At 72.1% G+C, this 115343-nt stretch carries 90 protein-coding genes and 2 tRNA genes (2 of these 92 running past the window's edge); 41 read left to right on the top strand and 51 right to left on the bottom strand.

What is annotated here, in order from left to right; genetic code table 11:
- Positions 1–597 carry the 3' portion of an endonuclease/exonuclease/phosphatase family protein gene (locus tag NQZ70_RS28765; RefSeq protein WP_129577062.1) on the top strand. 357 nt of this gene lie to the left of the window's left edge, so the window shows 597 of its 954 coding nt (coding positions 358–954); the start codon falls outside the window, past its left edge; its stop codon occupies positions 595–597.
- 10 nt (positions 598–607) lie between these two features.
- Positions 608–1036, top strand: a complete 429-nt coding sequence (locus NQZ70_RS28760) for a hypothetical protein (RefSeq protein ID WP_129577061.1) — start codon at positions 608–610, stop codon at positions 1034–1036.
- Positions 1037–1112: 76 nt separating this feature from the next.
- Here the strand turns inward: NQZ70_RS28760 and NQZ70_RS28755 are convergent, their stop codons facing one another.
- Positions 1113–3878, bottom strand: coding sequence for a PAS domain S-box protein (locus NQZ70_RS28755; protein WP_129577060.1), 2766 nt, complete (start codon positions 3876–3878; stop codon positions 1113–1115).
- A gap of 301 nt (positions 3879–4179) precedes the next feature.
- Positions 4180–6642 carry an SUMF1/EgtB/PvdO family nonheme iron enzyme gene (locus NQZ70_RS28750; protein WP_129577059.1) on the bottom strand — a complete coding sequence of 821 codons (2463 nt, stop codon included), beginning with the start codon at positions 6640–6642 and terminating at the stop codon, positions 4180–4182.
- Between the two features lie 726 nt (positions 6643–7368).
- Between NQZ70_RS28750 and NQZ70_RS28745 the strand changes: the two genes are divergently transcribed.
- Positions 7369–8274 (top strand): hypothetical protein, encoded by a 906-nt coding sequence (locus NQZ70_RS28745; protein WP_129577058.1) that lies wholly within the window; start codon positions 7369–7371, stop codon positions 8272–8274.
- Positions 8275–8355: 81 nt separating this feature from the next.
- On the opposite strand, the gene NQZ70_RS28740 is transcribed toward NQZ70_RS28745, so the two are convergent.
- From NQZ70_RS28740 to NQZ70_RS28730, 3 genes are all read right to left on the bottom strand, one after another.
- Positions 8356–8589, bottom strand: a complete 234-nt coding sequence (locus NQZ70_RS28740) for a hypothetical protein (RefSeq protein WP_129577057.1) — start codon at positions 8587–8589, stop codon at positions 8356–8358.
- Entirely contained in the window at positions 8586–8786 is a 201-nt protein-coding gene (locus NQZ70_RS28735) for a hypothetical protein (protein ID WP_129577056.1), read from the bottom strand. The genes NQZ70_RS28740 and NQZ70_RS28735 overlap by 4 nt, the downstream gene beginning before the upstream one ends.
- Before the next feature lie 134 nt (positions 8787–8920).
- Positions 8921–10489 carry an aldehyde dehydrogenase family protein gene (locus tag NQZ70_RS28730; protein ID WP_237244141.1) on the bottom strand — a complete coding sequence of 523 codons (1569 nt, stop codon included), beginning with the start codon at positions 10487–10489 and terminating at the stop codon, positions 8921–8923.
- 384 nt (positions 10490–10873) lie between these two features.
- Between NQZ70_RS28730 and glgB the strand changes: the two genes are divergently transcribed.
- Together glgB and NQZ70_RS28720 are read left to right on the top strand one after the other, a co-directional pair.
- Positions 10874–13120: a 1,4-alpha-glucan branching protein GlgB gene (gene glgB, locus NQZ70_RS28725; protein ID WP_129577054.1), complete on the top strand. Its 2247-nt coding sequence runs from the start codon at positions 10874–10876 to the stop codon at positions 13118–13120.
- 580 nt (positions 13121–13700) lie between these two features.
- Positions 13701–14312 (top strand): response regulator transcription factor, encoded by a 612-nt coding sequence (locus NQZ70_RS28720; protein ID WP_129577053.1) that lies wholly within the window; start codon positions 13701–13703, stop codon positions 14310–14312.
- A gap of 546 nt (positions 14313–14858) precedes the next feature.
- Here the strand turns inward: NQZ70_RS28720 and NQZ70_RS28715 are convergent.
- The 6 genes from NQZ70_RS28715 to NQZ70_RS28690 all read right to left on the bottom strand — a co-directional run bounded on the left by NQZ70_RS28715 (position 14859) and on the right by NQZ70_RS28690 (position 21060).
- Positions 14859–15482: a hypothetical protein gene (locus NQZ70_RS28715; protein WP_129577052.1), complete on the bottom strand. Its 624-nt coding sequence runs from the start codon at positions 15480–15482 to the stop codon at positions 14859–14861.
- Complete coding sequence (locus NQZ70_RS28710; RefSeq protein ID WP_129577051.1) at positions 15479–16042, bottom strand: FMN-binding protein; 564 nt, start codon at positions 16040–16042, stop codon at positions 15479–15481. Before NQZ70_RS28710 ends, NQZ70_RS28715 begins: the two co-directional genes overlap by 4 nt.
- Before the next feature lie 87 nt (positions 16043–16129).
- Positions 16130–17503, bottom strand: coding sequence for an NAD(P)/FAD-dependent oxidoreductase (locus tag NQZ70_RS28705; RefSeq protein WP_129577050.1), 1374 nt, complete (start codon positions 17501–17503; stop codon positions 16130–16132).
- Between the two features lie 23 nt (positions 17504–17526).
- Positions 17527–19083 carry a hypothetical protein gene (locus NQZ70_RS28700; protein ID WP_272825919.1) on the bottom strand — a complete coding sequence of 519 codons (1557 nt, stop codon included), beginning with the start codon at positions 19081–19083 and terminating at the stop codon, positions 17527–17529.
- Between the two features lie 97 nt (positions 19084–19180).
- Positions 19181–20800, bottom strand: coding sequence for a hypothetical protein (locus NQZ70_RS28695; protein ID WP_129577049.1), 1620 nt, complete (start codon positions 20798–20800; stop codon positions 19181–19183).
- Positions 20797–21060, bottom strand: a complete 264-nt coding sequence (locus tag NQZ70_RS28690) for a hypothetical protein (RefSeq protein ID WP_129577048.1) — start codon at positions 21058–21060, stop codon at positions 20797–20799. Before NQZ70_RS28690 ends, NQZ70_RS28695 begins: the two co-directional genes overlap by 4 nt.
- Positions 21061–21187: 127 nt before the next feature.
- On the opposite strand from NQZ70_RS28690, the gene NQZ70_RS28685 reads away from it, so the two are divergent.
- Positions 21188–21874 carry an SMI1/KNR4 family protein gene (locus NQZ70_RS28685; protein WP_129577047.1) on the top strand — a complete coding sequence of 229 codons (687 nt, stop codon included), beginning with the start codon at positions 21188–21190 and terminating at the stop codon, positions 21872–21874.
- Between the two features lie 159 nt (positions 21875–22033).
- On the top strand, positions 22034–23587 hold the full coding sequence (locus NQZ70_RS28680) for a serine/threonine-protein kinase (protein WP_129577046.1): 1554 nt from the start codon (positions 22034–22036) through the stop codon (positions 23585–23587).
- 173 nt (positions 23588–23760) lie between these two features.
- Here the strand turns inward: NQZ70_RS28680 and infC are convergent, their stop codons facing one another.
- The 3 genes from infC to NQZ70_RS28665 all read right to left on the bottom strand — a co-directional run bounded on the left by infC (position 23761) and on the right by NQZ70_RS28665 (position 26902).
- Complete coding sequence (infC, locus tag NQZ70_RS28675; RefSeq protein ID WP_129577045.1) at positions 23761–24489, bottom strand: translation initiation factor IF-3; 729 nt, start codon at positions 24487–24489, stop codon at positions 23761–23763.
- Positions 24490–24730: 241 nt separating this feature from the next.
- A complete protein-coding gene (gene thrS / locus NQZ70_RS28670; RefSeq protein WP_129577044.1) occupies positions 24731–26797 on the bottom strand; it encodes a threonine--tRNA ligase in 2067 nt (688 codons plus the stop codon).
- 33 nt (positions 26798–26830) lie between these two features.
- Positions 26831–26902 (bottom strand) — tRNA-Val (locus NQZ70_RS28665).
- A gap of 461 nt (positions 26903–27363) precedes the next feature.
- Between NQZ70_RS28665 and NQZ70_RS28660 the strand changes: the two genes are divergently transcribed.
- The 9 genes from NQZ70_RS28660 to NQZ70_RS28620 all read left to right on the top strand — a co-directional run bounded on the left by NQZ70_RS28660 (position 27364) and on the right by NQZ70_RS28620 (position 38350).
- Positions 27364–28506 carry a transketolase gene (locus NQZ70_RS28660; protein WP_237244140.1) on the top strand — a complete coding sequence of 381 codons (1143 nt, stop codon included), beginning with the start codon at positions 27364–27366 and terminating at the stop codon, positions 28504–28506.
- Between the two features lie 218 nt (positions 28507–28724).
- Entirely contained in the window at positions 28725–29159 is a 435-nt protein-coding gene (yajC, locus tag NQZ70_RS28655; protein WP_129577043.1) for a preprotein translocase subunit YajC, read from the top strand.
- Positions 29160–29214: 55 nt separating this feature from the next.
- Entirely contained in the window at positions 29215–31368 is a 2154-nt protein-coding gene (gene secD / locus NQZ70_RS28650) for a protein translocase subunit SecD (RefSeq protein ID WP_129577042.1), read from the top strand.
- Positions 31369–31445: 77 nt separating this feature from the next.
- On the top strand, positions 31446–32687 hold the full coding sequence (gene secF / locus NQZ70_RS28645) for a protein translocase subunit SecF (RefSeq protein ID WP_129577041.1): 1242 nt from the start codon (positions 31446–31448) through the stop codon (positions 32685–32687).
- A gap of 84 nt (positions 32688–32771) precedes the next feature.
- Positions 32772–34544 carry a single-stranded-DNA-specific exonuclease RecJ gene (gene recJ, locus NQZ70_RS28640; RefSeq protein ID WP_129577040.1) on the top strand — a complete coding sequence of 591 codons (1773 nt, stop codon included), beginning with the start codon at positions 32772–32774 and terminating at the stop codon, positions 34542–34544.
- 40 nt (positions 34545–34584) lie between these two features.
- Positions 34585–35364 carry an ABC transporter ATP-binding protein gene (locus NQZ70_RS28635; RefSeq protein WP_129577039.1) on the top strand — a complete coding sequence of 260 codons (780 nt, stop codon included), beginning with the start codon at positions 34585–34587 and terminating at the stop codon, positions 35362–35364.
- 35 nt (positions 35365–35399) lie between these two features.
- The gene (locus NQZ70_RS28630) at positions 35400–36515 is read left to right on the top strand and encodes an MlaD family protein (RefSeq protein ID WP_237244139.1); all 1116 of its coding nucleotides are present in this window, start codon (positions 35400–35402) and stop codon (positions 36513–36515) included.
- A gap of 286 nt (positions 36516–36801) precedes the next feature.
- Positions 36802–37944 (top strand): pyridoxal phosphate-dependent aminotransferase, encoded by a 1143-nt coding sequence (locus tag NQZ70_RS28625; protein WP_237244138.1) that lies wholly within the window; start codon positions 36802–36804, stop codon positions 37942–37944.
- 334 nt (positions 37945–38278) lie between these two features.
- Positions 38279–38350, top strand: a tRNA-Val gene (locus tag NQZ70_RS28620).
- A gap of 320 nt (positions 38351–38670) precedes the next feature.
- Here NQZ70_RS28620 and NQZ70_RS28615 read toward each other — a convergent pair.
- Both NQZ70_RS28615 and NQZ70_RS28610 read right to left on the bottom strand, forming a co-directional pair.
- Positions 38671–39588, bottom strand: coding sequence for a hypothetical protein (locus NQZ70_RS28615; RefSeq protein ID WP_272825914.1), 918 nt, complete (start codon positions 39586–39588; stop codon positions 38671–38673).
- Positions 39589–39663: 75 nt separating this feature from the next.
- Positions 39664–41253, bottom strand: coding sequence for a TIGR02266 family protein (locus tag NQZ70_RS28610; protein ID WP_272825913.1), 1590 nt, complete (start codon positions 41251–41253; stop codon positions 39664–39666).
- A gap of 254 nt (positions 41254–41507) precedes the next feature.
- On the opposite strand from NQZ70_RS28610, the gene NQZ70_RS28605 reads away from it, so the two are divergent.
- Positions 41508–41873, top strand: coding sequence for a PilZ domain-containing protein (locus NQZ70_RS28605; RefSeq protein ID WP_061627742.1), 366 nt, complete (start codon positions 41508–41510; stop codon positions 41871–41873).
- Between the two features lie 641 nt (positions 41874–42514).
- Here NQZ70_RS28605 and NQZ70_RS28600 read toward each other — a convergent pair.
- The 6 genes from NQZ70_RS28600 to pilB form a co-directional block, all read right to left on the bottom strand.
- Complete coding sequence (locus tag NQZ70_RS28600) at positions 42515–44134, bottom strand: hypothetical protein (RefSeq protein WP_237244137.1); 1620 nt, start codon at positions 44132–44134, stop codon at positions 42515–42517.
- A gap of 242 nt (positions 44135–44376) precedes the next feature.
- Positions 44377–45540, bottom strand: a complete 1164-nt coding sequence (locus NQZ70_RS28595; protein ID WP_129577034.1) for an OmpA family protein — start codon at positions 45538–45540, stop codon at positions 44377–44379.
- A complete protein-coding gene (locus NQZ70_RS28590; RefSeq protein ID WP_129577033.1) occupies positions 45537–45815 on the bottom strand; it encodes a DUF4398 domain-containing protein in 279 nt (92 codons plus the stop codon). The genes NQZ70_RS28595 and NQZ70_RS28590 overlap by 4 nt, the downstream gene beginning before the upstream one ends.
- 175 nt (positions 45816–45990) lie before the next feature.
- Positions 45991–46683 carry a transcriptional repressor LexA gene (gene lexA, locus NQZ70_RS28585; protein WP_061627745.1) on the bottom strand — a complete coding sequence of 231 codons (693 nt, stop codon included), beginning with the start codon at positions 46681–46683 and terminating at the stop codon, positions 45991–45993.
- 203 nt (positions 46684–46886) lie between these two features.
- Positions 46887–48026 (bottom strand): type IV pilus twitching motility protein PilT, encoded by a 1140-nt coding sequence (locus NQZ70_RS28580; RefSeq protein ID WP_129577032.1) that lies wholly within the window; start codon positions 48024–48026, stop codon positions 46887–46889.
- 4 nt (positions 48027–48030) lie between these two features.
- Entirely contained in the window at positions 48031–49731 is a 1701-nt protein-coding gene (pilB, locus tag NQZ70_RS28575) for a type IV-A pilus assembly ATPase PilB (protein ID WP_129577031.1), read from the bottom strand.
- Positions 49732–49837: 106 nt separating this feature from the next.
- Between pilB and NQZ70_RS28570 the strand changes: the two genes are divergently transcribed.
- The gene (locus NQZ70_RS28570) at positions 49838–51064 is read left to right on the top strand and encodes an FHA domain-containing protein (protein ID WP_129577030.1); all 1227 of its coding nucleotides are present in this window, start codon (positions 49838–49840) and stop codon (positions 51062–51064) included.
- Entirely contained in the window at positions 51061–52410 is a 1350-nt protein-coding gene (locus tag NQZ70_RS28565; RefSeq protein ID WP_129577029.1) for a serine/threonine-protein kinase, read from the top strand. The genes NQZ70_RS28570 and NQZ70_RS28565 overlap by 4 nt, the downstream gene beginning before the upstream one ends.
- Before the next feature lie 13 nt (positions 52411–52423).
- Here NQZ70_RS28565 and NQZ70_RS28560 read toward each other — a convergent pair whose 3' ends face one another.
- On the bottom strand, positions 52424–52720 hold the full coding sequence (locus NQZ70_RS28560; RefSeq protein WP_129577028.1) for a hypothetical protein: 297 nt from the start codon (positions 52718–52720) through the stop codon (positions 52424–52426).
- A 149-nt stretch (positions 52721–52869) separates the two neighbouring features.
- On the opposite strand from NQZ70_RS28560, the gene NQZ70_RS28555 reads away from it, so the two are divergent.
- Positions 52870–55668 carry a tetratricopeptide repeat protein gene (locus NQZ70_RS28555; protein WP_129577027.1) on the top strand — a complete coding sequence of 933 codons (2799 nt, stop codon included), beginning with the start codon at positions 52870–52872 and terminating at the stop codon, positions 55666–55668.
- A 55-nt stretch (positions 55669–55723) separates the two neighbouring features.
- On the opposite strand, the gene NQZ70_RS28550 is transcribed toward NQZ70_RS28555, so the two are convergent.
- Together NQZ70_RS28550 and NQZ70_RS28545 are read right to left on the bottom strand one after the other, a co-directional pair.
- Entirely contained in the window at positions 55724–57871 is a 2148-nt protein-coding gene (locus NQZ70_RS28550) for a M3 family metallopeptidase (protein ID WP_129577026.1), read from the bottom strand.
- A gap of 97 nt (positions 57872–57968) precedes the next feature.
- Positions 57969–59486 carry a pre-peptidase C-terminal domain-containing protein gene (locus tag NQZ70_RS28545; protein ID WP_237244136.1) on the bottom strand — a complete coding sequence of 506 codons (1518 nt, stop codon included), beginning with the start codon at positions 59484–59486 and terminating at the stop codon, positions 57969–57971.
- 434 nt (positions 59487–59920) lie between these two features.
- Between NQZ70_RS28545 and NQZ70_RS28540 the strand changes: the two genes are divergently transcribed.
- The gene (locus tag NQZ70_RS28540) at positions 59921–60199 is read left to right on the top strand and encodes a hypothetical protein (RefSeq protein WP_237244135.1); all 279 of its coding nucleotides are present in this window, start codon (positions 59921–59923) and stop codon (positions 60197–60199) included.
- 42 nt (positions 60200–60241) lie between these two features.
- On the opposite strand, the gene pruA is transcribed toward NQZ70_RS28540, so the two are convergent.
- Positions 60242–61882 carry an L-glutamate gamma-semialdehyde dehydrogenase gene (gene pruA / locus NQZ70_RS28535; protein WP_129577025.1) on the bottom strand — a complete coding sequence of 547 codons (1641 nt, stop codon included), beginning with the start codon at positions 61880–61882 and terminating at the stop codon, positions 60242–60244.
- 170 nt (positions 61883–62052) lie between these two features.
- Here pruA and NQZ70_RS28530 point away from each other — a divergent pair, with 170 nt between their 5' ends.
- Positions 62053–63048, top strand: coding sequence for a DUF2804 domain-containing protein (locus NQZ70_RS28530; RefSeq protein ID WP_129577024.1), 996 nt, complete (start codon positions 62053–62055; stop codon positions 63046–63048).
- 19 nt (positions 63049–63067) lie between these two features.
- On the opposite strand, the gene ligA is transcribed toward NQZ70_RS28530, so the two are convergent.
- Together ligA and NQZ70_RS28520 are read right to left on the bottom strand one after the other, a co-directional pair.
- Positions 63068–65092, bottom strand: coding sequence for an NAD-dependent DNA ligase LigA (gene ligA / locus NQZ70_RS28525; protein WP_129577023.1), 2025 nt, complete (start codon positions 65090–65092; stop codon positions 63068–63070).
- Between the two features lie 13 nt (positions 65093–65105).
- Positions 65106–65591: an NUDIX hydrolase gene (locus NQZ70_RS28520; RefSeq protein ID WP_129577022.1), complete on the bottom strand. Its 486-nt coding sequence runs from the start codon at positions 65589–65591 to the stop codon at positions 65106–65108.
- Positions 65592–65742: 151 nt separating this feature from the next.
- Here NQZ70_RS28520 and NQZ70_RS28515 point away from each other — a divergent pair, with 151 nt between their 5' ends.
- Positions 65743–66519 carry a hypothetical protein gene (locus tag NQZ70_RS28515; RefSeq protein ID WP_129577021.1) on the top strand — a complete coding sequence of 259 codons (777 nt, stop codon included), beginning with the start codon at positions 65743–65745 and terminating at the stop codon, positions 66517–66519.
- Between the two features lie 59 nt (positions 66520–66578).
- Positions 66579–67397 carry a carbon-nitrogen hydrolase family protein gene (locus NQZ70_RS28510; RefSeq protein WP_129577020.1) on the top strand — a complete coding sequence of 273 codons (819 nt, stop codon included), beginning with the start codon at positions 66579–66581 and terminating at the stop codon, positions 67395–67397.
- Between the two features lie 85 nt (positions 67398–67482).
- On the opposite strand, the gene NQZ70_RS28505 is transcribed toward NQZ70_RS28510, so the two are convergent.
- The 3 genes from NQZ70_RS28505 to NQZ70_RS28495 form a co-directional block, all read right to left on the bottom strand.
- Positions 67483–67986 (bottom strand): helix-turn-helix domain-containing protein, encoded by a 504-nt coding sequence (locus NQZ70_RS28505; protein WP_269467618.1) that lies wholly within the window; start codon positions 67984–67986, stop codon positions 67483–67485.
- A gap of 483 nt (positions 67987–68469) precedes the next feature.
- Positions 68470–70407, bottom strand: a complete 1938-nt coding sequence (locus tag NQZ70_RS28500) for a type IIA DNA topoisomerase subunit B (RefSeq protein WP_129577018.1) — start codon at positions 70405–70407, stop codon at positions 68470–68472.
- 2 nt (positions 70408–70409) lie between these two features.
- Positions 70410–72812 carry a DNA topoisomerase (ATP-hydrolyzing) subunit A gene (locus NQZ70_RS28495; protein ID WP_129577017.1) on the bottom strand — a complete coding sequence of 801 codons (2403 nt, stop codon included), beginning with the start codon at positions 72810–72812 and terminating at the stop codon, positions 70410–70412.
- A gap of 311 nt (positions 72813–73123) precedes the next feature.
- Here NQZ70_RS28495 and bamA point away from each other — a divergent pair, with 311 nt between their 5' ends.
- Together bamA and NQZ70_RS28485 are read left to right on the top strand one after the other, a co-directional pair.
- Positions 73124–75772 (top strand): outer membrane protein assembly factor BamA, encoded by a 2649-nt coding sequence (gene bamA, locus NQZ70_RS28490; protein ID WP_237244134.1) that lies wholly within the window; start codon positions 73124–73126, stop codon positions 75770–75772.
- A 278-nt stretch (positions 75773–76050) separates the two neighbouring features.
- Entirely contained in the window at positions 76051–76812 is a 762-nt protein-coding gene (locus NQZ70_RS28485; protein ID WP_237244133.1) for a rhomboid family intramembrane serine protease, read from the top strand.
- 74 nt (positions 76813–76886) lie between these two features.
- On the opposite strand, the gene NQZ70_RS28480 is transcribed toward NQZ70_RS28485, so the two are convergent.
- The 9 genes from NQZ70_RS28480 to NQZ70_RS28440 form a co-directional block, all read right to left on the bottom strand.
- A complete protein-coding gene (locus NQZ70_RS28480; protein ID WP_129577015.1) occupies positions 76887–77111 on the bottom strand; it encodes a hypothetical protein in 225 nt (74 codons plus the stop codon).
- 213 nt (positions 77112–77324) lie between these two features.
- Positions 77325–79244 carry an RNA polymerase sigma factor RpoD gene (gene rpoD / locus NQZ70_RS28475; protein WP_129577014.1) on the bottom strand — a complete coding sequence of 640 codons (1920 nt, stop codon included), beginning with the start codon at positions 79242–79244 and terminating at the stop codon, positions 77325–77327.
- A 120-nt stretch (positions 79245–79364) separates the two neighbouring features.
- A complete protein-coding gene (dnaG, locus tag NQZ70_RS28470) occupies positions 79365–81314 on the bottom strand; it encodes a DNA primase (protein WP_129577013.1) in 1950 nt (649 codons plus the stop codon).
- Positions 81315–81513: 199 nt separating this feature from the next.
- The gene (gene atpC / locus NQZ70_RS28465; protein ID WP_129577012.1) at positions 81514–82071 is read right to left on the bottom strand and encodes an ATP synthase F1 subunit epsilon; all 558 of its coding nucleotides are present in this window, start codon (positions 82069–82071) and stop codon (positions 81514–81516) included.
- A gap of 7 nt (positions 82072–82078) precedes the next feature.
- Positions 82079–83503, bottom strand: a complete 1425-nt coding sequence (gene atpD, locus NQZ70_RS28460; RefSeq protein ID WP_129577011.1) for a F0F1 ATP synthase subunit beta — start codon at positions 83501–83503, stop codon at positions 82079–82081.
- Positions 83504–83719: 216 nt separating this feature from the next.
- On the bottom strand, positions 83720–84550 hold the full coding sequence (gene rsmA, locus NQZ70_RS28455; protein WP_129577010.1) for a 16S rRNA (adenine(1518)-N(6)/adenine(1519)-N(6))-dimethyltransferase RsmA: 831 nt from the start codon (positions 84548–84550) through the stop codon (positions 83720–83722).
- Between the two features lie 9 nt (positions 84551–84559).
- The gene (locus tag NQZ70_RS28450; RefSeq protein WP_129577009.1) at positions 84560–86236 is read right to left on the bottom strand and encodes a DUF58 domain-containing protein; all 1677 of its coding nucleotides are present in this window, start codon (positions 86234–86236) and stop codon (positions 84560–84562) included.
- Positions 86237–86242: 6 nt separating this feature from the next.
- On the bottom strand, positions 86243–87220 hold the full coding sequence (locus NQZ70_RS28445) for a MoxR family ATPase (RefSeq protein ID WP_129577008.1): 978 nt from the start codon (positions 87218–87220) through the stop codon (positions 86243–86245).
- Positions 87217–88632, bottom strand: a complete 1416-nt coding sequence (locus NQZ70_RS28440) for a DUF4350 domain-containing protein (RefSeq protein WP_129577007.1) — start codon at positions 88630–88632, stop codon at positions 87217–87219. The genes NQZ70_RS28445 and NQZ70_RS28440 overlap by 4 nt, the downstream gene beginning before the upstream one ends.
- 261 nt (positions 88633–88893) lie before the next feature.
- Here NQZ70_RS28440 and NQZ70_RS28435 point away from each other — a divergent pair, with 261 nt between their 5' ends.
- From NQZ70_RS28435 to NQZ70_RS28390, 10 genes are all read left to right on the top strand, one after another.
- Entirely contained in the window at positions 88894–89076 is a 183-nt protein-coding gene (locus NQZ70_RS28435; RefSeq protein WP_080682315.1) for a hypothetical protein, read from the top strand.
- A 449-nt stretch (positions 89077–89525) separates the two neighbouring features.
- A complete protein-coding gene (rpsP, locus tag NQZ70_RS28430; protein WP_012237071.1) occupies positions 89526–89792 on the top strand; it encodes a 30S ribosomal protein S16 in 267 nt (88 codons plus the stop codon).
- A gap of 1 nt (position 89793) precedes the next feature.
- Positions 89794–90045, top strand: a complete 252-nt coding sequence (locus NQZ70_RS28425) for a KH domain-containing protein (RefSeq protein ID WP_129577006.1) — start codon at positions 89794–89796, stop codon at positions 90043–90045.
- Between the two features lie 12 nt (positions 90046–90057).
- The gene (gene rimM, locus NQZ70_RS28420; RefSeq protein WP_129577005.1) at positions 90058–90570 is read left to right on the top strand and encodes a ribosome maturation factor RimM; all 513 of its coding nucleotides are present in this window, start codon (positions 90058–90060) and stop codon (positions 90568–90570) included.
- Between the two features lie 40 nt (positions 90571–90610).
- On the top strand, positions 90611–91402 hold the full coding sequence (gene trmD, locus NQZ70_RS28415) for a tRNA (guanosine(37)-N1)-methyltransferase TrmD (RefSeq protein ID WP_129577004.1): 792 nt from the start codon (positions 90611–90613) through the stop codon (positions 91400–91402).
- Positions 91399–91974 (top strand): RNA methyltransferase, encoded by a 576-nt coding sequence (locus NQZ70_RS28410; RefSeq protein WP_129577003.1) that lies wholly within the window; start codon positions 91399–91401, stop codon positions 91972–91974. The genes trmD and NQZ70_RS28410 overlap by 4 nt, the downstream gene beginning before the upstream one ends.
- 68 nt (positions 91975–92042) lie before the next feature.
- Positions 92043–93224 carry a tRNA epoxyqueuosine(34) reductase QueG gene (queG, locus tag NQZ70_RS28405; RefSeq protein WP_237244132.1) on the top strand — a complete coding sequence of 394 codons (1182 nt, stop codon included), beginning with the start codon at positions 92043–92045 and terminating at the stop codon, positions 93222–93224.
- A gap of 136 nt (positions 93225–93360) precedes the next feature.
- Positions 93361–94257, top strand: coding sequence for a lysophospholipid acyltransferase family protein (locus NQZ70_RS28400; RefSeq protein WP_129577001.1), 897 nt, complete (start codon positions 93361–93363; stop codon positions 94255–94257).
- Between the two features lie 89 nt (positions 94258–94346).
- A complete protein-coding gene (locus NQZ70_RS28395) occupies positions 94347–95072 on the top strand; it encodes a DUF72 domain-containing protein (RefSeq protein ID WP_129577000.1) in 726 nt (241 codons plus the stop codon).
- A complete protein-coding gene (locus NQZ70_RS28390) occupies positions 95069–96118 on the top strand; it encodes a hypothetical protein (protein ID WP_129576999.1) in 1050 nt (349 codons plus the stop codon). Before NQZ70_RS28395 ends, NQZ70_RS28390 begins: the two co-directional genes overlap by 4 nt.
- Positions 96119–96399: 281 nt before the next feature.
- Here NQZ70_RS28390 and rpmB read toward each other — a convergent pair whose 3' ends face one another.
- The 3 genes from rpmB to NQZ70_RS28375 all read right to left on the bottom strand — a co-directional run bounded on the left by rpmB (position 96400) and on the right by NQZ70_RS28375 (position 98811).
- Positions 96400–96624 carry a 50S ribosomal protein L28 gene (gene rpmB, locus NQZ70_RS28385; RefSeq protein ID WP_104982632.1) on the bottom strand — a complete coding sequence of 75 codons (225 nt, stop codon included), beginning with the start codon at positions 96622–96624 and terminating at the stop codon, positions 96400–96402.
- A 212-nt stretch (positions 96625–96836) separates the two neighbouring features.
- Complete coding sequence (locus NQZ70_RS28380) at positions 96837–97940, bottom strand: hypothetical protein (RefSeq protein ID WP_129576998.1); 1104 nt, start codon at positions 97938–97940, stop codon at positions 96837–96839.
- Positions 97941–97953: 13 nt separating this feature from the next.
- Positions 97954–98811, bottom strand: coding sequence for an N-formylglutamate amidohydrolase (locus NQZ70_RS28375; protein WP_257792801.1), 858 nt, complete (start codon positions 98809–98811; stop codon positions 97954–97956).
- A 190-nt stretch (positions 98812–99001) separates the two neighbouring features.
- Here NQZ70_RS28375 and xerD point away from each other — a divergent pair, with 190 nt between their 5' ends.
- A complete protein-coding gene (xerD, locus tag NQZ70_RS28370) occupies positions 99002–99892 on the top strand; it encodes a site-specific tyrosine recombinase XerD (RefSeq protein ID WP_237244130.1) in 891 nt (296 codons plus the stop codon).
- Between the two features lie 15 nt (positions 99893–99907).
- On the opposite strand, the gene NQZ70_RS28365 is transcribed toward xerD, so the two are convergent.
- The 7 genes from NQZ70_RS28365 to NQZ70_RS28335 all read right to left on the bottom strand — a co-directional run bounded on the left by NQZ70_RS28365 (position 99908) and on the right by NQZ70_RS28335 (position 108518).
- On the bottom strand, positions 99908–101704 hold the full coding sequence (locus NQZ70_RS28365; protein ID WP_272825888.1) for a serine/threonine-protein kinase: 1797 nt from the start codon (positions 101702–101704) through the stop codon (positions 99908–99910).
- 4 nt (positions 101705–101708) lie between these two features.
- Complete coding sequence (locus tag NQZ70_RS28360) at positions 101709–102353, bottom strand: hypothetical protein (RefSeq protein ID WP_129576993.1); 645 nt, start codon at positions 102351–102353, stop codon at positions 101709–101711.
- A 147-nt stretch (positions 102354–102500) separates the two neighbouring features.
- Entirely contained in the window at positions 102501–103544 is a 1044-nt protein-coding gene (locus NQZ70_RS28355; RefSeq protein WP_129576992.1) for a DUF4340 domain-containing protein, read from the bottom strand.
- A complete protein-coding gene (locus tag NQZ70_RS28350; protein WP_237244129.1) occupies positions 103541–105520 on the bottom strand; it encodes a Gldg family protein in 1980 nt (659 codons plus the stop codon). The genes NQZ70_RS28355 and NQZ70_RS28350 overlap by 4 nt, the downstream gene beginning before the upstream one ends.
- On the bottom strand, positions 105517–106242 hold the full coding sequence (locus tag NQZ70_RS28345) for an ABC transporter permease (protein ID WP_129576990.1): 726 nt from the start codon (positions 106240–106242) through the stop codon (positions 105517–105519). Before NQZ70_RS28345 ends, NQZ70_RS28350 begins: the two co-directional genes overlap by 4 nt.
- A complete protein-coding gene (locus NQZ70_RS28340) occupies positions 106239–107321 on the bottom strand; it encodes an ABC transporter ATP-binding protein (RefSeq protein WP_129576989.1) in 1083 nt (360 codons plus the stop codon). The genes NQZ70_RS28345 and NQZ70_RS28340 overlap by 4 nt, the downstream gene beginning before the upstream one ends.
- Before the next feature lie 306 nt (positions 107322–107627).
- Complete coding sequence (locus NQZ70_RS28335; protein ID WP_129576988.1) at positions 107628–108518, bottom strand: hypothetical protein; 891 nt, start codon at positions 108516–108518, stop codon at positions 107628–107630.
- A gap of 221 nt (positions 108519–108739) precedes the next feature.
- On the opposite strand from NQZ70_RS28335, the gene NQZ70_RS28330 reads away from it, so the two are divergent.
- Entirely contained in the window at positions 108740–110665 is a 1926-nt protein-coding gene (locus NQZ70_RS28330) for a type VI secretion system Vgr family protein (protein WP_129576987.1), read from the top strand.
- Positions 110666–110674: 9 nt separating this feature from the next.
- Here NQZ70_RS28330 and NQZ70_RS28325 read toward each other — a convergent pair whose 3' ends face one another.
- Entirely contained in the window at positions 110675–112540 is a 1866-nt protein-coding gene (locus NQZ70_RS28325) for a DUF2169 domain-containing protein (RefSeq protein WP_129576986.1), read from the bottom strand.
- A gap of 219 nt (positions 112541–112759) precedes the next feature.
- On the opposite strand from NQZ70_RS28325, the gene NQZ70_RS28320 reads away from it, so the two are divergent.
- The 3 genes in view from NQZ70_RS28320 to NQZ70_RS28310 are tightly spaced (each overlapping or abutting the next) and all read left to right on the top strand, a layout consistent with a single transcriptional unit that may run on beyond the window.
- Positions 112760–113998, top strand: coding sequence for a DUF2169 domain-containing protein (locus tag NQZ70_RS28320; RefSeq protein ID WP_129576985.1), 1239 nt, complete (start codon positions 112760–112762; stop codon positions 113996–113998).
- Positions 113991–115220 (top strand): DUF4150 domain-containing protein, encoded by a 1230-nt coding sequence (locus tag NQZ70_RS28315; RefSeq protein WP_129576984.1) that lies wholly within the window; start codon positions 113991–113993, stop codon positions 115218–115220. The genes NQZ70_RS28320 and NQZ70_RS28315 overlap by 8 nt, the downstream gene beginning before the upstream one ends.
- Positions 115214–115343, top strand: partial view of an ankyrin repeat domain-containing protein gene (locus NQZ70_RS28310; RefSeq protein WP_129576983.1) — the 5' portion only. The gene runs 638 nt beyond the window's last position; only the first 130 of its 768 coding nucleotides appear in the window; the start codon lies at positions 115214–115216; its stop codon lies off the right edge, out of view. Before NQZ70_RS28315 ends, NQZ70_RS28310 begins: the two co-directional genes overlap by 7 nt.

Below are 115343 nucleotides of genomic sequence, written 5' to 3'. Positions count from 1 at the left end.
ACGTTCGGCGTGCATGACCGCGGCGGGTGGCTCGTCGTCGCGGCCGCGCATTGGCGGTCGAACCTCGGAGATGCCGCGGACGCGGACGCGCGGAGGTCGCGCTCCGCCGAGGCGCTGCGCGACGCGATCATCGCCAGCACGGAAGCCGTCGGAGAGGACGTCCCCGTCCTCATCCTCGGCGACTTCAACGCCGAGCCGTTCGAGAGGCAATTTGACGCGAGCCTTCCGGCGGCTCGATCGCGGGCCGCGGTTCAGCGGCACCGGCCCCGCTCGCCGTCGGATCTCCTCTTTTACAATGCAGCGTGGCGCTGGCTTGGCGAACGCCATGCCTGGGATGGTGAGCGACAGCCAGCGACGCTCGCGGGCACGTTCTGTTCGACAGGCACTGTCGGACAGACCTCCTGGCGGACCTTCGACCAGGTGCTCGTCTCGCCATCGCTACTCCGAGGCTACGGGTGGTCGCTCGACGAGAGGGCCCTCGGAATTCATGAGGACAGCGCCGTCTTCGACCGGGCTGGGGCGCGTCTCCGCGCTCCCTTCGACCACCTGCCGATCGTAGGCCACCTTCGATGGCTCGCGCCACCGACAACCGATTGAGAGAGGACCCATGGCCAGCTTTGGAGAAGCACTGAAGAAGGGGCTCGACGCTCACAAGCGTGCGGCGGAGGCACGAAAGGAGATGGACGCTGTGCTTGCCGCCGCATCGGCAGAGGTGGCGATGATCACGGGGGCGCCCATCGCGCTTCGGTTCGAGACCGTCGAGCATGCGGTGCGAGAGGCGTCCGACGCCGAGGTCCTCATGGGGATACCCGCGCCGCGTGAGAAGATCACCGCGCTTACGGCGCGGCTCGACACGGGGCCCTTCGTCCCGCTGGCCGAGGTCACCTTTGGGGAGCTCGGATACCCCGTGAGGCTCCGCTGGGAGAATCGCTTCGACTCGGCCAACGATCGCACCTCCTTCGAAGAGCTCCTCAAGACGATCCTCGAACACAGCGCCACCGGGGAGAAGATCGCCGCGCTCATCACCGGAGAATAGGGGGATTATCGTTTCGAGAGGTGCTGCCGGTCGGCGGGATCGACATCCAAGATGCTCGCGGCGCGCCGTGCCGGAATCACGCGGGTGAGCTCGCGAGCGACGCGAGGATCCGCTGGAGAGACGACAGATCGATCGGCTTGATGAAGTGCATGTCGAAGCCGGCCTCACGGACCCGGCGCTGATCTTCCTCCTGACCATAGCCGGTCAGCGCGATCATCAGCGAGGGTGATGAGAGGTCCACGTTCCCCCGCAAGGCCCTGGCCACGCCATATCCATCCATCCCGCCAGGGAGACCGATGTCGCACAGGATGACCTCCGGGCGGAACGAGCGCGCCGCTGTCACGCCGGCAGGCCCGGACAGAGCGACCTCGACGTGGTAGCCGTACAGGGCGAGCAGCGCCTGCAGGGTCTCCGCGGCGTCCACGTTGTCCTCGATGATCAGGATGCGCAGCGCGTGCTCCGCGCCGCGCGAGGGGGGCGCGGAGCGCTCCGACGGCGGGGCGGGGCTGCGCTCGATCGGCAGACAGAGGACCATCTCCGTCCCGTGGCCGATTCCCCCGCTCTCGGCCGAGATCGTGCCGCCGTGGAGCCCGATGAGGCCCTTCACGAGCGCCAGGCCGAGCCCGAGCCCACCCCGGCTGCGGTCCAGGCTGCGATCGGCCTGGCTGAACGGCTCGAACATGCGCGCCAGCGTCGCCGGATCCACGCCGATGCCGGTGTCGCGGACGCGGACCACGGCGGAGCTCTCCGGCGTCACCGACAGCGCGACCGTCACCCGGCCGCCCGGATCGGTGAACTTGTTGGCGTTGTGCAGCAGGTTGCTCACGGCCTGCGATAGCCGCGTCGGGTCGCCGAGCACCCAGACGGGCCCCGACGGCAGCTTCAGATCGAACCGCAGGCCGCTCGCTTCCAGGGTGCTGCGGTAATCCTCGGCCGTCTGCCGGAGGAGGCGCACCAGGTCGCAGCGCTCCTTGCGGAGCTGGATCCTGCCGCGCGCGACGCGGGAAACGTCGAGCAGATCGTCCACCAGCCGGGCCATGTGAGCGACCTGCCGATCGATCACGCCGCACGCCCGCACGAGCGCCGGCTGCTGCACGGCCGTGTGCCGCAGGAGCTCCACCGCGTTGCGGATGGGCCCGAGCGGGTTGCGCAGCTCGTGCGCGAGCATCGCCAGGAAATCGTCCTTGCGCTGATCCGCCTCCTTCAGGGCCGCCTCTGCGAGCTTTGTGTCGTGGATGTCCGTGCAGGTGCCATACCACCGCACGATCTCGTCCGAGGCTCCCCGGATCGGCACGGCGCGGACCAGATACCACCGGGGCTCGCGGGCGGCGGGGAACGCGATGCGGTGCTCGATCTCGTAGGGAGTGCCCGTCGCCACCGAGCGAGACCAGGTGTCGAGGACCCGCTGGCGATCGTCCTCTGGCAGGAACGAGATCCAGGTATCGCCGGCCACCTCCGCCTGCGCCGCGCCGGCGAGCTCGAACCATCGACGGTTGTAGTAATCGATGCTGCCGTCCGGCTTCGCCGTCCAGACGATCTGCGGCATCGCGTCGGCGAGCTGCCTGAAGCGCGCCTCGCTCTCGCGGAGCGCCTCATCGATCTGCCTCCGCTCGGTGACGTCGTGGGCAATGCTGATGGCGAGTCGCCGGCCGGCGGCCTCCTTCCCCAGCGGCGCGGCGCTGAACGCCCAGATTCGCTGCTCGCCGCTCGCCGTGGTGATCGGGAGCTCGCGCTCGGCCGTGCCGCCGTCGGCATCGTAGAGGGACTGGATCAGGTCGCTCACGTCGCCTCTCTGCGCCCCGTACGCCCGCTCGATCCACGCCGCGAGGGTGGGGATCTGATCGCGGGTATACCCGCTCATCTCCGTCCACGCGCGGTTCAGGCTGATGACCTCGCCGTCGTCGGCGTGGATCATGATGGGGAACGGCGTCGCCATCACGGCGCGGCGGAACCGCTCCTCGCTCTCGCGCAGGAGCAGCTCCGCCTCCTTCCTCTCTGTGATGTCGATGACCGAGCCGACGTAGCCCAGGAACTCGCCGTCCGGCCCGATCCACGGATGGGCCGCGTCGATGCACCAGCGGTACGCGCCGTCGCTGCGGCGGAGCCGGTAATCCATCCTGAAGGGCTCGCGGCGCGCGGTGGACCGCCGGAACGTCTCCGCCGCCGCCTCGTGGTCCGAGGGGTGCACCGTCGCGAGCCAGCCGAAGCCGAGGCTGGTCGCCTCGGGCTGGCCCGTGAGCTCGCGCCACCGCGGGTTGGCGTAAATGCACGAGCCGTCAGGGGCCGTGACCCAGATCACCACGGGCGCGTGATCGGCGATGTTCCGGAAGCGCGCCATGCTCTCGCGCAGGCTCTCCTCCGCGTTCCTGCGCGCCGTGACGTCGCGGGCGGTCTCCAGCACGAGCCGCCGCCGGTCCATCCCCTCGACGAGCTCGGCGCGCCTGCGCTCGTCGATGTCGGCGGACGTGCCGAGCCAGCGGATCACGCGGCCGGCGCCGTCCTTGACGGGCTCCGCTCGGGCGAGGAACCAGCGGTATGCGCCGTCGTGGCGCCGCAGGCGGAGCTCCTCGGCGAACGGCGCGCCGCGCGCGACGGCGGCCCGCCACGCCGCCGCGCAGCGGGCGGCGTCGTCCGGATGGACCGCGGCGGCGAAGCCCGCGCGCATCAGCTGCTCCGCCGTCAGCGCGGTGTACGTGCGCCAAGGCTCGTTGACGTAATCCCATGTTCCGTCGCCGCGAGCGGCCCAGACCATCTGAGGGAGCATCTCGGCGAGCAGGCGGAACTGCAGGTCGACTCTACCCACCTCGTCGTCCTGTCCCGGCGTCGACGCTGCCGCGCTCATGTCCTAACCAGGGTACCTCGAAGGAACCGGAGGGCCAGGCCGCATCGTCCGGCGGGAGCGGGCCATGGCAGCCGGGCGGAGGCGGCCTCGGAGGGGGCGAGGGGCGCCGAGATCGCATGGATGCTTGATCGACGCGGTTGTCCTCGATCGCCGTGTCTTCTATTTCCTCCGTCGCCCGCGGGGCGTCCGCGGATTGTGCCGCTGAGCTCCTCCGGGACCATCACCTGGAGCAGAGCGAGGCGAAGCGAGGATGAGGTCACTCTTTGCTGAATACGACCTGACCAGGTGTAGGTGTCGGGGGTCATGGAGCAGCTCGGCGCACAGCTCTGAAGCCGATGTCTGACCGACGCATCCGCACGTTGTTTCCCAGGTAGGGGCCGGCGCTGCGGCTGTACCACTCATTCGCCAGATAGCCGCCCCCCCGTGTACATCGCATCGGAAGCCTGGATTGCTGCTTCGCTGCCTGCAGAAGGCGGAAGTTCGTGCTGCCCTCCTTTAGCAGGGCCATCTGCGCGTCCGACGTGACATCGTGGAGCCCGTTGCCTTGCGACGGCTTCTCGCCCCGCTGCATTGCGTCCAACTCTGCTGCCCAGCTGTGTGGGACTCGAAATTCGTCCCACACCCACTCCCACACGTTTCCATGGACGTCGCGCAAGCCAAAAGGATTCGGTGGCTTCAGGCCCACCGGCATTGGGTGCAGCGGACTATTGCGGTTGTGCCAGCCCACGCGACTCAAATCATCGAACGTGTCGCCGGGCCAATATTCGGTTGTAGATTGGCCACGTGCAGCGATTTCCCACTCGTCTGCGGTGGGTAGCCGGTAGCCGTCCGCCGTCCACCGGACGTGGATGACCGCGCCCGCTTCACACCCGTCCAAGCCAGCGCCGGCCCGAAACCCAGGGCCTTCGTCTGGTACGCACGAGTCGCCGCTGCAATAGACAGGTGTGCGACTTTCCACAAGAGACCAGAGATTCAGAAATCGCGCCGTCTCGCACCATGATACTGTCTCGACCGGGAGCTCGTCGCCGATGTAGGTCCACGGTCGACGGGGCAGCTTCCAGCGTCGTGCCTGCTGCGGATTCTGGTTCCAAATCCACAGCCACCAGTCCTGCGGGATCTCCGTCTGCGTGATTTCGAACGCCCAAGTCAGATTGGTTCGTCGCCTCGGCTGGTCGATGGCGTGCATCGGTGATGTCTCAGGTGCCCCGATCTCGTACTCGCCAGTGGAAACAGCGCTCCAGGATAGGTTCATTGGCGGTTCAGGTGTTCGTAGTGATTCGAAGCTCCATATGGCAGCAGCCGCCACTGCCGGGAGATAAAGCCTCGAGAGCGGACCAGCCGGATCACCCGCAATGGTACGCGCTAGGCGCCCTCCCAGAGGCAGAACTAGTCGGCCCGTTATCCTGTGGGCGAACGCCGAGGCGAGGATCGAGAGCAGCACGATGAGAGGAAAGAGGGCCACCAGCGCGGTCCAGGCGAGGCTGGCAAAGAACACCGGCAGGCCACCAGAGAGGTGCAGACGGTCGACCTGGATCGCGCCAGACGCGAGCATTCCGAGATGCTCCACGGCCGGAACCAGAAGCGAGCGAAAGTGAGCCGCTCCACCGTCATAGGTCACGGTGAGAAGGCGGTAAGGGGTAAGTTCGAACGCGACGTAGCTGACCCCGGCCAGGACTACGGCTCCGAGCACGAAGCCTCGCAGCAGACGGGGCCACGATGGTGAAATCTGAATGCTCCGGAGCATCGTCCGCGTGAGCCAGAGTGAACTGTAGCTGACGAGCGTGAACGTAAAAAGGGAAGGTGTTATGAATAATGTCGTCTGGGTTAGCAGCGGTATCCACGGATCGCCGAGCTCTATCACCGCTGTGATGATGGTGACGACGCCTATCGGAATCATGAGGCTCGCGACGAGAATCAGCGTTATCAAGAGCGCGCGCCGGGAAAAGAGCTCGCGGCCATAGACCTTGTCTAGGAACCAGTCGGCGAGCCCGACGAGATCGGTCATGCCGGCGCGTTGTAGCCAGTCGCCTAGGCGGAGAAGGTGGTTGCGCAAGGCGAACCGGTGGATGGAGTCAATGTACTGTCCGATCAGGAATGCCACGCCGACCGCGCCGAGGATGGCCAAGCTCATGCACGGCCTCTCCAGCCAACGGGCCACCAACGCGCCCAAGAAGGCGATGCACGTTCCAATTGCCGTCGCCGTGTCGATACGGCCGCGCGATACATTGTTGGTGTCTCGGAGATGGGCACGCTCCTCAGACGGCGGAGCGTCGGATGACAGTGGAACGATGCTGATACTGTTGCTGCCGCCAACGACAACAACGCTCTCGCTCACGCTGCCCCCGATGGTCACGCCGCTAGCTGCGGCGGGCGTCGAGCCGGTCTTCGTGGAACCGGGCGAGCACGCCGATTCCTTCGCCCTCGCCTGCGTTGCCGGAGCAGCACCGGAGGCCGCGCGCGCGGCCGTCCCGACCAGTTGTGCGAGGCTATCCTCGAATACACGCCCCTGCGGTAGCGTGGCCGCGAGCATCCGGGCGTTCCTCAGCCAGGTCATGAGGGGGACCGTGCCGTCGGCCAGCGCCGGGAGAGCGTTCATTGCGTGCAGCGTCTGGAGCAAGCGCGCCGCCGGTTGCACCGGCGCTGGGAGTATGGCCACGTACGCCGTGGGCAGCCCGGCAACGAGCGCATCCTGCTGAGCGGCGAGGCCGCTCGCGACGGCGGCCTCGTAGATGGCCATTATCCGATCCTCGGACAGGTACGCCATGAGGACTCATCCTAGCCGAATGAGCCGACGGGGATCGATGCTGACCGTACCGCCCGTCGCCGCACGGTCAGACGAGGTGCCCCGCGGAGTTAGGACCCGATCCGGTTGAACGCTGGCCGTCGGAGCATGGCGAACTTCTTCGACCGCCGCGGTAAGTGGCCGAAACGCTTGGCCAACCAACGTTCCCAGGCGCGCTCGTTGGTGCCGCAGACCCGATCTACCGCGAGGTCGTCGTGCGCGAGCTCTCGACCCCCCTCGCGCGCGTCGCTACCCCCGCTGCGTAAAAGCGCGCGGCGCCGCGCACGTCATGGAAGCCGCTCGGCGGCGCAGCGGACCGCGCCAGCAGCTCATGGACGCTTGCCAGCACGTCCGGAGCCGCTGCCAGCACCCGCTGGTGCAGCTCCCCCGAGCTGCTGGACGCGCTCCCCGAGCTGCTGGTACCGCTCCTCCGACCCGCTGGTGCAGCCGCCCCACCGCGCTGACATCGCTCCTCCGACCTGCTGGTGCACCTCCCTCGCCGCGCTGGCCGCGCTCCTCGACCCGCTGATCCCGCTCCCCAGCTCCGCCGGGCCGCGCCCCGGAGGCGCTGGTGCAGCTCCCCGGTGACGCAACCGTGCTTTCCGGCGCGCCGGGCGCCGCTGGGCCGCGCCGAGCTCTGCTGTCGTGCTACGACCACCCGCTGGCCACGATGTCCACACTGGCCACCACCCCACCAGGAGGTAGGTTATGGGAATCGAACTCTCACAAGAGCAGCACGCGGTCCTGAAGGAGACCCGCGCGGTCGGCACCCCCGCGGAGTTTCAGGCCCTCCTCGAGCAGGCGCGCCCCGAGCTCGATCGCATCGTCCGCGAGGTCATGGAGCCGAGCCAGCCCATCTCGACCACCCTCACGGAGCTCCGGGACCTCTACCTGTCGGTCGTCCAGTACGAGGCGCCGCTCGCCAGCAAGGCGTACGGCCCCGAGCGCCGCGCGCTGTTCCGCGGCGCCATCCAGCTCCTCGACACCGCGAACCTGTGGTTCGGCGAGGGCAAGCGCACCGGCGCCTACCAGGTGCGATCGATCGAGCAGGTGCTCAAGGCGAGCCGGCCCTGGCGCGCGCGGCTCAAGGCGTTCGCCGACCAGGCGTTCGTCTTCGAGCCGGACGTCGCGGAGCAGTTCGCCGACGTGAACTCGAGCGGCACCCTCGACGAGGAGATCAGCGACCTCGCCATGCTCCTCCGGCTCGCCAGGCAGCACCAGGCCCGCTTGACCCCGGTCGGCCTCACCGAGGACTTCGTGCGCGAAGGGAGCGTCCTGCTCGACGAGGTGAGCGGCCGCGACCTGCTCGGCATCCTCGGCCTGCGGAACCGCGAGGAGGCGATGGCGCTCCGCAACTCCATCGTGACCTACGCCACGCTGCTCGGGCACGAGGCGCGCGCCGCCGGCGTCAACGCCTGCTGGGACCTGCCCGAGGCGAAGCGCCGCTTCAGCGCCGCCTCGTTCCGCAACGCCCTCCGGCGGCTCCGCCCGAGGCGCCGGGGCAGCGCCGCCGCGGAGACCGAGCCCGCGCCCGTCGAGACAAAGCCGGCCGACCCCGCGCCCGTCGAGACAAAGCCGTCCGAGCCCACAGCGGTCGAGCCCGCGCCGGTCTGAAGCGACTCCCCTCACCGCACGCGCGGCGCTGGATGCCGGCGCCGCGCGGGGCGGCTTCGAAGCGCTTGCCCTCGGCAGGGCTCAGCGAACGCGATAGATGCGGAGCACGGTGATCGTCCGCGACTCGCGATCGATCGCGAGCACCGCGTCGTGGAAGCCCGCGCTGAGGAGGTGGTAGGGCGCCTCCCACGCGAGCTCGCCTTCACCCGTCTCCGCGAAGCGAACGACCGCCCGGTCGATCATGAAGGCCGAGTGCATCGGCAGGCTGTAAAACGTCGCCAGGGCGGGGAAGTTCCAGACGACGCGGAAGCTCATCCGTCCCGCCCGCGAGCCAGCTCCTCCAGGGCCCGCGGCAGATCCTCGTGAGGAACGAGGCGCGCTCGGCCCGCCGCGATGTCGGCGAGGTCTTGCTCGAGCTCGGCGCGCTGCTCCGGCGTGAGCCTCTGCGCACGCGGCGCGCGATCGAGGGCCGCAAGGATGGGGTCGCTCGGCGAGACGTCGGGGCGGGGCATGCCTGCAGCGTGGATCGGAAAGGGGCAGGGGGGCAAGGGGGCGCGTCTGGTACGAAGCCAGACCGCCGCCGTCCCCACCCGGCGGCCGTCCTGCCTGGCACCTGGCCGGCCCGCCCCGCGCCCGCGTCCCCGCCCTAGAACAGCTCCCCGATCCGCCGGATCAGGCTGCCGCTCGAGTAGAGCGCGCGCATGCCGCGCTTGAACCAGCCGTACGACGACTCGGTGTAGGGGAACCACGTCGGGTCCTTCGACCCGAGCGCGACGCGGTCCGCGTTGATGTGCTTCACGTCGCACATCTGCCGGAGCCCGTCCTCGCCCATCACCCGGCCGAAGCCGCTCTGCTTGATGCCGCCGAACGGCGCGTCCGGGAGCGCGCCGTTCATGAGCACGTCGTTCACCAGCACGCTGCCGGCCTGCAGGCGCTCGGCGAGCCGGCGGGCGTGATCCGTGTCCTCCGAGAAGACGTACGCGTTCAGGCCGAGGTGCGACTCGTTCGCCAGCCGGATCGCCTCCTCCTCGGTCGCGACCTGCATGAACGGCACCACCGGCCCGAAGATCTCCTCGCTCATCACGTTCATCCCGTGATCGCAGCCGGCGAGGATCGTCGGCTCGAAGAACTGGCCCTGCCCCGGCGCGCGCTTGCCGCCCGCCCTCACGCTCGCGCCCTTCTCGATCGCGTCCTTGATGAGCCGCTCGGCCACCTCGATCTGCGGCCCGAAGATGATCGCCCCGACGTCGACGAACTCCTTGCCCGGATCGCCCTGGTTCAGCCCCTTCGTGATCTCGACGGTGCGCTCGAGCAGCCGGTCGTGGATCTCGCGGTGCGCGTAGACCCGCTCCACCGCCACGCAGACCTGCCCCGCGTTCGCGAAGCCGCCGAACACGATCGCCTGCGCCGTGCGCTCGATGTCCGCGTCCGCGCACGCGATGAGCGGCGCCTTGCCGCCGAGCTCCATCACGCACGGGATCAGGCGCTCCCCGCACGCGGCCGCCACCCGCTTGCCCGTGCCGACGCTGCCCGTGAACACGAGCATCTGGATGCCGCTGTCGATGAGCGCCGCGCCGGTCGGCCCGTAGCCGGTCACCACCTGGAAGAGATCCTCCGGCATGCCCGCGCCGTCCCAGATCTCCTTCTGCTTGAGCGCGATGAGCGGCGTCACCTCGCTCGGCTTCAGCACCGCCGCGTTGCCCGTCACGACCGCCGCGAGCACGTCGCGCAGCGCCAGCTGGAACGGGAAGTTCCACGGCGAGATCACGCCGATCACGCCGCGCGGCGCGTAGTGGACGAAGCTGCGCCGGTGCTTGAAGAGGTGGAGCTTGATCTCGCGCGGCTCGAGCGCCCTCGGCGCGATCTCGGCGAAGTACGTCGCCATGTCGGCCGCGACGAGCACCTCGTGCAGGAGCGCCTCGTGCCGCGGCTTGCCGCACTCGCGCGAGAGCAGATCGACGATCTCGTCGGTCCGGTCGACGATGGCGTCGCGGAAGCGGAGGACGCGCTGGCAGCGCTCCGCGACCGGCAGCGCGCCCCAGGCCTCCTGCGCGCGCCGCGCCCTGGCCACCGCGGCCCGCACCTCCTCGGCGCTCGTGTTCGGCGCCTCCCCGAGGAGCTCCCCGGTCGCGGGCGCGTAGCTGCGGATCGTCGCGCCCCCGTGCCCGTTCATGCCAGGACCGCTGCCGTTGCCGCCGATCGAGCGTTCGCTCACCACCTGACCCATGTTCGATCCCTCCGCCTGTCGAGCCCCGCGCAACCCGCCGGATGGCCTCCGTGGCTCGCTGCTCGGCGCCCGGACCGTAGCCTCCCAGCGAAGCTACAGCAAATGAGCATTTGCTCAATTTCCCGACGATTCCGGCCGGTTCCCGGCGAGCGCGCGCGCGGCGCGGCCCCTCCGGCGCCGCTGTTGCGCCGCGGACAAATGGTGAGCACACCGCGGTTGCGCCAGGGGCAGGCGGGACGGCGAGGGCCGCGCCGCGTGTAGGGCGAGCCCTGCCTTTTGGCTCGGTCATTTGCCGGGGCGACCCGGGCTCTCGTCTCGGGCGGACTCTCGGCATGACGTCGGCGAGAGGAGCCGGTATAGGCGGACCCCGACATGTTGGAACAACGAGAAGTCGATCTCATCGCGGCTGTGGAGCACCCGGATCCGCACCATGTGCTCGGCGCGCACGAGGACGAAGACGACCTGGTGGTCCGCGTCTTTCGCCCGGACGCCACCGAGATCGCGGTGGTCCCGGACGACCCCTCGCTCCGGAGGCAGCCGATGGAGCGCATCCACCCCGCGGGCCTCTTCGAGGCGCGCTTCCCCGGCGTCTCCTACCCGAAGGACGGCCGCTTTCTCTACCGGATCGAGCTGCGCCACCCGGACGGCAACACCTCGGTCGAGCGCGATCCGTACGGCATGCCGCCCACGCTCGGCGACATCGACCGCCATCTCCTCGCGGAGGGGAGGCACTGGGAGCTCTACCGCGTCCTCGGCGCGCACGTGCGCGAGGTGGACGGCGTCTCCGGGACGTCGTTCGCGGTCTGGGCGCCGAACGCGCGCCGCGTGAGCGTCGTCGGCGACTTCAACCACTGGGACGGCCGCCGCCACCCGATGCGCCGGATGGGCGAGGGCTTCTGGGAGCTCTTCATCCCCGGCGTCGGCGACGGCGCGCTCTACAAGTACGAGATCAAGACCCCCGAGGGGCACATCACCGTGAAGAGCGATCCGCTCGGCCAGGCGATGGAGCTCCGGCCGGCGACCGCCTCGCGGGTCACGACGAGCCGCTACGCGTTCCAGGACGGCGAGTGGATGCGGACGCGCGGCCAGCTCGACTCACGCAAGAAGCCGATCGCCATCTACGAGGTCCACCCCGGCTCCTGGCGGCGCGTGCACGAAGACGGCCCGCCGTACGAGCACGGGATGCGCTGGATGACCTACCGCGAGCTCGCCGACCACCTCGTCGACTACGTGGCCGAGCTCGGCTTCACGCACATCGAGCTCATGCCGATCATGGAGCACCCGTTCGACGGCTCGTGGGGCTACCAGGTGGCGGGCTATTACGCCCCGACCAGCCGCTACGGCGATCCCGACGACTTCCGCTACTTCGTCGACCGGTGCCACCAGAGGGGCATCGGCGTGATCCTCGACTGGACCCCGGCGCATTTCCCGAAGGACGCGTGGGCGCTCGGCCGGTTCGACGGCACGGCGCTCTACGAGCACCTCGACCCGCGCCTCGGCGAGCACCGCGAGTGGAACACGTACATCTTCAACTACGGCCGGCACGAGGTGCGGAACTTCCTCGTCGCCAACGCCCTTTACTGGCTCGACGAGTTCCACGTCGACGGCCTGCGCGTCGACGCGGTCGCGTCGATGCTCTACCTCGACTACGCCGCGCAGGGCGGGGACTGGGTGCCGAACCGGTACGGCGGCCGCGAGAACATCGAGGCGATCGAGTTCATCCGGGAGCTGTCGAACCGGGTGCACGAGCGCTTCCCGGGCGCGATCCTGTGCGCGGAGGAGTCCACCGCCTGGCCGTCGGTGACGCACGCGACGTACGTCGGCGGGCTCGGCTTCGACTTCAAGTGGAACATGGGGTGGATGCACGACACGCTCGACTTCTTCAAGCACGAGCCGGTCCACCGCGCGTTCCACTACCACCAGCTCACGTTCGGGCTCATCTACGCCTTCTCGGAGAAGTTCCTCCTGCCGCTGAGCCACGACGAGGTCGTCCACCTCAAGCGGTCGCTGCTCTCGAAGATGCCCGGCGACTACTGGCAGATGCTCGCGAACCTGCGCGCGCTCTACGGCTACATGTGGGCGCACCCGGGCAAGAAGCTGCTCTTCATGGGCGGCGAGATCGGCCAGTTCGCCGAGTGGAGCGAGAAGACGGAGCTCGACTGGGGCCTGCTCTCGGTGCCTGCCCACGCCGGGCTCAAGCGGCTCGTGACCGACATCAATGCGCTCTACAAGAAGTACCCGGCGATGTACGAGCTCGACGACGAGCACCACGGCTTCCGCTGGATCGACTGCACCGACAACCTGCAGACCGTGATCTCGTTCATCCGCTACGGGGACGGCGCGGGAGACCAGATGTCGCCCTCGGGCCAGCACGTCGTGTTCATCGGCAACTTCACGCCGGTCCCGCGCCGCCCGTACCGTATCGGCGTCCCGCGCCGCGGCGCCTACCTGGAGGTGCTCAACACCGACGCCACCGAGTACGGCGGCAGCGGCGTGGGCAACATGGGCCGCGTCGAGGTCGAGGACATCCCCTGCCACGGGTTCCCGCAGTCGATCGAGCTGACGCTCCCGCCGCTCGGGGTGCTCTGGCTCATCCCCGAGCGCGACGCGCAGCCCTGACGCCGCGCGCGGGCCGACGGCGACCGACGACACCGACGACAACCCACGATAGAGGAGCGACGGCCGGCATCCCGCCGCGCTCCTCCGCCGCCGGCCCCTCGCGAGGTCGCAGGCTCATCTCGCCCTCTGCTTCTCTGGCCGCGGCCGAGATCGATTGTCCGTCCAGGTCGGAGAACTTTCGGCGCTTGGGCTGCGCGCCGTTCTCTCTCGTTCCGCTGTTCGTGCTCCGAGGCAGGCGCACTGCACAGCGGCCGCGGGCAAGCAAGATGTCGTGCACGAAACCGGCTTGCACGAATTGACAAATTTCTTTACTAAGGAGTTTCCGCAACGGAAAGGGCTCCTCGACTCACCCGGGGCGAATGCGTCGAGGGGGGAGCCTTGTCCTGGCGGGGCCGCTTCTCCGGCGGCGAGCGAGGCAAGAGCGATTCGGTCGGTTGTCGGCGGGGGCCTCGCTGCTCGCTCGTCCTCACGCACCCGGCCAGCAGGGCCGATCCCGTAAACACGCTGTCTGCTGCTCGCCTGCTCCTCGGACGTGCGCTGGGATGGACTGGCTTGCATCGAGCGGAGGTGGACCTTTTCAATGACGAGTCACAACGGCAAGCTCCTCGGTCACACGCTGGCGACGATGAGCCAAGGAGGTCCGCCGCGCTTCTCGTCGCAGCTGCCGCCCGCGGCGTGGACGGGGCCTGACGCCGCGCGGGGGAGCGAGGTCCGGAGGGTCCTCGTCATCGACGACAACCCCGCGATCCACCGCGATTTTCAGAAGCTGCTGTGCCCGGATGTGGGGACATCGGCGGACCTCGACGCCCTCGACGCGGCGATCTTCGGGGCGCCGGCGGCGGTCCCGAGGAGCACGTTCCAGGTGGACGGCGCTTGCCAGGGCCAGGAGGGGCTGGAGAGGGTCCGGCGGATGCAGCGGGTTGGCCGCCCGTATGCGCTGATGTTCGTGGACATGCGGATGCCGCCGGGCTGGGACGGCATCGAGACGATCGAGCGGATCTGGGCCGAGTGTCCGGACATCGAGGCCGTGATCTGCAGCGCGTACTCGGACTACTCGTGGCACGACGTGATCCGGCGCCTGAAGCGGCCCGAGCTCCGGCTGCTGAGCAAGCCGTTCGAGAGCAAGGACGTGCTCGATCTCGCCTGGTCGCTCACGTCCCGATGGCTGAAGCGGAGCGCGATCAGGCGCTGAGGCGGCGCGGCGCGGGGGCGTCGACACCCCCGGGAGCGGTGTTTCCACCTTGCCGTGGGTTCGGCAGGGGTCCTGAGCCAATGCCTCAGCCTCGACACCGGTCCATCGGTGCAGAGGTGGTGAGCTCCCCCCTGCCGGCGCTGTCCGACGGCCGCAGCGCGCCGGGCAGCGCCCGGCCTGGAGCTCCTCTGTCCGCCGGGGACTCCTGATCTGGCGCCCTCCGGCTCAGGCCCCCGCCGAACCGTTCGAGAGCGAGCGCTGTCGAGCCGCGGCGCCGCCCTGCGTACCTCTCGCAACACTCTGTTTCATGGAAGGAACGGGCTCGGCGGCGCGCTCCGCCGCCCGCGGCGCGGCGGCGGGGCGCGCCCCCCGGGCGGAGATGGGATGTGCGTCGCGATCCCGCTTCCGCCGGATACGGCGCAACGAAGGAAGGGGAAGGGGGAAACACCCATGTTGACGACCTACACTCGCTGGCTCACGAGCGATCCCTGGGATACCGTCAACCCCGAGCGGCGGGCCGCGTCGCCGGCGGCGTGAGGCGCCGTCTCACCGCGCGTCGTCGAGCGGCGCCGCCTCGCCCCGCCGCGATCGCCTCGGCAGCCACATGTCCACGGTCGAGACGACCGCCATGGCGCCGAGCGACAGCAGCATGGCCACGCCCGAGATCGGCATCAGGGCCGCGGCGCCGGGCGCGCTCCGGATGAGCCACGGCGCCGCGATGTGCAGCCCGCTCGTGACGACGGCCGCCGCCACGCCCCCGGTGTGCAGCCACGCCGGCAGCCGCGCGAGCAGCCAGAGGTGCGCGAGGATCAAGACGTAGACGGGCACCGAGAAGAGGTGGAAGTGGGTCACCTCCAGCAGCTTCCGCTCGGAGATCTGCTCGACCAGGACCCGCGGCGGATCCGGCGCGGCGGGGAGCTCGAGCTCCGGGCCCAGCTCGAGCGCGGGCCCGTCGGACGCGGCGGGCGCCTGCGTGGGCGCGGGCGGCGGCGCGGCGGCCGGCGCGCCCGCGTAGTAGGCGACGGCGCCCGCGTCCTGCACCATCGCCCCGTAGAGGCGCCACGACACGAGCAGCCCGGCGATCGAGGCGATCGCGAACGCCGTGTACAGGAGCTTCGCGCCGAGCGAGAGCGACCTCAGCCGCCCCGCCGCCGCGGTGAAATCCCTCACAGCGCGCCGCGCTTGAGCGCGAGCTGGAGGACGAGGGCATCGCGCTTCACGCCGAGCGCGACCGAGCGCGACGAGATGGACGCGCCCGACACGATGTCGATGTCCTTGCCCGCCGTGATCGGGTCGCTCGCCGTCTTGCCCTGGAACTGGGCGCGGAAGCGATCACCGCGGACCTCGTCGCCGTACGCCTCGCGGTACTCGAGGATCTCGATCCGCTCCACCGCGCCGGCCGTCGAGAACTTCACGGCGAAGTCGATCGGCTCGTGCATCCCCTTCTCTTCGTCCTTGATCGCATAGCCGTCGGCCTTGCCGTCCGACTCCGCGACGTAGACCACCCACTCGCGCTTGACCTGCGCCCCGAGCCTCTTGCCGATGTCCTGCGCCTCGGCGTCGCTGAGGACGACCTTGCGGTAACCGACCTTCTTCGAGCTCGCGAAGAAGCTCTTCAGGACGGCAGGGACCGTCCAGTACGTCGCGCCGTGGGCAGGGAGCGCCGCCAGCGCGAACGCGAGGGCCGTGGCGGCGGCGAGGTGGGCCGTGCGGAAAGCGGAAGGACGCATCGAGACTCCGAGGAAACTGTCATTCGTGAAAGTCAAAGTCAACAGCGTTTGGCCGCTGGATCCGCTGGATCCAGCGGCGCGCGTGGCTCAGTCGCGCACCTGCACGTCGAGGTAGCGCTCGGCGCTCAGCACCCACGCCTCCGGGCTGCGGCCGGCCTCGACGTGGGCCACCGCGTCGGCCGCGATCGCGGCGCAGTGGTCCAGGTTGCAGTGCAGGAAGAGCGCCTGCCGCCCGAAGGGGAGCGCGCCGAGCGCGGCGGCGCGGCGCATCGCGGCGCGCCAGTCCTGGAGCCAGCCGCGCCGGTAGAGCGGGTAAACGCTGGGCACGAAGCGCTGCCGGGCCTCGATCGGCGTCACCCCGCGCGGGGCGATGCCCGCGCAAACGAGCTGGTCGAGCAGCGCCGCGAGCGGCCGGCCCGAGGCGAAGTCGCGCCCGCGGCCCCAGGCGCCCTCGGGGATCTCCACGCACAGCACCGTCTCGCCCGGGCGGCGGAGATCGGGCGCGTAGTTCTGCAGCTCGGACACGCGGCCGAACCAGAAGCGCGGGTCGGGGCAGTAGTACGTCTCGGGCGCGCCGAGCCGCGCGCGCGGGTAGGCGAGGTAGACGAGGTACAGGCCGCGGTGCTCGAGGCGCGCGTCGGGCACGAGATCCGCGAGGTCGCCCGCGAACAGGACCGGCGCCGCGCCGGCGGCCGCGGCCACGCCGGCCGCGTCGAGGGCGGCGCCGCACTCGGCCCGGACGCCGGCCTCGGCGAGCCGGGCCTCGAGGTACGCGATGAGCGACGAGATGCCCGCCGGCGGGTAGACGAACCGCGCGAGGTCCGTGGCCGCGCCGCCGCGGCCGCGGGCGAGCCCCCGGAACAGCGCGAGCGGGCTCGTGGTGCTGATCCGCTTCTTCGCCACGGTCTGGGACAGCTCGGACGGCGGGATGCCCCAGACCTTCTCGGCGTAGGGCCGGTAGAACGACGCGTAGGCCGCGGCGCCGACGCGCTCGCGCACGAACCGCTCGAAGCCGACGTCGTCGCCGGCGATCGCGCGGTCGTGCTCCCAGCGGGCGAAGGCGGCGCGGCGGCCGCGCTGCGCGACGAAGCCGAGGCCCATCGCGGCGCCGGCGCGGAGGCCGAGCGCGCGCAGCATCGACGGGACGCTCGGGGGGTAGGGGACGTGGCGCTCGCCGAGCACGAGCACGCCGCGGCGCGGGCGCGACAGGAACGGGGCGCGCGCGTGCACCTCCCGGAAGAGCGGCTGCTCGAGCGCGGCCGGGTGGAGCCGGTGCGAGCCGAGGTCGCACGGCAGCCCGCGGAAGAGCTCGGCGCCGGCGAGGCCGCCGGGGCGCGCCGCGCGCTCGAGGAGGCGCACGCGCCGGCCGGCCCGCGCGAGCAGCAGGGCAGCGTAGAGGCCGGAGATGCCGGCGCCGACGACGAGGCGCTCGGGCCCCGCGCCGTCTGGGCGGAGTGACATGGCGGTGCCCTCGGCCGGCGCGCTCAGTACATGAACCCGAGCCCGAAGTTGAGCTGCGTCTGGTCGAACCCGAGGGTGCGGTCGCGCAGCTGGTAGTCGGCCTTGAGCACGATCCCCTGGGTCGGCCGGTACGAGGCCCCGAGCGTGAGCTCGCGGACCCCGTACGAGGCGTTCTCGGCGTAGCCCTCGGGCACCGCGGACTGCGTGTCGTACGCCTCGAGGCGCGCGAACGGCAGGAGCTCGTGGCCCACGCCGAGCGGGCGGAGCACGTCGTAGGCGGCCTCGACGTAGCCGCCGCGGATCCGGGTGGCGACGGGGCTCGTGGGATCGATGAAGTTCGGCGCGCCGCTCCGGTTGAACGAGACCATGAGGGCGCGCGCCTCGGGCAGGTGCCACTGGGCGAACAGGATCCGGGCCTCGAGGCCGCTCCTGCGCCAGCGCGCGTCGAGCGACCAGCCGAGGACCGGGACCGAGAGATCGACCGGGGTGCCGTCGCGGAGGAAGAACTTGCCGTCGCCGTTCGGGCCGGCGTCGCTGGCGTACAGCGACGCGCCGGCGACGACGCCGAGCAGCGGCTCGGCCTCGACGCGCGCGACGCCGGCCCACGCGTTGGCGCGGGCGAGCCCGCCGTTCTGCCGGCCGCCGGCGAGGCCGCCCGCGCGGAAGCCGAGCGGATCGAGGCCGGTCATGGCGTAGGCCTCGAAGCGCAGCCAGTCGAGCGGCTGCCCGAAGGCGCCGACGGCGATCTCGCGCCACGTCGAGGGGATGACGACGGTCTCCACCTTCGGCCGGACCACGCCGTGGAACACGGGGGGCTCGTGCCACTGGTTGATGATCCCCATCGGGACGAGCACGAGGCCCGCGCGCAGCCCGAGCGCGCGGCCGGCGGCGTTCCACTCGATATAGGCCTGCTCCAGCTCCGCGGCGCCGGGGCAGCTCGCGCAGGAGAGCGAGTGCTCCACCTCGAGCTCGACGTAGGACCGGATGTCGGTCGTGAACTCGTGCGCGACGAAGAGCACGAGCCGGGGGATGTCGGCGACCCACGCGCGCTCGCCCTCGCGGCCGGTCGTGGTGCCGCGGACGTGCACCTCGCCGTAGCCGCCGATCGAGGTGCTCGTCGCGCTCGCGCCGGCGCTCCGGAACCGCTGCTCGGTCAGGCCGCGGACGAGCTCGTGCTCCGGCGCCTCCCCGGCGCCGAGGCCGACGGCGGGCTTCGAGGGCTCCGGCGGCGGCGCGGCGTGCTCGGGCGGGAGGTCGAGGACCGGGCCGTCCGGCGCGGGCTGCGCGGCGGGGGCGGGCTGCGCGGCGACGGGCGCGGGCTGCGCGGCGACGGGCGCGGGCTGCGCGGCGGCGGCGGCGGCGGCGGGGGCGGGCTGCGCGGCGACGGGGGCGGGCTGCGCGGCGGCGGGGGCGGGCTGCGCGGCGACGGGCGCGGGCTGCGCGGCGACGGGCGCGGGCTGCGCGGCGGCGGGGGCGGGCTGCGCGGCGACGGGCGCGGGCTGCGCGGCGGGGGCGGGCTGCGCGGCGGCAGCGAGGGGCAGCAGCGCGCTGAGGACGACGCCCGCAGTGCGAGGCCACAAGGACGAGATCGCTTTCATGACGAGGACCGGGAGCCCGGCGAGGCGCTCGGCAGGGCGGGAGTCTTCGCGCCCTTGAAAACGGAGGTCAACCTCGTTTTCAGCCGGAGGGCGCGCCGCGCGGCGAGCGCGGGAGCGGTCGACCCGCCGGAGATCCGGCCGGCAGCGCCTCGAGCAGGGCGAGGTCGCTCCAGAGCGCGTCGACGTAGCGCGAGCGCGGGCGCGCGAAGCGGACCGAGAGCGCGTAGCCGCGGCCGGCGAGCGCGTCGCGGGCCGCGGGCGAGAGCGCCTCGCTCGTGATCAGCGCCCCGCCCGGGCCAGCCTGCTCGACGGCGCGGACGAGCTCGTCGTCGCCGCGGACGCGCACCGGCCGCCGGCCGGGCGCGCCCTCCTGGATCATCCGGTCGAGGTCGCGCGTGAGCACGGGGCGCTGCTCGGCGCCGGCGTCGCGGAGGAAGCCCACGATCGCGGCCGCGGGCGAGGGCGCCTGGTGCTGGCGCGCGAGGGCGACCGCGTCGGCGAGCCACTGCGCGGCGAGCGCCGCGACGAGGGCGGCGGGAGCGGCCGAGCGGAGCGCGCGGCCGCGCGACGCGCCCGCCGCCAGGAACGCGGGCGAGCGCGCGGGCGCGAGCGCCGCCGCGCCCGCGGCCAGGGCGACGATGAGGAGCGGGACGAGCGGCAGCCAGTGACGCGGCTTGAAGGCGATGTTCTGCCCGAGGAGCGCCCAGACGAAGTAGGCGAGCGCCGAGGCGAAGAGCTCGGGCTGGTCCCGCGCCGCGCGCGCGGCCCGCCGGAGCGGCGCGGCGCGGAGCGCGGCCGCGGCGAGGAGCGCGAGCAGGATCGGCGCGCCGAGCCAGCGCGCCGCCGGGGCGTCCGGCCACGCGCCGCCGAGGCCGTTGGCCCAGATCCCCCAGACGACGCCGTGGAGCCGATCGGCCGGCGACGAGACGGTGATCGCGGTCCCGCCCCAGCGGGTGAAGTGCCCGAGCCCCTGGACCCACGTGGTCGCGACGAGGTCGCGCGGCGTCGCGATCAGCACGAGCGGCACGAGCCACGCGAGCGCGCCGGTCGCGAGGTCGCGGCCGCGCGCGAGCCACGCGAGGCGGCCGCCCTCGCTGCGGGCGATGACGGCGAGGCAGGCGAGCGCGAACGGGAAATACGAGAGCCGCACGCCGAGCCCGACGCCGAGCAGCACGAGCGCCGCCGTGCGCGCGCGCGCGGCGTTCGCCTCGCGCGCGGCGGTCTCGGCCTCCGCGGCGTCCGCCGCGCGGCGGAGGCGCCGGCCGCGGGCGCAGAGCCAGAGCGCGGCGGTCGTCACCGCGGCGCCGGCCATGTCGCTGAGGAGCTTCTCGGACGACAGCCACAGGAACGGCGAGGCGAGGGCGAGGATCCCGGCGAACGCCGCCGCGCGCCGCCCGGCGACCTCGCGGGCGAGCAGGGCGGTGAAGGCGACCGCGGCCGCGCCCGACGCGGCGCTGACGAGGGCGAGCGCGGCGCGCGGCGCGGCGCCGAGCAGCGCGAGCCCCTTCGCCGCGGCGATGAGCACGGGGTAGTACGGCGCGTGCGGGCGCAGCGAGGCCACGTCGAACCGCTCCACGCCGAGCGCGAACCGGAGCGCGTCGATGTCCTCGTCGTGGTCGATGCGGAACCAGAGGCGCGAGGCGAGCGCGGCGGCGGTGAGCGCGGCGAGCGCGGCGAGGTCGCGCCGCTCCTCGCTCACGAGCCCGAGCCGGAGCCCGATCCCGGCGCGTGCGTCGGCGCGCCGCAGTCCGGCGCGTCCGCGCCGGCCGCCCCGGTGCTGACGGTCGCGCCCGAGCCGGAGCCCGATCCGGGGAGCGGCGCCGCCGGGGTGTCGCACTGGTCGAACAGCTCCTCGCCCGCGTAGTCGAGGCACGCGGTCGCGAGCGACACGAACACGAACGTGGCGCCCGCCATCACGAAGGCGGTGCGCAGCGATGCCCAGGAGCCCAAGCCGGCCACGCAAGCACCGTGCCGCCGACGCAAATGCATGTCAAGCGCGCGTGTTGCGCGATCGCGACCGGGGCGGCGGCGCCGGGCGTCGCGCGTTTTTTGCTCCTCCTCGCGCCTCGCGCGTAGGGTCGCGCGCATGGAGTGGCTCGAGTCGATGCACCGCATCCGCGCGCTCAAGCTGGAGCTCGCGCGGTTGGACCCGCGGCGGGGAATGCCGATCGCGCCGCCGGCCGGGGCTCCCGAGGCGGCGATCGCCGGCGTCGAGCGCCGCCTCGGCATGCCGCTGCCGCCGAGCTACCGCGAGCTGCTCGCGCGGCACGACGGCTGGCCGCAGCTGTTCGCCGGCGCCAGCTTGCTCGGGGTGCGCGCGCTCGCGCGCGGCTCGTACATGGACGTCGGGCGGATGGTGCTCGAGCTCTGCGAGGGCGAGGAGGCGCGCCGCGCAGGCGAGCGCGACGTCGCGCCGTCGAGCCTGCGCGGCCGGTACAGCGCGCGCAGCGCGCTCATCCCGTTCGGCATCGACGCGGCGGCCGAGACGGTCTTCGCGTGGGATCCTGAGGTGAGGTCGCCGGACGGTGAGCTCGAGGTCATCCTCTGGACGAACGACGTCGGAATGCGGCTCTCGGGGTTCGCCGAGCTCCTCGACATGGTGAAGGAGATGCTCGCCGCGGAGCTCGACGATCGCCGGCAGCGCGCCGCCGCGCAGCTCGATCTGACGCCGCGGCCGCGCGCGGCGGTCGCGCCGCGGAGCCGCGCGCGCGCGGTGGCGGTGCCGCTCACACCTCCGCCTCGCCCGTTCGCGCGGAGCGCGCTCACGGGCTGACGCGGCGTCGCCCGCCGAGCCTGGCCGCGGCGCGCTCCGCGGAGCTCGCGCCCGGCAGGCCCGGGACGCGCTCGTCACGCGGCGCGCGCGCGGCGTGGCATGGAGAGACGAGCCGGTTGTTTCCGCGCACAGCGTGGGACGTGATGTACTAGGCGGAGCATGACGGAAGCCCACCAGCAGCAGCGCTACCGGGTCGTCGAGCGGCTCGCTTCGGGCGGCATGGCCGAGGTCTTCCTCGCCGAGAGCGCGGGGATCGAGGGGTTCAAGAAGCAGGTCGCGATCAAGCGCGTGCTCCCGCACCTCAGCGAGAAGAAGCGCTTCATCGCGATGTTCCTCGACGAGGCGCGGCTGTCCGCGCACCTCTCGCACTCCAACGTCGCGCAGGTGTTCGACATCGGGGTCGGCGACAACGCGTACTTCATCGTGATGGAGTATGTGGACGGCGCCGACCTGAAGGCCGTCCTCGAGTCGATGCGCAAGGCCGGGCGCACCCTCCCGGTCGAGTCTGCCGTGTTCATCGCGGCCAAGCTCTGCGAGGGGCTCACGTACGCCCACGAGCTCCGGGCGGCCGACGGGCACCCGCTCAAGATCGTGCACCGGGACATGTCGCCCCCGAACGTGCTCATCACCAAGTACGGCGAGGTGAAGATCGTCGACTTCGGCCTCGCCAAGGCGACGAGCCAGCTCGAGAAGAGCGAGGCGGGGATCATCAAGGGCAAGTTCAGCTATCTCTCGCCCGAGGCCGCGCAGGGCCTCGAGGTCGATCACCGCACCGACATCTTCGCGGTGGGCGCCATCCTCTGGGAGATGCTCTCGGGCAAGCGGCTCTTCCTCGGCGATACCGACTACCAGACCGTCAAGCTCGTGCAGCAGGCGCAGATCCCGCCGCTCTCCGAGATCAACAGGGCGGTGCCCCCCGAGCTCGATCGCATCATCGCCCGCTCGCTGACCCGCGAGCCCGGCGATCGCTACGGCTCCGCGCGCGAGTTCGGCCGGGATCTCACGAACTTCCTGTACAAGTTCGGCCGGCCGGTCAGCGCCTACGACATCGCCGAGCACGTCCGCAGCACCATGGCGCTGCGGAAGCGCGCCCCCGCTTCGGACAAGGCGTCGTTCATCGACAGGCTGATCGAGGAGACGCTGCTCGAGTTCACGTCGCTCCCGGACGACAAGGCGGCGCCGAGCGCCGCCCGCCCGAGCGAGCCGCTCAAGATCTCGGCCTTCGAGGACATCGGCAAGTGGGCCGACGAAATCAAGGTCTCGGCGCCCGGCGAGGACCTCATGCGGCGGTCGCTCGCCGCGGTCTCGGTCGAGGAGGGCAACCTCGCCGCGCTCGAGGAGACCGACGCGGGCATCTCGCCCGCGAAGTTGCTGGCGTACCCGCAGGCGAGGCCCGCGGAGCCGCCGCTCGCGCCGCCCCAGCCCGCGCCTCCGCCGCTCGAGCGGCGGGCCGAGCCGACGCTGGCGTCCCCGCAGCCGGTGCCAGCCCCGCTGCGCCCTGCGCCGCCCTCGCCCGCGCTGGCGCCGCCCGTCCCGGCCACGCCGCCCGCGCTGGCGCCGCCCGCGCCGCTCGCCCCGGCCGCGCCGTACGACCTGGAGGCGGAGCTCCGTCCGCTCAAGACGGGGAGCGGCGCCGTGAAGGCCGTGCTGCTCGTCGCCGCGCTGGCGGTCCTCGCCGCGGGGGCGTGGCTCGGCGGCCTGATCCCGCACTGAGCGGGCGGCGCGCGTGCCCCTCGCCGCGCCCGCGGCGGTCCGGCTCGCGTGCCGCACCCTCCGCGATGCGGCGGAGCGCGCCGCGCGCGGGCCCGCATCGCAGAGGGCACGGCGCGATGCGCGCCCCGAAGGAGGCGCGGCCGTCGTCCTGACGCGCGCCCTCTCCGGGCGGGCTACTCGTTCCCGCCCTCGCCCTCGTCGTCGTCGTCGTCGTCCTGCTCTTCGAGCTGCCTCTCGAGCTTCTCGATCTCCTCGTCCTCGGCGTCGTCCGCGGCCGGAGCGGCGCGCCCTTCCTGGAGCGCCTTCTGGCGGGCCTTCTCCGCGGCGGCGCGGGCCTGGGCCACCTTCTGCAGGATGGCAGGCTTGGGCGCCATCATCAGCGTCATCGTGCGCTGCTCCATCATCGGGCGCACCTCGACGTTCGCGATCTCCTCGCAGTGCTGGACGATCCAGTCGAGCTGCTCCTGCGCCTTCTCCGGGTGCGTGATCTCGCGGCCGCGGAAGCGCACCGTGAACTTCACCTTGTGACCTGCGCCGAGGAACCGGTGCGCAGCCCTGGTCTTGAACTCGAGATCGTGATCGTCCGTCTTGGGACGGAGCTTGATCTCCTTGATCTCCACCACACTCTGCTTGCGCTTCGCCTCGCGGGCCTTCTTCTTCTCGTCGTACTTGTACTTGCCGAAGTCGAGGATCTTGCAAACCGGAGGATCCGCCTTCGGGTTGACCTCGACGAGGTCGAGCCCCTTCTCCTGAGCCCGGCGCAGCGCCTCGTGGGTCTGCATGATGCCGAGCATCTCGCCATCATCGCCGATGACGCGGATCTCCGGGACGCGGATGCGCTGGTTGATGCGGATCTGCGGCCCCCGCTGGGCCTGCCGAGGGTCGAAGCGTCTCATCGCCATGTGATATTTCGCTGCCTCCTTGTGTTCTGTGCTTCCGAAAGCGACGGACCGCCGCTTCGCGACCGATGGTGGTCGCGGCGACCATCACCACGCCAATGTCGCCTGACTCCGCGCCGCAGGCAACGGCGGCAAGCACAGCGGCCGCCGCGACCCAGGGGCGCTGGGGAGCCCTGGACTGCCGGGCTCGACGGGAGTGGTAGGGAGAGGCCTGCCGGCGAGAGGGACCGGCCGGAACGGCGGGTCACGAACTGGGGTCGCTCGCAGCCAGGCGGGGGGGCTTCGACTCCGCGGCGAGCCGGTCGGCGAACTCGTCGAGCGGCATCGCCCCGAGGTCCTTGTTGAGATCGCGCGACCGGGGGGCGACCTTGCGGCCCTCGGCCTCCTTGTCGCCGACCACGACCACGTACGGGACGCGCGTCAGCCGCGCCGCCCGGATCTTGGCGCCGAGCTTGTCGGAACTGAGGTCGGCCCGGGCGCGGAGCCCGCGGCCCCGGAGGTGCGCCACCACCTCTTCCGCGTAAGCGGCCTGCTTCTCGCTGACCGTGACGATGATCGCCTGCTCCGGGGCCAGCCAGGCCGGGAAGGCGCCCCCGACGTGCTCCAGGTACACCGAGAAGAACCGCTCGAGCGAGCCGAGGATCGCCCGGTGCAACATCACGGGGCGGTGCACGCCGCCATCGGCGCCGGTGTACTCGAGCTCGAAGCGGTCGGGCAGCGCGTAGTCCACCTGGATCGTGCCGAGCTGCCAGCTCCGCCGCAGCGCATCCTGGACGTGGAACTCGAGCTTCGGGCCGTAGAACGCGCCCTCCTCGGGCGCGATCTCGAAGGGGAGGCCGGCCTGCTTCAGGGCGTCCGCGAGCGCGCCCTCCGCGGCGTCCCACTGCGCGTCGGTGCCGATGCGCTTCTTGGGCCGGGTCGCGAGCTTGATGTCGATCTTGGCGAACCGGAACGCGGCGTACACCTCGAGCAGGAGGCGCAGGAACGCCTGGATCTCGCCGTGCATCTGCTCCGGGGCGCAGAAGATGTGGGCGTCGTCCTGGCAGAAGCTCCGCACCCGGGCGAGGCCGTGGACGACGCCGCCGCGCTCGTACCGGTGGAGCCGCCCGAAGTCGGCGAGCCGCCACGGCAGCTCGCGGTAGCTGCGCCGCCGCTGGCCGAAGATGAGGCAGTGGCTCGGGCAGTTCATCGGCTTCTGGGCGAGCCGCTCGAGCTCGGCGAGCTGCTCCAGGACCGCGGCGTCGCGCTTCTTGTCCGCTTCCTTGTAGGCCGCCGCGTCCGCGTCGCCGGGAGAGACCCCGAGCCGGAGCGCCAGCCGCGCCGCGTCGAGGTGCTCCGCCGTGACCGGCAGGTACATGTTCTCGCGGTAGTTCGGCAGGTGCCCGCTCGTATCGAACAGGCGCTTGTCGAAGATCTGCGGCGTGATGACCTCCTCGTACCCGTAGTCGACGTAGAGGTCGCGCATGTACTGGACGAGCGCGTTGTAGACGTGCGCGCCGCGCGGCAGGAGGAACGGCATGGCCGGCGCGTACTCGTGGAACATGAAGAGCTCGAGCTCTTTCCCGAGCTTCCGGTGGTCGCGCTCCTTGGCCTCCGCGAGGAGCTTCAGGTGCTCGTCGAGCGCCGCCTGGCTCGGGAACGCCGTGCCGTAGATGCGCTGGAGCATCGGGTTGCGCTCGTCGCCGCGCCAGTAGGCGCCGGCCACGCTCACCAGCTTGACGGCCTGGAGCAGCGAGGCGTCCGGCACGTGCGGGCCCTCGCAGAGGTCGACCCACTCGCGCTCGCCGTCGCTGTGCCGGTAGAGCGAGACCTCCTCGCCCGGCGGGATCGCGTCGATGAGCTCGCGCTTGTACGTCTCGCCCATCTGGGCGAAGAGCTCGTGCGCCGCCTCGCGGTTCACGACCTCGCGCCGGAACGGGCGGCCCGCGGCGATGATCTCGCGCATCTTCGCCTCGATCTTGGCGAGATCCTCGTCCGTGAAGGGGCCGCTCGGCTTGTCGAAGTCGTAGTAGAAGCCCGCCTCGATGGCGGGGCCGATCGTGACCTTCGTCCCCGGGAAGAGGCGCTGCACGGCGTCGGCCATGATGTGCGCCGTCGAGTGCCGGACGATGCGCAGGCCGTCCGGATCGCTCGTCCGCACCGGCTCGATGCGGGTCGCGCTGTCGCGGAGGAAGGGGGTCTGAAGATCGAGGAGGCGCCCGTTGACGCGGGCGCCGATGACGGTGCGGTCCTTGGCGAGTTCGTCGGCGAGAGCCTCGCGCACCGTGGTGCGGGCCGCCGAGGCGGCCTGGGCTGTCTGATCGAGGGCCATGAAACCTCGCAGGCTAGGTCTCCTGCTGATTTGTAGGCGCGGCCGGTTTCGAACCGGCGACCCCTACCGTGTCAAGGTAGTGCTCTACCACTGAGCTACGCGCCTATGTCCCGCTCGCTCGGCGTGACGCCGACGAAACGGAGAGCGCCTCCTATCAAGGGCAGGACAGTCCGTCAAGCGATCAATTTTTTCGGGTTCGCTTTTTTCTGCGGCGCGCGGGTCCGGAGTTCTTCCTTCCCGTGCGGTGTCCTCGTCGGCGCGCTGGCTTGTCGGTCCGACGGGCGAGCGGCCCGAGTTGCTGGCGGCTCGTCCGCTGGCGGGGCGTCCGCTGATCGAGCGCGAGCGCGACGCCGCGCGCGGTTGAGCCTGGTGACTCGATCCGACCGCGCGACCACCGCCGAGCCGAATGCGACAGGAGCATCACCTCGGGATGAAGGCTTCACTTCCCGGAGTTACGTCCAGACATGGATGATCGCGATCGCGGCGCCGCTTCGGCCCGGTCGCTGCGCCGAATCCTGTCGCGCTCGCGCTTGACCTCGCGTGCGGCTCGGGCGACGAACGGTTGGATGGCAGTGCCTGACGGTCTAGGCGCGCCGCCGGATCCGGCGGCGGTGATCGCACATGTCGAGGTGGCCGCGGGGAGCGCGCTCTTCGCCGCGCACGCGGCGGTGCCCGGCGATCTGCCGATCGAGCGCGCCGCGTCCGCCGCCGAGGCGATCCGCGGCGCGGCGGCGCGCTCGCGCGCGGGGCAGCGCGCGAGCGTGGTGCTGGGCGCCCACGAGCTCGTCGGGGCCCTCGCCGCGCTCGGCGAGGCGGCGGCGGTGCGCACGCCGGTGACGGTCCACGTCATCGAGCGGCGCGGCGGGACCGCCGTGGGGCGCGACGAGCTCGCGCCGGCGCTCGACGTCGGCGCGGGGGTGCTCGTCACGTGGAGCAGCCAGGAGGCGGCCGACGTGGCGCTCGTGGCGCGGCGCGCCGCCGAGGACAGCGAGACGCCGTTCGTGCACCTCGTCGACGCGCTGCCGTCGGACGTGTCCGCCCTCGGCGCGGCGCGCGATCTCGCCGCGCGCTTCCTCGGCTCGGAGCGGGGCGCGCCGACCTTCACCGACGCGGCGCCGGGCGAGAGCGACGGCGACGGGGGCCCTCGCCCGCAGGGCCGCGGCGTCGTCCGGAAGCGGGCCGAGCGCGGCTTCTGCGCGCGCGTGCCGTTCGCGCTCACCAGCGCGATGCGGGAGCTCTGCGAGCTGACCGGCAGGCCGCTCGGCGCGATCGAGCGCGTCGACACCGCCGACGCGGAGGAGATCATGGTCGCCGTGGGCTGCGCGTTCCCCGCGGCCCGCGAGGTCGTGCGCAGCCTGCGCGCCCAGGGCCGGCGCGTCGGCCTCGTGGGCGTGCGCGCGCTGCGGCCGTTCTACGGCGCGGAGGTGGTGAAGACGCTCGGCCGCGCCAGGGCCGTCGTGGTGCTCGAGCCGCTCGACGTGCCCCTCGCGCCGCACGGGCCCGTCGCCGCCCTGGTCAAGGCCGCGTTCGCGGACGCGCTCACGTGGGCCCCCGGCTTCCCCGGCGTCGGGCGCATCCCGCCGATCATCTCCGCGACGTTCGCGACGATCGACGGCACGATCACCGAGCGCGACGTGCGCCTGTCGCTGGCGGAGATCGCGAGCGGCGAGCGGGCCCGCCGGCACATGGTGTTCGGCAGCGACGGCTGACGCCGCGGCGGCGGGCGGCCGGGCCGCGGGCCCGGGCGGCCGGGTGGGGCGGAACCGGAAAAGGCCGTAAGGCTGTATTCCCGTCGCGTCCGGGTGAGGCTGCCCGCCTAGCTCCTTGCGCGACCCTTGGATCCTGGGTATGGAGGCGGGCCCCGGGGGGTTGGGAGAGGCCCGCAATTTGCGGGCGAGCCCGTCGGGGCCCGGAGACACGCGTCACCTTGGCAAGCTCAAACTGGTTCCAGCCGAACGCCGCCCCCGGGCGCGCGGGCAACGCGCCCGCGGCGCCGGTCGAAGGTCAATCGCCGCCGCCCTCTGGGGGGCAGGAGGCGCCGCCCGCGCCGTTCGGCGGAGGGGCCTTCTCGTTTCTCATCCTGGCGCTGCCGCTGCTGCTCATCTTCGTGATGACGCGGAGCCAGAACAAGAAGCAGAAGCAGCTCGAGTCGAACCTCAAGGCGGGCGATCGGGTGGTCACCCAGTCCGGGCTCCTCGGCAAGATCACCGACATCAACCCGAACTCGCCCCGGGTCAAGCTGGAGATCGCCCCCGGCGTGAACGTGCAGATCCTGAAGAGCGCGATCCAGGGCCAGGATCCGGGCGAGGTCGCGGCGGCGGACGCGAAGGTCGCCGACGCGGCGAAGGACAAGAAGTCGTAGGCCGGCGCTCGGCCCAACAGGAAGCTCTTTACCGCCCCCCGCGGCGCCACACTCCATGCTCCTAAACATCTTCCAGTACGGGTTCGCCGGCGTCGCCGGCCTGTGCCTCCTCGGCGTGTGGCTCAGCCGCCCGCGGCGCGCGGTCTTCGCCTGGGCGGCGCTCGCCGCCGGCGCGGCCGCCGTCGCGGCGCACTACCAGGTGTTCTGGGCCCTCGCGACGTTCGGCCTGATGGTGCCGTGGGCGCTGCTCTGCGCCGGGCCGTGGATCGATTTCGTGTGGCGGGTGAAGACGGGCTTCGTGCTGTTCCTCGCGCTCGGCTCGGCCCTCTGCATCTACCCGACCTACCACGACGAGCGGTACGGCCGACCGGACCATACCGGCCTCTCGTCGGAGGAGGTGTCGGCGCAGGAGACCCAGGCGAGGCGAGGGGAGCTCGGGTTCAGCCGCTTCTTGACCTCGAACGTCCCGTTCCGGCTGGTGCGCGGGCTCGACCTGAAGGGCGGCCTCCGGCTGGTCTACACCGTCGACGTCGACGAGGCGATCAGCGACAAGCGCGACCGGTACTACGACGACCTGCGCGCGGCGCTCGCGAGGTCGTTCGGGTTCCACGAGGGCGACAAGCCGCCGACGATCGAGGAGATGCAGAAGCTCCAGGCGAAGCTCCGCATCGAGAAGTCGCGCGAGCAGACCGACACGATCGTCATCACCTTCGACGACCCGGCGGACTCCGGGAAGATCGACGACGCGTTCCTCGCGAAGTTCCTCGGGGAGCTGCAGCTCCAGCGCTCGGCGGACCGCAAGGTCGTGAGGTTCCGGATCCGCGACGAGGTCTCGAGCAGCATCCGCGAGCGCGCGGTGTCGCAGGCCAAGGAGACGGTGCTCCGGCGCGTCGACGGCCTCGGTCTCAAGGAGGCGAGCGTCTCGACGCGCGACGAGGACGTCATCATCGAGGTCCCCGGCGACGACGAGAGCTCCTTCAACACGATCCGCGAGATCATCAGCCAGACGGCGCGGCTCGAGTTCAAGATGGTCGACGACGACCACGACTTCTTCGAGCCGATCGCGAAGAGCGCCAAGGAGGAGGACCTCCCGAAGGGGCTGACGTTCTCGATCGAGAACGCGCCGGTCGGCCCCGGGAAGACCAAGCCGGTCCACTTCGCCCGGATGGTGCGCGCCGAGCACGAGGAGATGCGCGACACGCTGAAGCGGCTGCGCGAGTGGGTCGGGACGCTCCAGGTCCCGCCGGACAACGAGGTCGGCTACGGCAAGCTGTACGAGTACAACGAGGAGAAGGACGTCATCGAGGAGATCGGCTGGCGGACGTACTTCCTCTTCAGCAAGGCCGAGATCACGGGCGACATGGTGCGCGACGCGCAGGCGCTCCCGGATCAGAGCGATCGCGGCCTCGGCGGCTGGTACGTGTCGATGGAGTTCACCCCGACCGGCGCCGACCGGTTCGAGGACATCACGGGCAGGAACATCAAGCGGCGGTTCGCCATCATCCTCGACGAGAAGGTCGAGAGCGCGCCGGTCATCCAGACGAAGATCGGCGGCGGCCGCGCGCAGATCACGATGGGCTCGCAGAACCCCGAACAGCAGCTCCAGGACGCGCGCAAGCTCGAGCTGGTGCTCCGGTCGGGCGCCCTGCCGGCCCCGATCTCCCCGTCGAACGAGCAGCGCATCGGCCCGTCGCTGGGCAAGGACGCGATCCAGCAGAGCATGAAGGGCGCGATCGCGAGCGGGGTGCTCGTGGTCGTGTTCATGGTGATCATCTACAGCCGCGCCGGGCTGATCGCGGACATCGCGGTCGTCTTCAACCTCATCCTGCAGATCGCCGTGCTCGCGATGTTCGGCGCGTCGATGACGCTGCCCGGCATCGCCGGCCTCGTGCTCACGATGGGCATCGCGGTCGACGCCAACGTGCTGATCAACGAGCGCATCCGGGAGGAGCTCAGGGCTGGCAAGAGCCCCCGCGCCGCGGTCGACGTCGGCTACGACAAGGCGTTCAGCGCCATCCTCGACGGCCACGTGACCACGCTGATCTCGGGGCTCATCCTCGCGCAGTACGGCACCGGCCCCATCAAGGGCTTCGCGATCACGCTGATCGTCGGCATCGCGATCAGCCTGTTCACCGGGGTCGTGTGCACCCGCCTGATGTTCGACTGGGCCGTCCGCGGACGGAAGATCAAGACGCTCTCGCTCGGCTGAGAACGGGGCCGCTGGAGCGGATCTCCGGCCTTTGAGGGAGAACGCGCGAGCGGTTCTCCGATGGTTGAGACACGACGATGGAACTCATCAAGCCTGGCCGTCAGTTCGACTTCATGAGCAAGCGCTGGCTCTTCATCGGGCTCAGCGGGGTGCTGCTCATCCTGTCGATCATCTCGTTCATCGTGCCGGGGCCGAAGCTCGGGACCGATTTCAAGGGGGGCACCGAGGTCGAGGTCGCCTTCAAGGCTCCGGTCTCGAGCGCCGAGGTGCGCGAGGCCGTCACGAAGTCGGGCTTCGACTCCCCGGACGTCGTCTCCGTCTCGGACCAGGCCAACCCGAACCGCTACCTCATCCGGGTCCACGAGGTCTCGGCGCTCTCGGAGCAGCAGAAGGCGGCGGTGCGCGAGCACATGTGCCTCGCGCCCGAGGGCGGCTCGGTCCCCGAGGACCGCTGCCCGGAGGCGGTGCGCGCCACCGAGGTCAAGTTCAGCCCCGGCGGCGACAAGATCTCCGCCCGCTACGACGTCGCCCCCGACCTGGAGGGGATCAAGAAGCAGCTCGAGGGCATCGAGGGCGTCGAGCTCAGGCCCGGCGTGAACAACGCGCTCGTCGTGAGCGAGCGCGATCACAAGGTCGAGCTCTACCTGAAGTCGAAGGGCGACCAGCTGATGGACGGCCTCCGGGAGCACCTCGGCGCGGACAAGGTGCCCGACCAGGCGCTCCGGGTCGAGTGGATCGGGCCGAAGGCCGGCGCCCAGCTGCGCGACGCGGCCATCAAGAGCGTCCTCATCACGATCTTCTTCATCATGGCGTACATCGCGTTCCGGTTCGACATCCGGTTCGCGCCCGGCGGCATCCTCGCGCTCGTCCACGACGTCGGCATCGCGCTCGGCGCCATGGTGATCACGCAGCGCGAGATCACGCTGTCCACCGTCGCCGCGCTGCTCACGATCGTCGGCTACTCGATCACGGACACGGTCGTCGTCTACGACCGGATCCGCGAGAACTTGGCGAAGCACCGCGACATGAGCTTCGCCGCCGTCATCAACTTCTCGCTCTCCGAGATGCTCGGCCGCACCATCCTCGTGTCGCTGACGACGTTTCTTTCGCTCGTCATGTTCCTCTTCTACGGCACGGGGGTCATCCGGGACTTCGCGTTCACGCTCGTCGTCGGCATCGTCGTCGGCACGTACTCCTCCATCTACGTCGCGGCGCCGCTCACCGAGTGGATCGACCGCCGGTTCTTCGGCTCGGCCGCTGGCAAGCGCAAGAAGGTCAACCGCGTCCGCACGCAGAAGCGCGCCGACGCGGTCGTCTGAGCGCCCCGCCGTGGCCGCGGCCGGTCGCGCCGCCCCGACCCAGACCATGGACGCCCCCGCCGCGCCGGTGTACCGGCTCTCGCGATGACGAGCACCGTCACGGAGGCCTGGAAGGAGCTCGCCGAGCGCGAGGCGCCGACCCCCGCCTCGCACGCGGCCCGCGGCGCGCCGTTCGTCGAGCGCGTCGCCGACCCGGGCGAGGCGTCGCCCGAGGCGCTCGCGATGGCGCGCGAGCTCGGCCTGTCGATCACGGTGGCGGACATCCTGCACCGGGCCGGCCGAGCTCCGGACGAGGCGACGCGGCGCTTCCTCGACCCGCGGCTCTCGCACCTCACGTCGCCCGACGCCATGGCCGATCGCGAGGCGAGCGCCGAGCGGATCGCGCGCGCCGTGCGCGCCGGCGAGCGGATCGCCGTCTTCGGCGACTACGACTGCGACGGGATCACCGCGACCGCCATCATGACGGGCGCGCTGCGCGCCCTCTCGGGCCAGGTCGTGCCGCTGCTCGCGACGCGCGCCGAGGGCAGCTACGGCCTCTCGGCCCCCGCGCTCGAGCGCGTGATGCGCGCCTGCCCCACGCTGCTCGTCACGTGCGACTGCGGCTCCAGCGATCACGAGCGGCTCGCCGCCGCGCGCGCGGCCGGCATCGACTGCGTCGTCATCGATCACCACCTCGTCCCGGCCGAGCCGCTCCCGGCGATCGCGTTCCTGAACCCGCACCGCGCCGACTGCGGCTTCCCGTACAAGGGGCTCGCGTCCTGCGGTCTCGCGCTCTCGCTCCTGGCCGCCGTGCGCAAGAAGCTCGGCTCGTCGCTCGATCTCCGCCCCTACCTCGACCTCGTGGCCATCGGCACCGTCGCCGACGTCGCGCCGCTGACCGGCGACAACCGCGCGCTCGTGCGGGCCGGCCTCACCGTGCTCCAGACCGGGCCCCGGCCCGGGCTGCGCGCGCTCGCGGCGCTCGCCAACCTCGATCTCGGGCGCGGCGCCTCGGCGGAGGACGTCGCTTTCCGGATCGCGCCCCGCCTCAACGCGCCCGGCCGCCTCGGCGATCCCGACGTCTCGCTGGAGCTCCTGCTCGCGCACGACGGCGTGACCGCGTCCGCGCTCGCCGCCACCGTGGAGCAGGCGCAGATGAAGCGGCGCGCCATCCAGGACGAGATGCTGGCGTCGGCGCTCGCCGAGATCGAGCGCGCCGGCTTCGATCGGGATCCCGCGATCGTCATCGCGCGGCAGGGCTTCCACCCCGGCGTGGTCGGCATCGTCGCGGGCAGGCTCACCTCCCGCTTCGGCAAGCCCACGATCGTCATCGGCCTCGAGGGCGCGAAGGGGCGCGGCTCGGTGCGCGGCCCGGCCGGCGCGCGGCTCCACGACGCGCTCACCCGGTGCCGCGCCGAGCTCATCGGCTTCGGCGGCCACCAGGCGGCGGCCGGCGTCGAGGTGCGCGCCGATCGCGTCGAGGCGCTCCGGGCGGCGTGGTGCGACGCCTTCCGCGACCAGGAGCTCCCGGCCGCCGCGGCGCTCGCGACCGCCCACGCCCGGCTCGACGATCGCGACGACCCGGCGGCCGTGGCGCGCGATCTCGAGCGGCTCGAGCCGTGCGGCGAGGGGAACCGCCCGGCGCACGTCCTCCTGTCGGGCGCGGCCGTGCGCTCGGCGAGGAACCTGAAGGGCCACCTCAAGCTGGAGCTCACCTTCGCCCGCCGCGAGATCTCGTGCTTCGGGTTCGAGCTGGGCGAGCTCGCGGCGCGCTTCGCCGGCGGGCGCGTCGACGTGGTGGGCCGCCTCCGGCGCGACGCCTGGCGCGGCGGGGACGCCGTCGAGATCCGGATCGAGCACGTCGCCGCGGCCGACTGAGCGTTCGCGGCGGGCCTCGGCGGCGTGCTAGCGTGGGCGCGTGGCTGAGCCGCTGATCCGGTTCTCGCATGTGCGCAAGGCCTTCGGCCCGAAGGTCATCTACCGCGACCTGAACCTCGAGGTGTACCAGGGCGAGACGCTCACCGTCATGGGCGGGTCGGGCGTCGGCAAGAGCGTCATGCTCAAGCTGCTCATCCGCCTGCTCGACGCCGACGATGGATCTATCCAGTTCCACGGTGAGGAGATCACGAAGCTGAGCGAGGCGCGCATCGCCCAGGTGCGCCAGCGCATCGCGATGCTGTTCCAGGGGGGCGCCCTGTTCGACTCGATCTCGGTCGGCGAGAACGTCGCCTACGGCCTGCACGAGCACTACCGCAAGGAGATGACCGAGGCGCAGATCGCCGATCGGGTGAACTGGGCGCTGTCGCTCGTCGGCCTGCCCGGCATCGAGCAGATGCGCCCGGGGGACCTGTCCGGCGGCATGAAGAAGCGCGTCGGCCTCGCGCGCGCCATCGCGGTGCAGCCCGAGGTGCTGCTCTACGACGAGCCGACGACCGGCCTCGATCCGATCAACACCGAGCGCATCAACCACCTCATCAAGGGCCTGAAGCAGGCCCTCAACGTGACCAGCATCGTCGTGACACACGACATGAAGAGCGCGTTCTCGATCTCGGACCGGATGGCGATGATCTACCGCGGCGAGGTCATCGCGACCGGCACGCCGGACGAGTTCCGGGCGTCCAGAGATCCGCATGTCGCCGATTTCATTACCGGGACCGCGCCGGTGAACGAGGACGTCCAAACGCTTCTCGGGACGTGACGATCCCCCCGAGATCGCGCAAGATGCCCTTCCGCATGGGCAGAGCGCGCGATCTGAAGGTCGGACTCTTTGTGCTGGCGGGCCTCGTCCTCTCCGCCGTAGTCATTTTCCTGATAGGCGACGAGCGGCGGCTCTTCGACTCCTCGGTCGAGTTCTCGACGAGCTTCTCCGACGTGCAGGGGCTGAAGCCGGGCGCGCCCATCCGCATGGGCGGCATCGACATCGGCCACGTCGCAGAGGTCGGCTACGGGCCTGACCCGAAGGACACGAAGATCTACGTGAAGCTCGAGATCGTCGAGAGCGAGGCGGGCCGGATCAAGACCGACAGCGTGGCCCAGATCGCGAACAAGGGGCTGCTCGGCGACAAGATGCTGGAGCTCACGAAGGGGCAGAGCCCCGACGCGGTGCCGCCGGGCGGCCAGATCCCAGGCGAGGTCCCGACCGACGTGATGGGGAAGGTCGCCGGGATGGCCGAGAAGGCCGAGGCCACGCTCGACAACATCCAGAAGGTCTCGGAGAACATCGCCGACGAGCGGCTTCACAAGGATCTCCGCGAGACGGTCGCCTCGGCGAACACGCTGATGAAGCAGGTGACCGAGGGCGAGGGCTACCCGCACCGCTTCCTGACCGATCCCGAGGAGGCCGAGCGCATCTCGCGCACCCTGCAGAGCCTCGACCGCGTGAGCACGGAGCTCGCGAGCACGCTGCGCGAGGTGAGGGGGGTCGTCTCGCGCGTCAAGGAGGGGCCGGGGTTCGCGCACGACGTCATCTACGGCGACGGCCCGCAGAAGCAGATCCAGCAGTTCGGGAACGCCGCTGACGAGGTCGCCACGACGCTGAAGGGCATCCGCGAGAGCGACAGCCTCGCGCACGACGCGCTGTACGGCGGCAAGGGCGACGGCGCCGAGGCGCTCGCCAACGTGACGGCGATGACGGGCGACCTGCGGGCGATCGTGCACGACATGAGGGCGGGCAAGGGGACCCTCGGGGCCCTCCTGGTCGATCCGTCGATCTACGAGGACATGAAGAGCCTCCTCGGCAACGTGCAGCGCAACGACGTGCTCCGTGCGCTCGTGCGCTACTCGATCAAGCAGGACGAGCAGAAGCCCGCGGTCCAGGTCGGCGGCGCCACGCCGTCACCTTCTCCGTAGCGCCGCGCGTCAGGCGTCCGGCCACACGTTGTCGGGCTTACGGCGCTGCTTCGCGGCGGCTCGCTCGGCTCCGCCTGGCCTGCATTCGGCCGCTGCACGTGCGCGCGAGGCGCGCAGCGCGGGCGTCGGGGCGCGCGCCGCGCAAGGCACATCCGGGCCGCCGGCGCAACCGCCAGGCGGGCTAGCGCCTTGCGTCGTCCCGGGCCGCCCTTTATTCCTCGTTATCCCGATGCCCAGGAAGCTCGCTGACCGTCTGTCGGCCGTCGCGCCCAGTGCAACGCTCGCCATGGCGGCGCGGGCCGCGCGCCTCCGCGCCGAGGGGCACACGGTCTACGCCTTCGGCGTGGGCGAGCCGGACTTCGACACGCCCGAGCACATCCGCACCGCGGCGAAGGCGGCGCTCGACGCCGGCGCCACGCACTACACGGCCGTGTCCGGCACACCCGAGCTGAAGTCGGCGATCTGCGCCGCGACCGAGCAGCACCGCGGGTGGCGGCCTCTGCCGAGCCAGGTCACCGTGAGCTCTGGCGCGAAGCACGCGCTGTTCAACCTCGCCGCCGCGCTCTTCGAGCCGGGGGACGAGGTCGTCATCCCGGCTCCGTACTGGGTGAGCTATCCCGAGCAGGTGCGCCTGTTCGGCGCCGCGCCGGTCGTCGTCGAGACCACCGAGGCGACGGGCTTCCGCCTCACGGCGGACGCGCTCCAGGCCGCGCTGACGCCGCGGGTGAAGGCGCTCGTCCTGTGCACGCCCTCGAACCCGACCGGCTCGGCGTACGCGGAGGAGCACCTGCTCCCGCTGGCCTCGGTCCTGCGGCGCCACGACTGCTGGATCATCGTCGACGAGATCTACGCCGACCTCACGTACGACGGCTTCCGGCACGTGTCGCTCCCCGCGCTCGCGGAGGACCTCGCCCCGCGCGTGATCGTCGTCGACGGGGTCAGCAAGACGTTCGCGATGACGGGCTGGCGCATCGGCTGGAGCATCGCGCCGATCGAGGTCGCGAGGGCGCTCGACGTGGTCCAGGGCCAGAGCACCACGAACGCCGCCGCCGTGTCCCAGGCCGCCGCCGTCGCGGCCCTGAACGGCCCGCGCGACGCGGTGTTCGCGATGCGCGCGGCCTTCGCCCGGCGGCGCTCGCTCATGGTCGATGGGCTCAACGCCGTGCCCGGGGTGCGCTGCCGGACGCCCGAGGGCGCCTTCTACGCGTTCGCCGACGTGCGGGGGCTCTGCGGGCGCTCGTTCCAGGGGAAGACGCTCGCGAGCGACGAGGACGTGGCGACGTGGATGCTGGAGCAGGCGCACGTGGCCGCGGTCGCCGGCACCCCCTTCGGCGCGCCCGGCTATCTTCGGTTCTCCTACGCCTGCGACGAGGACCACATCGAAGCGGGCCTCGCCGCGCTCCGGCGCGCGGTCGCGACGCTCGATTGACGGGGCGCGGCCCACCGCGGGGCGACGCCCTGGCCCGCAGCTTCGGGGCCGCGGCGGCGGCCCTGCTCGCTGCACGGCGCGACGGCGGGGGGGCGCGGAAGCGGCGGCCTGCCTGGTCCACGCCCCGCGCGGAGGCGTGCGAGAGCGCGCGACGACGCGCGACCGAGCCTCGGCCAGCGCCGGGAGGCGCGCCGAAAGGCGCCGCTGGCGCTTGGTTTCCCGAGCACCGCGAAGAAGTTCGACATGGGCAGCGAGTTCTTCTTGTCGAACGCCGATCTCTGAGTTAAAAGCGCCACGTCTTTCCGAAACGGCCGGGCGACGACCGGCTGGCATCGGGCGCATAACTCAGCGGTAGAGTGCGTCCTTCACACGGACGAAGTCACAGGTTCAAATCCTGTTGCGCCCACCCCGATTCGTTCCCGTCGCGAGCTGGTTCAACGCATCGAGTCGCCTGCGCGACGGTGCCGCCAGCGGCAGGCGACGGAGCAGCTAGGCGCGAGGTGCTCGCGCCGATCGCGGTGCGGCCCGCGCCATGGTCTCCGAGGCGCTCGCGCCACCGCGTGGTGCGGTCCGCGCCAGAGGCTCCTGTTTGCGGGGTGTGCCAGCGCGGCCAGGCGCGCGGGTTGACGGCGACGACCCTGTCGCGGCCTGGACGACGAGGGCGCCTGCAGACGGCGTCGGGGCGGCTGCGTCGAGGCGGGGCTCACCCGACCTCGACGGGGCGGATCAGGGCGCGGCGCTCCCCACGGGCGGGGTGGCCGCCGCCTTCTTGCGCTTCTCGATGACGCTTGCCGTCGCGCGCAGATCCTTGGCGACGGCGCCGCACTTGAGGCACGTGCGCATCCGCGCCCCGCAGCGCTGCGGGGTGAGCAGCGACTTGATGTAATGCAGCGCGCGGACGTCGCCCTCCTCGCGCGCCCTGGCGATCAGCGCCTTGGTGGGGCACCCCGTGAGCCGGCGCAGGTCGTCGGCGACGATCAGCGCGGGCGACGCCACCTGCCGCACGCCGGGATCGAGCAGCTGCTTGCTCGCGTTGTCCCTGATCCAATCGCCGAACCTCGGCGCGGTCACCACCTCGTAGAGCAGGTCGGGACCGCGGCTTCCCATCTGCTTGGCCATCAGATCGAGCGCCGTGAGGGCGACCTCCGGGGGGCCGTTCGCGATCCTCAGGAGGAGCTGCTTGAGCTCGTCGTTGCCGGTCTCCTCGGGGGCGATCTCGAAGAGCCGCTTCGTCGTGGCCAGCGCGGCCGCGTACGACTTGTCGCGCCCCTGCGCGAGCGCGAGCGCCCGGAGCACCGGAGGATCCTCCGGGTACCGCTGCGCGAGCGCGCCGAGCGCCGCGATCCCCTCGGCTTGGGCCCTCTCGAGCTCCGAGGCCTGCGCGCGGGCAGGCTCGGCCTTCGCCGGAGCGTCGGGCTCCGCAGGGTCGAGCGCGGGCGCCGGCTCGGGCGACGGCGCGCCGGCGCGACCGCTGCTGCCGCTGGGCGCGGCGGTCGGCGCAGGCCCATGCGCCGCGACGCTGGGCTCCTGCTCGAGCACCGCCACGGCCGTCGGGCTGCGGAGCGCGACCGCGCCGCAGACGAGCCCGGTGGCCGCCAGCAAGCCCAGCGCGGCCAGGGGGGCGGCCGCCTTCGGGCGACCCATACTCGGTTCACCGCCCTGACTACCCGAGCCGCTCATTGCAGCTGCCTCTCCCGCGGATGGCCCACGGCCTCGCTCTCAACCGTAGGGATCGTCGTTCTTTGGCGCCTTCGGCCTCGGCCTGGGCGCCGGCTTTGGCGGCGCCGGCGTGGCCGTCGTCGTGGGGGCCGCGGGCGGCTCCGCGGTCGCCTTGGGCGCTGCCGGCTCGGGCGTCGTCGTCGTGGGGGCCGCGGGCTCCGCGGTCGGCTTGGCGGGGGCCTCGACGGTCGGAGCGGTGGTCGCCGCCGGCGCGGCCGACGCCTCCGGCGCCGCGGGGGCCGCCGTGGGCGCGGTCGCCGCCGGGGCCGTGGCCGTGTCCGTCGCCGCGGGCGCGACCTCCGCCGGCCGGGGCTTCTCCTCCTCCGGAGCTGCGGGCTTGGCCGCGGGCTGCTCCGGCGCGGGCGAGGCCGGCGTGGGCGCGGGCGCGGCCGGCTCCGGCTTGGGATCGCTCTGCCCGAACACGAGCCAGAGCGCGCCGCAGAGCGCGGCCGCGACGAGCAGGATCGTGAGCAGCCGCCCGGTGCCGCTGCTCTCCTCCTCCTGCGCGAGCGGGACCTTGCCGGTGGTGGGCGCGGCCTTGGCGGCGACCGCCTTGTCCTCCTTCGGCTTGGCTGCCGCAGGCTTCGCCCTGGCCGCGTCGTCGGCCGCCTTCTCTTCCTGGCGCGCGGGCTTGCCGTGCAGCTCCTCGGACGGCGTCCTGTCCGCCGCCGCCTCCGCCGGCTTCTTCGCTGCGGCGACCTTGGCGGGCCTCGCCTCGGCCGCGGGGATCTCGTCGCGCGCCTCCCGCTCGTTCGCCAGCTGCGCGACCGCCGCGACCGGGATCGCCGCCGGCTCGGCCAGCGGCTTCGCCCGCTCCTCCCTCGGCTCCGGCGCGGGCTCCGGCTCGGCGCGCTTCGGCGGGGTGGGGATGAGCGGCTCCTTGGACGCGCCGATCTCATCCAGCGAGCCGCCGGCCTCGGCGAGCGCCTGCTTCAGCAGCTCGGCCGCCTGCTTCATCATCGTCCGCTCGTCGGGCGGCGGCATCTCCTTCTCGGGGTTCGTCTTGGGGAAGAAGCCGCCGGCCTCCGCGGGCTCGGCCTTCTTCGCGTCGCCCTTGCCGGCGTCGCCCTTCGAGGTCGCCCCGATCGAGCCGAGCCCCAGCATCGTCGACGCTCGCTTCACCTGCGCGGCCTTCGCGGCCGCGGGCTCGGCCTGCGGCGCGGCCGCCGCTGCGGCCGCGGGCTCCGTCACCTCGTCGCCCAGGTCGGCGCGGTCGGTGATGCCGGCCTCGAACGCCGACCCGGCGCCCTGCTGCGCGTCGACGAGCCGGGTGATCACGGCCTTGGACTTCTCATCGATCTTGATGAACTTCACGCCCATGCCGGACGGGTGCGCGTCGCTCGCCTGCGCGGGCTCCCGCTTCCATACGACGCGGCCGACGCCGGCGATGACGGCTTGCTCGTCCTGCAGCCGGATCTCGAACTTGAGCAGCGTGCCAGCGGGGAAGGGCGACGGCGTCTTGATGAAGATGCCGCCACGGCTCACGTCATGCGAGTGGTGCTCGATGAACTCGTCGACCGTGGCGCTCTTGTAGCGCACGGTCATCTGCAGCACCCTCGCTCGCGGATCTTTGCGTGTGTCCTGGGCCATCAGGGTAGAACTCCGGTCTACTTCGCGACTCGCTCCTGCGGATGTGGTCCGCATGTTAACCCAAGGTCCGCCGCGAAGCCCAAAGGCTAACACGTGGCGGTCCGCTTTACCGAACGCGGCCATGGGCTACCGGGCGAGCACGCTGTTCGAGCGCGCGCGCTCGCGCCCGTGCCCCTGCGCTGCAGGGGTTGGTGAACCGAGCGTGAGCGCGCGTCGCTCGTGATATGTTCGCGCTGACTGGAGAATGCGCCGGGATGGCTGTCCGGGACCACTTTCGCGCTCATGCGAGGCGACGCGTCGATCTTGGAGCGACGCTGCGCGATCGGCAGTCGATCGAGGAGCACGGCGTCCGCATCCGCGATTTGGGGCTGGGCGGCGCCGGCATCGAGCTGTCCGAGGCTCAGCTCGCGTCGGAGCTGCTCGATCCCGAGACCGCGGTGACGCTCGAGGTCACCACGCCGAACCTGTGGGATCCGCTGAGCCTCCGCGGCCGGATCGCCTGGATCCGCCGCGGGCCGGCGGGCCGGCCGGCCCGCGCGGGCGTTCGCTTCGAGCATCACGATGCCGGGGCGCTCTATGCGCTCTACCAGCTGCTCGGCACCGAACGCTTCGATCTCTAGCGCGGGGGGCGCCCGCTTCGGAGACGGGCCCACCTCGACGTTTTCGGTGCTCGGCGCACGTGAGTGCGCCTGCGCGCCGAAAACACCGATCTGGGCCCGTCTCCGAAGCGGGCGCCCCCCGCGCTGCGGCGGCGATGGGGGGAGGGAAGCGAGGCTCGGCGCGGAGAAGTGCGTCTGCGGCGAGAATGTCGCTGCGTGTGCGGGAATGACGGTGCGTTGGCGCCGCGTCGATCTGGTTCGTGCCTGGTTCCGGGAGAGGGATAGGCCCGAGGAGCTCCTGCCCGGTGTGCGGCGCGAAACGTCGATGATGGAGCGGGAATAGGTCGGGAACGGTAGGCCCCCAGCGAGGGAGCACGGCGCGCGGCACGGCGCGGGGGATGGGCCGATGATGGGCGGGAATAGGTCGGGAACGGTAGGCCCCCAGCGAGGGAGCACGGCGCACGGCGCCGCGCGGGGGATGGGCCGATGTTTGAGCCAAAGAGATGTCATCTCTCCGGCGCATCGCGCTGGAGAGATGACATCTCTTGGGCGAGTTCGGCGGGGCCCCCGCGCGGCGCCGTGCGCCGTGCTCCCTCGCTGGGGGCCGGGCAGCTCGGCAAGGCCGCCCGCCCGCATCTCACGAAGGAGCTGCTGAAGAGGCCCTAGAGGGCGAACACCGGGCCGATCGTGGGAGCGAAGACGAGGCCGAGCGTCGGCCACATCAGCATGACCTTCAGCTCGGCGGATACACCGACGTTCTCGGTGATGCCGTAGACCACGCCGGCGCCGGCCGCCGAGAAGTTCCGACCGGTGATCTGGTAGGCGTCGAGGTCCTCGATGAAACGGGTGTCCGCCGGGCACCTGTTGCTGCCGTTCCCATCCTGCAGCGAACCGTCCTCCCGCCGGCGATCGCACACATCCACGGGCACCGAAGCGTTCACCTGGGCCAGGCCGATGGGCGACAGGAACCCGTAAGGGCGGAATCCGCCCTTCTCGACAATCCGATCTCCCAGGAAGAAGTACGTGGCGCGGAGCTCCCCGTGGAGCGGCAGGAAGCTGAGCGCCTGGAGATGCGGGTTCTGCTTCTCGTCTCCCACCCACGGCGTCGGCTGCTGCTCGGAGGTCGGCGAGCCGCCGAAGGCAAACCCGAGCCGCGCGCCCACGAGCAACGGCAGATCCGGGAAGAGCTGCCGGTCGTACGACAACATCACGCGACCCCCAGCAGGGCTCAGGCCACCCTTGACCCCGTTCGTTCCAGGAAGATCCGCCGGTTCGCCGTAGAACTGCTTGCCGTTGCCGCCCGAATAGAAGCAGGCGTACGCGGCGTCGCTGCCCGAGCAGACGTAATCCGTGCCGCGCACGAGGAGCAGGTCGAGCTCCCCCCAGAGGCCGAACACGTTGCGCTTGCCCTTGCGCCCCGCGGCCCCGCCGTCCCCGGCCCCTTGCTCGCAGGTCCCGTTCAGGCAGACGAGCCCGGACTGGCACTCGACGGTCTCCTCGCAGGCCGAGCCCCAGCCCTTGTCCCCGCGCTCGCCTCCGGCCTCGGGGCAGCCAGGCAGGCCAGGCGGGCAATCCTCCTTCGCCGCGCAGCGCTGCGGCGGCTCCTGGCCGGGGAGCGACGGCGCCGTGTCGATCTCGTTCTTGATCGGCACCCGGTGCGGCGCCTGCATCGAGCCGGCCGTGCCCACCGGGTCGCCCGCCTCGTCCCGCAGGATCACGAAGTACCGGATATCGCCGGTCGTCGTGACGTCCTCGCAGGGGATCTCCCCCCCGAAGCCGCTCCCCATGGGCGTCATCTCGAGCGACTTCCACTTGGGCGAGCCGAACGGCTTGTACCGCAGCGTCGCCTTGGACGCGTCGATCTCCTCCGGGATCTCGATGTAGACGGGCACCGGCGTGTTCACCGCCTGCTCCGCCACCGGCGTGTGCGGGACGTCGCCCGCGGCGGCCTTCGCGGGCTTGCCGCCCGCGCCCGCATCGTCCGCCGGCTTCCCGGCGGCCTGCGCCTCCTTGAACGCCTGGGCCAGCTCGGGCGTCGTCAGCGCGTCGATGAGCGCCGCCTTCGGGTCGGCCTGGAGCGCCAGCACGAACTCCGCCCTGGCCTGCTCCAGCTTGTTGCCGCCGCCGTACACCGTGCCGAGCGCGATGTGCAGCTTGCCGATCACCGGCTTCGTGCAGGCGTTCCTCTCGCACTTCTTCAGCGCGTCTCGGAGCTTCTTCTCCGCCTTGTCGAACTCGACAGAGAGATAGTCCTCGTCCATCGCCAGGTTGTGGAGCTTCATCGCCTCCGCGTCCTTCTCACCGGCGGCGCTTGCCACCGCCGGCGCGCCGAGGACGAGCAGCGAAGTCAGAGCGAACGCGAGGCGAGCGCGGCGGGAACGACGGAAAAACACGGGTTCGGACCTCCAGGAAAGGCTGGGGAGGGGCGCTTGCTTTCAGGATCGGAGCCACGGGGGCTCCCGGACGGCGCGGTCGAGATCGCGCGTACCCCCGACACGTCGGGCGGCGCTCCAGCGGCTGCAGCCTACTGCGCGCCACCCTCCGTGCGGACGAACTGCACGCGCCGGTTCAGGGCGCGGTTCTGATCGGACGTGTTCGGCACGATCGGCTGCTCCATCCCGTAGCCCTTCGATGTGAGCCGCGCCTCGTCGATCCCCTTGGCCGCGAGGTACTTCTTCACCGCGGCCGCGCGCCGATCCGACAGCTTCTTGTTGTACGCGGCGGCGCCCTTGTTGTCGGTGTGCCCCTGGATCTCGATCCTGATCTTCGGGTTCTGCTGGAGGACCTCCACCACGGCGTCGAGGATCGGGAAGCTCTCGGGCCGGATCTTGTCCTTGTCGAACTCGAAGTGGATCTGCTGCGTGATCTTGATCTCCTTCTCGGTGACGATGACCAGGCTCGGCTTCTTCGGGCAGCCCGGCTTGTCGCCGCCGACCACGCCCGGCTCGTTCGGGCACTGGTCCTCGAGATCGACCACGGTGTCCTGGTCGTTGTCCGGCTCCGGGCAGCCGTCGGCGTCCTCGTAGCCGTCCGGATCCTCCGGGTCGTTCGCGCAGTTCTTGCCGGTGCTGTCCTTGTCGTTCAGGTCCGGGACCGTATCGAGATCGTTGTCGAGCTCGGGGCAGCCGTCCTCGTCGAGGTAGCCGTCCTTGTCCTCGGGCAGGAGCACGCAGCTGTCCTTGCTGTCCGGGATGCCGTCGCCGTCGGTGTCCGGATCGTCCGGGCAGCCGTCGTCGTCCTGGAAGCCGTTCCACGTCTCGGCGTCGCAGGGGCACTTCTTGTCCTGCGGATCGAGCAGCCCGTCGCCGTCGCAGTCGCCGGGCGCCGGCGGCGGCGCGTCCTCGATGAACCCGCGCTCGGCGCACTTCTGCGGCGGCGAGAGATCGTAGGCGGCGTGCGTGTTCGCCTTCGCGATGTCGAGGTGCTCCTTGGCGCGGGCGAAGAAGCCCTGATCGAGCTCGACCTTGGCGAACGACAGGTGCGACTTCGCCATCGCCAGCTCGCGCGGCGCGCAGCGGAGCGCGCCGTTGCGCTCCGCCTGGTTCGCGATGGTGGTCAGCGCCTCGATGTCGCCGCGCATGACCGGCACCTGCGCGCACGAGAGCGCGGACAGCGCGATCAGCGCGACGGCGACGGTGCCGGCGCGGCGAGCGCGGCGGGAAGAGCGATGCCTCGTCCGATTGCTCATCGACCCGCGCCCTCGTGCGCCTGCTTCGCCAGGGTGATCGCCTTCTCCGCGTACTCCTCCGCGACGTCGGCGAAGTCGATCGCGTCGCCGTAGTCGGCGGCCGCGGCCTCCTCGCGCGCCTTCCAGAGGTGCTCTCGCGCGGTGTAGTACTCGTACGGCGCGTACTTCTCTGCGCCGAGCGCCTCGGCGGTCTCGAGCTTGCTCGAGGCCGAGTTCGCGGTGAATGCGTAGATGGCGCCGCCGCAGCCGCTCGTGAGAGCCGCCGCGAGCACCATGCCCGCGCCTGAAATCAAAATCCCGAATCGCCGCCCGTGCGTCGTCACGATCGCGTTCTTTCTGGAGCGGGCCCCTTAGACCGTCTGCCCGGTCGTCGCGACGCTATCAAGGGCGCTCGGCGCGCGTCAACCGGCTCGGGGAAGGGAGGAGGAGGTTAGGAGGAGGAGGAGGAGGTTAGAGCTTCCGGTAGACGCCCACGACCACGCCGAGCAGCATCGCGGGCTTGAAGTCGCTCGCCCGGACGAGGATGGGCGCCATGGCCGCGTTGGCCGGCTGGAAGCGCACGTAGTCCTTCTCGGGGAAGAAGTACTTCACGGTCGCCTCGTCGCCGATCAGCGCGACCACGATGTCGCCGCGCTGCGCGGTGAGCTGCCGGCGGACGAAGATGTAGTCGCCGCTGAAGATGCCGGCCTCGATCATCGAGTCGCCCGTGACGCGCAGGCCGAACACCTCGCGCCCGCCGCGCACGAGCGTCCGCTCGATCCGGACCGTATCGAGCACGTGCTCCTCGGCGAGGATCGGCAGGCCCGCGGCGATCCGGCCGACGACCGCGATCTCGACGAGGTCGTCCTCCTGGTCGTTCGCAGGGGCGTCGTTGCCGCCGCCGACGAGCGCGCCGCGGAGCTCGGCGCCGCCGCTCGAGCCGCCGCCGTCGAGATCGCGCGGCCGCAGGGCGCGCGACTTCATGTCCTCGCGGGTGAGGTAGCCCTTGCGCTCGAGCGCCCGGAGGTGATCGTTCACCCCGTTCGTCGAGCGGATCCCCATATGCGCGCCGATCTCGCGCAGCGTCGGCGGGTACCCGCGCTCGCTGATCGACTGCCGGATATAGTGAAGCACCTGCTGTTGTCGCTCGGTGAGCCCCTGCATCGGGCGGAACCTACTGAACGGTTGGGTAGATGTCAAAAAAGTGTGGAGGTACCTCTCCACAGGCCCGAATTTGCCGCGATTTTAGGGGTGCCGGGGCGTCGGTAGGGCGCGGCGCGGCGTGGCTCGGCGCGCGGGGCGGATCGCGCTGTGAGCCGCGGGGCGCGTCGAGCGTGCAGGGTGAACCGAAGGGCAGGGGCCCGCGATCAGGGCTGCTTCGGGAGGTTGTTCCGCGAGCTCATGGCCGGGCGGGGCTCGAGCATCGCCCGGATCTCGTCGGGGTCGGCGGCGGCGGCGAACATCTCCTCCAGCGAGATCATCCGGCGCTGGTAGAGCGAGACGAGCGACTGCGCCATCGTCTGCATCCCGCTGCCGGCCTGGCCCACCTGCATCTGCGAGTAGATCTGGTGGAGCTTGTCCTCGCGGACGAGGTTCCGGATCGCGGCGTTCGGGATCATGACCTCCATCGCCATGACGCGCCCCGGGCCGTTCGCGCGCGGCAGGAGCAGCTGGGTCATCACGGCGACGAGCGTGAACGACAGCTGCTGCCGCACCTGCGACTGCTGGTGCGGCGGGAAGACGTCGATGATGCGGTTGATCGTCGAGATCGCCGAGTTCGTGTGGAGCGTGGCGAACACGAGGTGGCCCGTCTCGGCGATCGTCAGCGCCGACTCGACGGTCTCCAGGTCGCGCATCTCGCCGACGAGCACGACGTCCGGATCCTGGCGCAGGGCGTAGCGCAGGGCGTCCTTGAACGACGCGGTGTCGGAGCCGATCTCGCGCTGGTTCACGAGCGAGAGCTTGTGCGGGTGCAGGTACTCGATCGGGTCCTCGATCGTGAGGATGTGGAGGCGCTGCTCGGAGTTGATCTTGTCGATGATGCTCGCGAGCGTGGTCGTCTTGCCCGAGCCGGTCGGGCCCGTCACGAGCACGAGGCCGCGCGGCTTGGCGGCGATGTCGAGCACGACCGGCGGCAGCCCCAGCTCGTCGAAGTTCATGATCCGGAAGGGGATCTGCCGGAAGGCGGCCGCCACGGCGCCGCGCTGCATGTAGATGTTCGCGCGGAAGCGGGCGAGCCCCTTCATGCCGAACGACAGATCGAGCTCGTTCCGCTGCTCGAATGCCGCCACCTGCTCCTCGCTCAGCACCGAGTAGCAGAGCTGCCTCGTGTCGCTCGGCATGAGCGGCGGGAGCTTGAGCGGCACCACCGTGCCGTCGATGCGCAGGAGCGGCGGCGTGCCGCTCGTGATGTGCATGTCGCTCGCGCCCTTCTCCACCATCGCGCGGAGGAGCTGCTGGAGCGTGTACCTGAGGCCCTCCTGCTGTCCGACGAGCTCCGTGGTCATGCGCTCAGTCCCCCATCGTCACGCGGCCGACCTCCTCGGTCGTCGTGACGCCCGCCAGCACCTTCTCGATCCCGCTCATCCGGAGCGTCAGCATCCCGCCCTTGATGGCGGCGGCCTTGAGCTCGGCCGTGGACGCGCCCTGGAGGACCATCTCCTTCAGCGCGTCGGTGAAGCGCATGACCTCGTAGAGCGCGACGCGGCCCTTGTAGCCGGAGCCGTTGCACGTCTTGCAGCCCGCGCCGCGGACGAGGTCCGCGCGCGCGACCTGCTGCTCGGTGAAGCCGAAGTCGAGGAGCACCCTCGGGTCCACGCGCAGCGGGACGCGGCAGTCGGGGCAGATCTTGCGCGCGAGGCGCTGGGCGAGCACGAGGTTCACGCTGGCGGTGATGAGGAACGGCTCGACGCCCATGTTGAGGAGGCGCGAGATCGTCGACGGCGCGTCGTTCGTGTGCAGCGTCGAGAGCACGAGGTGGCCGGTGAGCGCCGCCTTGACGGCGATCTCGGCGGTCTCGAAGTCGCGGATCTCGCCGACCATGATGATGTCCGGGTCCTGCCGGAGGAACGAGCGCAGCGCCATCGCGAAGTTCAGCCCGATCTCGTCGTGCATCTGCACCTGGTTGATGCCGTGCAGGTTGTACTCGACCGGATCCTCGGCGGTGCTGATGTTCGAGCCGATCTGGTTGAGCTCCGAGAGCGCCGAGTAGAGCGTCGTCGTCTTGCCGGAGCCGGTCGGGCCGGTGACGAGGACCATGCCCCACGGCTGGCCGATCGCCCACTTGAAGTCCGCGAGCGGCTTCGGGTCGAAGCCGAGCTTCGCCATGTCGAGCTGCAGGTTCGACTTGTCGAGGAGGCGGAGGACGATCTTCTCGCCCCAGATCGTCGGGAGCACGGAGACGCGGAAGTCCATCTCCCGGCCCCTGCCCATCTTCAGCTTGATGCGGCCGTCCTGCGGGAGCCGCCGCTCGGCGATGTCGAGCGAGCTCATGATCTTGAGGCGGCTCGAGATCGCGTTCTTCAGCTTGATCGGCGGCTGCATCTCCTCCATCAGCACGCCGTCGATGCGGTAGCGCACCCGGAGCTTCTTCTCGTACGGCTCGACGTGGATGTCGCTCGCGCCCTTCTTGATGGCGTTCAGGAGGATCGCGTTGACGAGCCGGACCACGGGCGCGCCCTCGGCGGCCTTCTCCAGCTCGAGGACGTTCACGTCGTCGGCCTCGACCTGGAAGCCGACCTCCTCCTCCCCGAACTCGCTCAGCACCTCGTCGTAGGACGGCCCGACGTTGTACGCGCGCTCGATCGCCTCGGTGATGCCCGTCTCGGACGCGACGACGGGCTCGACGTTGAAGCCCGTGAGGAACTTGATGTCGTCGATGGCGTGCAGGTTCGTCGGGTCGGCCATCGCGACGACGAGCGCCGTCCCCGACCGGGAGATCGGGATGATCTTGTGCTTCTCGCAGACGTCCCGCGACACGAGGCGCGAGACCTCGGCGTCGATCTCGTACTCGTCGAGGGCGACGGCCGGGACGCGGTGCTGCGTCGAGAGGAAGCTCGTGATCTCGCCGTCGGAGATGTACCCGAGCTTGGCGAGGGCGTAGCCGAGGTTCTGCCCCGTCTTGCGCTGCTCCTCCTGCGCTTGCCGGAGCTGCTGGAGGCTGATGAGCTTTTCGCGGACGAGCAGTTCGCCGAGGCGGTGGTTGGTCGACATCGAGGGGCGCAAATCCTGCGGGTGGCGAGGGAGGGAGTCAACGCTGGCGGTTGGGGCCGGCGCGCTTCAAGGGTAGGATGTCGGATGCTGGTGAGGATGGCGCTGCGTGAGTCTCTTTGAGTGGTTCGGGCTCAAGCGGGGGGACAGCCGTCGCAGGGCGGCCGAGGCCAGGGAGCTCGCCGGCGATCTCGCGGGGGCGGTCGAGCTGTACCTCGACGCCGGGATGCCGGACGACGCGGCCCGGGTCCTGCTCCTGCGCGCCGACGCCGAGCGGAGCGTCGAGAAGCGGATCGCCTTCTGCGCGTCGGCGTTCCGCACGGCCGAGAGCCCGGAGCTCAAGCGCGCGGCGCTCGGGCGCAAGGCGCTGCTCGCGTTCGACCTCGTGCGCGCGCGGGGCGCGAGCGCGATGCGGAGCGAGGTGCTGGCGGTCGCGCGCGAGCTCGAGGCGGCGGGCGAGCTAGAGCGCGCCGCGGACGCGTACGCCCTCGTCGGCGACACCGAGTCGGAGACGCGCGTCCTGGCCGCGGCCGGCGCGATCGACCGGCTCGAGGAGCGGCTCCGCGCCTCGATGACCGCCGAGAGGGACCAGCGCGAGCTCGCCGCGACGCTGCGGAGGATCGCCGATCTCGACCGGATGGCCGAGCGCCGCGAGGCGATCGCCGTGGCCGAGGCGTGGGCGGGCGGAGGCCGCGGCGGCGAGCAGGTGGCCGACGCGCTGCGCGCGATCCGGGCGCGGCTCCTGTCGGGGCCGGTCCTCTCGATCGAGCTCGGCGGCGCCCTCGTGCGGTGCGCGCTCGGCGACGAGGTCACGATCGGCCGCGGCGAGGCGACCATCGTCGTCGCGTCCCGCGCCGTCAGCAGGACGCACGCGCGGATCCGGCGCGGCCCGTCCGGCATCGAGGTCGAGGATCTCGGGACGCGCAACGGCACGACGCTGGCGGGCGCGCGGCTCACGGCACCGCTGCCCGTCGGCCGGGGCGTGCAGATCCTGCTCGGCGGGGAGGTGCCGTGCGCGATCGCGCCCGGGATGGGGCAGGGCTGCGCGGTGGACATCGCGGGCGAGCGCTTCGCGGCGCCGCTCGGCGATCTGCCGGTGGGGCCGTGGCGGATCCGCCTGGATCGGGCGGGCGCCTCGGCGTTCGTGGCGCTGAAGACGCCGCCGGGGGCGCCGCCGCCGTTCCTCGGCGACTACCAGCTCGCGCCGTCCGTCGAGCTCTGCGCGGGCGACGCGATCGCCGCGTCGCGCGGGGGGACGCCGGTCTTCCGGGTGCTCGCCGCCGGCCAGGCCTCGCCGACGCGGCGCGACGGCGGCGGGGAGGGCGGGCCGGCGTGAGCCTGTGGCGGCGGCTCAAGGAGCGGCTCGGCGGCGCCGCGGCGGACGGCGGCGCGCCGGCGCCGGGCGGGGGCGCCGCGCCGGGCGCGTCGGACGTCGCGCGCGGCGCGGACCCGGCGCGGGCGGCGCGCCCGGCGGCGGACGCGCGGGCGCGCGGGCGCGCGGCGCGCGAGGACGGCGGCGACGAGATCGCGCGCCTGCGGAGCTCCGGCGCGCGCGACGGGCCCTCGACGGACGAGGTGATCGCGATCCTGCGGCGCGCGCGGGGGACGCTGCGGGAGGCCGAGGCCGTGGCGCACCTCGTCGCCGCGATGGCGGAGCGGGCGCTGCCGGATCCGATCCGGGTGGCCTGCGCCGACCTGCTCGCGGCCCGGGGCGACGAGCTGGGCGCGCTCGCCGTGCTCGAGGGCGCCGCGGCGCGCGAGCGCGGCGGCGCGGGGCGCGCGCAGCCGGTGTCCTCGACCGAGGGGCTCGTCCTCGCGGCCGACCTCTATGCGTCGCTGGGGCAGCTCCCGCGGGCGGTCGGCGCGATCGAGCGGGTGCTCGTCCGGGAGATCGACGCGCCCGGCGCGCGCGAGCGCCACCAGCGCTGGCGGGCGGCGCTCGGCGCCGAGCGGCCCGCCGCGGCCCGCGTGGAGGACGTGACCGTGGTCGCGCCCGCGACGGGCAGGACCCCGTTCCGCCTGCTCCGCGAGGTGGCGCGCGGCGGCGCCGGCGCCGTCTACGAGGCCGAGGACGAGGTGCTCGGCCGGCGCGTCGGGTTCAAGGTCTACCACGGGCGCGGCGGCGACCGGGCGCACCTCACCCGCGAGGTGCGGCTCGCCGCGGCGCTCGCGGGGCCCGGCGTGGTGCGGGTGTTCGACGCGGACCCGGAGGAGGGGTGGATCGCGCTCGAGTGGATCGCGCGCGGCTCGGTGCGGGACGTGCTCCGCGCCGGCGACGCGGCGGCGCTCGCGCCGGTCGCGCGGTGGGCGCGCCCGCTCGCGCGCGCGCTCGCCCGCATCCACGAGCGCGGCTACGTCCACGCCGACGTCAAGCCGGCCAACGTGCTCCTGCGCAGCGTCGCCGAGCCCGTGCTCAGCGACTTCGGGCTGGCCAGGCCCCGCGGCGCGCCGTCCGCCGGCGGCAGCCCCGGGTACGTCTCGCCGGAGCGGCTCGCCGGGCGGCCGAGCGACCCGCGCGACGATGTCTACGGCTACGGCCGCGTGCTCGAGGACGTCCTCGTGCGCCTCGAGCCGCTCGGGGGCGAGGGGCTGGCCCCCTGGAAGGAGCTGTCGCTGCGGTGCCTCGGCCCGGACGACGAGCGGCCGCCGGACGGCGCCGCGCTCGTCCGCGCGGTCTGCTGAGCCCCGCGGCGGCTCAGCAGGCGTCGAGGCAGCGCCTGTACCGATCGAACGCGGCCGCGTCCGTCCCGTCGAACGCGCCGCAGGGGACCTCCGCGGCGCAGGCCGACGCGCAGTGGACGGCGCCCTCGCACGACGCCTCGCTGGACATGCCGCTGCCCTGGTAGCCGCACTCCTCCATGTGGTCCTCGGCCTCGTCGCACACGCTCTCGCAGCCCGACGCGAGGGCGACCGCGAGCGCGAATGACGCGGCGCGAGCTCTTCCGGAGCTGCCGGACACTTCCGTCCACCAACGACCCCTGCCTTTGCTCATGCGTGCACTCTCCCGGAGTGATGTCTCGTACGGGGGACCTCGCGCTGCGTCGGAGTTGCGTGCCGGATGGCAACCTTCTTCGCTTCGGGCGCGGCCCTGGGTAGATTGCTCGCCTGCATGCGCGTACGCAACGAGGAGGGGGCGCCCTGATGCGCTTGGCGATCGTCGCCACGCCCAGCTTGCACCGCGACCAGCGGCCGGCGCCCGGCTCGCTGGACGGGGATCTCATCCGGGCCCGCCTCTCGCTGGAGGACGCCGGCTTCCGGGTGATCGACATCGATCCCGGGCGGGATCTCGCGGAGCAGCTCGACGCGATGTTCGACGAGCTCACGGCGACGCGGCAGACCCTGGTCGACGCGGAGGACGCCGCGCGCGACGAGGCCTCGACCCTGTTTCTGTTCTACGCCTCCAGCGCGGTCGCGCTGTCGCCGGACGGGGAGCTCTTCCTCTGCCTCGACCCCGAGAACCCCGGCGTGGGCGACGCGCTGGGCGACGTGGCCGCGGTGTTCCGCGATCGCGCGCGGGGCGAGGTGCTCTTCGTCCTCGAGTGCCACCACGGCCCCGGGGCGACCTCGCGCGCCGTCGTCACCGCCGCGGAGCAGGCGGCGGCGTCCCCCGTGACGGGCGTCGAGCTCCTCGTGGCGGCCCACCCGATCGGCTCGCTCGACGCCGACCTGCCCTCGGTGTTCACCCGCGCCTTCGTCGAGCACCTCGACGAGGCCGACCCGGATCGAGGCCTCACCGCCGAGGAGATCTTCCGCCGCGTCGAGGGGAACCCCGGCCTCGCCGGCGCCATCCCGTGCTTCGCGCGGGCGAGCGGGCGGGGGGCGTTCTCGGTGCTCGTCCCGCGCGGCGGCGCGCCCGACCGGCGCCCGGCCAGGGCCGAGGCTGCGCGGCTCGGGGCCGCGGGCGAAGGGGGCGCCGCCACCACGCCCGCGTCCGCGCCGGACGACCCGGTCGCGCAGTACCTCGCGGCCGGCGACACGCTCGCCGCCGCGTCGGACCTCGACGGGGCGCTCACGGCGTACAAGAAGGCGCTGGCGCTCGTCGGGGTCGCGCAGCGGGACGCGCGCGCGGAGGTGCACCTGCGCATCGCCCAGGCGAGGTGGCGCCAGCAGCGGCACCGCGAGGCGATCGAGGGCTTCGAGAAGGCGCTGGCGCTCGCGCCCGAGCACCGGCCCGCGCTCGAGGCGCTGGTCGAGCTCCACCTCGCCGAGCAGGACTTCGCGCGGCTGCGCACCGCGGAGGAGCGGCTGCTCACGCGCGTCGAGGGGGACGCCGATCGCCTCGGGCTCCTCGTGCGCCTCGCCGAGCGCTGGGAGATCGTCGCCGGGGATCCGGCGCGAGCGCAGGAGCTCCTCGAGCGGGCGCGGGAGATCCGCCCCGACGACGCCGCCGTCCTGCGCAGCCTGGGCCGGCTCTACGAGGCGACGGGCGATCTCGCGGCGTCGCTCGACGCGCGCCGCTGTCACGCCGAGCTCCTCCCGGACCCGCGGCAGCGGGCGGTCGCGCTCCTGGAGCTCGCGCGCGCCGCGATGCAGGGCGAGGCCCGCGCGACCTTGACCGAGGTCACGCGCGAGCAGGACGGGATCGAGCTGCTCGAGCGCGCGCTGGACGCCGACCCCACGTTCCTCGATCCGCTCGCGCTGATCGCGATCCTCCTCTCGGCGCGGCAGGAGTGGGGCGAGCTCGAGCTCGCGTACCGCCGCATGCTCGACCGGGCGCAGCGCATCCCCGACCCGCGCGTCCGGAGCGACGTCACCTGGGAACTGTGCCGCCGCCTCGGCATGCTCTTCCGCGATCACCTCGAGGATCCGAGCTCCGCGCTGGAGGCGTTCGAGGGCGCGGTGGTCGAGCGGCCGGACGACGTCCCGGGGCGGCTCAGCGCCGCGTCGCTCGCGCGGGGCGCCGGCCGGCTCGAGCGCGCGGCCGCGCACCTCCAGGCCGCGGCGGTGCTCGATCCGGGCAACGTCCAGGTGTTTCACGACCTGTTCGACACCTTCCAGAAGCTCAGGCGCGTCGACCAGGCCTGGGCCGCGGCGAGCGTTGCCGTTTACCTGGGCGCGGCCGAGGCGCGGGAGCGCTTCATCTTCGAGGAGCACCGGCCCGCGGGCCTCGTGCAGCCCGCGCGCGGGCTGAGCCCGGGCAGCTGGGATCTCCTGCGCGCGGCCGATCGCGATCGCGCCCTCGAGGAGGTCCTCGCGTCGGTCGCCGACGCGGCGGTCCGCGCGCGGCTCGCCCAGCACGCGCGGGAGAAGAAGATCCCGCACGTCGATCCCGCCGCGCGCGCCGACGCGGAGCGGAACGCGGCGGGCGTGGTGCGCCTGTTCTCGTGGGCGAGCCGGTGCCTCGGGATCCCCACGCCGGCGGTCTACCTCCGCAAGGACGCGCCGATCGCGGTCGCGGCGGTGCCGGTCGAGGAGCCGAGCGTCCTTGTCGGCGGCGAGGCGCTCCGCGGGCGGACGGCCGCCGAGCTCGCGTTCCTGGTGGGCAGCCACGTCGCCTACCACGTCGGCCCGCACCGCTTGCTCCTGCACTTCCCCTCGCTCGAGGAGCTCGGCGTCTGCCTCGCCGCGGCGGTCAAGGTGGCGCGGCCGTCGGAGCCTGTCCCTGCCGAGCTCGAGGGCGCGGTGCTCGCGCTGATGCCGCTGCTCGACGAGCGGCTGACGGAGCGCGAGCGGGACGCGCTGGAGGCCGCGGTGTTCGAGCTCTACGAGATCCGCGCGCCGCTGGATCTCGCCCACTGGGTGGGCTCGGTGGAGCGGTGCGCCGCGCGGGTCGGCTACCTGCTGACCGGCGAGCTCTCCGTCGCGGCGTCGTCGCTCTCGCGCGGGGACACGCCGGGCGTGCTGACGGCGGAGGAGAAGATCGGCGATCTCCTCTCGTTCACCGTCTCGGACGCCTACCACGCCCTGCGCGAGGAGCTCGGCGTCGCCATCGAGCCCTAGCTCCGGGCGTCAGACGTCCTGCCCGAGCGCCGCGTCCGCTCCGGCCGGCGCGCGTTCACTCCTTGCCCTGGAGGTAGGCGAGGTAAGCGTTGTGGCTCGGCGGCCTTCCGAGGAAGCGGGCGACGAGATCGCCTGCCTCGACGCCGCCCCCCTTGGCGAGCACCTCGTCGCGGAAGGCGCGCGCGACGGCCGGGTTGAGCAGGCCTTCCTGCTTGAAGCGGGTGAGCACGTCGCGCGAGAGCGACAGGGCCCACTGGTAGCCGTAATAGCCCGCGTCGTAGGTGATGAGGTGCCCGAAGCTCGACTGCAGGTGCGTCCCCTTCACGAAGACGAAGGACTCGTTCGCGCGCTGCGCCTGCTCCACGACCAGGGTCGTATCGAAGCCCGGCTCGCGGGTGTGGAGCTCCAGGTCGATCGACGCGAGGGTGAGCTGCCGCTGCGTCGCGAGCGCTCGGCCGAAGCTCCGCGCGCGGGTCATCGCCTGGAAGAGATCGTCCGGGATCCTCTCGCCGGTCGCGTGGTGCTTCGCGAACAGATCGAGCACCTCGCGGGACCACGCCCACTCCTCGAACATCTGGCTCGGCGCCTCGACGAAGTCGCGCACGGTCGCGGTCCCCGAGTAGGAGGCCAGCTCCGAGCGCGTGAGGAGGTGGTGCAGCACGTGCCCGAACTCGTGGAAGAACGTCACCACGTCCTCGTGGGACATGAGCGCCGGCTGCGCCCCCGGCTTCGGGAAGTTGCACTCCAGCGCCGCGACGGGGGTCTGCCACGATCCGTCGGCGAGCCGCTTCGCCGTCCGCACGGCGAACATCGCCGCGTGCTTGTACTTGTCGGGCCTGCTGTAGAGGTCGAGGTAGAACTTCCCGATCGTCGTGCCGTCGGCGCGCACCTCGTACGCGGTCACGTCGGGGTGCCAGGCGTTCGCGGGGACCTCCTTGTACTCGAGCCCGTACATCCGCGCCGTGATGTCCATGAGCCCCTGCTTCACCGCGCCGATCTCGAGGTAGGCCGACAGCGCCTGCGAGTCGAACTGGTACTTGGTCGCGCGGACCCGATCTTCGAGGAAGTAGCGCTCGGAGGGCGGGAGCCTGTCGGTCGGCTTGCCGCCGAGCCGCGCGTGCTCCTTCAACAGCTCGGCGAACTCGGCCTTGGCGGGCTCCTTGAGCGCGGCCTTGACCTGGTCGAGGAAGGCGCGCACGGCGCCGCTCGTCTTGGCCATCCGCGGCTCGATGGCGTAGTCGGCCCAGCTCTTGTAGCCGAGCATCCTCGCCTTCTCGGAGCGGAGCGCGAGCAGGCGCTCGAGCAGCTTCACGTTCTTCTCGCCGCCGCGGTTGGTGAACAGGACGTAGAGGTCGAGCGCGGCCTTGCGGTCCTTCGCGTAGGTGACGAAGGGGAAAAAGTCGGGGTAGTCGGTGCTGATCTCGACCTTGCCGTTCTCCTTGGGCGGGTGCTTCGCCGCGTACTCCTTGGGCAGCCCCTGGAGCGAGGCGGGCGCGATCTCGATCGAGCCGGTCGACGCCGACAGGTTCGCCATGAACTCCTGTCCGATGCGGGTGATCTGCTCGTTCACGTCGCGGAGGCGCTGCTGCCGGTCGGGCGGCAGCGACAGCCCGTTGCGGCGGAAGTCGCGGAGCACGTCGGAGAGGAGCCGCGCACGCTCACCCTTCAGCGCCTCGCGCGCCTCGCCCGTCTGGGCGTACGCCTGGATGACGGCGGCGAGATCGGCGTCCAACCACATCGCGGTCGTGAACCTGTCGACCTTCGGCTCGCAGAGCCTTGCGGCCTCTCGCACGGCCGCGTCCGGGTGCGCGACCCCCATCAGGTACGGGAAGTCGCCCGCGCTGTTCACCTCGAGCACGGCGTCGTCGAACCGCCCGAGGGTCGCGGCGTAGGTGAGCTTCTCCGGCGGCGCGCCGCGGAGCGCCCGGATCGCGGCGAGGTGCTCCTCTGACGCGCGCAGGTGATCGTCGCAGAGCTGCTTCACCCCGCCCGCGGTGATCCCCTGCGGCACGGGGTCGAACTCGGCGCGCGGCGGCGCCTCCGGCGGCGGCGGCGTCGCCGGGCGCGCGGTCGTCGCCGGAGGGGCGGCGTCGCGGGGCCCGTCCGGCGGCGCGACCGCGCCGGCCCGAGGGCCGGCGCTGCAGGCGACGAGCAGGACGAGGGAGAGGAGCCCGGAGCGCGCGGGCGTGTGGCCGACCTTCATGTCGGTCCGGCTATACCACGAGGATTTCGGGGGAGCCGGGCCCTGGCGGCGTGAGCCCCGGGGAACGGGGGCTCACGCCGCGCGGTGCTTCGTGCCGTCAGTTGGCTGCCGGCGGCAGGTAGGCGAAGAGGCAGTTATAGCCTCGGCTCGTCACGTCGGCGGCCGGGGTGCCGGCCGACACCCGGACGAGCAGCCGGTTGCCTTCGGGGGCCTCCGGGATCGCTTTCGACTGGACGAACAGGTCTTCCGCTTCGGTCTCCGTGGCCGAGTAGGCGGCGCCGAGCTCGGTCCCGTCGCCGTTCAGCACCTCGGCGCGGAGCTCGCGGACCCCGGACCCGTGGCGCTGCGCGCCGCAGATGACCGAGACCGTCCAGCCCTCTTCCACGTCGTCGAGCGGGAGCGCGTAGACGTCGACGTCCGGCGCCTCCTCGGTGCCAGCGATCTTCCCCTCGATGGCGTAGCTGACGCCGCCGGCGCGGTTGCTGAAGCCGACCAGGTCGCCTTCGGGCGTCGCCACGTCGCCGTTGGTCTCCTCCTCGGCTTCGAGCGGATCGGAGCTCGTCCGGCTGTGCAGCAGGATGTAGAAGTCGTTCTTCCCCACCTCGCCTGCGGGGCGCTTGACGAAGACGAAGTACTCTTGGTCGGCCTCCACCGGAACGGCGATATCGCCGCCCTTCGACGGGTCGACCTTCGCATAGGCGCTCGTGAGATCGGTCGCGTTGAAGATGGCGACCTCGCTGACGTCGACCGTCGAGCCGTTGCCCTCGGGCCCGCTCGGCCCGGAGAAGCTGAGCTGGGCGAGCATGGCGTTCTCGAGCTCGGGGGTCGCCGGCGGCGTGAACGAGTACACGTCGACGTCGGCCTCGTCCGCGAAGCTGCCGAACACGAACGTGGTGTAGTAATCCGACTCGTCCTGGGTCAGCTCATACGGCATCTCCACGGCCTGCTCGGCGTCGTCGTTGGGCTCCGTCTCCCCGACGAGGCTGTCGGTCTTGTCGGCCGCCAGATTGAGCGGGAGGAACTTCAGCGTGTAGTCGAAGCTGACGACCTCGGCCGGATCGAAGCAGCCGTTCGGGAAGGCGGACTCCGGGAAGGCGGCGTTGCAGTCCTGGACGACGACGAAATACTCGCCGTCCGCGGGCAGGACCGTGAGCAGCTCGCTGTCGTTCGTGAAGCCGCCAGCGGGATCGTCGTTCTGCGCGATCTGGTTCCCGTCGGCGTCGAGCAGCGTGATGACCGTGTCGGGGTAGGTCGGATCGTTCTCGTCGTCGGCGGGCTTCGCGTCGGTGACGAGGTAGACCGGCAGGCCCTTGGTCCCGGTGAAGCTGTAGTAGTCCGCGTCCTCTTCGAGCGGCTCGAGCGTCCCCTCTAGCCCGTTGTTCCCGGCGGGGAGCTCCTCTGCTTCCTCGATGCTGTCGTTCCCGTCGTCCACGGGGCCCGAGCCCGAGGAGGTGCTGGTGGCGATGCCGGTCGTGCTCGTCACGCTCGACGTCGTGGTGCTCCCGGCTCCCCCTTCGCCGCCGCCGCCGCTGCCGTCGTCATCGCCACCGCAGCCCACGGCGGTCGCCGCCATCGTGCCAAGCACGAAAAACCCGAGAAAATACATCGACCTCATGGCACCTCCAAGAACGTTTGCGTACCACAGCAGCATTTCGTGTGGCTGCGTAGGAATAGTACACCTACACGGCTGCTCACCGCCTCCGCCATGGGAGCGCACGGTTTTGACGGTCCAAGATCTGGACTATCCGCGGCAGATGGTGGCTGGTCCACAGGGAGACCTTCGAGGCGCACGAAGCGAGCGGTGGAGCGCGGTGCCTGGAGGGAGATCGATCGGGCCTGATCTCTGAAGGAGCGATCTGTCCGCGCTTTATGCGCTCACCGTTGCGAGCCGAGCACGGCGGTTGCCGGTGAGCTCACCTCTCGAGCCACCGCGCCCGGGGGCGCTTTCCTCCGGGCTTCCCGGGCAGCATGGCCGCGCGCAGCCGCCCTGCTGCTCGCCCCTCGCCGCCGGCGGCGCCGCGTGCTCCGATGGCTGGCGGAGCTTCCGCCATGCCCCGTCCCGCGCTCGCCGTTGCCCTGCTGCTCTTCGCCCTCACCCCTGGCTGCTCGAGCAGCGGCGGCGATCCCTGCGAGGTCGTCTGCGCCAAGAGCGCCGAGTGTCAGCCCGACGGCCCCGGCGAAGACATCTGCGTCGACCTCTGCCGCAGCGAGTCCGATCGCGTGTCCTACAGAACGGCCATCGAGCGCCAGGCCGAGTGCTACGAGGAGGAGGGCTGGTCCTGCGCCGACCTCGCGGCCGGCGCCTGCGACTACTCACCGGAGGATTGATCGGCGAGGCCCGCGGCCTCGTCGGCGCGCGCCGCGCGCATCTTACTCCGCGGCCATGAACGGGTAGGCGACGGCGCGCGGCGGGGCGAACGTCTCCTTCACGATGCGCGGCGAGACCCACCGGAGCAGGTTGAACAGGCTGCCCGCCTTGTCGTTCGTGCCGGAGGCGCGACCGCCGCCGAACGGCTGCTGCCCGACGACGGCGCCCGTCGGCTTGTCGTTGACGTAGAAATTGCCCGCCGCGAAGCGGAGCGCGTCGCTCGCCGCCTCGATGAACGCGCGGTCCCGCGCGAACACGGCGCCCGTGAGGCCGTATGGCGACGTCTCGTCGCAGAGCGCGAGCGCCTTGTCCTCCTCGCCGTCGGGGTAGACCCAGACCGTCAGCACCGGGCCGAACAGCTCGTCGGTCATCAGGGGGTGGCGCGGATCCGTGGTCTCGATCAGCGTCGGCTCCACGAACCAGCCGTCGCTCCCGTCGTGCGCGCGCGCGCCGCCGCCGCACACGAGCGAGCACGCCGCGTCCGCCTTCGCCTCGGCGATGCGCCCGGTGAGCCGGGCGTGAGCGCGCCCGTCGATCACCGCGCCCATGAAGTTGCGGAAGTCGGCGACGTCCCCCATGCGGATCGCCTGGATGTGGCCCGCGAGCCGGTCCTTGAGGGCCGGCCAGAGCGAGCGGGGGATGTACGCGCGCGACGCGGCCGAGCACTTCTGCCCCTGGTACTCGTACGCCCCCCGGACGAGCGCCACGGCGAGCGCGTCGACGTCGGCGCTCGCGTGCGCGAACACGAAGTCCTTGCCGCCGGTCTCGCCCACGATGCGCGGGTAGCTGCGGTAGCGCCCGATGTTCTCCCCGATGCGGCGCCAGATCGACTGGAAGACCGCGGTCGATCCCGTGAAGTGGATGCCGGCGAAGTCCGGGTGATCGATGCAGGCGTTCGACACGAGCTCGGGCGGACCCATGACGAGGTTGACGACGCCGCGCGGCAGGCCCGCCTCGATGAGGAGATCCATCACGAAGTGCGCGGCGTAGAGCGCGTTCGCCGACGGCTTCCAGACCACGGTGTTGCCCATCAGCGCCGGGGCCGCGCACAGGTTGCCCGCGATCGCGGTGAAGTTGAACGGCGTCGCCGCGAAGACGAAGCCCTCGAGCGGGCGAGGCTCGGCGAGGTTCCAGATGCCGGGCGCGCTCGCCGGCTGCTCCGCCGCGATCCGGTGGGCGAAGTGGACGTTGTAGCGGAAAAAGTCGATGAGCTCGCAGGCCGAGTCGATCTCCGCCTGGAACGCCGTCTTGCTCTGACCGAGCATGGTCGCCGCGTTCAGCACGGGGCGGTACCGGGTCGCGAGCAGCTCGGCCGCCTTGAGGAAGACGGCGGCGCGCTCTGTCCACGGCGTCCGCGACCACGCGCGGTGCGCTCGCTTGGCGGCCTCGATCGCGCGCGCGACGTGCTCGGCGCCGCCCTGGTGCGCGCGGGCGAGGAGGAGATCGCGCCGGTGCGGCGCGCGGACCTCGTCGAGCGCTCCGGTCATGACCGCCTCGCCGTCGATGAGCATCGGGATGTCGATCGTCTCCCGCGACCGGCGATCGAGCTCCGCCTTGAGGGCCGCGCGCTCGGGGCTGCCGGGGGCGTACGCGAGGACGGGCTCGTTCTGGGGGCTCGGTGGCGTGGCGATGGCGTCGATCATGACGCGAGTCTAGCGGCGGAGACGCGGGCGCGCAGCGCTCCGGCGCAGCCGATCGGGGCCTCGGCGTGAGCGGGATGGCCGCGCAGGACAGCGCTCGCCGCATTTCGCGGATGCCATGTTCAGGCGTCGCCCGCCTTGGGCGCCGCCCGCGCCGTCGCTACTCTCGAGCGATGCGCGAGCTCGTCACGCCGCCCGACGCGATCCTCGATCCGATCACGGGAGCGGCGCGCGTCGGGTCCTACCGGGGCGAGCTCCCGCGCGTCGACCTGAGCCCGCTCGCGCTGCGCGGGCTCGATCGCCTGCTCAAGCACAAGCGGTGGACCTACGTCGCGATCGCGTCCGACGAGGTCTTCATCGCCGTGGCGGTCGTGCACCTCGGTTACCTCGCGATCACGTTCGGCGTCGCCTTCGACAAGGCGGGCCGGCGGCTGCTCGTGGATCGCTCGATGTTCTGCCCTCCCTTCTCGGCGAGCGTGGGCGACGCGGGCGGCTCGGCGCGCGCGTGGCTGCCCCCCGCGCAGGTGCGGATCGAGCGCCCGCGCGGAGAGGCGAGGGGCGCGGTGGCCGCCGCGCTCCGCGGGCTCGAGCTGCAGGCGCGGCTCTCCACCCGCGCGGCCCCGCAGGCGCTCTCGGCGATCGCCGAGGCGCCGGGCGGCGTCCTGATCGCGACCGAGAAGCGGCTCCTCCTCGGCGTCGACGGGGAGGCGTCGGTGCTCGGTCGCCGGATCTCGCTCGACGGCGCGCTCGCCAGCTACGACTACACGAGCGGCCTCCTTCCGCGCCGCACGACCTGGCGCTGGGCCCTCGCGCTGGGGCGCGCCGAGAGCGGCGAGCGCGTCGGCCTCAACGTGGGCGAGGGGTTCATCGGCGACGCCGAGTGCGCGATCTGGCTCGACGGCGAGCTCATCCCGCTCGCCGAGGGCCGGTTCACCTTCGACGCGGCGCGGCCGCTCGATCCGTGGCACGTCCGGACCGTGGACGGCGCCGTGGACCTCCGGTTCGTCCCCGGCGCGGCGCACTCGAACCACACGAACCTCGGCCTGGTCGCCTCGGAGTTCATGCAGCCGATCGGGCTCTACTCGGGCACGATCCGCCTCCCGGAGGGGCGGCACCTCGAGCTCCGGGACGTGCTCGGCGTGACGGAGGACCAGGACATCACCTGGTAGCTCCGGCGGCTCGCCCCGGTCAGCCGCCGCGGCGCTCGGCGATGAGCTTGTCGAGGTCGTCCTCGGTGATGAGCTTGGTGCCGTACTTCCGCGCCTTCACCGCCTTGCTCGACGCGGACGCCACGTCGGCGAGGACGAGGTAGTTGAGCTCCTTCGTGACGCTGTTCAGCACCCGGCCGCCGTTCGACTCGACGAGGTGGGTGAGCTCGCCGCGGGAGCGCGTGGCCGCGCCGGTGAAGCAGAACGTGAGGCCGGCGAGCGGACCCTCGGCCTCGGGGGCGACCGGCTCGATGCCGGCGGCGAGCAGCCGCGCGATCTCGTCGCTGCGGGCGCGCAGCCCGCGGACGATGCTCGCGGCCTTGATGGCGCCGAGCCCCGGGATGCCGGCGAGCTCGTCCTCGCCGGCCGCGAGCAGCTTCTCGATCGTGGTGTACCCGGCGGACACGAGCAGCCGCGCGGTCTGGATCGCGAACCCCTCGATGCCGAGCGCGGCGAGGAAGATCGGCAGCGTGAGCGGCAGCCGGCTCTTCAGCTGGTCGAGGCACTTCGTGGCGCTCTTCTCGCCCCGCCGGTCGAGCTCGGCGATGTCCTTGACCGTGAGCTTGTAGAGGTCGAGCGGCTCTCGCACGAGGCCCGCGGCCACCACCTGCTCGATCAGCTTGTCGCCCCACTCGAGCGCGCCGATGGCGTCGATCCAGTTGTGGATGCGCCCCTCGATGAGGGCTCGGCACGCGGCGTTCCGGCAGAGGAGGTACTCGCCCTCGACGACGAGCGGCGCGCTGCAGACCGGGCAGACCGACGGGGGGACCGCGGCGGGCCCGCGCTTCTCGACGACCTCCTCGACGTACGGGATCACGTCGTTGCGGCGCGAGACCAGCACCTCGTCGCCCACCCCGATGCCGAGGCTCCGCACGTTGGCCGCGTTGTGCAGCGACGCGCGCCGGACGTTGGCGCCGGCGAGCTCCACCGGCTCGACGATCGCCACCGGGGTGACGCGCCCGCTCGGCCCGGTGTCCCACTGGATCGCCACGACCGTCGTCACCTTCGCGGGCGACGCGAACTTGAAGGCGACGGCGCCGCGCGGCCGCCGGTTGACGTCGCCGAGCAGGCCCTGAAAGTGGAGCGAGTCCACGTACACGACGAGCCCGTCGATCTCGTAGTCGAGGCCCGCGCGGAGCTCGCTCGAGTACCGCCGGTAGAGCTTCACGACGTCCTCGACGTTGCCGTGCGCGGTCTGCGGCGTCGCGAAGCCGAGCTCGCGCAGCCACGCGAAGCGCGCCCGGCACGTCGGGATCTCGAGGTGGTCGGCGACGTCGTAGAACAGCACCGTGCAGTGCTCCGCCCCCTGGCCGTCGAACCGTTTGGACGCGCCCGCGGCCATGTTGCGCGGGCTGGTGACGCCGGGGAAGTAGCGCTTCATGTCCGAGAGGCGGAGGATGATCTCGCCGCGCACGGACAGCCGTCCCCGCTCCCGGATCCGCGAGGGGACGCCCTTCATCCTCGCGACGTTCGCGGTGATCCGCTCGCCCCACTCGCCGTCGCCGCGGGTGATGGCGTCGACGAGCTTGCCGCCCTTGTAGATGACCTCGATGGAGATGCCGTCGAGCTTCTCCGCGACGAAGAGGTCGTCCGCCACGCTCGCGCGGCCGGAGCTCGCCGGCTGCGCCGCGCCGTCGCCGTCGTGCGCGTCCTTCGCGAGGAGCTCGTCGCACCGGGCGACCCAGGCCCGGAGCTCGTCCTCGGAGACGACCTTGTTGAGCGAGCCCATCGGGATCTCGTGCCGCGCCTTCTCCCACTCCGTGATGAGGGAGGCGGAGCCGACGCGGGCGAGCACCGGGTGCGTGGGATCCAGGGCGCGGAGCTCGTCCTCGAGGGCGTCGAACGCGGCGTCCGAGATCTCCGGGTGCCCTGCGTAGTAGCTCGCCCTGTACTTCTCGATGCGCTCGGCGAGCTCATCGATCCTGGCCTTGTGCTTCGGATCCGTCGCGAGCCCGCCCTGCAGCGGGCTCTGCGCTCCGGCCTCGTCGTGGTGTGCCTGCGTCATCGCTTGCCTCGGCTCACTCGAGCTCCGCCTCGCCGGCGCGCCGGGCGGCGGCGAGCAGGTCCCCCATGCCCATCGCGAGCTCGGCCGGGAGCTCGTCGTCGCGGAACAACCGGACCTCGCGGATCTCGAGCGGGTTCTGGGGAGGGCGCGTGGGCGCGCCGATCCGGGCGGCGACGACGACCGTCACCGCGTGGAAACGGACGTCGCGATCGGGCCGCGAGTACACGCCCACGACGCGCCCGAGCTCGACCTCGGTGACGCCGGCCTCTTCGGCGAGCTCCCGCACGATGCTGTCGCGGAGCGTCTCGCCCCACTCCAGGGTCCCTCCTGGGAGCGCCCAGGTTCCGGTGTCGCTGCGGCGGATGAGCAGCCACCGCCCGTCGGCGGTCTGCGCGGCGGCGGCGATCCCGACGACGGGCCGCCGGAGCAACGCCCGCGCGACCTCCTTGGCCAGGGCGAGCACGGAGCGCGGCATCAACGAAAGGGGTGCGATTTCCATGAGAATTTTTGCGACGTGTCAGCAAAGCATAGAAGCGATCGGCGGCTACCGGGAGAGGGTTCCGTGCGACCTCGGCCGATCCCCCCGGACGGCCGTGAGCCACGCGGCTCGGCTCGGCCCCGGGTGAGGGGCAGGCTACGCTCGCACCATCATGTCGTTCGTGGAGAGGGCGCTGCGCGCTCCTGTCGGATCGTACGGCCTCGTTGTCCGCTGTGGCGCGGCGGCGTGGGGCGCCGCGCTCGCGCTCGCGTCGCTCCCGAGCTGCACCGAAGAGCGGCTGCCCCCGCCGCGCCCTCCTGCCGGCGAGTCGATCGGCGCGGGCGCAGCGGGCGGCGCGCCGCCGGATGCGGGCGTCGACGAGGGACCTCGGCCGTCGAACCTCTGCGAGTGCGTCGCTGCGTACGGCGGCGAGGCCGGGCCATGCGGCGATTGCTTCAACGAGCATGCCTCGCGCGGCGCGCGCTGCGAGGCGCAGCTCTCGGCGTGCGACGCCGAGCCCGGTTGCAGGCCGATCAGCGTGTGCCTCAAGGGCTGCGGTCACGACAAGGCCTGCCAGGCGGCGTGCGTGTTCCCGGACGACGCAGGCGCCGCGCACCAGGCATTCCAGCAGGTGCTCGCCTGCGTGTGCGACGCGTGCGCCGCGAGGTGCGCCTACTACGATGCGCCGCTCGAGTGCGCCGAGCCCGGCGCCGGGAGCGGTGGGACCGGTGGAGCTGCTGGCGCCGGTGGAGCTGCGGGCGCCGGTGGAGCTGCGGGCGCCGGTGGAGCTGCTGGCGCCGGCGGAGCTGCGGGCGCCGGTGGAGCTGCGGGCGCCGGTGGAGCTGCTGGCGCCGGCGGAGCTGCGGGCGCCGGCGGGGAAGCGGGCGGTAGCAGAGCTGCGGGCGCCGGCGGGGGAGCGCGCACGTTCGGAGGACGAGGAATCCGGTGAGCTCCGCGCCCTCGCTCGCGCGCCGTCCGCTCTGGCGTCTCGTGCGGTAGGCTTGCCGGATGCAGAAACCGGTGATCTGGGCGGCCCTTCAGCTCTCCAGCCAGGAGAACGTGAGCGACAACCTGGCGCGGATCGAGGCGCGCATCGCGGAGGCGGCGAGCCGCGGCGCGACGACGGTCGTGCTGCCCGAGAACTTCGCGTACATGGGCAACGAGGAAGGAAAGCGCCACATCGCGGAGGACCTCGACGCCGGCGGCGGTCCCATCGCGCGTCGCCTCGCCGACGCGGCGCGGTCCGCTCGGGTGACCCTCGTGGCCGGCGGCTTCCCCGAGCGCGCGCCCGACGCGGCGAGGCCTTACAACACCTGCGCGGTCTTCGGACCCGACGGCCGGCTCACCGCTCGCTACCGGAAGATTCACCTCTTCGACGTCGAGATCGCCGACGGCACGAAGTACCGCGAGTCGGCGTCGACGACCGCCGGCGATGCCCCCGTCGTCACCGAGATCGACGGCGTGAAGGTCGGGTTGTCGATCTGCTACGACGTCCGCTTCCCGGAGCTCTACCGCGCGCTCTCGTCGGCGGGCGCCGAGGCCATCGTCGTCCCCGCGGCGTTCACGCTGCTCACGGGCAAGGACCACTGGCTGGTCCTGCTCCGCGCGCGGGCCATCGAGGCTCAGGCGTACGTCGTGGCCGCAGCGCAGTGGGGCAAGCACCCCGGCGCGCGGGCGACGTTCGGAAAGTCGTGCGTGATCGATCCGTGGGGTGAGGTGATCGCTCAGGCGTCCGAGGGGGAGGGGATCGCGATGGCGATGCTCGATCCCGCCTATCTCGAGCGCGTCAGGGCGAATCTCCCGTCGCTCAAGCACAGGCGACTCTGATCGCGATGTCATGGGGGTAAGCACTTTGTCTCGCGCCGGGGCGTGGTGGTTCCGGCGCTTCGCGTGGCCGACGTCTTGCGTCCGTTCACTCGGCCGAGGCGTCGCTCTCCACCTCGCCGGCCGGGGGCAGCGCGCCGCCGCGCTTCGACAGGAGGGCCCGGAGCTCCGCCGGCCGGCGGAAGCCGATGCGGCGGGCGACCTCCCCCTCGGTGTGCCCCTCCCGTAAAAGCGTGCGGGCGCGCTCCGCGCGCACCTCGTCGTAATAGACGTGGGGCGATAGCCCGAAGGCGGCGCGGAAGAGCCGCGCGAAGTGAAACTCGGACAGATCGAGATCCAGTGCGACCTCGTAGGAACGGATCCTCTGGCCACCTTCGGCGGCGCTGCGGATGCGGTCACGGCCGAGCAGGAGGCGCTCCGAGGTGCTGCGCGGGAGCGGGGCTCCCGAGCGCGCCGGCGGGGTGGAGCGCGAGGCGGCGATGGCCGCGGCGCGCTCGCGCAGCGGGGGCGCGCTGTAGCTCGGCGTCGCGGCGCCGGACGTCGGGAGCGCGGCCGACGCGCCGCTCGGGGCTGTGATGGGCGAGGCCGACACCGACAGGGAGCGTGCGGCCGGCGTGCTGTGGGACGAGGAGGGTGCGATCGGAGTCGAGATGGGAAGCGCAGTCGTCACGAGTACCTCTCCAGCGGTGTAAGGGCGACGTGCCGCGGTCATCGCGGCCATCGGCGCGACGTATTGCAACCGGTAGGCCGCAAGCGGACGCAACGCTGCTGGGTTGGGTGAATCGGCGCTCCACAGCGCAAAACGCCGCGTTTGCTCGTCAACCTGCGCGCGATGTCATGGGGGGTGTGGCCCACCGTTCACGTGGCACAGACGCCGGAGACCACCCGTGCCTGGCACAACGTGCCTGTGCGGCGCACGCCGCACGCACGCACGCCGCGGCGGTCGCACGCATCGCGACATCGTCGTGGCGATCTCGTGTCTGTCAGATGATGAATGCGAGCGCGGGCTCCTGCATCCAATGAGGTTCGCCTCCGCGCGCGGAGGCGCCGCAACCTCTGGGGCGAGGAGTCGACGTCACACGTCGATCTCGGCGTTCGGCGCGCGCTCCATGATGAAGCGGAAGCGCGCCTGCGCGTCTTTGCCCATCAGCTCGTTCAGGATGCGATCGGTCTCGATCTCTCCCTCGATCATGACGCGGAGCGCGCGCCGGCGGCGGATGTCGAGCGTCGTCGCCTTGAGGTCCTCCGCGGGCATCTCGCCGAGTCCCTTGAAGCGAGAAATATCCGCCTTGGCTGTCTTGGAGAGCTTCGCGAGGACCCGGTCGCGCTCTGCGTCGTCGAGGGCCCAGTACGTCTCCTTGCCCACGTCGATCCTGTAGAGCGGCGGCTGCGCGAGGAACACGTGCCCGCCGCGGAGCAGGCCGGGCAGGTGCCGGTAGAAGAACGTCAGCAGCAGCGTCGCGATGTGCTGGCCGTCGCTGTCGGCGTCCATCAGCAGAAAAATCCTGCCGTAACGCAACTTGGACGCGTCGAAGTCCTTGCCGAACCCGCAGCCCAGCGCGCTCACGATGTCCTGGAGCTCCTTGTTGCCGAGCACCTTCGAGGTGGAGGCCTGCTCCGCGTTGAGCACCTTGCCGCGCAGCGGGAGGATCGCCTGAGTCCGGCGATCCCGACCCTGCTTCGCGGAGCCGCCTGCGCTGTCGCCCTCGACGATGAAGAGCTCGCTCTCGCTGGGATCGGTCGAGGCGCAGTCGGCGAGCTTGCCCGGCAGGTTGAGCCGATGCGACACCGGCGTCTTGCGCAGGACCTGCTGGGTCGCCTCGCGCCGCGCCTCCCTGGCGCGCGCCGCCAGGATCGCCCGGGCCACGATCGACTCGCCGGCCGTGCCGTTGTGGAGCAGCCACTGCTCGAGCGCGGGCCGGACCATGCCCTCGACCGCCGGGCCTGCCTCGGGGTTGTTGAGCCGATCCTTCGTCTGCCCCTGGAACTGAGGCTCCTGGATGTAGATGGACAGGACGCCCACGATCCCCTCGCGGATGTCGTCGGCCGTCAGCGTCACGCCCTTCGGCTGGATCTTCTTCGCGTCCATGAAGGCGCGGACCGCCTTCACGATCGCGGTGCTGAAGCCGGACTCGTGCGCGCCGCCCGCGTGCGTGGGGATGCCGTTGACGTACGACTTCACGTAGTCGTCGGTCGACTCCGTCCACTGGAGCGCGGCCTCCAGCCGGATCTCGCCCTCGCGCGCGACGTAGAAGATGGACGGGTGCGTCACCGCCTTGCCGCGCTGGGCGACCAGCTTCGGCAGGAAGTCCGCGATGCCGTTCGGGTGAAGGAGCTCGAGCGACTCGCCGGACGAGAGATCGCGGAACGCGATCGCGAGCCCTCCGTGGAGGTACGCCTTGGCCTCCAGGCGCTCGCGGATGGTCTCGGGATCGAACCGCCGACCCTGCCCGAAGATCTCCGGATCCGGCCGGAAATGGATGCTCGTGCCGTGCTTGCGGGTGGGCGCGCCCTTCTTGAGCTTGCTGATCGGCGCGCCGCGCGAGAACGTCTGCTGGTGCTCGAAGCCGTCGCGCAGCACCCGGACCTCGACGAGCTCCGACAGCGCGTTGACGACGCTCGAGCCGACGCCGTGGAGGCCGCCCGAGACCTTGTAGTTGTCGCTCCCGAACTTCCCGCCCGCGTGCAGCGTGCAGAGGATGAGCTCGAGCGCGGGGCGCTTGTACCGGGGGTGCACGTCGACGGGCATGCCGCGGCCGTCGTCGGTCACGGTCACGCCCTGGAGATCGGCGTCGAGCGTCACCTCGATCCGCTTCGCGTGCCCGTTGATCGCCTCGTCGACGGCGTTGTCGACGATCTCCCAGAGCAGGTGGTGGTAGCCCCTGACGTCGGTGCCGCCGATGTACATGGCGGGGCGCTTGCGGACGGGCTCCAGCCCCTCGAGCACCTCGATGTCAGCGGCCGTGTAACGCGCGCCGGACGCGGCGCGGACGGGGGAATTCGTGGCGGCCATGGTCAGCTCACCTCCAGCGTCGGTACGACGACGGCCGGCGGCACCACGCGGACGAAGCGGTCGCGTCGCGCGACAGGCTCGCCCTGGGTGCCGCGCGGGCCGGCGATCTTGCTCGCGGCGATCTCGAGCGTCTTGCCCTTCTCCGTCTCGACCGTGAGCGCGTCGTTCGGCCCGAGGGCGAGCGCGGCGCCGACCAGGCGCTCGCCGTCGGCGACCCGCATGACGACCGAGCCCTTGCCCGCGCCGGAGAGCAGCGCGAGCTCCTCCACGGCGACGCTGAGCGCCCAGGCGTCGCTCGAGGCGCAGAGCACCCGATCGGCGCCGTCCACGGCGTGGACGAAGAGCACCTCGTCGCCCTCGTTCAGCTTGGCGAAGCGGCGCCCCGAGCGCGTCGAGGGGTCGCGGTGCGGCCGCAGCGAGAACCGGAAGCCGAGGCCCCCGCGCGTGATCGCGAGCGCGAACGGCGGCTCCGGCTCGGCGGAGTCCGGTGTGGGCGCGGGGACGTCGAGCGCCCTCGGGTCGAAGGAGAGCATCGCGATCATCCGCTCGCCGTCCGCCAGCTTGAACAGCTTCTGCACGGGATCGCCGTAGCCGGTCGACTGCGGCACGTCGTGGATGCGGCACACGTAGCACGCGCCGAGGTTCGAGAAGAACGCGACCGTCGACCGCGTCGAGCCGGCGACCGCCGCGAGCACGCTGTCGCCCTCGCGGATGCGCGTCGAGGAGAGATCCTTCACCTCGCGCACCCGCTTCACCCAGCCCTGCGCCGAGAGGATGACGTTCGCGTCCTCGGCCACGATGAAATCTTCCGCCTGGTACTCGGGCTCGTCGATCGAGCCGACCACCTTCGTGCGGCGCTTCTCGCCGTAGGAGCCCTTGATCTCGACGAGCTCGTCGCGGACGATCCCCCAGCGCTTCGCCTCGCTCTTGAGCAGCCCCTCGATCCGCTTCGCCTCGGCGCGCTTCTCGGCGAGATCCTTCTGCACGAGCAGGATCTCGAGGCGCGCCAGCCGGTAGAGCTTGAGCTCGAGGATCGCGTCCGTCTGCTCCTCGCTCAGGGTGAAGCGCTTCATCAGCTTCTCGGCCGCGTCGGCCTTGCCCTCGCTCTTGCGGATGATCCGGATCACCTCGTCGAGCGCGTCGAAGATCTTCTCGAACCCCTCGAGGATCGTGATCCGCCGCCGCAGCTCGCCGAGCTCGAACTCGAGCCGCCGCGTCACCGTCGCGTAGCGGAAGTCGAGGAACTTCGTCAGGATCTCGTGCAGGCCGAGCCGCCGCGGCGCGGCGATCTCCGCGTTGTCGGTGGGCACGAGGCAGGTGAGGTTGACCTGCACGTTGATCGCGAGCGGCGTCTGTTTGTAGAGGTACGCCATCACGAGCTGCGCGTCGGCGCCGCGCTTGAGCTCCATCACGATGCGCACCTCGCCGGTCGACTCGTCGCGCACGTCCACGAGCGTCGGCAGCTTCTTCGAGAGGATGACCTCGGCGATCTTCTCGACGATCGCCTTCCGCTCGATCCCGTACGGGATCGAGGTGATCACGATCTGCGGCGCGGCGCCGCGCTTGCCGTCGCCCTCTTCCAGCTGCCACTCGCCGCGCAGCTTCAGCGAGCCCTGGCCGGACGCGTAGACGGCCTCGAGCTCCTTCTTCGTCGCGTGCAGCTGGCCGCCCGTCGGGAAGTCGGGCCCCTTCACGTACGACAAGAGCCGCTGCGTGGTGAGCTCGCGGTTCTCGATCAGCGCGACGCACGCGTCGATGACCTCGCCCAGGTTGTGCGGCGGGATGCTCGTCGCCATCCCGACCGCGATCCCCTGCGAGCCGTTCACGAGCAGGTTCGGGAAGCGGGACGGGAGGACGATCGGCTCGAAGCGGGTGCCGTCGTAGTTCGGCCGGAAGTCCACGGTGCGCTGGCCGAGCTCGCTGAGCAGCTCCAGCGCGAGGGGGCGGAGCTTCGCCTCGGTGTAACGCATCGCCGCCGGCGCATCGCCGTCCACGGAGCCGAAGTTCCCGTGGCCGGCGATGAGCGGCGCCCGCATCACGAAGTCCTGCGCCAGCCGGACCATCGCGTCGTAGATCGCGACGTCGCCGTGCGGGTGGTACTTGCCCATCACGTCGCCGACGACCGCGGCGCTCTTCCGGTACTTCGCGTCCGGCCCGAGGTGCAGGTCGTGCAGCATCGCGTAGAGGATGCGGCGCTGCACCGGCTTCAGCCCGTCGCGCACGTCGGGGAGCGCGCGCGACGTGATGACGCTGAGCGCGTAGTTCAGGTACCGGCGCTGCGCTTCGTCGGCGAGCGAGGTGTCGGGCGCCGGGGGCGGCGGGGGCTCGCTGTCGCCGGGCCGGCCGCCTCGGCGGCCCTTGCGAGGCGCCTCACCGTCGGACGGAAGGGAGGGGGTTCGAGACACGCGTTACTCCAGGGAGTGCTCGGGCACCGGGTTGAACAGGTGCTCCGATGTTCAGGTGAACGCTGGCGAGCCTCGGCAATTACCCAGGGGCTCGCGCTCGGTCAAGGCTGCCTCGCGGGAATTTCTGGCAGCGCGTGCTCGCCTGCGCTCGCGCGGCCCCTGGCATAGCGTCAGATCGCCGAGAGATCGACCCGCACGCAGGGGTCGCGGCGGCGACCTGTCGGCGACGCCCTGTTTTCGGCGTCCGCCCTTGAGACTCACGTCGCGCTGGGCTACGGGGTGGCGCCTTGTACGCGACAGGCACCCGTCCAATGCTTCGCCTCCCCGGCCGCTGCCTGCGGCTCGTCTGGCTCGGCCTCTTCCTGGTGTTCGTGGCGGCAGCGGCGATGCGGCCCCGGCTCGCGGCAGCTCAGGTGCCCGGAGGAGCTCCGGGCGCGCAGCCGCCCGGGGGCGGCGCCACACCGTCCCCAGCCCCGGCCGGCGCCGCTCAGCCGTCCGCCCCGCCCAACGCGACCGGGGCGGCCCAGCCTGGCGCCGGTACACCTGCGCAGGTTGCCGCCGACACGGCCGAGCCGACGCTCGACGTGGCGCCCACGGAGGCCGAGCTCGCCCGTGGCCAGCCGGTGACCCAGGTCACGGTCGCTGGCAACCGGCGCGTCTCGACCGAGGACGTGCTCGTCTACCTGGGGCAGACGCGGGTCGGCAGGCCGTTCACCCCGGAGGGGCTGGCGCGCGACGTGCGCGAGCTCTGGGACTCCGGTCTGTTCGATGATGTCGAGGTCGACCTCACCCGCCGCGACGACGGGGTGAGCCTGCGGGTGCTCGTCCGGGAGCGCCCGAGCATCAAGGCCATCGAGTTCTCCGGCAACAACGAGATCGACAGCGAGGACCTCACCGAGGCGCTCTCGGTCGAGATCAAGACCGGCACGATCCTGAGCTACGCGGCCATCCGCCGCGGCGTGCAGAAGCTCCGCGACAAGTACGCCGAGGAGGGCTACTTCCTCGCCGAGGTCAGCTACGAGGTCAAACCGGAGCGGGAGAACCAGGTCACCCTCAAGTTCACCATCAAGGAGCACGCGCCCGTCACCGTCCGGCGCATCACCTTCATCGGCAACCACAACATCCCGGACGAGGAGCTCCGGGAGGTCATGCTCACGGGGAACGGGGGCTTCTTCGCCTTCGGCACCGGCGGTCCGTTCCGCCAGGACGCGTTCGAGCGCGACGTCCTCGTCATCAACGCCCTCTACTACGATCGCGGCTTCCTCGCGGTGCAGGTCGCGACCCCCAGGGTGATGCTCACGCCCGACCGCACGGGCATCGAGGTCACGCTGACGATCAACGAGGGGCCTCGCTTCCGCATCCGCTCGCTGCGCGTGTACGAGCGGGACGCCGACGGCCGCGAGATCGAGCCGCTCGGCGGGCGCCGGGCGCTGCGCGAGATGGTGCGGGCCAAGCCGGGCGACTGGTTCAACCGCGCCGAGCTGGCGAAGGATCTCAGCGCGATCCAGACGCTGTACCGGGACGCCGGCTACGCCAACGTCGAGGCCGTGCCCGAGACCCAGCCCGATCCGGACCGGCGGGAGGTCGACATCTCCGTCGGCATCCGCAGAAACCAGCTCGTCTACTTCGGGCGCATCGAGATCCGCGGCAACACGAAGACGCGGGACAAGGTGATCCGCCGCGAGATGGAGGTGGAGGAGCGGCAGCTGTTCAGCGAGACGAAGCTCGAGCGGTCGAAGCAGCGGATCACGGCGCTCGGCTACTTCGAGCGGGTCGACATCTCCACCGAGCAGGGCGAGGACGACCAGCACATCAACGTCAACGTCGACATCGGCGAGAAGCCGACGGGCACCTTCCAGATCGGCGCCGGCTTCTCGAGCGTGGAGAGCTTCATCGCGACGGCGCAGGTCCAGCAGGCGAACCTGCTCGGGAGCGGCCAGTCGCTCTCGCTCCAGGCGCAGATCTCGGGCCTGCGGCGCCTCGTCGACATCCGCTTCTTCGAGCCGTACCTGTTCGACAGCCCGTTCTCCGCGTCGGTGAGCGTCTACAACCAGCTGCGGGCCTACAAGGAGTTCTCGCAGACCTCCACGGGCGGCTCGATCACGATCGGCTACCCGCTCATCGAGCCGGAGCTCCGCGCGCAGCTGACGTACACGCTGGAGAACGACGAGATCTCGTCGTCCACGTCCACCGGCCTCGGCACGGCGGACCCGCGGTCCACGTTCCAGCGGCTCCCGCTCTACAACCTCTTCAACGACGGGATCACGTCCAGCATCCGCCCGGCGCTCACCTACGACACGCGCAACAACCAGCTCTTCCCGACCTCGGGCATCTACCTGCAGGGCTCGGTGGAGCTCGCCCACAGCGCGCTCGGCAGCCAGAACGAGTTCCTGCGGTATCGCGCCACGGGGCGGTTCTACTACCCGATCACGGACAGCCTGGTCCTCAAGCTGAACACCGAGGCCGGCATGGTGACGAGCCCGAACCCGGAAGGCGTGCCGATCTTCGCCCGCTTCTTCCTGGGCGGCATCCTCGACGTGCGCGGCTTCGAGATCCGGGACATCGGCCCGCGTCTCCCGCTCCGCGAGTCGCTCGATCCGAACTCTGCGCCGATCGCGAACGGCGCGAACATCGGCGGCAACCTGATGTACTACCAGAACCTCGAGCTGGAGTTCCCGCTCATCGAGGCCGTGCAGATCAAGGGCGTGGTGTTCACCGACCTCGGCAACGCCTGGAATCTCGAGAAGCTCTACTGCAACGCCGCCCCAGCTTCGCCGCACGACGTCACGAACCCGTGCTTCTCGCTCGAGCGCCTGCTCGATGTCCGCACCTCGTGGGGGTTCGGCTTCCGGTGGTTCTCCCCGCTCGGACCGCTGCGCTTCGAGTGGGGCTTCCCGTTCAAGCGGCTGCCCTACGAAGAGACGTACAAGTTCGAGTTCAACATCGGCAACTTCTTCTGAGTCGCCGAGCGGCGGGCGCAGCAGGGACGTGCGTGCCTCGGGCGCGCACCGCCCGGAGGCGCGCCCGCTGGCACGGAGGCGCGCGCTGCCCGGCATCCTCGCGCCGCCAGGCGGACCCTGCCCAGGAGCGTCCTGGATGGCGCGCTGCGTGCGGCGCGCTCGCGGCGCCGGCGCCGGCGCCGGCCGCTGCGCGAATCGCGGTAAAGTACGGGAGCAGCGGGTTGCCCGGCGGGGGCGCGGCTGTTAGGTGGAAAGCTATGCGCCCGGAGCACAGCTCAATGGGGTTCCCCAAGCCAGGCAAGGCCCTGCTGGGGATGATGATCGCGGTCGGCTGTATCTGGGTGATGTTCACCCTGGGGCTCAACTGGGGAGGCGCCGGCGAAGGCGTGCTCGAGCCGTTCCTCGGCATCAGCGATCGCATCCTCCACGGCCAGGTATGGCGGCTGCTCACCGCGCCGCTCATCCACAGCCCGAGCGATCCGTGGCACTTCATCACGACGTTGCTCGGCCTGTACTTCCTCGGCACCTCGCTCGAAGAGCGCTGGGGCCCCGGCCGCACGGTGGCGTTCCTGTTCGGCTCCGCGGCCTTCGCGTTCGCGCTCCAGGTGGCGGTCGGCTTGCTCTTCCCGAGGGTGGCGTCGCCCGTGTTTTACGGCGGGCTCGGCATGATCGAGGCCGTCGCCGTCGCGTGGGCGCTCGCGCACCGGCACGCCACGGTCCGCCTCTTCTTCGTCCTCCCGGTGACGGGCACCATGCTGCTCGTCTTCATCTTCGGCCTCTCGGTGCTCAACGTCATCGCCATGCGCGCCCCCCCCGAGGGGCTGATCACGCCGTTCGGCGGCATGCTGGCGGGCTACCTCTTCGGCGATTTCTCCCCGCTGCGCCGCTTCTACCTGCGGATGCGCTTCCGGCAGCTGCAGGCGCAGTCCGCCGCGCTCCGCCGCGTCCCTGCGGCGCGCGGCCGCTCCGGCGGCGTCCCGCTCCGGGTCATCCCCGGCGGCCAGAAGGACCCGCCGAAGGACAAGCGCTACCTGAACTGAAGCGCGACGAGCGCTGCGTGCGCTGAAGCCGTCGCGGCGCGCCCCTCACGCCCCGTCAGCGCGCTCGCGCGCGTTCACGGCGCGGAGCACCGGCGGAGCTCGTCGAGCGTCTTCGCGCGCGTGAGGCAGTCGACCTCGCCTGGATCCACCTCGGTCCCGGCGAGCTCCCGTTTGCAATCGGACGTCCACTCCGACGAGAGCCGCTCGCCCTCGCTCGCGATCACCACCGCGGCTTTCCCCGAGCTCCCCGGCGCCGCCGGTCCCGATCGCTTCGCCTCCGCGGCCCACGCGGTGCGCATGGCTTCGCCGATCCTACGGCAGTCGTCCTCGGAGAGGGTCTTGCCGCAGCCGCCGCCGAGGAGCGCGCCCGCGAGCACGAGGAGGGCCCGAGCGGCGCGGTGCCCGCCGAGGGGGCTCCCCCCCGCGCGTGCGCGCGGCTCGCCGGGGAGAGGCAGACCGCGCGGCTCGCGCGCAGCGGCTGCCTTCGGTTGCCGAGCAGGCCAGCCCACGGACTAGCTGTCGATGAAGCTCTTCAGCTGCTTCGATCGGCTGGGGTGCCGGAGCTTGCGGAGCGCCTTGGCCTCGATCTGCCGGATGCGCTCGCGGGTGACCTCGAAGTCCTGACCGACCTCTTCGAGGGTGTGATCGCTCTTCTCGCCGATGCCGAAGCGCATCCGGAGCACCTTCTCCTCGCGCGGCGTCAGCGTCTTCAGGACCTTACGGGTCTGCTCGGCGAGGTTCATGTTGATCACCGCCTCTGCCGGCGAGATCACGCTCTTGTCCTCGATGAAGTCGCCGAGGTGCGAGTCCTCCTCCTCGCCGATCGGGGTCTCGAGCGAGATCGGCTCCTTCGCGATCTTCAGGACCTTCCGCACCTTGTCGAGCGGGAGCTCCATCTTCTCGGCGATCTCCTCGGGGGTCGGCTCGCGGCCGTACTCCTGCACGAGGTAGCGCGAGGTGCGGATGAGCTTGTTGATCGTCTCGATCATGTGGACCGGGATGCGGATCGTCCGCGCCTGGTCCGCGATCGCGCGGGTGATCGCCTGCCGGATCCACCACGTCGCGTAGGTCGAGAACTTGTAGCCGCGCTTGTACTCGAACTTGTCGACGGCCTTCATGAGGCCGATGTTGCCTTCCTGGATGAGGTCCAGGAACTGGAGGCCGCGGTTCGTGTACTTCTTCGCGATGGAGACGACGAGGCGGAGGTTCGCCTCGACCAGCTCCGCCTTGGCGCGCTCCGCCATCCGCTCGCCCTCGCGGATGTTCTCGTAGGTCTCGCGGATCGCCGCGACGTCGATGTTGAGCTCCTCCTCGACCTTCTTCAGGCCCTTCTGGGCGTTCTTGATGGTCGACTCGAAGTCGTTGAGCTCCTCGCGGTTGACGTTGAGCTTCTTGGCGAGGCGACCCTCGAGGGCGCGGTTGCCCTTCACCTTGATGAGCTCGCGCTTGAGCTCGCCCTTCGAGAGCCCCGTGCGGCGCTCCAGCTCGGTCGCGCCGGCCTCCGCCTTCTCGACCTTCGAGATGAGGCTCTTCAGCTTCTGGACGATCTTGTCGATCGTCCGCTTGTTGAGGCGCATCTCCTCGAGCGTCGTCACGAGCTCGGCCGTCGCCTGCGTCACCTCGACGTCGATCTGCTTGCGGCGGACCTCGGTCTTGACGTCTTTGCGCTCCTCGAGGAGCTCCGCCTTCTTCTTGTCGACCCGCTTCACCTTGTCGATGAGGCGGATGATGCGCCGGTCGGCCTCCTCCTCGTCGAACTCCTGGTCGTCGTTCTCGGCGTCCTTGATGAGCTCCTTCACCCGGATCTTGTGCTTCCGGAGCTTCTCGCCGAGATCGATGATCTCGCGGACGGCGATGGGGGAGTCGAGGATCGCGGCGTTGACCTTCTGCTCGCCGATCTCGATCCGCTTCGCGATCTCGACCTCGCCCTCGCGGGTGAGCAGCGAGACGCTGCCCATCTTGCGGAGGTACATGCGGACGGGATCGTTCGACTTCGAGTAGTAGTCGACGTCCTCTTCCTCGCGGTCGGGCGTGACGACGAGCTTCTTCTCGCCCGCCTCCTCGTCGGCGATGCGCTTCGGCGCGATCTTCACCTGGGTCGCGCCGTCGACGATCTCGATGTCCTCGTCGCCGAGGGCGCCCACCACGTCGTCGAGCTGATCGGGCGCGACGTCCGCGGGGAGCGCGTCGTTCACCTCGTCATAGGTGAGAAAGCCTTTGCTCTTGCCGGTCTCGACGAGCTTCTCCAGGGTCTTCCGGTCCTTCTCGGACCGCTCGGCTCGGATGCCCGCGTCTCCTTTGTTGCTTGGGCGTGCCCCTCCCTCAGCGTGCCCGCGTGTCGAAGCGTGCCGCGCGCCGTTGAGCGCGCCGCCCCCCGCCGCCCTCGCGATCCCGCCTGCCCGACCGGAAGATTGCTTGGCCTTGCTCGCCATTACCTCATGCTCCACTTACGGCGACCAGCTCGCCGCGACCGACAAGACACACCAGATGATTCCGACAAACTCTAGGGATCACGCACGTCGGGCCGCCACGTAGGGGCGACACGGAACGCATCAAGGAAGACCGAGCCCCCCCGCTCTCCGCTGGAATAGATCACGCAGCAAAGCGTTTTCAGCATCGGCGTCGACCGCGCTCTTCTGGAGCTGGCTCATGACGGCTGCCTTCTGTCGCGCCAGGGCATGCCTGCTCAACTTTTGTGAATTCTCCAAGAGCGTCGCCTTGGCCGTTGAGGCCGCTTCGAAGACAGGCGAGACCAGCCGTCCAGCCGCGAATGAATGGATCGGAGCCGGGACTTGCGCAAGAAATTCGCCGGCGGCAAGTCCCATTTCAAATGTGAAATTTTGACGCGCCGTGACAATTGCAAGGGCGACCTCGCCCTCGAGGCACTCCAGCGCGAGCTGCACCTCGTCGTCGGCCAGAAGCTCGGGAAAATCCAGGATCGCGCCGAGGATCTCGAGGCTGACCTCCTGGAACTGCGCGCGTGAGCGCGCGCGCTCCCACGTCTCGGTCGTCTGTCCGGAGGGGGTCACCTCGCGGGTGGGCTGGCTCCGCGGCCGGGAGAGCGACTCCTCGACGACGCGCTCGAGCTGCCGCAGGTCGTCGGGCGAGCGGCCGCCGATCACGAGCTTCGAGGAGAGGCGATCGGCGTAGAGCTTCGCCATCATCCTGAGGTTCGGATCGTCCTCCTCGGCGAGCAGCGCGGCGACGGCGCGCACGCGGGCGAGCTGCTCGGGCAGCGACGAGCCGCCGAAGCTGTCGCCGTCGAGCGCCTCGTCGATGAGGTGCTCGAGCAGGCCGCGCGCTCCCTTGAGGATGCGGGCGACGGCGTCCGGGCCGTGCTTGCGCGCGAGGTCGTCGGGATCGACGCCCGCCGGCAGCACGGCGACGCGGGCGCTGAGGCCCGCCTCGCGGCACGGGGAGCGCGCCGCCCGCGTGGCCTTCTTGCCGGCCGCGTCGCCGTCGAAGAGCAGGATGACCGCGGGCGCGAAGCGCTTGATGAGCTTCGCTTGCCCGGGCGTGAACGCGGTCCCGAGCGGGGCGATGGCGTGGCCGATGCCGCGCGCGTGGAGGGCGACGACGTCGAAGTTGCCCTCCACGAGCACCGCCTCGCCGCGCTGCCGGATCGCCTGGCGCGCCTGGTAGAGCCCGAAGAGGTGCTCTCCCTTCGTGTAGATCGGCGACTCGGGGCTGTTGATGTACTTCGCCGGCGCGCCGTCGGCCTGCGGCGCAGGGCCGCCCTTGCCGAGCGACGAGAGCTCCGCGGGGCTCGGGTCGGGCAAGGCGCGCCCGCTGAACGCGATCACCCGGCCCATGACGTCGGTCACGGCGAACATGAGCCGGTGGCGGAAGCGGTCGTAATGGCCGCTCCCCGACGAGCGCGGCACGAGGAGCCCGACGCGCTCGGCGAGGACCGGGGAGACGCCTTGCTGCCGCAGGTAGGTGGCGAGCGCGTCCCAGGCGAACGGGGCGTAGCCGATCCGGAACGCCTGGAGGGCCTCGGAGATCGGATCGACGCCGCCATCGCCGTCGCGGAGGGGCAGACCGCGTCGCGCGAGCTCCTCGTGGGCGTAGCGCGCGAGCGGGTGGGGGCCGCCGCCCGGGCCGCCGCGGAGGCTGTGCTCGAAGAACGTCGCGGCGAGGTGGTTGACGGCGTAGAGGTCGTCCTTCGACTTGCGCGCCGCCTGCGCCTCGCGCCGCTCGGCCTCGGTCATCGACTCCGCCACCTCGATGCCGGCGCGCTCGGCGAGCGCGCGCACCGCCTCGGCGAACGTCCGGCCCTCGAGCTTCATCACGAAGTCGATGGCGCTGCCGGTCTCCTTGCAGCCGAAGCAGTGATAAAACCCGCGGTTCGGGTTCACATGGAAGCTGGGCGTCTTCTCCTTGTGGAACGGGCAGAGCCCGGTGAAGGAGAGCCCGCGGCGCGTGAGGCGCACGCTTTCGCCGATGAGCGCTACGAGATCCGTGCGCTCCTTCACGAGCGCGATCGTCTCCGGAGAGATCATGGGCTGCCTTGAGGGCCCCGGACGCGCGGGGCCCGCAGAACATCACGGGTGGACCCAGACAGCGTGGCGCGGTTCGCGCCAGCGCCTCGGCGGTGCAGATAGCTCGCGAAGCGGGAGAGCCCCCAGCCCCTCGCGGCCAGTGTGGAGAACAGTGTCCTGTGCGGCGGCCGCACGCGCAAGGCGGTAGCCGCCAGGTACGTCACTTCGGATCGGGGAACGGAGAGCCGGGCCTCTTGTGGTCCGTGAGGCTCTCGTCGGGCTGGGAGGCCTCGACCATCTCCTCGACCGACGGCGCCTCGGCGTGATCGACGAGGAATCGCGTGTCCTCGCGGACCATCGGAGGGGGCGGGTCGCCGATGAGCTCGAGCTCGGTGGCGAGCCACTGCTCCTCTTCGATGAGCTCGCGACGGCGCGGATCAGTCAGGTCGCCTTGCCAGTGGTCGAGCTCTGCATCGACCTCCTTCAGCCGGCGGCGCACCCGCACGACGTCGACGTCGTCCTTCATGACGAAGCGCTCGGTGAGCAGCAGCGCGGTATCGTTGGCGACCTCGACGAATCCGTGATGGACGGCCAGGCGGTGCTCCTGGCCGTTCTGGTGATACGTCACGAGGCCGGTCCGGAGGGCGGCGAGCAGGGGCAGGTGGCCCGGGAGCACGCCGAACTCGCCGGCGACGCTCGGCGCGGTCACGTCCGTGACCTGCTCGCGCAGCGCGACGCCGGTCGGCGTCACGATCTCGAGGAGGATGGTGTCGGCCATGGCCGCGTCAGGCCGCCTTTCTCGAAGCCCGAGCCTTCACCTCGTCGATGCCGCCCACCAGATAGAAGTCCTGCTCGGCGACGTGGTCGAGCTTGCCTTCCAGGATCTCTTCGAATCCCGCGATGGTGTCCTTGAGCGGGACGAGCTTGCCCTCGAGGCCGGTGAACTGGGCCGCGACGAAGAACGGCTGGGACAGGAACTTCTGGATCTTGCGGGCGCGCGACACGATGAGCTTGTCGTCTTCGCTGAGCTCGTCCATCCCGAGGATGGCGATGATGTCCTGGAGATCCTTGTAGCGCTGGAGCGTCTGCTGCACGCGCCGCGCGACCGAGTAGTGCTTCTCGCCGACGATCTGGGGATCGAGCATCGTCGAGTTCGAGTCGAGCGGATCGACGGCCGGGTAGATGCCGAGCTCCGAGATCGCGCGCGAGAGCACGGTGGTCGCGTCGAGGTGGGCGAAGGCCGTGGCCGGCGCGGGATCGGTCAGGTCGTCCGCGGGGACGTAGATCGCCTGCACGCTGGTGACGGAGCCCTTCGTGGTCGAGGTGATGCGCTCCTGGAAGGCGCCCATCTCGGTCGAGAGGGTCGGCTGGTAACCGACGGCGCTCGGGATGCGGCCGAGGAGCGCGCTCACCTCGGAGCCCGCCTGGGTGAACCGGAAGATGTTGTCGACGAACAGGAGCACGTCCTGGCCCTCCTCGTCGCGGAAGTGCTCGGCCACGGCGAGCGCCGAGAGCGCGACGCGGGCGCGCGCGCCCGGCGGCTCGTTCATCTGGCCGTAGATCAGCGCGGCCTTCGAGATGACGGGGCTGCCGTCGGCGAGCTTCGACTCGCTCATCTCGAGGAAGAGGTCGTTGCCCTCGCGCGTCCGCTCACCGACGCCGGCGAAGACCGACACGCCGCCGTGCGCCTTCGCGACGTTGTTGATGAGCTCCAGGATGAGCACCGTCTTGCCGACGCCGGCGCCGCCGAAGAGGCCGATCTTGCCGCCCTTGCGGTAGGGGGCGATGAGGTCGATGACCTTGATGCCCGTCTCGAAGACCTCGACCTTCGTCGACTGCTCGACGAACGGGGGCGGCTCCCGGTGGATGGGCGCCAGCTTCTTGGCGTGCACCGGGCCGGCCTCGTCGATCGGCACGCCGACGACGTTCAGGATGCGGCCGAGGCACTCGTTGCCGACGGGCACCATGATGGGCTTGCCCGTGTCGCGGACTTCCAAGCCGCGCACGAGGCCGTCGGTGGAGTCCATCGCGATGGTGCGCACCGTCGACTCGCCGAGGTGCTGGGCGACCTCGAGCACGAGGTTGTCGGGCTCGGCCGAGATGCTCGGGTTGCTGACCTTGAGCGCGTTCAGAATCTTGGGTAGCTGGCCCGACGGAAAATCGACGTCGACGACCGGTCCGATGACCTGGGTGATCTTTCCAACAACCATGGAGCGGGAGCCCTCCTCGTACGAGCTTTGACGAGTCGCGCGGCCCACTAGCACGGGCCTGCGCGTCCGACTAGTGGCCGCATACCAGAAATCCCGCGGAGCTTCTCGCCGATGTCTCGAGGCGGGGCGCGTGCGGCGCGAGGCCTTGTTTTCCTGGGGCGCGGCCCCATAGAGCGTGATCGCCCTCCGGTGAGGGGCGCCCGCGCGCGGCGGTGGTCAGCGGCCCTTGGCGGCGGCGATCCGCGCGAACGCCTCGACGCTGAGCGTCTCGCCGCGCGCGTCGAGCGAGATGCCGGCGTCCTTCGCGTGGCGCTCGAGCTCCTCGGACGACCAGCCGTAGAGGTGCTTCCAGGCGTTCCGGAGCGTCTTGCGGCGGGCCGAGAAGGCGGCGCGCACGGCGGCGCGGAAGGCGTCGGTCTCCTCGGCGCGCCTCGGGCGCCACGGCGTCAGGACCACGACGGCAGAGTCGACCTCGGGCCTCGGGTAGAACGCGCCGGCCCGCGCGACGAGGAGGCGGCGCACGTCGAACGCGGCCTGCACGAAGACCGAGAGCGCGCCGTAGTCGCCGCCGCCGGGGGCGGCGACGAGGCGCTCCGCCACCTCGAGCTGCACCATGAACACCGCGCGATCGATCTGGTCCGCGATGGTGGTCGCCTGCTCGAGGAGCCGGCCCGTGAGCTGGTACGGGAGGTTCCCGGCCACCGCGTGCGGGCGCGGTCGGCCGGAGAGCGCGGCGACCCAGTCGACCCGCGCGGCGTCGGCCTCGAGCAGCGTCAGCCGGCCGCCCTCGATCGGGTCGGCGAGCTGCTCGCGGAGGATCGGGACGAGGTCGCGATCGCGCTCGATCGCGACGACGTGCGCCGCGCGATCGAGGAGCGGCCGCGTGAGCGCGCCGAGCCCCGCCCCGATCTCGATCACCGCGCCGCCCGTGGGCGTCGTGGCGGCCTCGGCGATCCGGCGCGCGGCCTCGACGTCGACGAGAAAGTTCTGCCCGAACCCCTTCTTGGGGGAGAGGCCGCGCGCGCGGAGCAGCTCTGCGATCGACATCGCTCTTCCTCAGGTCTGCGGTGGGGGCGCGCCGTCGTGGGGCGCGGCCACGGTTGGGCTCGGCGCGGCCGCGGTCGTGGGGCGGAGCCGCACCACGCGCACGCCGGCCTTTCGGAGCGCCGCCTCGCGGCGCGTCTGCGCCACCCGCGCGCGGATGAGCACGGCCTCGGCCGCGATCGGCGCGAGCTCCTGGAACGTCTTGTCCGCCGGCGTGGGGCTCCGCCGCTCGTCGTCCGCCTCGCTCTCCTGCGGCCGCGGAGGCTCCCAGGGAGGAGCGAGCCCGGGCTCTACGTCGGGGAGCGTCCACATCACGTGGACCGCCCTGCGCGAGAGCCGTCGCACCGCCTCCGAGAGCCGGCCCAGCTGCGCGTCGGCGGGCGGCGGCGCGAGGACGTAGACCATGCTCGCGCGCGGCTTCGTGCGCGCGATGTGCGTGAGCGACTCCGCGACGGTCACGGCGGGATCGCGCCGGTCCGGCTCGGACCGCGCGGGCGACTCGATGCCGTAGCTCGCGAGGTAGCGGCGCAGCGTGCGCTCGCGCTGCGAGCGCCCGAGCGGCGCCGGCGCCGAGAACGGCGCGCGCGGGCGCATCGACTCGGCGCGGGCGGCCAGCCGGTCGAGGTCGCCGCGGCGGAGATCGTCGAGGCCTCGCGCGTCGAGCGGCCTGAGGTGCTCGAGGACGCGCGCCGCGACGTCCATCTCGTCGAGCTCGCTGCGATCCGCGTCGTACGTGCCGCACCCGACGGTGAGCGCGTGCGCGATCTTCTGGCCGTGCCCAGGGCCGTGGTCGGGCGCGATCGTCACGCGAGGGCCGGGCGCCAGGATGATGAGCCCGACGCGGTCGCCGCGGCCGAGGTGCCTCGTGGCGATGGCCGAGGCCTCGTCGATCATGAGGTCGAGCGGCGCGCGGCCGAGCGGCCCCGCCCAGAGCTCCACGGCCGCGTCGACGAGGATCCAGACCACATCCCGCTCCTCGCGCTCGAACTCCCGCACGAGCAGCGTGCCCCGGCGCGCGCTCGCCTTCCACGCGATCTTCCGGAAGGGATCCCCCGGCTGGTGCTCGCGCAGCTCGCGCAGATCGTCCCCCTCGCCGCGCACGCGCCCGGGCTTGCCGGAGGCCGCGAGCAGGTGGCTGCGCCCGCCGCGCGGCTGCGTCAGGTACGGCATGAAGGGGCGCGGCAGGACCTCGATCCCGTAGGGGTTCGCGAAGGTCAGGGGCACCTCGAAGAGGCCCGGGGCGCCGTGCACCTCGAGCGCGAGCCCGTGCAGCCCGTGCTGGCCGACGCGCGGCGTGCGCACGACGACCTTCACCTTGAGGCGCCCCGAGGCCGAGACCTCTCCGCGGCTCGGCTCGATGCGGACGTCCAGCTGCGACGAGGCGATCGCGCGCAGCTTGACGTAGCGGGCCGCGAGCGTGTCGCGGTTCCGCACCTCGGCCTCGATCTCCACGGCGCCGCCGCGCGCGGACCGGAGGACGCGCCGCGAGCTGCCCCAGAGCATCTCGAACCCGGCCGCGCGGATGCGCGCCACCGACACGAGCGTCACGCCGCGGGCGAGCGCGATCGCGACGAGGATCGCCCCGCCCCAGCCGACGATCGCCGGCTCGCGCGCGATGAGCCCGGCGCCCATGACCGCGACGCCGGCGATGGCCAGGTGGGCGGCGGTGCGCGTGGGGTAGAGCTGCATGGGGAGCTACGCCGGCCGCGCCGCGCGGCGGTAGCCCACGCGCTGCACCGCCTCTTCGATGATCGCGTCGCGCGCCTTCGGGTCCACGTCCGCGTCCGGCACGAGGACCAGGCGGTGCGCGAGCGTCGCGGGCGCCATGCCGCGCACGTCGTCCGGCGTCACGAACGGACGCCCGCCGATCACCGCCGCCGCCTTGGCCGCCTGGATCAGCGCGAGCGTGGCGCGCGGCGACGCGCCGAGCAGCACGCGGGGGTGCGTCCGCGTGAAGCCCGTGAGGTTGACCGCGTACTCGTACAGGTCCTCCTCGACGTGGATCCGCCGCGCGACGCCCTGGAGCATGAGGAGGTCCTGGACGGCGAGCGTCGCCCGCGCCCGCGGCGGCTCGACGTTGTGCGCGCGGAGCATCGCCACCTCGTCCTTGTGCTGCGGGTAGCCGAGGCTCACGCGGATGAGGAACCTGTCGATCTGCGCCTCCGGGAGCGGGTAGGTCCCCTCGAGATCGATCGGGTTCTGCGTCGCGAGCACCATGAAGGGCGACGGCAGCTCGAAGCGATCGCCCTCGATCGTCACCTGCCGCTCCTGCATGGCCTCGAGGAGGGCCGACTGCGTCTTCGCCGGGGCGCGGTTGATCTCGTCGGCGAGCACGAGGTTCGCGAAGATCGGGCCGGGGCGCAGCGTGAACGTCCCCTCCTTGGGCGACAGGACGTAGGTCCCGGTGATGTCGGCGGGCAGCAGGTCGGGCGTGAACTGGATCCGCCGGACGGACGCGCCCAGCGCCGCCGCGAACGCCTTGACCAGCGTGGTCTTCGCGACGCCGGGGACGCCCTCCAGCAGCACGTGTCCCTGCGCGAGCAGGGCGGTGAGCATCAGATCGATCGCGCGCGGCGATCCGATGTAAACGCGCGTGATCTCCCGCCGGACCGCCTCGATCCGCTCCCTGGCAGCGGAGATTTCGTCGACGGCGACGGCCTGAACCTGGTTCATCGAGCGCCTTTGTCAGAGGGTGGTGTTGCGGGCTTCGCTTCCGCGGGTGAGGGCCGCGCCTCGAGGGCCGCGGCCAGAGGGGCGGAGGGCGCGCCGGGGTGAGGTCCCCGCGGCGGCTTCCGGCCGTCGGCGCCGCAGGCGGCGAGGACGCTCCGCACGACGCCGGCGGCGTGCAGGAGCGCGGGCCGGGACACGTTCGCCGGCTTGCCGGCGACGACGGACGCTTCGACTCGGTACATGGTGCCCAGTACCTCCTTGAATGCCGAGAGGGCCCGCTCGTCAAGGGCTCCCTCTCGGGCCACGAGCCGCGCGACCGCCTCCTGCGGCGGGTTCGTCTCGAGGCCGAAGCGCACGGACAGGGCCTCGAACAGGGCGCTCTTCAGCTCGAGGAACGCGAGCCCGCGCGGGGACGAGGGGGCGGCGAGGACGGCGAAGCGCCCGGCGGCGCCTCCCTGCGCGACGAGCGGCGTGGGGCGGGCGTACCGAGGGAGCGGGCCCCGGTAGGGCCTCGCCGAGGCGCGCGCGGTCCAGATCGCGAGGGCGAGGCCGGCGAGCGCGGCGAGGGCGAGGAGGGCGCCGCCGGGGAGCCCGTCGCGGCGGGCGTCCTCGACGGCGGTCGCGAGCGCCTTGAGCTGCGCGTCGAAGTCCTTGCGGAGCGACGTCTCGCCGCCGAACGAGCTCTCCTCGTCGAACCGGTTCGCGACGATGTAGAGCCGACCTCGGTGCGGCTGAGCTCCATCCTCGTCGACCAGGTAGCGGGTCAGGCCCGAGGCGAAGGCGCGGTTGCCCGGGTACCGGAGCATCATGTTCATCAGCGCGGACGGGTCGCCCATCGCGAAGAGCCGGCCCTTGCCGACCTGCCCCGCGACGGCGACGATCACGTCCGGCTCGCTGAGGGCGCGGATCCGCAGCACGGGCGAGAGGTTCGGGTGCCGGAGGCCGGTCGCGTGGTTCGTGACGAGCCGATCGACGTGGCTGACGACCGGGTGCCGGCCGATCGAGTGGCCCCCGACGGTGTCGGCGACGGGCTCCGCGATGGCGAGCGCGGGGCGGTTCCGGAGCGCGGCGAGCGGCCGGGTCGGCGTCGGGATGCGCTCGATCTGGAACCGCCGGAGCGTGTCGTCGCCGCGGCCGAAGTCGTCGACGATGGCGAGCCGCCCGCCGGCCTTCATGAACGAGGTCGTCTCGTCCGCGTCGAGCGACTGCATCGGGTGGAGCACGAGGATGCCGTCCTCCGGGCCGATCTGGCTCCAGTCGAGCACAGCGACGGGGTGGACCCTGGCGACGCCGAGCTCCGCGCGTGCGATCTCAAGGAACTCCGAGCACCCCTCCCAGCTCGTGTCGTTCACGTCGAAGGCCGCGCTCGCTGTTCGAGCGGGCGCGAGCAGCGCGATCAGGGCGACGAGCGCCACGCGCGCGGCCCGGAGGGAGCAGGATGTCGCCCGCCGGCGCACCGGCAGACGCCGACGATCCCTGTGAAATTCGAAGGATGCGTGCGCAAGCCACGCGCCGTGCCGCGTCATGAGCGCCGCGAACATACCACTGTCGGCCCGAGCGATAACCTTGACCCGCCATCCCACATTGCTAGATTCGCTTCTAAGAGCGGGGTGCTTTCTCCCAGACCTCGTTCCACCAAATCGGCCGAGCACTCTACGAGGTGGAGGGGTTAGTCGATGCTTCCTCCGTTCATCATCGAGCAAATACGGCAGCGCGAAGAAGAGAAGGATCGGTCCCGAAGAGAAGAAATTCGACCGCGCCTCGAGCTGCCGATCGAACGCTACCCTGCACCTCGTCGTCTTCCCGACACGGAAGAGGACGATCCCAACCGGGGCGTCATCATCCTCGACCTGGGTTGACGCCCCGTACACCGTTCCTCCGCGATCTCCGCGGAGACGCCGTCCCAGCGGCAGAGTCCGCGGGATGTCCCCCGAGCCCGCTCCGCTTTCCCCGCAAATCCCGAAACGCCGGCGTCCACGCATCCTCCGATGCGTGCGCGTGACGCTCGGTTTCTCGCCTGTGCCGAGCTCGTCCGGTGAGGAGAGCCGAGCTCGTCCGGTAAGGACGGGATGGCCGCACGCCCGGATCGCCGCGTCCCTGCGCGGCATGGCAACGGCGGTGCGATGGCGGAAAAGTTGATCGATGTGGCGCTTGCCACGCGTGTGCGGGGTTGACCCGAGGCGGGATCTTCGCCTAGGTTGCGCCCCCACTTCTGGCGCCGGGCACTGAACGAGCTACGCTCCGGCGCCTCAGAGCAGGCCGTGCGCAACGTGAGCACGGGCTCTTCCATTCGATCGAGGTTCTACAGATGGCCGTTCATATTCGCCTCGCCCGCGCGGGCACCAAGAAGACGCCCTTCTACCGCATCGTCGTCGCCGATCAGCGCAGCCCGCGCGGCGGCAGGTTCATCGAGCGGCTGGGCACGTACGACCCGCGCAGGACCGAGATCCGCCTCGACGTGCCCCGCGTGAGGCACTGGATCTCGAACGGCGCCCAGCCGACGCACACGGTGGCGCTGCTCCTGAAGCACCCTGGGCTCGCCCAGGCGGCCGCCCCGGCGGACGCCGCGAAGTAGCATGGCCTCCTCGACGTCTCCGCTGGTCGATCTCGTGGCGCTCGTCGCCCGCGCGCTGGTCGACCAGCCGGACCGGGTCGTCGTGCGCGAGGTCGTGGGCGACCGCTTCCCCCGGATCGAGCTGACGGTCGCGCGCGAGGACATCGGCAAGGTGATCGGCAAGGACGGGCGCACCGCGCAGTCGATCCGGACGTTGCTGAGCGCCGCCGCGAGCAAGTCGGGGCGGCGCGCGCACCTCGACATCCTCGACTGAGACGAACCCGACGTGGAGCGACGCTACGTTCCCGTCGCGGAGGTCTCCCGGCCGCACGGCGTCCAGGGGGAGCTACGGCTCCGCGTCTACAACGAGGGTTCCGACCTCCTCCTCACGCGGCCGCCGATCCGCCTGCGCTTCCCGGACGGCTCCGAGCGGGACGCGAAGATCGCCGCGGCGCGCCCGGTCGACAAGGCGCTGCTCGTGCGGATCGCCGGGACCGACGACCGGGACGCGGCCGAGGCGCTGCGCGGCGCCGCGGTGTGCGTGCCGCGCGATGCGTTCGCGCCGCTCGCCGAGGGCGAGTTCTACGCGTGCGACATCGAGGGGGCGCGCGTGCTGGCCCCCGAGGGCGACCTGATCGGGCACGTGAGGTCGCTCCAGTCGTATCCGACCTGCGACGTGCTCGTCGTGGAGAGGAGCGGCGCAGATCCGCTCGAGATCCCGCTGACCGAGAGCTTCGTCGGCAGCGTGGACGCAGAGCGGCAGATCGTTCAGCTGGTGACGCTGGAAGGCCTCGTCTGAGCCGCCGTCCGGCGCGAGGCGGCCCGCCGCGGCAGGTTCGATGCGCATCGATGTAGTGACCCTGTTTCCCGAGCTCTTCGAGGGATTTCTTGCGATCGGCATGGTCGGGCGCGCGCTCGCCTCGGGCGCGCTCGCCGTCCGGACGCGCAGCCCGCGCGAGTTCGGCCTCGGCCGGCACCGGAGCGTGGACGACACGCCCTACGGCGGCGGCTCCGGCATGGTGATGCGCGTCGACTGCATCGTCCGCTGCCTGGAGGCGCTCGACGAGGCAGCCGCGGAGGGCGCGCCTCCCGGCGCAGAGGGAGCGCCCCCGGCCCCTGCGCCGCGGGCGCACCGCGTGCTGCTCACGCCGCAGGGGCAGCCGTTCCGCCAGGAGAAGGCGATCGAGCTCGCGGCGCGCCCTGCCGTCGCGCTCGTGTGCGGACGGTACGAGGGGTTCGACGAGCGGGTGCGCGCGTTCATCGACGAGGAGATCTCGCTCGGCGACTTCGTGATGACGGGCGGCGAGGTGGCGGCGATGGCGGTGATCGACGCGTGCGTGCGCTTGCTCCCGGGCGTGCTCGGCAACGCCGTGTCGGCGGAGCACGAGTCGCACAGCCCCGCGATGTCCGGGCTGCTGGAGTACCCGCAGTACACGCGCCCGGTGGAGTTCCGCGGGCACAAGGTCCCCGAGGTGCTGCAGCAGGGCAACCACGCGGCCATCGCTCGCTGGCGACGCGCGCAGGCAGAGCAGCGCACGGCCGAGCGCCGCCCCGACCTGTGGCGCAAGGCGCGTGGAGGAGAGCCTCCGCCGAGCCCTCTGCCGAACGATTGCGGCGAGGTGCGGCGATGAGGCTGTCGCTCGCGCTCGTCCACTACCCGGTGCTCGACCGCGCCGGCGAGGCGGTGACCACCGCGATCACGAACCTCGACCTGCACGACATGGCGCGGAGCGCGCGCACGTACGGCGCCGAGCGGCTGTTCGTCGTGCACCCGGTCGCCGCCCAGCGCGCGCTGGCAGAGCGCATCAAGGAGCACTGGGTGCTCGGGTCCGGCAGGCGTCGGATCCCGGATCGCGCCGTCGCCCTCGACGTGCTGGCCGTGGTCCCCAGCCTGGAGGACGTGTACGGCGCGCTGAGCAGCGAAGGGCGCGCCGGCGTCGAGGTCTGGACGACCGCGGCGGCGTCGCGCGGGCTCTCGGTGACGAGCTACGCAGAGACCCGCGCGCGCCTCGCGCAGGCGAGCCGCCCCGTGCTGATCCTGTTCGGCACGGGCTGGGGCCTCACGCCCGAGATCATCGCCGACGCCGACCTCCGGATCGAGCCCATCCGGGCGGCCGCGAGCACCGGCTACAACCACCTGAGCGTGCGCGCGGCGTGCGCGATCACGCTCGACCGGCTGCTCGGCGACCGGCACGACGGGTGAGCGCTCGCGGCGCGCGCGGCGAGCGTGGTGCCAGCGCCGCCGCCGGCCCCGCGGTCCATGCTACGGGCATGAGCGAGCGCGAGGACCATCGCCCCGAGGAGGAGGCGAGCTCGGATCTGCGGACGCACGATCGGCTCGTGCGCGAGCAGGCGTTCGCGCTCGGGTTCGACGTCGTCGGCGTCGCGCGCGCGGACGAGCCGCTCGGGGTGGAGCACGCGCGGTACCTCGAGTTCATCGAGCGCGGCATGCACGGCGAGATGCGCTACCTCGCGGAGCACGCGGCGCAGCGGCGCCGGCTGGACACCGACGCGATCCTCGAGGGGGCGCGCTCGGTCGTGTGCGTCGGCCGCAGGTATGCCCGGCCCAAGGACAGCGAGGGGCGCGACCCGCCGCTCGCGCAGACGGTCGCGCGGTACGCGCGCGGGCAGGACTACCACAACCACCTGAAGCGCCGGCTGCGGCGGCTCGCGTCGTTCATCCGATCGCTCGCGCCGTCCGTCCTCGCGCGCCCGCTCTGCGACGTCGAGCCGGTGATGGAGCGCGTCTGGGCCGCGCGCGCCGGCATCGGCTTCGTCGGCAAGAACGGGCTGCTCATCACGCCGGGGCAGGGGAGCTATCAGCTGCTCGGCGAGGTGGTGACCACGCTGCCGCTCGTCCCCGACGTGCCCATCGCGGAGCGCTGCGGCTCGTGCACGCGCTGCCTCGACGCGTGCCCGACGCAGGCGTTCGACGCGCCCTTCGTGCTCGATCCGCGGCGCTGCGTCGCGTACCTGACCATCGAGCAGCGCAGCGCGCCCGCCGAGGAGCTGCGGTCGGGCGTGGGAGAGCACCTCTTCGGCTGCGACGCTTGCCAGGAGGTCTGCCCGTTCAACAGGACCGCGCCGCCGCCCCTCGAGCGCACCGCGCCGTTCCATCCGCTGTCGCGATGGGAGGGGCGGGACGTCGACGACCTCGCGTCGCTGGACGAGCAAGGGTTCGAGGCGCTGACCGTCGGGACGCCGGTGAAGCGCGCGCGGCGCGGCGGGCTCGCCAGGAACGCGGCCATCGTCGCCGCGAACCGGCTCGCGCGCGGCGCGGAGGGCGACGTCGCGGAGCGCGCGGAGCGCGCGCTCGCCGCGGCGCTCGCCCACGACGACCCCGAGGTGCGCGCCGTCGCCGCGTGGGGCATGCGCCGCGCGGGCCGCGGCGAGCCGGCGAGCCCGGCCGCGCCCGAGCCTGCCGGTCCGCTCGACGAGCCCGGCGCCGGTTGAAGCGCCGAGGGCGCCGGGGCTCGGGGTCGATCCGGCGCGCGGCGTAAAGGCGCAGCGGTGCTCGGGCGCCCTTCGCGGGCGGCCGAGGATCCGCTACGGTGTCCCCCGGCAAGACGCCGCGCGCACGAGCACGAACGTGGATCTCCCTTCCAGGCTCCGAGCGCTCCTCGACGATCTGCGCCAGCACGATTCCGTCCTCTGGCGGCGTGCGGTGGACGCCGGGGTGACCTACGGCCCAGACCTCCTCGTCCGGCACAGCCCTGCGCTGTTCGGGCTCGTCTTCGGGGCCGTGCTGCCGGAGCAGCGGAGGGCCGTGCGCAGGAACCTGCGGCTGGCGCTCGGCGAGCGCGGCGCGCTCGACGAGTACCGGGACGTCGCGCGGGTGTTCATCAACTTCGCCAGCTGCCTCACCGACGCGTTCATCGCCGGCAGCAACCGGCCCGACCGGCTCACCGGCCTGTGCGTGAACGACGAGCACTTCACGAGCGCGTACCGGCGCGGCCTCGGCGTGATCGTCGTCACGGCGCACACCGGCGGGTGGCAGGCCGCCGCGCCGCTGCTGCGCTCCGTGCACACCGCCGACGTGCTGATCGTGATGCAGCGCGAGCGCGACAGCCGGGCGCAGGCCATCCAGGACGGCACGCGCGATCGGGTCGGCGTGCGGATGCAGCACGTGGACGACGATCCGCTCGCGGTGCTCCCGCTGCTCGCGCACCTGCGGCGGCAGGGCGTCGTGGCCATCCAGATCGACCGGCTCCCGTCCGGGATGCGCGGGCGCGACGTCGAGCTCTTCGGCATGCCCTGGCGCGTCCCGGAGGGGCCGCTCCAGCTCGCCGCGGCGAGCGGCGCGCCGATCGTCCCGGTGTTCACCCGGCGGACCGGCTTCATGGAATACGAGATCTGCATCGCCCCGCCCGTCTCGCTGCCCAGGAGGCCGGGGCCGTCCGAGCTCGACGTCGCGGCGCGGCAGATCACGGCGGAGATGGAGCGCTTCCTGCGGGAGAACCCGACGCAGTGGTTCCACTTCGAATAAATCAAGGATTTAAAGCCTCAAATGAGAAATCGCGCCGCGGTCGGCCATGCGCTGCATCGGCGCGCAAGCTGGGCTAAGAGTGCGCGCTGATGGCCCGCCTCCTCGTCGGACTGCCCTCGCTCAAGGGGGATATCCAGAAGTACAAAGATCGCTTCGATCTGGTCGAGCTCCGTCCGGTCGATACCTCGTTGCCCCGCGCGACCACGCTGCGCAAATGGCGCAAGGCGGTGCCGCCGGGCTTCGTCTTCAGCGTCGTGCTGCCGCGCGTGGTCGGCGAGCTCGCGGCCGGGAAAGAGCTCGACGAAGCGCTGTCGACCTCGCTCGAGGTGGCGGCCGTGCTGGAGGCCCGGTGCGTCGTGCTCCAGACGCCGGCGTCGCTCCGCCCGACGGCGAGCAACCGCAAGAAGCTCGCGGCGCTCTTCGAGCGCCTGCCCGCCGAAGGGGTCGTGCGCTGCTGGGAGCCCGCAGGGATCTGGGAGCGCGACGACATCGTCGCGACCGCGCGCGCCGCGAAGGTCATCCCGGTGCTCGACGTCGCCCGCGACGCGGCGCCGCCCGGGCCGATCGTCTACACACGGCTGCGCGCGCTCGGAAAGTCCTCGTCGATCGGGGCGGCCGCGCTCGAGCGCGTCGCCGATCGCCTGCGCGGGCGGCGTGAGGTGTTCCTTGTCGTCGAGGGGGACCGCGCGTCCCAGATCAAGTCCCAGCTCGCGGCGTCGCTCGCGCGCAAGCTCGATCGCTCGACGGCCTCGGCTGTGGTAAGGCCTACCATGCCCATGCCGAACACCCTCGTCGCCGAGGACGAGGAGCAGTGATCCGCGGCGCGGCGGCCACGGCGAGCGACGCCTCCGCGGCTTCGGCCGCGCGGGCCGCGCTCGAGTCGTCCGGCAGCGCGATCGACGCGATCGTCGCCGGCTTCTTCGCGGCGGCTGGCGCGCAGCCCGACGTGCTGCTCGCGCCCGCCGTGGCGCTCGCGGCCGGCGTCGGCGTGGGCGCGCGGGCCTTCGATGGCCGGGCGATCCAGCCCGGGCGCGGCGCGCCGCGGCCGCGCGGGTTCGTCGACGGGCAGAGCGTGCCGGAGGCCGCGCGCGTCGCGGTTCCGCGCTCGCTCGGGATGCTGGTGCTGCTGCACGGCTACCTCGGCCGCGCGCGGCTCCGCGAGCTGGTCCGCACGGGCGTGGCCGCGGCCGAGCGCGCGGGCGCGAGCGGGCGCGCCGCGCTGCTCCGCGAGGTCGGCTCGCTCGGCGCGGTGGCGCTGCGGGCGCGCGACGTGGAGCGGGCGCTGCTCGCCGTGGGCGGGCCGGTCGCCGGCGGGACGCTGACCGCCGAGGACCTCGCCGAGGCGGTCCCCGCCGAGGTGGAGGCCGCATCGACCACGCTCGCGGAGGGCGCGACGGCGCTCCAGGCGCCGTGGCCGGTCGGGGATCAGGTGCGGCCCGCGGACGCCATCGTCGCCTGCGACGGCTGGGGCACGATCGCAGCGCTGGCCTACGCGCGCACCGACGACGGGATCGCCGTGCCCGAGCTCGACATCGTGCTCGGCCGCGACGCCGTCCCGGTGCGCCGCGGGATCACGCGCCTCGCGCCCGGCACGCCCCTGCCGGCGGCGGCGCCGATCGCGATCCTCCAGCGCAGCGCCTTCGCGGCCGCGGTCGCGCTGACCGGCAGGCCCAAGCTCGAGGTGAACGCCCTCGGCGCGCTCCTCCGTGGCACCGCGCTCGAGGCGGCCCTCCACGACGTCCGCACGCAGCTGAGCGCCGACGGCGCCCTCGCCGTCCTGCGCGACGACCGCGACGCGCGCGCGGCCCACCTCGCGCCCGGATTCTCGGCAGGAACAGGGACGCCGCCGGCAGAAGGCTGAGGCGGCGTCGGCGCCGGGGGGGCGCGCGGAGAAGACTGAGGCGGCGCCAGCGCCGAGGGGCGCGCGGAGCGTCCGGGTCTGGCGCTCGATGGGGCCGACCGAGCCCAGCGCGTCGGCGCGGGCCGTGCGGCGCTCGACCGGAAAATGAAAAACCGCCAGGGCGCTAAGGACGCCAGGAGGAGAACGTTTGGCTCTCCTGGCGTGCTTGGCGTCCCGGCGGCCTCTGGCTCAGGTCGCTGTCGACCGGCGTGCTGCCCGGACGCGACCGGGCTCCGCGCCGGCTAGAGCGTGACGCCGTGGCGCTTCGCGTAGGCGACGACGCCGATCTTGTCGATCGTGCGGATGTCGCGCGTCGTGAGGTTGAGCTTCACGAAGCGGTTGAGCTCGGGGACCCAGACGCGCCGGGTCTGGATGTTCACGAGCTGCCAGCGCTTCGTCTTGATGTTGGAGTGGGAGACATTCTGCGCCAGAAGCTTCCGCTTCCCAGTGATGTCGCTCTTCGCCATGACGTCCTCGGTTGGGAGGGAACCGACCTCGGTGCCCTGACCCTAGTTCGATCAAGCTGGCCGAACGCACGCCCTGCGCGGGGGAGCAGGGGGGCTCGGGAGCGCGGGAAAGTGAAGGAAGCCGGGGGACATGTCAAGCGTCCACCGGGGGTATCTCGCCGCAACGCACCGGAGATCGCCCGCGGAGCGGTCGAGGGATGGCCCGCGCAGGCCTAGGTGAGCCACTCGCCGCCCGAGGGCGGCCGCCGATCCCCGCCTTCCTTGTCGTTCTCGGGGCGGTGCAGGTCGATGCGCCGGGCGTCGGCGGCGAGGCGCCAGGCCAGGATCTGGAAGAGGCCGAGGCTCGTGAGCGCGGACGTCGCGGCGAACGCCAGGCCCGCGGACAGCACGCTGACGAGGTCGCGCGGCGTGACGGCGCCGAGCTGGGCGAGCCTGCCGACGACCAGGTCGGCCATGAAGGCGAGCACCACCGCGACCGCGAGGGACGAGCCGGCGCCCGTCGTCTCCGCCCCCATGAAGCCGGTGAGGCTGGACAGCACCGCCAGGATCACCATCAGGGCGCCGAGCTGGGCCAGGTGCGGCTCGAGCAAGGTGAGCTGCGCGGCGGCGTGCCCGAACGAGGGGAGCGCGACGAGGAACGCGGCGACGAGCAGCCAGCGCGCGCCGGCGTACGCCCGGTAGCGGGACCGGAAGACGAGCGCCGCCGGGAGCGCTATCGCCGCCACGGCCCGGGCGGCGCCCCAGCCGACCGCGGGACCGGAGCTCTGGAGGCCGATGACGGTCGCGATCGTCCCCAGCACCACCATCGCGATGGCGCGCTGCCGGTAGCTCACCGACGTGAGCGCGGTGAACAGCGCGACGATGCCCAGCACGAACGCGGGCGGGCCCGCGACGACGCCGTCCGGACGGAGCCCCGCGACCGACAGGCCGCCGAACAGAAGGAAGCCCACGCCCACCACGGCGCACCAGACCCGGGCCGCGTCCTGCGCCGGACGCATCGGCGCCAGGTCCTCCATGAGCGCCTCGGACGCGAGCAGCGGCTTGGTGACATGCTCGCGCTGGCTCGGGGGCGGCTCCTCGATCGTGATGGCCGGACTCGACCCCGAGAGCCGCTCGGCCTGCGCGGCGCCGACCGGCGCCGCGGAGGGCGGCTCGACCTGAGCGGCGCCGATCGGCGCCGCGGAGGGCCGCTCGGCCGCGCCGTCGCCGGCCGCGGCGCCCTCCGGCTGGGCTGGTGCTGCCTTGTCCCGTTCGGCGATCGCGCGACGGCTCGCTGGCGGGCGGTCGCGGTTCGCCTCTCCGTAAGGCTTTTCCATTGATGGAGCTGGATCAGATCTCACGGGCGTCAAAGGGGTTCTTGCGGAGCTGCCCGAGCAGCTCGGCCGAGGTGAGCCGCGCGACCAGGGTGCGCCCGAAGTCTCGCACGGCAGTGAATCCTTGCCCATCCATGGCGAGGGATTGCTCGTCCATGTACAGCCGGCGCGCAATCTCGATCTGCACGGCGTGGACGGCACGGTGCGGTTGGCCGTAGTGCGAGGTGCTGAAGCCGCCCTTGTAGGGGTCGTCGTGGCGCACCGAGAAGCGGCAGGCGCGCGCGTGCTGATCGACCGCGTCGATCACCGCGCTCGCGGCGGTCGTCCGCCCGCGCGTGCCGGGGACGATGTCGGCCCGGCCGACCGCGCCCTCGGCGTGGCCGCGGCGGCTCTGGCTGGGCATCGAGTGCGCGCAGAGCAGGATCGCGAAGCCGAAGCGCTCGCGCTTGCGGGCGAGGATCGCGCTCAGGGTGCGGTGGTACGGGCGGTAGAAGCGGTCGAGCCGGCGCTCCACCTCGCGCCGCGGGAGCCGGGCGACCAGGACGGGCTCGCCGTCCGTGGTCACGCGCCAGATGAGCCCCCGCGGGAACGGCGCGCGGCCGCCGCCCTCGACCGCGTCGCCGTCGCAGTCGGCCTCGCTGCGGTTGAGATCGACGACCAGCCGGCTCATCCGCGAGAACAGGAGCGTCGCCCCCTCGGCCGGGGCGTCCTGGAACAGCGCGTCGACGTACAGATCGGCGTCGCGCCCGATGCTGCGCGCAGGCGCGACGGTCCAGGACAGCGACTCGGGATCCATGTGGACACCCGCGTGCGGTACTTCGACGAGGACCGGGCTTTCCGCTCCGCGGGGCTCGACGACCTCGAAGGGTGACACCACGGGGCTCACTGTGACGCATTCCGCGTCCGGCTGGAATCAGGACGGGGCAGGACGGGGCAGGACGGGGCAGGACGGGGAGGTTCCAAGCCGGAAGGAAGGAAGAAGTGTTGCCGTCCAGGGCGTCCTGGGTGCATCTGCTCCGCCCGGCTTTCTGGCGTACTTGGCCGCTTTCGCTGTAGCGTTGGCCGTGGATCTCGCGACCTGGGTGGACGCCTACCTGGACCATCTCCGCGTCGAGCGGGCTCTTTCGCCCCTGACGCTCGAAGCGTACGGCCACGATCTCGCCAAGCTGGTCGCCCATGCGGACGCGGCAGGGATCGCGTCCGTCGACGGGCTCGACCAGGCGCTGATCGGCACCTACCTGGTCGCGCTCGGCCAGGCGGGCATCAGCGCGAGCTCGGCGGCTCGCCACCTCTCCGCGGTCCGCGGGTTCATCCGCTTCCTGCTCCGCGAGCGCCGCATCGAGCGGGATCCGTGCGCGCTGATCGAGCGACCCAGGGTCGGGCGGCGGCTGCCAAAGGTGCTCTCGTTCGACGAGATCGCGCTCCTCATCGAGGCGCCCGAGCAGGCGACGTTCAAGGGGCTGCGCGATCGCGCGATGCTCCACGTGATGTACGCGGCCGGCCTGCGCGTCAGCGAGGTGGTGCGCCTCAAGCTGTCGGACATCGAGCGGCGCAAGGGGATCGTGACGGCGCTCGGCAAGGGCGGGAAGCGGCGGCTCGTGCCGCTCGGCGAGCCGGCGCTCGCGGCCATCGATGCCTACCTGGAGGTGCGCGCGACGCACCCGCGCAGCGCGGCGACGCAGGTGCTGTTCCTGTCGCCGCGCGGCGGGCCGCTCACCCGGCAGGCGGTGTGGAAGCTCCTCGGCGGATACGCGCGCGCCGTGGGCATCGCCAAGCCGAGCTCGCCGCACAAGCTCCGCCACTCCTTCGCGACGCACCTGCTCGAAGGGGGCGCGGATCTCCGGAGCGTCCAGGCGCTCCTCGGCCACGCGAACGTGGTGACGACCGAGATCTACACGCACCTCGCCGACGACCACGTGCGCGCCGCCTACCGGCGCGCGCACCCTCGCGCGTGAGCGCGCGGACCGCGGCTACTTGCAGCGCTTGAGGAACTTACCGCACGGCTTGTTCGTGGCCTGCCCCGCGGGCTGCGCCGGCGCCGGCGGGATCTCGGTGAGCTGGAACTCCTGCACGAGCGGCGTGCCGGCCTTGACGACGACGCTCGTGCTGCGCGCGATGTAACCGGTGCGCCTGACGCTCACCTTGTGCACGCCCGGCTTGAGCCCGAGCTCGACCTCCGGGGCCTGGGTCGTCTTGCCGTCGATCGTGATCTCCTCGCACGCGACGGGCTTGCAGGAGATCTTCACGAGCGGGTCGGCCGGGGCGCCCGCGTCGGCCGGGGCGCCGGCGTCGATCGGGGGCGCGTCGGCCGGGGCGCCGGCGTCGGCCGGCGGCGCGGTCGCGGCCGGCGCGGTCGGCGTGGGCTCGGCCGTCGGCGCGGGGGCCACGGCGGACGCCGTGGCGGACGCGCTCGGGGTCGGCTGCGGCTCTTCCCGGCGATCCATGACGTACCACGCGGCGGCGGTGCCCCCGACGAGCAGCACCGCGACGACGCCCACCGTCAGCGACGCCGCCTTGCCCCAGGGCGACCGCGGCGCGGTGACCGCGGTCATCATCGCCATGGGGCTCTTCGGAGGCGCGGCGGGGGCGCCCTGGGCCGGAGGCGGCGGCGCCTGCGCGAGGCTCGCGTCGGCCGGAGGCTGCGGCGACGACGACGCGGCCGGCGATGGCGTCGGCGCGGGCGAATACGGTGAGGGCGGCGGCCCGGGGGAAAACGGCGTGGCGGGCGACGCGGGCGCGAACGGCGAGGCGGCCAGCTGCGTCGCGTCGGGCGCCGGCATCGGCGCGGGCGCGCTCGCCGCGGCGACGGCGTGCGCCGCCGGGACGGGCGCGTTCGCGGCGAGGGCGGCGTGGGCCGGCGGCTCGTTCACCGAGGGGGACAGGGCGAGCGTCGAGCCGACCTCGATCGCCGCCGCCGAGAAGCCGCTGAGCATGGCCGCGAGCTCGCTCGCGGAGCGGAAACGCTCGCGCGGATCGTGCGCCAGCGCGCGCGCGAAGGCGGCGTCCAGCACGGGGCTCACCGGAACGCCGAGCTCCGCCGCGCGCGCCGACGCGGAGGGGCGCGGCGCCATGATCTCGCGCTGCCAGGCCGGCACGTCGACCTGACCCTGGCAGGAGCGCCAGTACGAGCGGCCGGTGAGCGCGAAGAAGGCGACCAGCGCCGCGGAGAAGATGTCCGCGGCGGGGCCCGCGGGGGCGCCCGGCTGCAGCTGCTCGGGCGCGAGCCACGGGGCGGCGAGGACGTAGCCCTCCGACGTCGGCACCATGCTCCGCGCGAGGGACGGCCCGAAGTCGGTGACCTTCACGCTGCCCGGAGCGCTCGGGTCGAGGAACAGGTTCGTCGGCTTGAGGCCGTGGTGGGGCACCTCGCGCGCGTGCGCCGCGTCGAGCACCGCCGCGAGCGAGCGGAGCATCGAGCCGACCTCCTCGAAGCTCAGCGGCCGGCGCAGCGCGAGCTCCGCGAGCGACGGGACGTGGATCATGTCCGTCACCGTGAAGGGCGCGGCCGTCGCCGGGTCGTAGCCGGCCTCGAGGATGTGCGCGACGAGCTCGTGCGGCAGCCGATTCGTCTCGGCGACGTACCGCTGCAGGTGCTGCATCGCGTCCGGCCGCTGGCCGACGATCGGCGAGTACAGCTTGAGGGCGACGTCGCGCGCCTGCGCCGTCACCGCGCGGAAGGTGGCCGTCGCGCCCCCGTAGCCGAGGAGCGAGCGGACGGAGAACCTCCCCGCGACGACGCTGCCCGGCGCGACGTTCGGTGCCGTCACGAGATCACTCCTCCGCGACCGCGATCGACTCGATCGACTGCAGGATGGTCGCGTCGGCGCCGGAGCTGTCGTCGTCCGGCACGAACGCGAGCCCGATCACGATCTCGCCGTCCTTGCCGGTGTCGGCGAAGATCAGCAGCGGGCCCTTCTTGGTCCCGCGCGCGGCGCCCTCCTTCTGCCACAGGCCGATCTTCCTTCCGGCGATCTCCTTGACGTCGTCGGGCTTCTTCCAGTTCACCTTCTTCTTGGGCAAGGTGACGTTGATCTCGTGCGCCAGCGTGTCGAGCGCGGCGTCGCGCTTCTCGGCCGCCTGCTTGCCCTCGCCCGTGTCGACCTGCGCCGTCGCCAGGGCGGGACCTTCGTCCGCGGCCTGCGCGACCGTGGCGCTCTCTCCCTGGGCGTAGGTCCAGCCTTTCACGGGCGTGAGCACGAGCGAGCTCCCGGCGATCTTCGCCCGGGTCGACTCCTCGGCCTGGCACTGCTCGTCGAGCGCCTTGCATGGCTTCGGGGCAGGCGGGGGCGAAGGCGGAGGCGCCGCGGTCACGGGCGGCTCCGGCGTTACGGGTTGCGGTGGAGGCGGCGAGCTGCACGCCGCGGCGAGCGCCGCCGCAGCGCTCAGCGCCAGGGTGGGCCATCGTCGGAAGAACATTGCGGACGAGCGTTGCAGGACCGGCCCCGGGACGGCAAGTAAAGAGCGATCCCCGGGGGCGGCTTGCGCCGCGGGGCGCGGCCGGGGCCGCATGGAACGGCGAGCGGCGCCGGGCGGCTGCTCCGGCGCGCTCGCGGGGTGCAGGGGCTACTTGACGACGGCGCCGACGTCCTGCTCGACCTGCTCGGCGACGCCCACCGGCACCTTGCCGTAGAGGCGGGTGCGCTCCGTGACCAGGAAGTAGTCGGGCTTGCCGCTCGCCCCGGGGGGCCCCTTCACGAGCTCGGCGAAGCCGATGTCGCCCGAGCGGCCGGTGTACTCGACCCGCACCACGACCTCCTTCTGCTCGGGGGGCGCGGCCACGTACTCGGTGGGGCGCAGGCGGTCGAGCTTGCTCATCCAGTTGCCGACGGTCTCGTCCTTCTGCTCGGGGCTCGCCGGATCGGCCCAGAACTTCTTGCCCTCATCGCCGCTGCGCGTGAGCTCGCGGCGCTTGTCGCCGACGATCACGCGCGCCTGGGCGACGTCGACGTCCTTCCACTCGTGCAGCTCCCGCTCCATGAGCCGCGACTCCGCGGTGTCGAGATCGCGGTAGATGTCGCCCTTGATCGCGTACACCTCGCCGGTGGCCTCGTCGCGCGCGTAGCGGTCCGCGCCGCCGGGCGTCGGGCCGCCGACGACCAGCTTGCGCTCTCCGCCGCGCAGCTTGACGGTGAGCGTGCCCTCCGGCTCGGCCAGGCCGAACTCGCTGGCGCGGTCGTCCCCGATGCGGCCGACGGAGCGCAGCGCCTTCAGCGGCGCGATCGCCTCGGCGAGCTTGTTGCCGGCGGTCACCGACACGAAGCTGGTCGTCTTCACCGTCGGCTCCTGCTCCGCGGGCGGCTCGTCCTCCGCCTCGTCGCCGTGGCCGTGGACGTCGTCCTTCGGCTTCTCGGCCGGGGGCGTCGCCTTGCGCTCGGTCGTGCCGACGAAGTAGCGGCCGTCCTTGTCCTTCTTCGCCTCGAGGACGACCGTCTTCGACTTGGCCTCGAAGGTGATCCGCTCGACGTCCTCGGCCCGGCCGGCCCAGACGGTCACGTCCGCGGCCGAGAGCGCGGCCGCCGTCTTGTCGCGCGTCCAGACGAGGACCGCGAACAACGCCGCGACCACAAGAAGGCCGAGGTGCACGAAAAAGCTGCGATCCAACCTCATGCGCGCCTCCCGCTCGCGCGCCGCCCGCGGCGCGTGATGAAGAGCCCGAGCCCCAGCACCATCGCCGGCGCCACGAGGATCGTGGCCCAGAACCAGACCTGGTCCTTCTCCTTCGTGTGCTCGATCCGGACGTCCTCGTTCGTCGTGATCTCCCCGGCGAAGCTCTCCTCGCCGCCGAGCCACCGGAACGCGTCGAGCGCGAGCACGATGTTGGGCTCGTTCCTGAACGCTGCGTCGCTGAACACGTCGGCGTCGGCGACGACGAACGCGCGCAGCTCCTTCTTGTCCTTGCCGTCGCCGCCGCCGGGCGCGAGCTCCTTCGAGACCGCCGCGGCGAGGTTGTAGGCGCTCCGCTTCTCGCCCTCGTCGAACTTGAAGTTGCCGTTCGCGTCGGCGAACGTCTCGCCCAGCGAGCGGACGACGAAGTCGATCTTCAGGTCGCCGCCGTCGGCCTTGTCGAGCGACGCCGCGCCCGGGAAGATCGTCGGCGCCTGCTGCGCGTGCCGGCTCAAGGTCGAGACCGAGGCGTGCGAGGAGTACCGCGTCGTGACCAGCATCGCCTGGTCCGACTCGTTGAAGCGCCGCCGCACGTAGACCCGATCGTTCGCCAGGACCTCGGGCTTCCACGTGAGGCCCACGGCGCCGGCGAGCGGCGCGAGGTCGACCTTGGCCTCCGGATCGAGCGCGAGCAGGAGGTGCCCGCCCTCGTCGGCGTACCGCTTCACGGTCGCGACCTCCTCCGGCAGGAACTCCTTCTGCGGGCCGAGCACGACGACGACGCCCGCGTCCTTCGGGATCTCGCTGCCGAGCCCCTGCGCGAGCCCGAGATCCTTGACGACATAGTTCTGGGACTCGAGCAGCTTGCGGAGGTTCTTGGCCGTCCGCCCCTCGGCGGCGTTCGTCGACTCGTTCATCTCGCCGTGGCCGACGGTCATGTACGCGGTGCGCTGCGCGCGGATCACCTTGAGCAGCGCCTTCTGGAAGTCGGCGTCGAGGCTCTTCAGCTTGGCGCCGGCGGCCTTGATGTCGGCGCCGATGTTGAGCGTCTCGCGCGAGGTGTCGCGCGAGAGCACGATCACGCCGTCCTGCGTGACCTTCGCCTCCTTGGCGAGCGCGGGGACGAGCAGCCGATCCTGCATCTCCACGGTGATCTGCGGCGACGCCGCCTTCACCTCGCGCAGGTAGCCCTCGACCTCGGCGCCCACCTCGTTCAGCTGCGGGAAGAAGGCGGTGATCTTGAGCGGCTCGGTCAGGCTCTCGGCGACGCGCTTCGTCGAGTCGCCGGGGCGGGCCGTGCGGTAGTACGAGAAGTCCGCCTTGAGATCGAGCTGGCTCGCGGCGTAGACGAACAGCGCCGAGTAGACCGCGGCGAAGGCGAGCGTCACGCCCGAGAGCGTCGCGGCGCGCACCCGCCGCCCCTCGATGCGCTCGGCGCGCCGCATCGGCGCGAGCGCCGCCTCGCCGAAGAACAGCGGCACCGTCGCGATGACGAGCAGCGCGATCCAGCCGACCGTCGTGGCCGCCTCGACGCGCGCGCGCAGCTCGGGCGCGGCCTGCGAGACGCCGAGCAGGCTGCGCCCCGCGTCGGTCGTCGTGAAGTACGCCGCCACCGCGACGAGCCCGAGCGCCGACAGGATCGCGAGCGCGCGCTCGACGGCGCGGCGCTCGCCCGCCTCGCGCAGGGCGGTCGCGAAGCGCAGCGCGGTGACGAGCGCGAGCGTCAGGAGCCCGAGCCCCGACAGCGCGTAGCGGAGCCCGTCGATCGTGGGCACCACGCGCTCGCCCAGGAAGATGGCGAGGAGCGCGCCCGCGTACGCCGGCACCATCCAGCCCCCGGCGCGCAGCGCGGGCGCCTCGCGCGGCGCGGCGGGCGCCGGCCTCTCGGCCTGGGGCGCCTCGTGCTGCGCGCCCGGCGCGTCGCTCGCGTCCTTGCCGCTGTTCTCGGCCTCGGCGGCCTGAGCGTTCTGGTCCTTCACCGCCACCTCCGTGCCCTCAGGGTGTGGGTCGCGGCGAGCAGGAAGAAGTACGCGACCGCGACGTAGTACAGGACGTTCTCCAGCCGGAGCACGCCGTTCAGGAACGGCTTCTGGTTGAGCGGGTACAGGTTCAGCGCGCTCACGAAGTCGTTGAGCGGCGGCTCCGTCACGCGGGCGACGAGGAACAGGAAGCCGAGCGTCCCGATGATCGCCGCCCCGAGGATGACCGCGATGACCTGGCTCGCCGCCAGCGTCGACGCGAAGAGCCCGATCGCGAGCGACGCGGCGCCGAGCAGCAGCACCCCGGCGTAGCCGACCAGGATGTGCCCGACGGACACCTTGCCGTTCACGAAGATGAGCAGCGGCATGTAGATCGTGATCGCGGTCATCAGGCCGACCAGCGCCAGCGCGGCGAGGAACTTGCCGGCGATGATCTCGCCGTCGCGCACCGGCGCCGTCTTGAGCAGGATGAGCGTCCCGCTCTCGCGCTCGCCGGCGATGAGCCGCATCGAGAGGATGAGCGCCGCGACCATGGTGATGAACGCCGTGCCGTCGAAGAACTTGAGCAGCACCTCTGCCGACAGCCGCGCGCCCGAGCCGAGCGCCGCGACCTGGAAGTAGATGCCGTCGATGAGCAACGCCGCGGCGGCGACGACGTACCCGAGCGGTGACCTCAGGTACGCGGACAGCTCCCGCCGCGCGACGAGCAATGTCCCTCTCATGCTTCGCCCTCGCCTTCCTCCGCCTGCTCGCTCGCAGGGGCCTCGTTCGCCTGGCCGCCGGCCCTCGCCGCGTCGGCCGCGGCGGGCCTCGCCTTCGCCGCCTGCGGCGCGCGCGTCGCGAGCCGCAGGAACACCGACTCGAGCTCGCGCTCGCTCCGCTTGACCTCGAGGATGCCGATCCCCGCCTGCACGAGCTCGGCGCACAGCGCCGCCCGCACGTCGCGATCGGCCTCGACCGCGAAGCTCACGACGTCGCTCCCCGGCTCGGACGTGGGGAGCTGCTCGACGGACGTGACCCCCGCGACCTCGCGCGCCAGCTCGAGCGCCTTCGCCGCCTCGCCGCGCGTCACGCGGTAGCCGGCGCCCTCGGCCGCGGGGCCGCGCACCGTGAGCTCGACCCGGACGCCGTGGAGGAGCTTCGCCGACAGCTCCTGCTCGGTCCCCTGCGCGCCGATCTCGCCGTCCCGGATGACGAGGATGCGATCGCAGGTCTCGCTGATCTCGGAGAGGATGTGGCTGGAGAGCAGGATGGTGTGCTCGCCGCGCAGGCTCCGGAGCAGGGCGCGCATCTCGACGATCTGCACCGGATCGAGCCCGCTGATCGGCTCGTCGAGGACGAGCAGCCGCGGCTTGTGCACGATCGCCTGGGCGATGCCGACGCGCTGCTTGTAGCCGTGCGACAGCGCGCTGATCGGGTCGGCGGCGACGTCCTCGAGCTGCGTCACCGCGAGCGCCTCGGCCACGCGCCCGTCGGCCGCGCCGGCGTCGACGCCGCGCAGGCGCGCCGCGAAGTGGAGGAAGGCGCGCACGCTCATCTCGTCGTAGAGCGGCGGCCGGTCGGGGAGGTACCCGATGCGGGACCGCACCTCGTGCGGGTGGTCGACGACATCCAGCCCGTCCACGAGGACCCGGCCCGCGGATGGCAGGAGGTCGCAGGCGAGGATCCGGAGCGTCGTCGTCTTGCCGGCGCCGTTCAGGCCGAGCAGGCCGACGATCTCTCCCGCTTCGATCGAGAACGACAGGGGCCCGATGGCCTTCCGGTCGCCATAGTACTTGTATAGGTCGCTGATTTCGATCACGGCCGTGCACCCCTCCGCACTGGGAAGAAGCTCTCCGCGCCGGCGAATCGGATGCCGCGAAGCGCGGCGGTCCAGGCGCCAGCGGCCCCTTACAACAGCGGGTGACGGAAATCATTCCCGACGCGGCGCGCGCGCGGCGCCCTCCGGCGCGCGATCTCCCGCGCGGGGAGGAGATCGACCTGGACACGCCGCGGTCGCGGTGAGCGGAGCGACCAGGACGTGACGGATCTCAGCGTCCGGCGAGGAGGTCCGGGTCCGGTGAAGACGGGAGCCGGGCGGCGATCCGGCGGCGCCCTCGCCCCGGCGTCAGCAATGCTCGGCGATGATCGCCCAGCAGGCGTCGGCGAACTCCCGGTAGGTGGAGCGGTCGAGCGTCGCCTGCTTCACCGGCATCACGTCCTGGTGCTCGGCGAGCATCGGGCGCAGCGCGCCCTCGATGTCCGCGCTCGTCTCGATCCACAGGAACTCCTCGATGCCGTCGGTGATCTGGCCGCGGATGAGCTTCGGCACCTCGCTCAGCCGGACCTTCTTCGGGCTCCGCCGCGCGATGGACGACGCGATCTGCTCGGCGTGCGCGGGCCAGCGCTTGAGCGCCCGGTGGAACGTCGAGCCGACGAGCCGCAGGATCTGCTGGGCGAGCTTCGCCACGCGCGGGCGCTGCACGCGCTCCTCGTTCTCCGCGATCATCGCCAGGTAGTCGTCGCCGAGGAGCCTGCGCAGGTCGCTCGTGAGGATCTGCTGCGACTCGGGCGTCATCCGCAGATCCGCGACCTGCGCGAGGAAGATGTCGCGCAGGACGGTCAGGCGCGCCGTCACCGAGCCGGTCGGGGTCGTGTCGAGGATCTCGGCGAGCGGATCGATCAGGCGGCGGCCGAACGTGGTGAGGATGTGATCGAGGATCCGCTTCTGGTGCTGCTCGTGGCCGAGCACCGACAGCGCGCGGGCGATGTGCGCCTTGCTCGGGGCGTCGACGAGGATCTCCAGGGGCTGGTCCTGCGCCTTCCCCTCGTACATGCGCAGCGACGCGAACATCTCGCGGAAGGCGTCCGCCGCGGCCGCCCCCTCGCCCGGCTCGCCGTAGACGCGGATGACGAGCCCCGAGTCGGGGCCGGCGTCGAACAGCCGCCGGAGCTCTGCCCGGATGTCCTCGTCCGTGACGAGCGGCGCCGGGGGGAGCGACTTCCCGCGTGGATCCATGGAAGTCCAGCCTACGGCAAAGTGCGGTGCACCTGAACCTCTGTGCCGCGAGTGAAGAAGAAAGCGAGCGCCGGGCGCGCTCTCGCCCGGTGAATCCGGTGTCACCGGATCGACACCGTGGGGGCGCGGGGCCGGCCTTGTGGCGCGCTCGCTTCGCCGGGTACCATCCGCCGGTCGGCCCCGTCGCGTCCCGTGCGGGAGGAGCGGGCATGGGAGCATGTATGGACGGTGCGAACCCGGCTCATCAGGGGAAGGGAAACGGCATGGCCGGCGCGCTGGGCGCGCGCGGCGAGGCCCGGGCAGAGGTGCACGTCGCCTCCGGAGACGCGCTCGACGTGCGCCAGTTCACGGCCATCGATCGCATGTCGGCGCTCTTCGAGGTGCGCATCGTCGCCGTGTCGGACAACCCGGACATCGACTTCGAGGCCGTCATCGGCCGGCCGATGCGGTTCTCCGCGCAGCGCGAGCAGGCCCGCGCGTGGTCCGGCGTCTGCAGCCAGCTCCGGCAGGTCGCCGTCGAGGAGCGCCACCTCTCCACCTACGAGCTCACGCTCGTCCCCGCGCTGTGGCTCGCCACGCAGCGGCGCAACCACCGCATCTTCCAGCACCTGTCGGAGATCGACATCGCGCTGAAGCTCCTCGACGAGTGGGAGATCTCCCCGGCGCTGCGCCTCACCGGGACGTACCGGAAGCGCAAGTTCCGCGTCCAGTACGGCGAGAGCGACTACACGTTCCTCTGCCGCATGCTCGAGGACGCGGGGGTGAGCTTCTATTTCGAGAACGGCGGCGAGAGCCGGCTCGTCCTCGACGACGGGCCCCACGGCAACCCGCGGCGCAGCCCGATCGCGTTCCGCGAGCACCCGACCGACGCCGATCTCGAGCACGTCACCGAGGTGCGCGTCGGCCGCCGGCTGCGGCCGGGCAAGTACACGGTCCGCGACCACGACACCCGGAGGCCGGCGTCGTACGACCTCGTGGCGAGCGCCGCCGGCCCCGGCGGCGTCGAGGAGCGGCTCGAGCGCTTCCACTACGTGCCCGGGGCGTTCCTGTACGAGAGCGACAAGGGCGAGAGCACGCCGGCCGCCGACGACAAGGGCAAGTACCGCGCGGACGAGTCCGAGGGGGCCGCGCTCGCGCAGCGGCGCCTCGAGGCGAAGCGCGCCTCGGCCCGCGAGATCACGTTCGAGACCAACACGATCGATCCCGCGCCGGGCACCGTCCTCTCGTTCCTCGACCACCCGAAGGCCGAGCTCGCGCCGGACAAGCCGCTGCTCGTCCTCGAGTCGACGCTCGCGGGCGAGGTCCCGGGCGCCTTCCGGCACGCGTGCCGCGCCGTGACCGCGGACGTCCCGTACCGGCCGCCGCTCCGCACGCGGAAGCCGCGCGTGCAGGGGGTCGAGTGCGCCACCGTGGTCGGCCCGCCCGGCCAGGAGATCCACGTCGACGAGTTCGGCCGCGTGCGCGTGCAGTTCCACTGGGATCGCGAGGGCCGCATGAACGACGCGTCGTCGTGCTGGATCCACGTGAGCCAGCCCTGGGGCGGCGCCGGCTTCGGCGGCACCAACCTGCCGCGCATCGGCCAGGAGGTGATCGTCGACTTCCTCGGCGCCGATCCCGACCGGCCGATCATCACGGGCCGGGTGTACACGAACCTCCAGAAGACGCCGTACAAGCTCCCCGACAACAAGACGCAGAGCGGCTGGAAGAGCAGCTCGTCGCCCGAGACCGGCGGCTACAACGAGATCATGTTCGAGGACGCGGCGGGCAAGGAGCTCGTCCGGGTGCAGGCCGAGCGCGACATGAACAAGCTCGTCAAGCGCGACGAGCAGGTCACCATCGGCAACGATCGCGTGAGCGCGATCGGCAACAACGAGGATCAGACCGTCGGCAACGACTTCGCCAAGCTGGTGATGAACAACGCGCGCGAGGTGGTCGGGATGAACCGATCGCGCGCGGTCGGCATCAACGAGACGGTGGAGATCGGCAGCGTGCAGGCGACCCGGGTCGGGGACAGGATCGAGATCGTCTGCGGCAAGTCGAGCATCGTGATGGACAAGTCGGGCAAGATCGTGATCTCGGGGACCGACATCACGATCCAGTCGAGCGGCCACACGCAGGTCTTCGGCGATCCGATCGACCTCAACTAGCCGTCGAGGTCACGGGGCCTCGGCCGCCGCGCGCATCGCCGCGCGCACCTCCTGGGCCGCCGCGGGATCCTTGACGATCCGCTCCAGCCACACGCGGCGGAGCCGGATCAGCACGCCCTCGGGCAAGCCGAGCTCCTTGAGCGCCTGCGCGTCGTTCCCGCGCTCGGACGCGATCGCGAGCCGGGCGTAGTCGCCCGCCGTGATCGGGCCTCGCTCGGCCTCCAGCGCCGCGATGTACGCCGCGTCGTACGACGAGAGCAGCCGCCGCTTCCCGCGCCCCACCTCGGCGCGGATCGCGTCGAGCCAGTGCGCGTGCAGCGCCTCCCACGTGTCCGGCGAGAGCGACTCCGCCGCGAGGATCGCGTCCTCCGCGCCGGGGCGCGCCGCGAGCCGCGCCGCGATCGCCGCGCAGCGGGCGAGGGGATACGCGTCGACGGGCAAGGCCGGCTCTGCGGGCCCCTCCGCCAGCTCCGGAGCCGCCGCGGGGCGCGGCTCGGGGACCTCCGCGGCGGGCGCGATCGCCGCCGTCGGCGCGGGCTCCGCGGCGAGCCGCGCCGGCGGGGGGAGCGGCGCCAACAGCGCGAGCGACGCGGGGGGCGCGGGCGGCGTGGGCGGCCCGTCGTCCGGATCGAACTCGTGCCGCGCGGGCGGCGCGCCGCGGGAGGGCCCCGGCATGGGCGCGTGAAACGGGAGCGCGGGCCTCGGGAGCACCACGGCGGGCACGAGCGTCTGCGACGTGTCCTCGTCTTCGATCGGGGGCGACGACGGCGGCGCCGTCGAGAAGCGCGGATCGACCGCGTCGGGCGCCGCTCCGGCCGGCGGCGCCGGGGCGAGCCGCGCGGCGCCCTGCAGGAACGGGAGCACCGCGGAGGGCCTCGACGAGAGCGGGGCCGTCATCGTGCCCGTGAGGCTCGGCGCGGGCTCGCCCTCGGTGATGAGCACGGCGCCCTCGCGCGGCGGGCGATCGAGCATGAGCTGCCCGCGCCACACGAGCGCCGCCACGCCGTGATCGGCGTCGATGACGAGCGTGTCGCAGCGGAGGGGCACGCGCAGCTCGGCGCCGTTCGTCACCGCGATCGCGCTCGGCGCCGGCGCGCGGAGGCGCGTCGCGAGCCGCGGGAAGCGCGGGTGCAGGTGCTCGAGCACGATCGGCTCCGTGCCCGTCAGCTCGTTCGTCACCTGATCGAGCGGCGCGGCGTTGAAGTACCCGGTGTCGATGCCCTCGGGCAGCGGCCGCTCGGCCCAGCGCGCGTGATCCCAGCCCGCCGCGTGCCGGCGCAGGCGCTGCGCGCGGTCGGGCCACTCCGGCCGGAGCGGGCCGAGGCCGGCGGGCCAGAGGTGGCCTTGCCGGATCGCGGTCGACGAGGCCGCGGTCAGGAGGTTCGGCGCGCGCGCTCGCCCCCACCGATCGGCGAGCGCTCCAGGGCCCGTCGGCACGCCGACCGGGTTCGATGTGTGCGGACCGCCCGCGGCGCGCTCCCAGCGGAGCGGCATGCGCGTGAAGGGCGCGGGCTCGCCGAGCGAGCCATCGTGCGTGAAGCACGCGTCGCCGCGGACCTCGATCGCCTTGTCGATGTCGCCGACCGCGAGCCGCGCGATGAGCGACGTGACCGCGCCGCCCTCGGGCGCGTGCGCGTGGCCGACGACGAGCACCTCGCTCCACCGCTTGAACGGCGCGACAGGGCCCCACGGCTCGACGAGGCGCCGCTCGTCCGCTTCGCCCTCCAGCGGGGCCGCGGGGCCGCTCGTCATCGGCGACTCGAACGGCGCGAGCTCGAACAGCGCGTGGCACGCGACGGTGAGCACCCACGCGTCGGGTCTGGGTCGCCACTCCAGCGAGCTGGCGCGTATCAGGCCTTGGCAGACGAGGTGCATCGGCGATGGATCAGGCGCGCTCCGGGGCGACGTGCATCCCAGCGATGTCCCTCAGGATATCCGAGCCGCGGGACGGCGTCCGGGCGAACCTGCGCCGTCACGCCGCGGCCACGCGCGGGACGCCGCTCCGCCGCGCGGCGTCGCGGCGCGCGGCACCGCAGCGCGCGCGGGTCGGTCATTGAAGGAGGTGGCGCGCTCCGATAGCGTCGGGGTGCGACGATGGAGTGCCAGAACCTCACCCCACTCGACGCCCTGGCCTACAGCGCCCTCGACGCGCACGACGAGGAGCACCATGTGCTCGCGCTCAAGGCGGCCTACCGGCTCGTCCCCGGGGGCGGGGGAGAGGCGACCCACCGCTGCGAGCTCCTCCCGGGCGACGGCGCCGGGCGGCTGCTCCTGCGCGACGCGTTCGAGGGGGAGGCGAACGCGTCGAGCGTCCGCGCCGAGAGCGACCTCGCGCCGTTCAAGCCGCGCTGCGACGTGCTCGTGCGCGCGACCGCGTGGGCGCCCGGGGAGGAGCCCGCGGAGCGCTGGACGGCCCGGCTGCGCGTGACGGGCCGAGGCGCGCCGCCCCCCGGAGGCGACGCCGTCGGCGGCGAGCCGCCGCCGCGCGCGCTCGTCGACAAGACGCTGGAGGTGTGCGGTCCGCGGTGGTTCGAGCGCGCGGCGGAGGGCTGGCAGCTCACCCGGCCCGAGCCGGCGGCGAGCGTCCCGGTGCGCTGGGAGCGCGCCTTCGGCGGCCGCAGCCTCGTGAGCGCCGGGCCCGGGAGGGCGCCGCTCCTCGACGAGGTGTGCTTCACCAACCCGGTCGGCTGCGGGTGGATGGAGGCGCGCACCGTGGACGCGCTGCGCGACGCCGGCGCGCCGGCGCCCGACCGCGTGGCCGCGCCGCAGATCGAGCGGCCCGACAGCCGGGTGACGCGCCTCGCCGTGGCGTCGCACCCGCCGCACGCGGTGGACGCCCCGCAGATGGCGGAGATCGCGGCGGACTACCCGTTCGCGCCGGCGGGCCTCGGGTGCGTGGGGCGCGCGTGGACGCCGCGGCTCCAGCGCGCGGGCACCTACGGCGAGGCGTGGGTCGCCGGCCGGCACCCGTTCCTCCCCGACGACTTCTCCTTCGCGTACTGGAACGCGGCGCCCGACGATCAGCAGATCCCGCACCCCGACCTCGGCCTGCGCGTCGAGCTCTGGAACCTCGCGCGCCCCGGGCTCGCGTGCGACGGGCGCGTCGCGTTCGAGCTGCCGCCGCACCGGGCGTTCGCGATGGCATGGATCGCGGGGCTGCCGGTGCCCGTGCCCGCGGCGCTCGACACGCTCTCGGTGGACGCCGAGTCCATGGTCGTGACGTGCGTGTGGCGCGCGCTCGTGGCCCGCGCGCTCGGGGTGCAGCGGATGGAGGCGCGCTTCGAGGTCGACCCGCGCGCGCCGCTCCTGAAGATGGCGGTGGGCCGTGGCTGAGAACGTCCTGTCGCGCAAGCAGGAGCCGTGGATGGCGGTGTCGTGCGCGCCCGACGTGTGCAGGACGCCGATGGGGTCGAGCACGCCGCCCGTGCCGTACAACGTGGTCTCCAGGCTGGAGCCCGCGCTCGACGCGAGCGAGGACGTGCACGCCAACGACGGCCGCGTGCAGAAGCACGCCGCGACCGTGATGCCCACGACCGAGGGCGACGAGCCGGGCAGCGCGAAGGGGGTCGTGAGCGGCACCGTGGGCCAGCAGAGCTGGTCGCAGACGCACAGCCCGAGCGTCCTGGTCAACGCGCACCCGGTCGTGCGCCACGACGACCTGGCGCAGATGAACGGCGACAAGGCGGCGCAGGACAAGGCCGACAAGCGGGCGCGCTACAACTGCCGCAAGGAGCAGATCGAGGCGGGCAAGAACAGCGACGACCCGGCGACGCGCGAGGCCGCCGCGCGCTTCGAGCGCAACACGATCGCCGCGGAGAAGGCCGCGCTCTCGGGCCACACCTACGACCCCTCGAAGCCCGCGCCGACGGGGTGGCGCGACATCAGCGACGACCCCGAGGCGCTCGCGCGGTACGGGCTCACGCCCGGCGACCTGGACGGCAGCCGCCCCGGCGCCACGCGGCTCTACGAGCCCGACCCCGACGTCTTCGGCGGCGACATGCGGCCGACGGTGGCGTTCCGGGGGACGGAGAACGGCGCGGACTGGCAGAACAACTTCGCGCAGGGGCTCAACATGGACTCGCCGTACTACCGCGACGCCGTGCGCGTGGGGAACACGCTCGGGAACAGCGTGGACTACACGGGCCACTCGCTCGGCGGGGGCCTGGCGTCGGCGGCGGCGACGGCGGGCGGCTCGCGGGGCTGGACGTTCAACGCGGCGGGCCTCAACCCGGGCACGGTCACGGGCTACGGCGGCACGGAGCGCCCGGCCGACATCGCCGCGTACCGCGTCCAGGACGAGGTGCTGACGGGCTTCCAGGAGCAGGGGTGGAAGGGCACCCTGGCCGCGTGGGCCGCCGGCGGCCTGTGGGGCGCCCTGGCCAAGGTGGGCCTGAGCGCCGTCATGCCGGACGCCGTCGGCACGAAGCACGAGTTGCCCGCGTCGAGCCTGGACCCCTACAACCGTCACCTGATGCCCGACGTCATCAACGGCATCGAGAAGCAGAAGCAGGCGGACCAGCGGAAGATCGCCGAGAAGACCGGCAAGCGATGCTGAGCGGAGCCACGATGCGCGCGCCCGACCCCGACCGCTTCTTCCTCGGCCCGCAGCGCGAGCTCGCGCGGGCCATCGCGGCCGGCGATCTCGCGGCCGTCCGCGCGCTCGCGCCGTCGACCGATC

The sequence above is a fragment of the Sorangium sp. So ce836 genome, assembly GCF_028553905.1.
In the GTDB taxonomy this organism is placed as follows: domain Bacteria; phylum Myxococcota_A; class Polyangia; order Polyangiales; family Polyangiaceae; genus Sorangium; species Sorangium cellulosum_D.
This window is presented reverse-complemented; position numbering and strand designations above follow the sequence as displayed.

Bases quoted from the DNA above. Each gene is read 5' to 3' on its own strand.
- dnaG (WP_129577013.1), bottom strand. From the start codon at position 81,314: ATGATCTCTCCGGAGACGATCGCGCTCGTGAAGGAGCGCACGGATCTC.
- NQZ70_RS28745 (WP_129577058.1), top strand. From the start codon at position 7,369: ATGGGAATCGAACTCTCACAAGAGCAGCACGCGGTCCTGAAGGAGACC.
- pilB (WP_129577031.1), bottom strand. From the start codon at position 49,731: ATGTCGACCAACCACCGCCTCGGCGAACTGCTCGTCCGCGAAAAGCTC.
- NQZ70_RS28625 (WP_237244138.1), top strand. From the start codon at position 36,802: ATGGCGGCGCGGGCCGCGCGCCTCCGCGCCGAGGGGCACACGGTCTAC.
- rpoD (WP_129577014.1), bottom strand. From the start codon at position 79,244: ATGGCGAGCAAGGCCAAGCAATCTTCCGGTCGGGCAGGCGGGATCGCG.
- NQZ70_RS28600 (WP_237244137.1), bottom strand. From the start codon at position 44,134: ATGAAGCTCCACAACCTGGCGATGGACGAGGACTATCTCTCTGTCGAG.
- NQZ70_RS28595 (WP_129577034.1), bottom strand. From the start codon at position 45,540: ATGAGCAATCGGACGAGGCATCGCTCTTCCCGCCGCGCTCGCCGCGCC.
- NQZ70_RS28425 (WP_129577006.1), top strand. From the start codon at position 89,794: ATGGCCTCCTCGACGTCTCCGCTGGTCGATCTCGTGGCGCTCGTCGCC.
- NQZ70_RS28335 (WP_129576988.1), bottom strand. From the start codon at position 108,518: ATGGATCCACGCGGGAAGTCGCTCCCCCCGGCGCCGCTCGTCACGGAC.
- NQZ70_RS28450 (WP_129577009.1), bottom strand. From the start codon at position 86,236: ATGCAGCTCTACCCCACGCGCACCGCCGCCCACCTGGCCATCGCCGGC.
- NQZ70_RS28320 (WP_129576985.1), top strand. From the start codon at position 112,760: ATGGAGTGCCAGAACCTCACCCCACTCGACGCCCTGGCCTACAGCGCC.
- NQZ70_RS28550 (WP_129577026.1), bottom strand. From the start codon at position 57,871: ATGAAGGTCGGCCACACGCCCGCGCGCTCCGGGCTCCTCTCCCTCGTC.
- NQZ70_RS28360 (WP_129576993.1), bottom strand. From the start codon at position 102,353: ATGTTCTTCCGACGATGGCCCACCCTGGCGCTGAGCGCTGCGGCGGCG.
- rsmA (WP_129577010.1), bottom strand. From the start codon at position 84,550: ATGTCGATCGCAGAGCTGCTCCGCGCGCGCGGCCTCTCCCCCAAGAAG.
- infC (WP_129577045.1), bottom strand. From the start codon at position 24,489: ATGGCGATGAGACGCTTCGACCCTCGGCAGGCCCAGCGGGGGCCGCAG.
- NQZ70_RS28500 (WP_129577018.1), bottom strand. From the start codon at position 70,407: ATGGCCGCCACGAATTCCCCCGTCCGCGCCGCGTCCGGCGCGCGTTAC.
- NQZ70_RS28445 (WP_129577008.1), bottom strand. From the start codon at position 87,220: ATGAACCAGGTTCAGGCCGTCGCCGTCGACGAAATCTCCGCTGCCAGG.
- NQZ70_RS28705 (WP_129577050.1), bottom strand. From the start codon at position 17,503: ATGTCACTCCGCCCAGACGGCGCGGGGCCCGAGCGCCTCGTCGTCGGC.
- bamA (WP_237244134.1), top strand. From the start codon at position 73,124: ATGCTTCGCCTCCCCGGCCGCTGCCTGCGGCTCGTCTGGCTCGGCCTC.
- NQZ70_RS28740 (WP_129577057.1), bottom strand. From the start codon at position 8,589: ATGAGCTTCCGCGTCGTCTGGAACTTCCCCGCCCTGGCGACGTTTTAC.
- NQZ70_RS28580 (WP_129577032.1), bottom strand. From the start codon at position 48,026: ATGACCACGGAGCTCGTCGGACAGCAGGAGGGCCTCAGGTACACGCTC.
- NQZ70_RS28520 (WP_129577022.1), bottom strand. From the start codon at position 65,591: ATGGAAATCGCACCCCTTTCGTTGATGCCGCGCTCCGTGCTCGCCCTG.
- NQZ70_RS28510 (WP_129577020.1), top strand. From the start codon at position 66,579: ATGCAGAAACCGGTGATCTGGGCGGCCCTTCAGCTCTCCAGCCAGGAG.
- NQZ70_RS28325 (WP_129576986.1), bottom strand. From the start codon at position 112,540: ATGCACCTCGTCTGCCAAGGCCTGATACGCGCCAGCTCGCTGGAGTGG.
- NQZ70_RS28720 (WP_129577053.1), top strand. From the start codon at position 13,701: ATGACGAGTCACAACGGCAAGCTCCTCGGTCACACGCTGGCGACGATG.
- NQZ70_RS28590 (WP_129577033.1), bottom strand. From the start codon at position 45,815: ATGGTGCTCGCGGCGGCTCTCACGAGCGGCTGCGGCGGCGCCATCTAC.
- NQZ70_RS28355 (WP_129576992.1), bottom strand. From the start codon at position 103,544: ATGAGGTTGGATCGCAGCTTTTTCGTGCACCTCGGCCTTCTTGTGGTC.
- NQZ70_RS28515 (WP_129577021.1), top strand. From the start codon at position 65,743: ATGTCGTTCGTGGAGAGGGCGCTGCGCGCTCCTGTCGGATCGTACGGC.
- NQZ70_RS28330 (WP_129576987.1), top strand. From the start codon at position 108,740: ATGGACGGTGCGAACCCGGCTCATCAGGGGAAGGGAAACGGCATGGCC.
- NQZ70_RS28680 (WP_129577046.1), top strand. From the start codon at position 22,034: ATGACGGAAGCCCACCAGCAGCAGCGCTACCGGGTCGTCGAGCGGCTC.
- thrS (WP_129577044.1), bottom strand. From the start codon at position 26,797: ATGGCCCTCGATCAGACAGCCCAGGCCGCCTCGGCGGCCCGCACCACG.
- NQZ70_RS28480 (WP_129577015.1), bottom strand. From the start codon at position 77,111: ATGCGCACCGCGTGGGCCGCGGAGGCGAAGCGATCGGGACCGGCGGCG.
- atpC (WP_129577012.1), bottom strand. From the start codon at position 82,071: ATGGCCGACACCATCCTCCTCGAGATCGTGACGCCGACCGGCGTCGCG.
- NQZ70_RS28410 (WP_129577003.1), top strand. From the start codon at position 91,399: ATGAGGCTGTCGCTCGCGCTCGTCCACTACCCGGTGCTCGACCGCGCC.
- NQZ70_RS28560 (WP_129577028.1), bottom strand. From the start codon at position 52,720: ATGAGCAAAGGCAGGGGTCGTTGGTGGACGGAAGTGTCCGGCAGCTCC.
- NQZ70_RS28610 (WP_272825913.1), bottom strand. From the start codon at position 41,253: ATGGCCCAGGACACACGCAAAGATCCGCGAGCGAGGGTGCTGCAGATG.
- NQZ70_RS28555 (WP_129577027.1), top strand. From the start codon at position 52,870: ATGCGCTTGGCGATCGTCGCCACGCCCAGCTTGCACCGCGACCAGCGG.
- lexA (WP_061627745.1), bottom strand. From the start codon at position 46,683: ATGCAGGGGCTCACCGAGCGACAACAGCAGGTGCTTCACTATATCCGG.
- NQZ70_RS28660 (WP_237244140.1), top strand. From the start codon at position 27,364: ATGGCAGTGCCTGACGGTCTAGGCGCGCCGCCGGATCCGGCGGCGGTG.
- recJ (WP_129577040.1), top strand. From the start codon at position 32,772: ATGACGAGCACCGTCACGGAGGCCTGGAAGGAGCTCGCCGAGCGCGAG.
- NQZ70_RS28630 (WP_237244139.1), top strand. From the start codon at position 35,400: ATGGGCAGAGCGCGCGATCTGAAGGTCGGACTCTTTGTGCTGGCGGGC.
- queG (WP_237244132.1), top strand. From the start codon at position 92,043: ATGAGCGAGCGCGAGGACCATCGCCCCGAGGAGGAGGCGAGCTCGGAT.
- NQZ70_RS28345 (WP_129576990.1), bottom strand. From the start codon at position 106,242: ATGAGAGGGACATTGCTCGTCGCGCGGCGGGAGCTGTCCGCGTACCTG.
- NQZ70_RS28605 (WP_061627742.1), top strand. From the start codon at position 41,508: ATGGCTGTCCGGGACCACTTTCGCGCTCATGCGAGGCGACGCGTCGAT.
- NQZ70_RS28530 (WP_129577024.1), top strand. From the start codon at position 62,053: ATGCGCGAGCTCGTCACGCCGCCCGACGCGATCCTCGATCCGATCACG.
- atpD (WP_129577011.1), bottom strand. From the start codon at position 83,503: ATGGTTGTTGGAAAGATCACCCAGGTCATCGGACCGGTCGTCGACGTC.
- NQZ70_RS28755 (WP_129577060.1), bottom strand. From the start codon at position 3,878: ATGAGCGCGGCAGCGTCGACGCCGGGACAGGACGACGAGGTGGGTAGA.
- secD (WP_129577042.1), top strand. From the start codon at position 29,215: ATGCTCCTAAACATCTTCCAGTACGGGTTCGCCGGCGTCGCCGGCCTG.
- pruA (WP_129577025.1), bottom strand. From the start codon at position 61,882: ATGATCGACGCCATCGCCACGCCACCGAGCCCCCAGAACGAGCCCGTC.
- NQZ70_RS28760 (WP_129577061.1), top strand. From the start codon at position 608: ATGGCCAGCTTTGGAGAAGCACTGAAGAAGGGGCTCGACGCTCACAAG.
- NQZ70_RS28395 (WP_129577000.1), top strand. From the start codon at position 94,347: ATGGCCCGCCTCCTCGTCGGACTGCCCTCGCTCAAGGGGGATATCCAG.
- NQZ70_RS28735 (WP_129577056.1), bottom strand. From the start codon at position 8,786: ATGCCCCGCCCCGACGTCTCGCCGAGCGACCCCATCCTTGCGGCCCTC.
- trmD (WP_129577004.1), top strand. From the start codon at position 90,611: ATGCGCATCGATGTAGTGACCCTGTTTCCCGAGCTCTTCGAGGGATTT.
- NQZ70_RS28435 (WP_080682315.1), top strand. From the start codon at position 88,894: ATGCTTCCTCCGTTCATCATCGAGCAAATACGGCAGCGCGAAGAAGAG.
- NQZ70_RS28485 (WP_237244133.1), top strand. From the start codon at position 76,051: ATGGGGTTCCCCAAGCCAGGCAAGGCCCTGCTGGGGATGATGATCGCG.
- rpsP (WP_012237071.1), top strand. From the start codon at position 89,526: ATGGCCGTTCATATTCGCCTCGCCCGCGCGGGCACCAAGAAGACGCCC.
- rpmB (WP_104982632.1), bottom strand. From the start codon at position 96,624: ATGGCGAAGAGCGACATCACTGGGAAGCGGAAGCTTCTGGCGCAGAAT.
- glgB (WP_129577054.1), top strand. From the start codon at position 10,874: ATGTTGGAACAACGAGAAGTCGATCTCATCGCGGCTGTGGAGCACCCG.
- ligA (WP_129577023.1), bottom strand. From the start codon at position 65,092: ATGACGCAGGCACACCACGACGAGGCCGGAGCGCAGAGCCCGCTGCAG.
- NQZ70_RS28545 (WP_237244136.1), bottom strand. From the start codon at position 59,486: ATGAGGTCGATGTATTTTCTCGGGTTTTTCGTGCTTGGCACGATGGCG.
- NQZ70_RS28750 (WP_129577059.1), bottom strand. From the start codon at position 6,642: ATGGCGTACCTGTCCGAGGATCGGATAATGGCCATCTACGAGGCCGCC.
- NQZ70_RS28615 (WP_272825914.1), bottom strand. From the start codon at position 39,588: ATGGGTCGCCCGAAGGCGGCCGCCCCCCTGGCCGCGCTGGGCTTGCTG.
- secF (WP_129577041.1), top strand. From the start codon at position 31,446: ATGGAACTCATCAAGCCTGGCCGTCAGTTCGACTTCATGAGCAAGCGC.
- NQZ70_RS28540 (WP_237244135.1), top strand. From the start codon at position 59,921: ATGCCCCGTCCCGCGCTCGCCGTTGCCCTGCTGCTCTTCGCCCTCACC.
- NQZ70_RS28380 (WP_129576998.1), bottom strand. From the start codon at position 97,940: ATGGAAAAGCCTTACGGAGAGGCGAACCGCGACCGCCCGCCAGCGAGC.
- NQZ70_RS28685 (WP_129577047.1), top strand. From the start codon at position 21,188: ATGGAGTGGCTCGAGTCGATGCACCGCATCCGCGCGCTCAAGCTGGAG.
- NQZ70_RS28710 (WP_129577051.1), bottom strand. From the start codon at position 16,042: ATGCGTCCTTCCGCTTTCCGCACGGCCCACCTCGCCGCCGCCACGGCC.